At 70.5% G+C, this 115,343-nt stretch carries 93 protein-coding genes, 4 tRNA genes and 2 pseudogenes (2 of these 99 only partly in view); 24 read left to right on the plus strand and 75 right to left on the minus strand.

Annotated elements, in window-relative coordinates:
* Nucleotides 1-94 carry the 5' portion of a hypothetical protein gene (locus IG88_RS0111020; protein WP_031038291.1) on the minus strand. Its footprint begins 686 nt before the window's first position, so only the first 94 of its 780 coding nucleotides appear in the window; it begins with the start codon at nucleotides 92-94; its stop codon lies off the left edge, out of view.
* Between the two features lie 177 nt (nucleotides 95-271).
* Nucleotides 272-3,172: a leucine--tRNA ligase gene (leuS, locus tag IG88_RS0111025; RefSeq protein ID WP_031038293.1), complete on the minus strand. Its 2,901-nt coding sequence runs from the start codon at nucleotides 3,170-3,172 to the stop codon at nucleotides 272-274.
* A gap of 529 nt (nucleotides 3,173-3,701) precedes the next feature.
* Here leuS and IG88_RS0111030 point away from each other — a divergent pair.
* Together IG88_RS0111030 and IG88_RS0111035 are read left to right on the plus strand one after the other, a co-directional pair.
* Entirely contained in the window at nucleotides 3,702-4,943 is a 1,242-nt protein-coding gene (locus tag IG88_RS0111030; RefSeq protein WP_031038297.1) for a membrane protein, read from the plus strand.
* On the plus strand, nucleotides 4,940-6,550 hold the full coding sequence (locus tag IG88_RS0111035) for an NADH-quinone oxidoreductase subunit NuoF family protein (RefSeq protein ID WP_031038299.1): 1,611 nt from the start codon (nucleotides 4,940-4,942) through the stop codon (nucleotides 6,548-6,550). The genes IG88_RS0111030 and IG88_RS0111035 overlap by 4 nt, the downstream gene beginning before the upstream one ends.
* A gap of 65 nt (nucleotides 6,551-6,615) precedes the next feature.
* Here IG88_RS0111035 and IG88_RS0111040 read toward each other — a convergent pair.
* From IG88_RS0111040 to IG88_RS0111085, 10 genes are all read right to left on the minus strand, one after another.
* A tRNA-Ala gene (locus tag IG88_RS0111040) sits at nucleotides 6,616-6,688 on the minus strand.
* A gap of 96 nt (nucleotides 6,689-6,784) precedes the next feature.
* A complete protein-coding gene (locus tag IG88_RS0111045; RefSeq protein WP_019523121.1) occupies nucleotides 6,785-7,018 on the minus strand; it encodes a hypothetical protein in 234 nt (77 codons plus the stop codon).
* Nucleotides 7,019-7,021: 3 nt separating this feature from the next.
* Nucleotides 7,022-7,195, minus strand: a complete 174-nt coding sequence (locus tag IG88_RS42500; RefSeq protein ID WP_107049486.1) for a hypothetical protein — start codon at nucleotides 7,193-7,195, stop codon at nucleotides 7,022-7,024.
* 200 nt (nucleotides 7,196-7,395) lie between these two features.
* Nucleotides 7,396-7,468 (minus strand) — tRNA-Ala (locus tag IG88_RS0111055).
* A gap of 141 nt (nucleotides 7,469-7,609) precedes the next feature.
* Nucleotides 7,610-8,281, minus strand: coding sequence for a histidine phosphatase family protein (locus IG88_RS0111060; RefSeq protein ID WP_031038302.1), 672 nt, complete (start codon nucleotides 8,279-8,281; stop codon nucleotides 7,610-7,612).
* Nucleotides 8,278-8,724 carry a ribosome silencing factor gene (gene rsfS, locus IG88_RS0111065; RefSeq protein ID WP_031038306.1) on the minus strand — a complete coding sequence of 149 codons (447 nt, stop codon included), beginning with the start codon at nucleotides 8,722-8,724 and terminating at the stop codon, nucleotides 8,278-8,280. The genes IG88_RS0111060 and rsfS overlap by 4 nt, the downstream gene beginning before the upstream one ends.
* An 83-nt stretch (nucleotides 8,725-8,807) precedes the next feature.
* On the minus strand, nucleotides 8,808-10,592 hold the full coding sequence (locus IG88_RS0111070) for an LCP family protein (protein WP_031038309.1): 1,785 nt from the start codon (nucleotides 10,590-10,592) through the stop codon (nucleotides 8,808-8,810).
* Nucleotides 10,593-10,608: 16 nt separating this feature from the next.
* Complete coding sequence (gene nadD / locus IG88_RS0111075; protein WP_030399904.1) at nucleotides 10,609-11,313, minus strand: nicotinate-nucleotide adenylyltransferase; 705 nt, start codon at nucleotides 11,311-11,313, stop codon at nucleotides 10,609-10,611.
* A gap of 58 nt (nucleotides 11,314-11,371) precedes the next feature.
* Nucleotides 11,372-11,539: a hypothetical protein gene (locus IG88_RS42505; protein WP_030399905.1), complete on the minus strand. Its 168-nt coding sequence runs from the start codon at nucleotides 11,537-11,539 to the stop codon at nucleotides 11,372-11,374.
* 143 nt (nucleotides 11,540-11,682) lie between these two features.
* Nucleotides 11,683-11,844 (minus strand): hypothetical protein, encoded by a 162-nt coding sequence (locus tag IG88_RS0111085; RefSeq protein WP_031038313.1) that lies wholly within the window; start codon nucleotides 11,842-11,844, stop codon nucleotides 11,683-11,685.
* Nucleotides 11,845-11,985: 141 nt separating this feature from the next.
* On the opposite strand from IG88_RS0111085, the gene IG88_RS0111090 reads away from it, so the two are divergent.
* Nucleotides 11,986-13,143, plus strand: coding sequence for a M48 family metallopeptidase (locus IG88_RS0111090; RefSeq protein WP_037835769.1), 1,158 nt, complete (start codon nucleotides 11,986-11,988; stop codon nucleotides 13,141-13,143).
* 10 nt (nucleotides 13,144-13,153) lie between these two features.
* On the opposite strand, the gene IG88_RS0111095 is transcribed toward IG88_RS0111090, so the two are convergent.
* The 5 genes from IG88_RS0111095 to proB form a co-directional block, all read right to left on the minus strand.
* The gene (locus IG88_RS0111095) at nucleotides 13,154-14,224 is read right to left on the minus strand and encodes a hypothetical protein (protein ID WP_031038317.1); all 1,071 of its coding nucleotides are present in this window, start codon (nucleotides 14,222-14,224) and stop codon (nucleotides 13,154-13,156) included.
* Nucleotides 14,225-14,309: 85 nt separating this feature from the next.
* Nucleotides 14,310-14,879 (minus strand): hypothetical protein, encoded by a 570-nt coding sequence (locus IG88_RS0111100; RefSeq protein WP_031038319.1) that lies wholly within the window; start codon nucleotides 14,877-14,879, stop codon nucleotides 14,310-14,312.
* A gap of 97 nt (nucleotides 14,880-14,976) precedes the next feature.
* A complete protein-coding gene (locus IG88_RS0111105) occupies nucleotides 14,977-16,311 on the minus strand; it encodes a glutamate-5-semialdehyde dehydrogenase (RefSeq protein ID WP_031038320.1) in 1,335 nt (444 codons plus the stop codon).
* A gap of 85 nt (nucleotides 16,312-16,396) precedes the next feature.
* Nucleotides 16,397-16,927, minus strand: a complete 531-nt coding sequence (locus tag IG88_RS0111110) for a hypothetical protein (protein WP_107452123.1) — start codon at nucleotides 16,925-16,927, stop codon at nucleotides 16,397-16,399.
* Between the two features lie 136 nt (nucleotides 16,928-17,063).
* A complete protein-coding gene (gene proB, locus IG88_RS0111115) occupies nucleotides 17,064-18,188 on the minus strand; it encodes a glutamate 5-kinase (protein WP_107452124.1) in 1,125 nt (374 codons plus the stop codon).
* A 472-nt stretch (nucleotides 18,189-18,660) separates the two neighbouring features.
* Between proB and IG88_RS0111120 the strand changes: the two genes are divergently transcribed.
* The 3 genes from IG88_RS0111120 to IG88_RS0111130 all read left to right on the plus strand — a co-directional run bounded on the left by IG88_RS0111120 (nucleotide 18,661) and on the right by IG88_RS0111130 (nucleotide 27,239).
* On the plus strand, nucleotides 18,661-20,826 hold the full coding sequence (locus IG88_RS0111120; protein ID WP_107452116.1) for a hypothetical protein: 2,166 nt from the start codon (nucleotides 18,661-18,663) through the stop codon (nucleotides 20,824-20,826).
* 594 nt (nucleotides 20,827-21,420) lie between these two features.
* Nucleotides 21,421-23,652, plus strand: coding sequence for a bifunctional glycosyltransferase/CDP-glycerol:glycerophosphate glycerophosphotransferase (locus IG88_RS0111125; protein ID WP_031038324.1), 2,232 nt, complete (start codon nucleotides 21,421-21,423; stop codon nucleotides 23,650-23,652).
* A gap of 23 nt (nucleotides 23,653-23,675) precedes the next feature.
* Nucleotides 23,676-27,239, plus strand: coding sequence for a bifunctional glycosyltransferase/CDP-glycerol:glycerophosphate glycerophosphotransferase (locus IG88_RS0111130; protein WP_031038326.1), 3,564 nt, complete (start codon nucleotides 23,676-23,678; stop codon nucleotides 27,237-27,239).
* 79 nt (nucleotides 27,240-27,318) lie between these two features.
* Here the strand turns inward: IG88_RS0111130 and IG88_RS0111135 are convergent, their stop codons facing one another.
* From IG88_RS0111135 to IG88_RS0111165, 7 genes are all read right to left on the minus strand, one after another.
* Entirely contained in the window at nucleotides 27,319-29,358 is a 2,040-nt protein-coding gene (locus tag IG88_RS0111135; protein WP_031038327.1) for a glycosyltransferase family 4 protein, read from the minus strand.
* A 203-nt stretch (nucleotides 29,359-29,561) separates the two neighbouring features.
* Nucleotides 29,562-30,998, minus strand: coding sequence for a GTPase ObgE (obgE, locus tag IG88_RS0111140; protein WP_031038329.1), 1,437 nt, complete (start codon nucleotides 30,996-30,998; stop codon nucleotides 29,562-29,564).
* A 143-nt stretch (nucleotides 30,999-31,141) separates the two neighbouring features.
* Nucleotides 31,142-31,396 carry a 50S ribosomal protein L27 gene (gene rpmA, locus IG88_RS0111145; protein ID WP_003976205.1) on the minus strand — a complete coding sequence of 85 codons (255 nt, stop codon included), beginning with the start codon at nucleotides 31,394-31,396 and terminating at the stop codon, nucleotides 31,142-31,144.
* A 14-nt stretch (nucleotides 31,397-31,410) separates the two neighbouring features.
* The gene (gene rplU / locus IG88_RS0111150) at nucleotides 31,411-31,731 is read right to left on the minus strand and encodes a 50S ribosomal protein L21 (protein ID WP_004931419.1); all 321 of its coding nucleotides are present in this window, start codon (nucleotides 31,729-31,731) and stop codon (nucleotides 31,411-31,413) included.
* Between the two features lie 221 nt (nucleotides 31,732-31,952).
* Entirely contained in the window at nucleotides 31,953-33,014 is a 1,062-nt protein-coding gene (locus IG88_RS0111155) for an iron-containing alcohol dehydrogenase family protein (RefSeq protein WP_031038332.1), read from the minus strand.
* Between the two features lie 130 nt (nucleotides 33,015-33,144).
* Nucleotides 33,145-37,140 carry an Rne/Rng family ribonuclease gene (locus IG88_RS0111160; RefSeq protein WP_031038335.1) on the minus strand — a complete coding sequence of 1,332 codons (3,996 nt, stop codon included), beginning with the start codon at nucleotides 37,138-37,140 and terminating at the stop codon, nucleotides 33,145-33,147.
* A 274-nt stretch (nucleotides 37,141-37,414) separates the two neighbouring features.
* Nucleotides 37,415-38,191, minus strand: coding sequence for a TIGR03936 family radical SAM-associated protein (locus IG88_RS0111165; protein ID WP_031038338.1), 777 nt, complete (start codon nucleotides 38,189-38,191; stop codon nucleotides 37,415-37,417).
* 290 nt (nucleotides 38,192-38,481) lie between these two features.
* Between IG88_RS0111165 and IG88_RS0111175 the strand changes: the two genes are divergently transcribed.
* On the plus strand, nucleotides 38,482-40,044 hold the full coding sequence (locus IG88_RS0111175) for a recombinase family protein (protein ID WP_031038341.1): 1,563 nt from the start codon (nucleotides 38,482-38,484) through the stop codon (nucleotides 40,042-40,044).
* Between the two features lie 162 nt (nucleotides 40,045-40,206).
* Here the strand turns inward: IG88_RS0111175 and IG88_RS0111185 are convergent, their stop codons facing one another.
* The 4 genes from IG88_RS0111185 to IG88_RS0111205 form a co-directional block, all read right to left on the minus strand.
* Nucleotides 40,207-41,583, minus strand: a complete 1,377-nt coding sequence (locus IG88_RS0111185; protein WP_078861466.1) for a replication initiator — start codon at nucleotides 41,581-41,583, stop codon at nucleotides 40,207-40,209.
* Nucleotides 41,584-41,882: 299 nt separating this feature from the next.
* Nucleotides 41,883-42,080, minus strand: a complete 198-nt coding sequence (locus IG88_RS0111195) for a hypothetical protein (RefSeq protein WP_011029322.1) — start codon at nucleotides 42,078-42,080, stop codon at nucleotides 41,883-41,885.
* Nucleotides 42,077-43,378: an FtsK/SpoIIIE domain-containing protein gene (locus IG88_RS0111200; protein WP_031038349.1), complete on the minus strand. Its 1,302-nt coding sequence runs from the start codon at nucleotides 43,376-43,378 to the stop codon at nucleotides 42,077-42,079. Before IG88_RS0111200 ends, IG88_RS0111195 begins: the two co-directional genes overlap by 4 nt.
* Nucleotides 43,378-43,728, minus strand: coding sequence for a hypothetical protein (locus IG88_RS0111205; RefSeq protein WP_031038351.1), 351 nt, complete (start codon nucleotides 43,726-43,728; stop codon nucleotides 43,378-43,380). The genes IG88_RS0111200 and IG88_RS0111205 overlap by 1 nt, the downstream gene beginning before the upstream one ends.
* Nucleotides 43,729-43,893: 165 nt before the next feature.
* On the opposite strand from IG88_RS0111205, the gene IG88_RS0111210 reads away from it, so the two are divergent.
* Nucleotides 43,894-44,673: a GntR family transcriptional regulator gene (locus tag IG88_RS0111210; RefSeq protein WP_031038355.1), complete on the plus strand. Its 780-nt coding sequence runs from the start codon at nucleotides 43,894-43,896 to the stop codon at nucleotides 44,671-44,673.
* Between the two features lie 410 nt (nucleotides 44,674-45,083).
* Here the strand turns inward: IG88_RS0111210 and IG88_RS0111215 are convergent, their stop codons facing one another.
* Together IG88_RS0111215 and IG88_RS0111220 are read right to left on the minus strand one after the other, a co-directional pair.
* Nucleotides 45,084-45,383: a hypothetical protein gene (locus IG88_RS0111215; RefSeq protein ID WP_031038357.1), complete on the minus strand. Its 300-nt coding sequence runs from the start codon at nucleotides 45,381-45,383 to the stop codon at nucleotides 45,084-45,086.
* A 323-nt stretch (nucleotides 45,384-45,706) separates the two neighbouring features.
* Nucleotides 45,707-46,273 carry an ATP-binding protein gene (locus IG88_RS0111220; RefSeq protein WP_031038360.1) on the minus strand — a complete coding sequence of 189 codons (567 nt, stop codon included), beginning with the start codon at nucleotides 46,271-46,273 and terminating at the stop codon, nucleotides 45,707-45,709.
* A 209-nt stretch (nucleotides 46,274-46,482) separates the two neighbouring features.
* On the opposite strand from IG88_RS0111220, the gene IG88_RS0111225 reads away from it, so the two are divergent.
* Nucleotides 46,483-47,859 (plus strand): hypothetical protein, encoded by a 1,377-nt coding sequence (locus tag IG88_RS0111225; RefSeq protein WP_031038364.1) that lies wholly within the window; start codon nucleotides 46,483-46,485, stop codon nucleotides 47,857-47,859.
* A gap of 4 nt (nucleotides 47,860-47,863) precedes the next feature.
* On the opposite strand, the gene IG88_RS0111230 is transcribed toward IG88_RS0111225, so the two are convergent.
* The 4 genes from IG88_RS0111230 to IG88_RS43330 form a co-directional block, all read right to left on the minus strand.
* Nucleotides 47,864-48,778, minus strand: a complete 915-nt coding sequence (locus IG88_RS0111230; protein ID WP_031038367.1) for an aminoglycoside phosphotransferase family protein — start codon at nucleotides 48,776-48,778, stop codon at nucleotides 47,864-47,866.
* Between the two features lie 170 nt (nucleotides 48,779-48,948).
* Entirely contained in the window at nucleotides 48,949-50,835 is a 1,887-nt protein-coding gene (locus IG88_RS41120; protein ID WP_078861467.1) for a UvrD-helicase domain-containing protein, read from the minus strand.
* On the minus strand, nucleotides 50,832-53,219 hold the full coding sequence (locus tag IG88_RS41125; protein WP_078861468.1) for an ATP-dependent nuclease: 2,388 nt from the start codon (nucleotides 53,217-53,219) through the stop codon (nucleotides 50,832-50,834). Before IG88_RS41125 ends, IG88_RS41120 begins: the two co-directional genes overlap by 4 nt.
* Before the next feature lie 53 nt (nucleotides 53,220-53,272).
* Entirely contained in the window at nucleotides 53,273-53,722 is a 450-nt protein-coding gene (locus tag IG88_RS43330) for a hypothetical protein (RefSeq protein ID WP_158853896.1), read from the minus strand.
* A gap of 987 nt (nucleotides 53,723-54,709) precedes the next feature.
* On the opposite strand from IG88_RS43330, the pseudogene IG88_RS38605 reads away from it, so the two are divergent.
* Nucleotides 54,710-55,413, plus strand: a pseudogene (locus tag IG88_RS38605) (hypothetical protein).
* 217 nt (nucleotides 55,414-55,630) lie between these two features.
* On the opposite strand, the gene IG88_RS0111250 reads toward IG88_RS38605, so the two are convergent.
* Nucleotides 55,631-56,371 carry a S1 RNA-binding domain-containing protein gene (locus IG88_RS0111250; RefSeq protein ID WP_078861469.1) on the minus strand — a complete coding sequence of 247 codons (741 nt, stop codon included), beginning with the start codon at nucleotides 56,369-56,371 and terminating at the stop codon, nucleotides 55,631-55,633.
* Nucleotides 56,372-56,938: 567 nt separating this feature from the next.
* Here IG88_RS0111250 and IG88_RS38610 point away from each other — a divergent pair.
* Nucleotides 56,939-57,433, plus strand: coding sequence for a hypothetical protein (locus IG88_RS38610; RefSeq protein WP_037835740.1), 495 nt, complete (start codon nucleotides 56,939-56,941; stop codon nucleotides 57,431-57,433).
* A 203-nt stretch (nucleotides 57,434-57,636) separates the two neighbouring features.
* Here IG88_RS38610 and IG88_RS0111260 read toward each other — a convergent pair whose 3' ends face one another.
* From IG88_RS0111260 to IG88_RS0111310, 11 genes and pseudogenes are all read right to left on the minus strand, one after another.
* Nucleotides 57,637-57,822 carry a hypothetical protein gene (locus IG88_RS0111260; RefSeq protein ID WP_031038376.1) on the minus strand — a complete coding sequence of 62 codons (186 nt, stop codon included), beginning with the start codon at nucleotides 57,820-57,822 and terminating at the stop codon, nucleotides 57,637-57,639.
* 26 nt (nucleotides 57,823-57,848) lie between these two features.
* A pseudogene (locus IG88_RS0111265) lies at nucleotides 57,849-59,633 on the minus strand (TIGR03960 family B12-binding radical SAM protein); the annotation flags it as partial.
* Nucleotides 59,634-59,732: 99 nt separating this feature from the next.
* Entirely contained in the window at nucleotides 59,733-60,929 is a 1,197-nt protein-coding gene (rodA, locus tag IG88_RS0111270; protein ID WP_031038383.1) for a rod shape-determining protein RodA, read from the minus strand.
* Nucleotides 60,926-63,226, minus strand: coding sequence for a penicillin-binding protein 2 (gene mrdA / locus IG88_RS0111275; RefSeq protein WP_031038386.1), 2,301 nt, complete (start codon nucleotides 63,224-63,226; stop codon nucleotides 60,926-60,928). The genes rodA and mrdA overlap by 4 nt, the downstream gene beginning before the upstream one ends.
* Before the next feature lie 101 nt (nucleotides 63,227-63,327).
* The gene (gene mreD / locus IG88_RS0111280; RefSeq protein WP_031038390.1) at nucleotides 63,328-63,999 is read right to left on the minus strand and encodes a rod shape-determining protein MreD; all 672 of its coding nucleotides are present in this window, start codon (nucleotides 63,997-63,999) and stop codon (nucleotides 63,328-63,330) included.
* Between the two features lie 13 nt (nucleotides 64,000-64,012).
* Nucleotides 64,013-65,074 (minus strand): rod shape-determining protein MreC, encoded by a 1,062-nt coding sequence (gene mreC, locus IG88_RS0111285; RefSeq protein ID WP_031038393.1) that lies wholly within the window; start codon nucleotides 65,072-65,074, stop codon nucleotides 64,013-64,015.
* Nucleotides 65,075-65,272: 198 nt separating this feature from the next.
* On the minus strand, nucleotides 65,273-66,292 hold the full coding sequence (locus tag IG88_RS0111290; RefSeq protein WP_007449816.1) for a rod shape-determining protein: 1,020 nt from the start codon (nucleotides 66,290-66,292) through the stop codon (nucleotides 65,273-65,275).
* 319 nt (nucleotides 66,293-66,611) lie between these two features.
* The gene (gene ndk / locus IG88_RS0111295) at nucleotides 66,612-67,025 is read right to left on the minus strand and encodes a nucleoside-diphosphate kinase (protein WP_007449819.1); all 414 of its coding nucleotides are present in this window, start codon (nucleotides 67,023-67,025) and stop codon (nucleotides 66,612-66,614) included.
* A gap of 113 nt (nucleotides 67,026-67,138) precedes the next feature.
* The gene (locus IG88_RS0111300; protein WP_031038401.1) at nucleotides 67,139-67,504 is read right to left on the minus strand and encodes a DUF4233 domain-containing protein; all 366 of its coding nucleotides are present in this window, start codon (nucleotides 67,502-67,504) and stop codon (nucleotides 67,139-67,141) included.
* A 6-nt stretch (nucleotides 67,505-67,510) separates the two neighbouring features.
* The gene (gene folC / locus IG88_RS0111305) at nucleotides 67,511-69,025 is read right to left on the minus strand and encodes a bifunctional tetrahydrofolate synthase/dihydrofolate synthase (RefSeq protein ID WP_031038405.1); all 1,515 of its coding nucleotides are present in this window, start codon (nucleotides 69,023-69,025) and stop codon (nucleotides 67,511-67,513) included.
* A 244-nt stretch (nucleotides 69,026-69,269) separates the two neighbouring features.
* The gene (locus IG88_RS0111310; protein ID WP_031038406.1) at nucleotides 69,270-71,894 is read right to left on the minus strand and encodes a valine--tRNA ligase; all 2,625 of its coding nucleotides are present in this window, start codon (nucleotides 71,892-71,894) and stop codon (nucleotides 69,270-69,272) included.
* A gap of 137 nt (nucleotides 71,895-72,031) precedes the next feature.
* Between IG88_RS0111310 and IG88_RS0111315 the strand changes: the two genes are divergently transcribed.
* A complete protein-coding gene (locus tag IG88_RS0111315; RefSeq protein WP_031038408.1) occupies nucleotides 72,032-73,036 on the plus strand; it encodes a membrane protein in 1,005 nt (334 codons plus the stop codon).
* Between the two features lie 78 nt (nucleotides 73,037-73,114).
* Here IG88_RS0111315 and clpX read toward each other — a convergent pair whose 3' ends face one another.
* From clpX to IG88_RS0111340, 5 genes are all read right to left on the minus strand, one after another.
* On the minus strand, nucleotides 73,115-74,401 hold the full coding sequence (gene clpX, locus IG88_RS0111320; RefSeq protein WP_031038410.1) for an ATP-dependent Clp protease ATP-binding subunit ClpX: 1,287 nt from the start codon (nucleotides 74,399-74,401) through the stop codon (nucleotides 73,115-73,117).
* Nucleotides 74,402-74,592: 191 nt separating this feature from the next.
* A complete protein-coding gene (locus tag IG88_RS0111325; RefSeq protein WP_031038412.1) occupies nucleotides 74,593-75,273 on the minus strand; it encodes an ATP-dependent Clp protease proteolytic subunit in 681 nt (226 codons plus the stop codon).
* 50 nt (nucleotides 75,274-75,323) lie between these two features.
* Nucleotides 75,324-75,929, minus strand: a complete 606-nt coding sequence (locus tag IG88_RS0111330; protein ID WP_029393242.1) for an ATP-dependent Clp protease proteolytic subunit — start codon at nucleotides 75,927-75,929, stop codon at nucleotides 75,324-75,326.
* Between the two features lie 364 nt (nucleotides 75,930-76,293).
* A complete protein-coding gene (gene tig / locus IG88_RS0111335; RefSeq protein ID WP_031038415.1) occupies nucleotides 76,294-77,700 on the minus strand; it encodes a trigger factor in 1,407 nt (468 codons plus the stop codon).
* Nucleotides 77,701-77,902: 202 nt separating this feature from the next.
* Nucleotides 77,903-77,979: transfer RNA gene (locus IG88_RS0111340), tRNA-Pro, on the minus strand.
* 163 nt (nucleotides 77,980-78,142) lie between these two features.
* On the opposite strand from IG88_RS0111340, the gene IG88_RS0111345 reads away from it, so the two are divergent.
* A tRNA-Gly gene (locus tag IG88_RS0111345) sits at nucleotides 78,143-78,216 on the plus strand.
* A gap of 66 nt (nucleotides 78,217-78,282) precedes the next feature.
* On the opposite strand, the gene IG88_RS0111350 is transcribed toward IG88_RS0111345, so the two are convergent.
* The 11 genes from IG88_RS0111350 to IG88_RS0111400 form a co-directional block, all read right to left on the minus strand.
* Nucleotides 78,283-79,452, minus strand: coding sequence for a tyrosine-type recombinase/integrase (locus tag IG88_RS0111350; RefSeq protein ID WP_051851872.1), 1,170 nt, complete (start codon nucleotides 79,450-79,452; stop codon nucleotides 78,283-78,285).
* Nucleotides 79,452-79,667 (minus strand): excisionase family DNA-binding protein, encoded by a 216-nt coding sequence (locus tag IG88_RS0111355; RefSeq protein ID WP_031038418.1) that lies wholly within the window; start codon nucleotides 79,665-79,667, stop codon nucleotides 79,452-79,454. The genes IG88_RS0111350 and IG88_RS0111355 overlap by 1 nt, the downstream gene beginning before the upstream one ends.
* Entirely contained in the window at nucleotides 79,660-81,054 is a 1,395-nt protein-coding gene (gene repSA, locus IG88_RS0111360) for a replication initiator protein RepSA (RefSeq protein ID WP_031038420.1), read from the minus strand. The genes IG88_RS0111355 and repSA overlap by 8 nt, the downstream gene beginning before the upstream one ends.
* 4 nt (nucleotides 81,055-81,058) lie before the next feature.
* Nucleotides 81,059-81,241, minus strand: coding sequence for a hypothetical protein (locus IG88_RS0111365; protein ID WP_031038421.1), 183 nt, complete (start codon nucleotides 81,239-81,241; stop codon nucleotides 81,059-81,061).
* Between the two features lie 92 nt (nucleotides 81,242-81,333).
* Nucleotides 81,334-81,654 carry a hypothetical protein gene (locus IG88_RS0111370; RefSeq protein WP_031038422.1) on the minus strand — a complete coding sequence of 107 codons (321 nt, stop codon included), beginning with the start codon at nucleotides 81,652-81,654 and terminating at the stop codon, nucleotides 81,334-81,336.
* A gap of 20 nt (nucleotides 81,655-81,674) precedes the next feature.
* On the minus strand, nucleotides 81,675-81,830 hold the full coding sequence (locus IG88_RS42510) for a hypothetical protein (RefSeq protein ID WP_037835743.1): 156 nt from the start codon (nucleotides 81,828-81,830) through the stop codon (nucleotides 81,675-81,677).
* 9 nt (nucleotides 81,831-81,839) lie between these two features.
* Complete coding sequence (locus IG88_RS0111380; RefSeq protein WP_007387681.1) at nucleotides 81,840-82,031, minus strand: mobile element transfer protein; 192 nt, start codon at nucleotides 82,029-82,031, stop codon at nucleotides 81,840-81,842.
* Between the two features lie 21 nt (nucleotides 82,032-82,052).
* Nucleotides 82,053-82,736, minus strand: coding sequence for a DUF2637 domain-containing protein (locus IG88_RS0111385; RefSeq protein WP_031038425.1), 684 nt, complete (start codon nucleotides 82,734-82,736; stop codon nucleotides 82,053-82,055).
* A 17-nt stretch (nucleotides 82,737-82,753) separates the two neighbouring features.
* Complete coding sequence (locus tag IG88_RS0111390; protein ID WP_007387640.1) at nucleotides 82,754-82,951, minus strand: hypothetical protein; 198 nt, start codon at nucleotides 82,949-82,951, stop codon at nucleotides 82,754-82,756.
* A gap of 20 nt (nucleotides 82,952-82,971) precedes the next feature.
* A complete protein-coding gene (locus IG88_RS0111395; RefSeq protein ID WP_031038426.1) occupies nucleotides 82,972-84,327 on the minus strand; it encodes an FtsK/SpoIIIE domain-containing protein in 1,356 nt (451 codons plus the stop codon).
* Between the two features lie 3 nt (nucleotides 84,328-84,330).
* Nucleotides 84,331-84,687, minus strand: a complete 357-nt coding sequence (locus IG88_RS0111400) for a hypothetical protein (protein WP_007387638.1) — start codon at nucleotides 84,685-84,687, stop codon at nucleotides 84,331-84,333.
* A gap of 156 nt (nucleotides 84,688-84,843) precedes the next feature.
* Between IG88_RS0111400 and IG88_RS0111405 the strand changes: the two genes are divergently transcribed.
* Both IG88_RS0111405 and IG88_RS0111410 read left to right on the plus strand, forming a co-directional pair.
* Nucleotides 84,844-85,575, plus strand: coding sequence for an XRE family transcriptional regulator (locus IG88_RS0111405; RefSeq protein WP_031038429.1), 732 nt, complete (start codon nucleotides 84,844-84,846; stop codon nucleotides 85,573-85,575).
* Nucleotides 85,576-85,618: 43 nt separating this feature from the next.
* Nucleotides 85,619-86,089, plus strand: coding sequence for an NUDIX hydrolase (locus IG88_RS0111410; protein ID WP_007387631.1), 471 nt, complete (start codon nucleotides 85,619-85,621; stop codon nucleotides 86,087-86,089).
* Here the strand turns inward: IG88_RS0111410 and IG88_RS0111415 are convergent.
* Nucleotides 86,077-86,637, minus strand: coding sequence for an HDIG domain-containing metalloprotein (locus IG88_RS0111415; protein ID WP_031038432.1), 561 nt, complete (start codon nucleotides 86,635-86,637; stop codon nucleotides 86,077-86,079). The genes IG88_RS0111410 and IG88_RS0111415 overlap by 13 nt on opposite strands.
* A gap of 1,119 nt (nucleotides 86,638-87,756) precedes the next feature.
* Nucleotides 87,757-87,951, minus strand: a complete 195-nt coding sequence (locus IG88_RS0111420; protein ID WP_031038435.1) for a hypothetical protein — start codon at nucleotides 87,949-87,951, stop codon at nucleotides 87,757-87,759.
* Nucleotides 87,952-88,639: 688 nt separating this feature from the next.
* On the opposite strand from IG88_RS0111420, the gene IG88_RS0111425 reads away from it, so the two are divergent.
* A complete protein-coding gene (locus IG88_RS0111425) occupies nucleotides 88,640-89,806 on the plus strand; it encodes an acyltransferase family protein (protein WP_031038440.1) in 1,167 nt (388 codons plus the stop codon).
* A gap of 97 nt (nucleotides 89,807-89,903) precedes the next feature.
* On the opposite strand, the gene IG88_RS0111430 is transcribed toward IG88_RS0111425, so the two are convergent.
* Nucleotides 89,904-90,404, minus strand: a complete 501-nt coding sequence (locus IG88_RS0111430; RefSeq protein ID WP_031038443.1) for an HD domain-containing protein — start codon at nucleotides 90,402-90,404, stop codon at nucleotides 89,904-89,906.
* 32 nt (nucleotides 90,405-90,436) lie between these two features.
* Nucleotides 90,437-91,624, minus strand: coding sequence for a PP2C family protein-serine/threonine phosphatase (locus IG88_RS0111435; protein ID WP_031038446.1), 1,188 nt, complete (start codon nucleotides 91,622-91,624; stop codon nucleotides 90,437-90,439).
* Between the two features lie 163 nt (nucleotides 91,625-91,787).
* Here IG88_RS0111435 and IG88_RS0111440 point away from each other — a divergent pair, with 163 nt between their 5' ends.
* The gene (locus tag IG88_RS0111440; protein ID WP_051851873.1) at nucleotides 91,788-93,050 is read left to right on the plus strand and encodes a GNAT family N-acetyltransferase; all 1,263 of its coding nucleotides are present in this window, start codon (nucleotides 91,788-91,790) and stop codon (nucleotides 93,048-93,050) included.
* 10 nt (nucleotides 93,051-93,060) lie between these two features.
* On the opposite strand, the gene IG88_RS0111445 is transcribed toward IG88_RS0111440, so the two are convergent.
* From IG88_RS0111445 to IG88_RS0111455, 3 genes are all read right to left on the minus strand, one after another.
* Nucleotides 93,061-93,891: an Fpg/Nei family DNA glycosylase gene (locus IG88_RS0111445; protein ID WP_031038451.1), complete on the minus strand. Its 831-nt coding sequence runs from the start codon at nucleotides 93,889-93,891 to the stop codon at nucleotides 93,061-93,063.
* 669 nt (nucleotides 93,892-94,560) lie between these two features.
* Entirely contained in the window at nucleotides 94,561-95,046 is a 486-nt protein-coding gene (locus IG88_RS0111450) for a ribose-5-phosphate isomerase (RefSeq protein WP_031038456.1), read from the minus strand.
* Nucleotides 95,047-95,152: 106 nt separating this feature from the next.
* Complete coding sequence (locus IG88_RS0111455) at nucleotides 95,153-95,737, minus strand: biotin transporter BioY (protein WP_031038458.1); 585 nt, start codon at nucleotides 95,735-95,737, stop codon at nucleotides 95,153-95,155.
* Between the two features lie 331 nt (nucleotides 95,738-96,068).
* Between IG88_RS0111455 and IG88_RS0111460 the strand changes: the two genes are divergently transcribed.
* Both IG88_RS0111460 and IG88_RS0111465 read left to right on the plus strand, forming a co-directional pair.
* The gene (locus IG88_RS0111460; RefSeq protein WP_031038461.1) at nucleotides 96,069-97,454 is read left to right on the plus strand and encodes an amino acid permease; all 1,386 of its coding nucleotides are present in this window, start codon (nucleotides 96,069-96,071) and stop codon (nucleotides 97,452-97,454) included.
* A 154-nt stretch (nucleotides 97,455-97,608) separates the two neighbouring features.
* On the plus strand, nucleotides 97,609-98,250 hold the full coding sequence (locus IG88_RS0111465) for a superoxide dismutase (RefSeq protein ID WP_031038463.1): 642 nt from the start codon (nucleotides 97,609-97,611) through the stop codon (nucleotides 98,248-98,250).
* A gap of 144 nt (nucleotides 98,251-98,394) precedes the next feature.
* On the opposite strand, the gene IG88_RS0111470 is transcribed toward IG88_RS0111465, so the two are convergent.
* Nucleotides 98,395-99,033, minus strand: a complete 639-nt coding sequence (locus IG88_RS0111470; protein WP_031038544.1) for a DsbA family protein — start codon at nucleotides 99,031-99,033, stop codon at nucleotides 98,395-98,397.
* A gap of 160 nt (nucleotides 99,034-99,193) precedes the next feature.
* Here IG88_RS0111470 and pepN (IG88_RS0111480) point away from each other — a divergent pair, with 160 nt between their 5' ends.
* Nucleotides 99,194-101,827: an aminopeptidase N gene (gene pepN / locus IG88_RS0111480; protein WP_031038465.1), complete on the plus strand. Its 2,634-nt coding sequence runs from the start codon at nucleotides 99,194-99,196 to the stop codon at nucleotides 101,825-101,827.
* A 189-nt stretch (nucleotides 101,828-102,016) separates the two neighbouring features.
* Complete coding sequence (locus IG88_RS0111485; protein WP_031038467.1) at nucleotides 102,017-103,102, plus strand: hypothetical protein; 1,086 nt, start codon at nucleotides 102,017-102,019, stop codon at nucleotides 103,100-103,102.
* Between the two features lie 19 nt (nucleotides 103,103-103,121).
* Here the strand turns inward: IG88_RS0111485 and IG88_RS0111490 are convergent, their stop codons facing one another.
* Nucleotides 103,122-104,258 (minus strand): serine hydrolase domain-containing protein, encoded by a 1,137-nt coding sequence (locus IG88_RS0111490; protein WP_031038469.1) that lies wholly within the window; start codon nucleotides 104,256-104,258, stop codon nucleotides 103,122-103,124.
* A gap of 314 nt (nucleotides 104,259-104,572) precedes the next feature.
* On the opposite strand from IG88_RS0111490, the gene IG88_RS0111495 reads away from it, so the two are divergent.
* Nucleotides 104,573-107,869: a S8 family serine peptidase gene (locus tag IG88_RS0111495; RefSeq protein ID WP_031038472.1), complete on the plus strand. Its 3,297-nt coding sequence runs from the start codon at nucleotides 104,573-104,575 to the stop codon at nucleotides 107,867-107,869.
* A 401-nt stretch (nucleotides 107,870-108,270) separates the two neighbouring features.
* Nucleotides 108,271-109,287 (plus strand): aspartate-semialdehyde dehydrogenase, encoded by a 1,017-nt coding sequence (locus IG88_RS0111500; protein ID WP_031038475.1) that lies wholly within the window; start codon nucleotides 108,271-108,273, stop codon nucleotides 109,285-109,287.
* A 15-nt stretch (nucleotides 109,288-109,302) separates the two neighbouring features.
* Here IG88_RS0111500 and IG88_RS0111505 read toward each other — a convergent pair whose 3' ends face one another.
* Entirely contained in the window at nucleotides 109,303-109,815 is a 513-nt protein-coding gene (locus IG88_RS0111505; RefSeq protein ID WP_051851874.1) for a DUF1203 domain-containing protein, read from the minus strand.
* Between the two features lie 112 nt (nucleotides 109,816-109,927).
* Between IG88_RS0111505 and pepN (IG88_RS0111510) the strand changes: the two genes are divergently transcribed.
* Nucleotides 109,928-112,501, plus strand: coding sequence for an aminopeptidase N (pepN, locus tag IG88_RS0111510; protein ID WP_031038479.1), 2,574 nt, complete (start codon nucleotides 109,928-109,930; stop codon nucleotides 112,499-112,501).
* 418 nt (nucleotides 112,502-112,919) lie between these two features.
* On the opposite strand, the gene IG88_RS0111515 is transcribed toward pepN (IG88_RS0111510), so the two are convergent.
* The 3 genes in view from IG88_RS0111515 to IG88_RS0111525 are tightly spaced (at most 33 nt apart) and all read right to left on the minus strand, a layout consistent with a single transcriptional unit that may run on beyond the window.
* Nucleotides 112,920-113,825, minus strand: a complete 906-nt coding sequence (locus IG88_RS0111515) for a LysR family transcriptional regulator (protein ID WP_031038481.1) — start codon at nucleotides 113,823-113,825, stop codon at nucleotides 112,920-112,922.
* A gap of 9 nt (nucleotides 113,826-113,834) precedes the next feature.
* Nucleotides 113,835-114,770, minus strand: coding sequence for a DMT family transporter (locus IG88_RS0111520; protein WP_031038484.1), 936 nt, complete (start codon nucleotides 114,768-114,770; stop codon nucleotides 113,835-113,837).
* A gap of 33 nt (nucleotides 114,771-114,803) precedes the next feature.
* Nucleotides 114,804-115,343: the 3' portion of a DMT family transporter gene (locus IG88_RS0111525; RefSeq protein WP_051851875.1), read on the minus strand. The gene runs 438 nt beyond the window's last position; the window shows 540 of its 978 coding nt (coding positions 439-978); the start codon falls outside the window, past its right edge; its stop codon occupies nucleotides 114,804-114,806.

Raw genomic sequence — 115,343 nt, forward strand, 5'->3', positions numbered from 1 at the left:
GCTTGGCGGCGCCGACGGCCTTCACCGTGGCGTACACGCCGAGCACGACGGCGAGCAGGAAGAGCAGGGCGAACACGGTGAGCGCTGCTTCCACGGGCTCCTCCTCGGGGACGTCCGGCCCGCGCACCGGCGGTCCACGGCACGGTTCGCGCCGCTCTTCCACGGTAAACGCAGCGGGCAGGCCCAGGGTTCCGCAGGAACCCCGAACCTGCCCGTACCCGACCCGGAGCCGACCCGTAGGGGTCGGGTCCGGGCGCCGCTCGCCGGCGGATCACGCCGGCACGATGTTCACCAGCTTCGGCGCCCGCACGATCACCTTGCGGATTCCGGCCCCGCCCAGCGCGGCCACGACCTTCTCGTCGGCCAGCGCGGCCTTCTCCAGGTCGCCGTCGGAGATGGACGGGGAGACCTCCAGCCGCGCCTTGACCTTGCCCTTGACCTGGACGACGCAGGTCACGGTCTCGTCGACGACGTAGGCCGGGTCGGCGACCGGGAAGTCCTCGTGGACGACCGAGGTCGTGTGGCCCAGCCTGCGCCACAGCTCCTCGGCGACGTGCGGGGCCAGCGGCGCCACCAGCAGCACCAAGCGCTCGGCGACCGACCGCGGAACGGGACCGCCGGCCTTGGTCAGGTGGTTGTTCAGCTCGGTGACCTTGGCGATGGCGGTGTTGAACCGCATGCCCTCCAGGTCCTGCCGCACGCCGTCGACGGCCTTGTGCAGGGCGCGCAGGGTGTCGGTGTCGATGTCGCTCTCCGCGACGTCCGCGACCGACAGCTCGCCGGTGTTCTCGTCGACGACGTTGCGCCACAGCCGCTGCAGCAGCCGGAACTGGCCGACCACCGCGCGCGTGTCCCACGGCCGGGACACGTCCAGCGGGCCCATCGCCATCTCGTACAGCCGCAGCGTGTCGGCGCCGTACTCGGTGCAGATCTCGTCCGGGGTGACCGCGTTCTTCAGGGACTTGCCCATCTTGCCCAGCAGCCGGGAGACCTTCTCGCCCTGGTAGAAGTAGGCGCCGTCGCGCTCCTCGACCTCGGCGGCGGGCACCGCGATGCCGCGGCTGTCCCGGTAGACGTAGGCCTGGATCATGCCCTGGTTGAACAGCTTGTGGAAGGGCTCCGCGGAGGAGACGTGCCCCAGGTCGAACAGGACCTTGGACCAGAAGCGCGCGTACAGCAGGTGCAGCACCGCGTGCTCGGCACCGCCGACGTACAGGTCGACGCCGCCGTGCGGCAGGCCCTCGCGCGGGCCCATCCAGTACTGCTCGATCTCGGGGTCGACCAGCCGCTCGCCGTTGTGCGGGTCCAGGTAGCGCAGCTCGTACCAGCAGGAGCCGGCCCAGTTGGGCATGGTGTTGGTCTCGCGGCGGTACTTGCGCGGGCCGCGGCCGTCGCCCAGGTCCAGGGTGACGTGGACCCAGTCCTCGTTGCGGGACAGCGGGGTCTCGGGCTCGGTGTCGGCGTCGTCGGGGTCGAAGGTGCGCGGGGAGTAGTCCTCGACCTCGGGCAGCTCCAGCGGCAGCATCGAGGCGGGCAGGGGGTGGGCGATGCCGTCCTCGTCGTAGACGATGGGGAAGGGCTCGCCCCAGTAGCGCTGGCGGCTGAACAGCCAGTCGCGCAGGCGGAAGTTGACGGTGCCCTCACCGGCGCCGGTGCGCTCCAGCCACTCGGTGATGCGCTCCTTGGCCTCGACGACGGGCAGGCCGTCCAGGCTGACCTCGTCGTTGGAGGAGTTCATGATCTTCGCGTCGTACGACGAGAAGGCGTCCTCCCACGTCGCGGTGTCGGTGCCGCGGCCGTCGGTCGGCTCGACGATGCAGCGGATCGGCAGCTCGAAGGCGCGGGCGAACTCGAAGTCGCGCTGGTCTCCGGCGGGGACGGCCATGATGGCGCCGGTGCCGTAGCCCATCAGCACGTAGTCGGCGATGAAGACCGGGACCTGCTCGCCGTTGACCGGGTTGGTGGCGTACGCGCCGATGAAGACGCCGGTCTTGTCCTTGGCCTCGGCCTGCCGCTCGACGTCGGACTTCGAGGCGGCCTGCGCGCGGTACGCGGCGACGGCCTCGGCCGGGGAGGCGTGGCCGCCGGTCCACGCGTCGCGGGTGCCCTCGGGCCAGGCGTCCGGGGTGAACTTCTCGACCAGCGGGTGCTCGGGCGCCAGCACCATGTAGGTCGCGCCGAACAGGGTGTCGGGGCGGGTGGTGAAGACGGTGATGCGCTCGCCGTCGACGGGGAAGTCGACGCGGGCGCCCTCGGAGCGGCCGATCCAGTTGCGCTGCTGCAGCTTGATGGCCTCGGGCCAGTCCAGCTCGTCCAGGTCGTCCAGCAGCCGGTCGGCGTAGGCCGTGATGCGCATGTTCCACTGGCGCAGCTTGGACTTGAAGACGGGGAAGTTGCCGCGCTCGGAGCGGCCGTCGGCGGTGACTTCCTCGTTGGCCAGCACGGTGCCCAGTCCGGGGCACCAGTTGACCGGCGCGTCGGAGGCGTAGGCCAGGCGGAACTCGCCCAGCACGTCGGCGCGCTCGGCCTCGCTCAGGCTGCTCCACGCCCGGCCCGCGTGGCCCGGGACCTCCCGGTCACCGGACTCGAACTGCGCGACCAGGTCGGCGATCGGACGGGCCTTCTTCGCCTCGTCGTCGTACCAGGAGTCGAAGATCTGCAGGAAGATCCACTGGGTCCACTTGTAGTACTCGGGGTCGATCGTGGCGAACGACCTGCGCTTGTCGTGGCCCAGGCCCAGCCGCCGCAGCTGGGACTTCATGTTCTCCATGTTGGCCTCGGTCGACACGCGCGGGTGCGTGCCGGTCTGCACGGCGTACTGCTCGGCGGGCAGGCCGAAGGCGTCGAAGCCCAGGGTGTGCAGGACGTTGTGGCCGGTCATCCGCTGGAATCGGGCGAAGACGTCGGTGGCGATGTACCCCAGGGGGTGGCCGACGTGCAGGCCCGCACCGGACGGGTACGGGAACATGTCCATGATGAACTTCTTCGGCCTGGCGACCAGCTCGGGGTCGCCCGCCAGGTCGCCCGTGGGGTTGGGCGCGGCGTACGTGCCCTCGGCGTCCCAGAAGTCCTGCCAGCGTGCCTCGATCTCGGCGGCCATGGCGGCCGTGTAGCGGTGCGGCGCGGCGTCCGCCGACACGGGGGCGGTCGCCGCGGGGTTCGTCTCGCTCATGATCCTCAAAGCTCCATCGATCGTCTCTGCCAGCGGCTGCGACCTTCAAGACCAGCGGCTGCTAGGGCCGGGAAATGAAAAATCCCCTCGCACAGGAGGGGACGCCGCGCCGATTCCGGCCACCGGAGTCGACCGGTGCCGGGACTGATCAGCGCGGCTCGCTAAGCAGAAGGCGTACGGCACGCATGGCGTCAGGGTACCGCAGTCGCACAGCGGGCCGCGACGGGCCTTCCGGGGGCACCGGAATCCGGGGCCCGTGATCCGGAAAACGGAGGCCGACCGGAACCGACGTCAAGGGTTACTTCGCGTAACGACCACTAAGGGACAGCGTTACGAGCGCGCGGTCATTCGATAACAACGCAATAACTCAAACCCCCTACCGACGGGTACGGCGCCACTTAGAGTGCGGCAGCGGGACCGCTTTCCCGAACCGCTCCGGAGTTGCCCCCATGAACCCTCCCCCGATCCACCCTCGCGACACCCGTGCGCGGACTTCCCTCGCGTCCCTGACGTGGGGAGGCCCCTCCTCATGACGAACGACAGCACGGTGGACGACACCTTCGCCCAGTTCCTCGACTTCGGCGCCGGCGTCCTCTCGCTCGTCTTCCTGAGCTGCTCGGTCATCTGGGGCCTGCTCGCCCAGGACCGGATCGTCCTCGACACCCGGCAGCGGATCCTGGCCCAGGCGGTGCACCGGACCACCGCGGTCGCCTCGGTCGTCTTCCTCCTGGTGCACATCGGCGTCAAACTCGCCCTCGACCACACCACCTGGGTGGCCGCGGTCCTCCCGTTCGGCCTCCTGGCCACGGACGACGAGGCGTTCGGCGGCCGGGCCGTCCTCATCGGCTTCGGAACCCTGGCCAGCATGCTCATGATCTTCGTGGGGATCACCGGAGCCCTGCGCAACCGCTTCGCCTCCCCGGCCCCCGTGGCGGCCCGCTGGCGGGCGATGCACATGCTGGCCTACCCGGCCTGGTGCCTGGCCCTGCTGCACGGGCTCTACGCGGGCCGGGCGGCCAAGCCGGTCTTCATGGTCCTGTACGCCCTGTCCCTGGTCGGCGTCATGGCGGCCCTGGCGCTGCGCGCGGCGCCCCGCCCGGTCAAGCGCAGGGTCGCCGACCGGATCGCCGGCCTGCTCGGCACCGGGGAGCGGCCCGCCCGGCAGGGGCGCGCGCAGGCGGCGGAGGGCCGGTCCCGGGAGGACGCCGCGGTCCCGGGCCACGAGCGCGCCGGGGCTTCCCGGCCACCCGGCACGCCCCCCTCCGCCCCGCTGTACGCAACCGCGGAGCGCCTCGCTCCCCCGGAGCCCGCGGGCGGCTTCGCGGCGGCCTACCGCGCCGTGTCCGCCCCCTCCGGCCCTCACCGCCCGCCGCTGACGGCCGACCCGCGGCCCGCCGGGGCGATGCCCGTCGCGGACAACGGCGGCGGCACCCCGGGCAGTTGGCCCATACCCTCGCCGCCCCCGGTCGGCGAGGCTCCCCCGTCGCACTACGACCCGCTCAACGACACGGGACACACCATCCCCGTCCACGGCGAACCGGACACCGTCGGCTCCGCCGCCGGCCAGGTCCCGGCGCACCCGTCGCCGTACGGCCCGAGTGACCTGTACGACACCCGTGAGACGAACGCGGTCCACGGCACGTACTACCCGGACGACACGTACAACAGCGGTCCCGCCCCTGAATCAACCCCCGGTGCGCCGTCGTCCCGCGACTTCGGCGCACCGGGTTCCGGTGAACCTTGGAACACGCCTTCCGGAGGCTTCAAGTGAACGAGGCCCTGCCCGACGTCCCCGAAGTCCGCGTGGTCGGGCTTCCCCAGCTCACGTCGGGTTTCGACCTTGTCGAGCGGCTCGACCTGCCGATGCACCTCAAGGTGCACGGTCCGCTCGAACCGATGGGCGGGGAGCAGCTCGCGCAGCTCTCCGAACGCATCGCCCTGAAGGGCCGCGGCGGCGCGGGCTTCCCCTTCCACAAGAAGCTGCGCTCGGTCGCCGAGGCGGCGATCAAGCGCGGCGTGCGGCCGGTCGTGGTCGTCAACGGCAGCGAGGACGAACCGGCCTGCCGCAAGGACACGGTGCTGATCAACCGTGCCCCGCACCTGATCCTGGACGGCGCGCTGCTGTGCGCCGAGGCCATGGGCGCCCGCACGCTGGTCATCGGCGTCACCCGGGAGTCCACGCAGCGCTCCATGGAGGCCGCCCTCGCCGAGCGCGGTCTGAGCAACGGGCGCCGCTCCCCCCTCCGCGCGCGCGTGCAGCGCAATCCGGTGCGCATGGTCACCGGCGCGGCGGCCTCGCTGATCCGCTCCATCGACGGCGGCCCGGCGATCCCGCCCGGCCGCAAGGTGAGCGCCTCCAGGAGCGGCGTCGGCGGCGCCCCGACCCTGCTGTCCAACGCCGAGACCTTCGCCCAGTTGGCGATCGCCGCCCGCATCGGCCCGGAGCGCTACGGCCACACCGGCCTGTACGACGAGCCGGGCACCGTGATGCTCACGGTCTCCGGCGCGGTGGCCCGGCCGATGGTGATCGAGGTCCCCACGGGCGTGCCGCTGCGCTACGTCCTCCAACTGGCCGGCGCGCCGCCGGTGCCGCAGGGGGTGCTGACCGGCGGCTACCACGGCAAGTGGATCGACGCGGCGACCGTCGACGAGGCGATCGTCTCCCGCAACTCGCTCCAGCAGGTGGGCGGCTCGCTCGGCGCGGGCGCGATCCTGCCGATCGGTCAGGACACCTGCCCGCTGGGCGAGTCGCTGCGGGTGGCGCAGTGGCTGGCCGAGGAGAGCGCGGGCCAGTGCGGCCCCTGCTACCTGGGCCTGCCGGCCGCCGCGCGGGGCCTGGAGGACATCCTGAACGGCGGCGGTCCGGCCGCGCTGGAGGCGGTCAAGCAGGTCGCGCAGAACGTGAAGCGGCGCGGCGCCTGCTCGCACCCGGACGGCTCGGCGATGTTCCTGGAGTCGACCGTCAAGGCGTTCACGGACGACCTGGCCGCGCACGTCCTGGGCAACGGCTGCGGACGGCCCGTGGAGGGCGTGCTGCCGCTCTTCGAGGGAGGCAGGGCGCCGACCGGCATCCCGGGCGGCGGGGAGGAGAACGGGCCCAGCCGTCAGAAGATCTTCGTCGACTGGACGCTGTGCCGGGGCCACGGGCTGTGCGCGGACATCCTCCCCGAGGTCTTCCAGCTCGGCGCCGACGGCTTCCCGACCGTCGCGCAGGCCGAGGTGCCGCGGTTCGCGGAGGCCAAGGCGGTGCGGGCGGTGCGCCGCTGCCCGGCGCTGGCGCTGCGCATCGAGGAGGACACCCGCGCGCAGGCGCCGTCCTCGCGTACCAACCTGCCGGTGCTGTCCCAGGGACGGGGCCGCAGGGCGCTCGGACGCTGAGCCGGAGGCTGCGTCGAAAAGGAGGAAACCCCCGGATCGTCGATCCGGGGGTTTCCCTGTGAGTGTGGAGCTAAGGAGAATTGAACTCCTGACCTCCTGCATGCCATGCAGGCGCTCTACCAACTGAGCTATAGCCCCTTGCCCTTCATCCGCCCGGTCTCCCCGGCGGCGACGCCAACATTACACGGTCCACCGGGGCAAACACCAAATCGTTTCCGTTCTGCCCGGTTCGCCCTACGCCGTCACGAACGAGTAGAACCGCTTGAGCGTGCAGTGCTCCTCGAGGAGCCGGCCGTAGATCGGCTCGCCCTCGAGTTCGCGGTACGTCTCGATGGGGTCGCCCTTTATGATCAGCGCCCGCGCGCATTCCTCGCACCAGTACTGGTAGTCGGGGTTGAGGGGCTCCATGTCGCGCACGATGGGCGTGCCGCTGCCGCACCAGTCGCACTTCCGCCTGTGTGCACCCATCGTTCAGCTCCAGCTGTGGCCGCAGGCCGTGCACACGTAAGAGATTCCGCCGTTGTCGCCGAGGACCTGGGCCACGTGCCGGGAACCGCAGGAAGGGCAGCTCAGGCGAGTGAGCGTGTTCCTCGCCACCGCTCCGTCGAGGAGGTGACCGACCTCCTCGAGGATGCTCCCAGGCATCGCCACTCCCTCCCGTCGGGCCGCGGTCCCCTTCCGGCCGTTTGATTCTGCCACGACCGGACCGACCCGGTCAGCGACGTCTCAGTACCGTTCCGGACACGGAGTCCACCGACGTATACGCCTGTGGGACGCGTGATGCTCAAGCGGGCGGAGACGAAAAATCCCGCCCCCCGAAGGGGACGGGATTCATCCGTGGGCTGTGGAGCTAAGGAGAATTGAACTCCTGACCTCCTGCATGCCATGCAGGCGCTCTACCAACTGAGCTATAGCCCCTGGTGCCACGCGACCGGAGTCGCACGGTCCTTCACTTCGTCCGCTCCGCCCGGCGGGGCGAACAAGAAGAACTTTAGCCTGCGACCTGCCGGAAAGTGAAATCCGGGTCCGGGGCCCGGAGGCCGAGCCGCCGGCACCGGCTCAGACGTCGTCGCCGAGGACCGGTTCGGGCAGCGTGCCGGCGTTGTGCTCCAGCAGCCGCCAGCCGCGGGCGCCCTCGCCGAGCACGGACCAGCAGCAGTTGGTCAGCCCGCCCAGGCTCTCCCAGCTCCGCGGTTCCAGACCGAGCAGCCGGCCGATGGTGGTGCGGATCGTGCCGCCGTGGCTGACCACGACGAGGGTGCCGTCCTCGGGGAGCTTCTCGGCGTGCCGGAGCACCACGGGGGCGGCGCGGTCGGCGACCTCGGTCTCCAGTTCGCCGCCGCCCCGGCGCACGGGCTCGCCGCGCTTCCACGCCGCGTACTCGTCGCCGTACCTGGCGATGATCTCCTCGTGGGTCAGCCCCTGCCAGACGCCCGCGTAGGTCTCCCGCAGGCCCTCCTCCAGGGTCACCTGGAGGCCGGTGAGCGCGGACAGCTCGGCGGCCGTGGCGGCGGCGCGCGAGAGATCGGAGGCGACGATCGCGTCGGGCTTCAGGTGCACGAGGAGTCCGGCCGCGCGGCGGGCCTGGGCGACGCCGGTCTCGGTCAGCTCCACGTCGGTGCTGCCCTGGAAGCGGCGCTCCACGTTCCACGCGGTCTGGCCGTGCCGCCACAGGATGAGGCGCCGGCCCCGGCCGGGCTTGCCGGCCGTCACCTCGCCGGTGGCGCTCATCGCCAGTCCTCGTCGGCCGGCGTCGCCTCCTCGGCGGCCCGGAGCCTGGCGTGCTCCTCCGCCTTGCCGCGGGTCTGCTTGGCGTCGGCGGGCAGGTCCAGCTCGGGGCAGTCCTTCCACAGCCGCTCCAGGGCGTAGAAGACGCGCTCCTCGCTGTGCTGGACGTGGACGACGATGTCGACGTAGTCGAGCAGGACCCAGCGGGCCTCGCGGTCGCCCTCGCGGCGCACCGGCTTGGCGCCGAGTTCCTTGCTGAGCCGCTCCTCGATCTCGTCGACGATCGACTTGACCTGGCGGTCGTTGGGCGCGGAGGCCAGCAGGAAGGCGTCCGTGATCGACAGCACGTCGCTGACGTCGTAGGCGATGACGTCGTGGGCCTGCTTGTCGGCCGCCGCCTGCGCGGCGGTGCTGATGAGTTCGATGGAGCGGTCGGTCGCGGTCACTGCCTGGCTTTCGGGTCGGCGGTCGGTTGACCTCAAGGGTCTCACGACCGCCGACACGGGCCCACGCAAAAAACCTCCGCCCCCTACGAGGCCGGCTCGTAGTCCTGCCCGAGCACCACCGAGACCCGCGCGTTCGCGGAGACCTTGCCCTTGGCGACCGAGTCGGTGGGCAGGCCCAGGGTCTTGGCGACCTGGACGGCGTTCTCCTTGTCGGCGTCCTCCGCGTAGACGACCTTCGAGGCGGTCTCGGTGCCGGAGGCGGTGCCACCGGAGACGAAGGTGAAGCCGCCGTTGAGGAGGACGACGCGGGCCTTGCCGGTGCGCTCCTCGTCACCGGTGGCGTTGCGCACCGAGACGCTGACGGCCGCGTCCTGGTCGGGGCTCTTGGCGGTGCCGCCGAGGACGTCCTTGACGATGCTGTCACTGGCCTCGGCGCTGATACCGCCGCCGTCCTGGACGGGCAGCAGCGCGGTCTTGAAGTCGCCGCCCTTGGCGCGGTCGGAGAGGCCGGCGAGGAAGGTGCCGAGGTCCTTCTCGGTCAGCGGCGGGTCGAGGATCATGCCCAGGGTCTCGACGGTGGTCGTCGCGCCTTGGGGGTCGGAGGACATCTTGCGCAGCACGCCCTGCAGAACCTGCCCGAACCGCTGCAACTGGGCGTTCGCGTCCTCGCCCGAGCCCTTGTGGGTGGCGTAGGCGACGGCCATCTTGCCGCTGAGGGTCTGGCGCTCGCCCTTGCGCACGAGGGGTGCGGCGCCCTTGTCCTTGGCCTCCGGGTCGGGAACGTCGGCGTCGGTGTCGACCTCGATGTTGCCGACCAGGTCGACGAGGATCTGGAGGTAGGGCGTGTCCAGGCGCCAGGTGCCCTCGATGTCGGTGCCGAGCGCCGAGTCGAGGGAGGTCCGGGTCGCGTCGGGGCCCTCGTCGTCGACGGACTTCGCGAGGGTGGTGGTGCTGCCGTCGTCGCCGGTCAGGGCGAGCACGTTGGGTACGAGTACGGCGGTGCCCTGCTTGGTGGTGGTGTTGTTCACGAGCAGCGCGGTGGAGGTGCCGCCGCCCTTGGTGTCGTGCAGGTGGACGGCGATCACGTCGCGTTTCTGGGCGCCCGCCGCCGCCGTCCCGCCCGTCTTGTCGTCGGAGGAGGACAGCCCGGGCAGCCTGCCCGCGTACCAGAGGTAGCCGACGCCGCCGACGGCGAGCAGCGCCAGGACGACGACCAGGGCGACGACCCGCGTGCGCGCGCGCCGGCGGGCCTCCTCGCGGCGTTCGGTGCGGTTCTCCGTGAACTTCATCCAGTCGATGACGTCCTCGGAGTCGCCGGCCGGCTCCTCGACGAAGGCGAACTGCTCGGTGCGGTAGTCCCCGCCGGCGCCGGGCTCCGGCTCGGCGGTGTCCGTCCGCTCCCGCTCCTCCGGCGGGGCCGCCTGCTGCGGGATGTGGGCGGTCTGCTCGGCGACGCGCGGCTGCGGGCCGCTGGTCGCGGCCCGGCCGTAGGGGTCGTACGGCTGCTGCGGGGCCGGGGCGGAGCCGTGGTCGCCGTAGCCGGGGGCGGGCGGCTGCGGGGGCTGCCGCCCGGTGTCGTAGCCGCCCGGGGAGCCGTAGGGGTCGTACGGCTGCTGGACGGGCTGCTGCGTGCCCGTGGCGTACGGGTCGTAGCCGTAGCCCTGGTGGCCGTACGGCTGTTGCTGCTGCCCGTACTGGCCCTGGCCCTGCTGTGCGTACGGGTCGTACGGCTGCTGCGTGCCGGGCTGGGCCGGTACCTGGCCCTGGGCGCGGCCCTGGGCCTGGCGGTACACGGGGCGGCCGTACTCGTCGTAGCCGACGAGCTCGTACGGGTCGTCGCCGTATCCCGGGTCGTATCCGTCGTTCACGGGTGCCCCTCTCGGCTCACTCGCCGCGGTACAGCCGGCGTTTGTCGATGTAGCGCACGACTCCGTCGGGCACCAGATACCAGACGGGCTCGCCCTGGGCGACCCTCGCACGGCAGTCCGTGGAGGAGATGGCGAGGGCGGGGACCTCGACGAGCGAGACACCTCCCTTGGGGAGTCCGGCGTCCGTGAGGGTGTGGCCGGGCCGGGTGACGCCGATGAAGTGGGCGAGGGAGAAGAGTTCCTCGCTGTCGCGCCAGGTCAGGATCTGGGCGAGGGCGTCGGCACCGGTGATGAAGAAGAGGTCCGCGTCCGGGTTGAGGGCGCGCAGGTCGCGCAGGGTGTCGACGGTGTAGGTGGGGCCGCCGCGGTCGATGTCGATGCGGCTGACGGAGAACTGCGGGTTCTCGACGGTCGCCACGACCGTCATCAGGTAGCGGTCCTCGGCCGCGGAGACCGTGCGGTGGCTCTTCTGCCACGGCTGCCCGGTCGGCACGAACACCACCTCGTCGAGCTGGAACTGCGCGGCGACCTCGCTGGCGGCCACGAGGTGGCCGTGGTGGATCGGGTCGAAGGTGCCGCCCATGACGCCCAGGCGTCGCTTGCCCGACGGCGGGCCGTCGCCCGGTCCGTTGACCGGGCCGGTGGCGCGGGCGGGCACCGCGTTCTGCGTGCCGCGCGCCGGCGCGTGCGCCGGGCCGGTAGGCGTGTCGTGCTCTCCCATGCGAGCAGACCCTACCGGCCCGCCCGGAACGATCCGGTCGCGCCCACGGGGCCGCCGCTCAGCGGTCGCGGTTGAACCGGGTGGTGATCCACAGCAGGAGCAGCAGGATGATGAGCGCACCGAAGCCGGTGACGTAGGGGCTGAGGCTGTTGTGGTTGCCGCCGTGGCCCTCGCCGCCCTCGGCTGCGAGGGTGGCGAACTGGGCGGCGCTGAGGGGAAGGCTCATTGTCTGCAGGACCTATCCGGTGTGGGCGGGACAAGACGTCCGCTCATCGTATGCGGGCACCTCGCCGACGATCACGCCGACTCCGCCGACGGAGCCGGGTGGCGGCGGGCCCCGACGGGTCCCCGGGGAACCTTCGGATCTCCTCAGTCGTCCTTCTGCCTGTACCCCCGCAGCAGGAACCAGCCGGTCAGCACGCAGCCCACCACCATCACGATCAGGACGATCCGGAGCAGATTCCCCGGCCCCTGCTGCTCTGCGGCGGTCGCGGCCCCGGCGAGCCAGTCGGTGTGGGGGATGTGCTGCATGGCGTGGACTCCTTCGACGTACTGCCCGTCCACGGTATCCCCGCCCGGGCCGGTCCCGGCTCCGGGGGCGCAAAGGGCCGCACAAGGGTTCGCAAAGGCCATACGTACACGCAGGTCACACAGACACACATGGGGGACGAGATGTCCGACGGCCACGACAACGGGCACGAGAAGGTGCCGAGCAGGCAGCGCAGGCGCTTCCCCGGGATCTCCTCGCGTGCCTACGAGCATCCGGCCGACCGCAGTGCGCTGGTGGCGCTGCGCAGGCTGAGCGGCTTCGACACGGTCTTCAAGGCGCTGAGCGGCCTGCTGCCCGAGCGGAGTCTGAGGCTGCTGTTCCTGTCCGACTCGGTACGCGTCTCGGACCGGCAGTTCGCCCATCTGAACGTCATGCTGCGCGATGCCTGCTACATCCTGGACCTGGAGAAGGTGCCGGTGATGTACGTCAAGCAGGACCCGGTTCCGAACGCCATGTGCATCGGCATGGACGAGCCGATCATCGTGGTCACCACCGGCCTGGTCGAGCTGCTGGACGAGGAGGAAATGCGGGCGGTCGTCGGGCACGAGGTCGGTCACGCCCTGTCCGGGCACGCGGTCTACCGGACGATCCTGCTGTTCCTGACCTCGCTGGCCGTCCGGGTCGCCTGGATCCCGCTGGGCAACGTGGCGATCATGGCGATCGTGACCGCGCTGCGCGAGTGGTTCCGCAAGTCGGAGCTGTCCGCCGACCGCGCGGGTCTGCTGGTCGGCCAGGACCTGCAGGCGTCCATGCGGGGCCTGATGAAGATCGCGGGCGGCAACCACCTGCACGAGATGAACGTGGACGCCTTCCTGGAGCAGGCCGAGGAGTACGAGGCCAGTGGCGACCTGCGCGACTCGGTGCTGAAGATCCTCAACGTGCTGCCCCGTTCGCACCCGTTCACCACGGTGCGGGCCGCCGAGCTGAAGAAGTGGGCCGCCTCCCGCGAGTACCAGCGGACCATGGACGGGCACTACGCGCGGCGCGACGAGGACAAGGACACCTCGGTGCGGGACTCCTTCCGGGAGTCGGCGTCCCACTACGCCACGCACGTGCGCAACTCCAAGGACCCGCTGATGAAGCTGGTCAACGACATCGCGGGCGGTGCCGGTGACCTCGGCGACCGGGTGCGGCGCGGCTTCGGCGGCTTCGGGGGCTCCCGGCCGGGGCCGCCCGGGGACGGCGGCGGAGCGGCGGGCGGGTCCGGGGAGGCCGGGGGCCCGGAGGGTCCTGCCGGGTCCGACGGCGAGGGCCCGCGGTCTCCGCGCGACGGCGCCTGACGGCGCGCGGTCACACCTTCGGCTGGGCGCCCTCGGCGAGGGTGCCGCACAGGGCCGTGGCGTTGTCCGGGCGGAAGGGGTCGGTGCCGGCGGGAAGGCCGGCCCCGGCCTCCTGCCCGGCCAGCAGCGGGCGCAGGTGGTCCGCCGAGTCCCCGGCGCAGGACATCGGTCCGGCCTGGACGTAGGAGGCGACGAGCCGGGTCTGGTGCAGGCGCAGATCGTCGCGGTCGAAGCGGAAGTGCAGCTCGCGCCGGACGGTGAACAGCGACTCCCCCGCCCGGGCGCCGTGGGCCGGGCGCAGCGCGTACACCATGGTGTGGTCGGCGGTGACGTCCAGGGTGGAGGCGTCGCTCTCGGTGATCCGCAGGCTGCCGTCCACCCGGATCCCCGGGTCGGCCAGCTCGGCCCGGGCGGGGTCGAAGCGGATCAGCCATCCGGTGGGCGTGTGCCGGCCGTCCGCGGCGGGACGGTCGAAGCTCCGGTCGAACTGCTGGAGCTGGTCCGGGTCCAGCAGCACCCGCACCGAGCGGACCTGGCCGCCGCGCAGCACGTCGGGGTCGAGCGCCGAGCGGACGATGTAGGTCTTGGCGGTGGTGAGGGCGTTGAGCACCTGGTCCTCGGAGAAGTGCGCCGTGCGCCGCGCCCCCGGCAGCGGGACCCCGTCGGCCGCGGTCCTGAAGTGCGCCGCGGGACTGCGCGCGTACAGCCGGGCGGCGTCGTCGCCGCCGGGCACGCGCCCGCGGGGGGCGAGCGGGACGACGGTCATCCGGGCCGGTTCGGCGACCCGCTCCGCCGCGGGGCTCTGGTACGGGTGCCGGACGCCCATGTAGATGGCGGTGCCGAAGGCGACGGCGATCAGGACGACGAGGATCAGCGCCTGCCGGGACAGTCCGGCCCGGCGCAGCGGCGGGCGGGGGCGTACGGCGGGCGCGTGGTCGGTGATGCGCTCCTGGGCGGAGAACTCCTGGAGCCGGGCAGCGCGCACGAACGATTCGTCGAAGACGACGGACCGGTACTCGTCCTCTCCGCCTCCGGGGGCGCCCTCGGGCGTTCCTCCGGGCGGACCGCCACGCCCTGCCATACCTTGAGAGTGGGTCTGCGGAAGGCCGCGTAAACGCGCCGGTGCGGGCCAAGTCGGGCCGGTTCGGGCACCGTCCGGCGGCGGGTCAGGGGCTGTGCGGGAGCACCGGTACGGCCGGCCGGGAGTAGTCGGCGGAGGCCGAGGGCGTCACGGTGCCGCCCTGTTCGGGGCCGGTCGAGGCGGGCGGGGGCACCTGCTGCGGGCCGCCGCCCGAGGAGGCGCCCCGGTAGACGGCCACGAAGGCCAGCGCGACCATGCTGATGCCCATCGCGAGGGCGAGCAGCCAGGCGACGGGACGGTGCCAGCGGACCTGCTTGCCGTAGGCCGGGGGAGCGCCGTAGGGGCGGTCGAGGAGGTCGCGGTCGTCGTCCGGGTCGTCGAGGTCGGGGTCGGCGCCGAGATCGCCGTACCCGTCGTCGTAGTGCTCGGCCCTGCTGCGGCCGCGGCGGGCCGCTTCCGCCTCGGTGGCCTCGGCCCGGGCCTCCGCGGCGGCCAGGAGGCGTTCGACGGCGGTCGGCTCGTGCACCGCGGCCGCCTGGACGAAGGCCTCGTCGAAGACCACGGAGGCGAACTCTTCGTCCGACACCCCGCGGTCGTGGTCGTCGTCGGGCTCCCTGCCGTCCGGGAACGGCGTGCCCCCCACGTCCTCCGGCACGGGTCCAGAGTAGACGCGGAGGGTCGTTTTGGGCAGACGGCGGGGAAATTCGTCCCGTGGGTGGGATGCCCCGATCGGTGCCCCGCGCCCCGGCCGGCTAGCGGCGTACGTGTCCGTCGCCGGTGACGATGTACTTGGTGCTGGTCAGCTCCGGCAGGCCCATCGGGCCCCTGGCGTGCAGCTTCTGCGTGGAGATGCCGATCTCGGCGCCGAAGCCGAACTGGCCGCCGTCGGTGAAGCGGGTGGAGGTGTTCACGGCGACGGTGGTGGAGTCGACCAGTTGGGTGAAGCGCCGGGCGGCCTGCTGCGAGGTGGTCACGATGGCCTCGGTGTGGCCGGAGGTCCACAGCCGGATGTGCTCGACGGCCCGGTCCAGGGAGTCGACGACGGCCGCGGCGATGTCGTACGACAGGTACTCGGTCTCCCAGTCCTCGGGCGTCGCCTCGACCACGGTGGCCCGGGAGTCCTTGGCGTACGCCATCACGCGCTCGTCGGCGTGCACGGTGACCCCGGCCTCGGCCAGGGCGTCCAGCGCGCGGGGCAGGAAGTCGGCGGCGATGTCCTGGTGGACCAGGAGGGTCTCGGCGGCGTTGCAGACGCTGACCCGCTGGGCCTTGGAGTTGACCAGGATGTCGACGGCCATGTCGAGGTCGGCCTGCGCGTCGACGTAGACGTGGCAGTTGCCGGTGCCGGTCTCGATGACGGGCACGACGGACTCCTGGACGACGGTGTTGATCAGCGAGGCGCCGCCGCGCGGGATGAGCACGTCGACCAGGCCGCGGGCCCGCATCAGCTCGCGCACGCTGTCCCGGCTCTCGCCGGGCACGAGCTGCACGGCGTCGGCGGGCAGCCCGGCCCCGCCCGCCCGTCGCCCGCCACCCTTGCCCAAGTCGCTGCGCGACGCCCCGCTGATGGCGTCGCGGACCACCCGGACCAGGGCGGTGTTGGACTGGTAGGCGGAGGACGAGCCGCGCAGCAGCACCGCGTTGCCGGACTTCAGGCACAGGGCGGCGGCGTCGACGGTGACGTTGGGCCGGCCCTCGTAGACGATGCCGACCACGCCGAGCGGCACCCGGACCTGGCGCAGGTCGATGCCGTTGGGGAGGGTGCTGCCGCGGACGACCTCGCCGACCGGGTCGGGCAGGGCGACGACGTCGCGGACGTCGGAGGCGATGGCGCGGACCCGCTCCGGGGTGAGGGTGAGCCGGTCGACGACGGCCTCGCTGGTCCCGGCGGCGCGTGCCTTGGCCACGTCCTGGGCGTTGGCCTCCACGATCTCGCTCGTACGGGCCTCCAGCGCGTCCGCGACGGCGAGCAGCGCGTCGTCCTTCGCCGCCCGCGGCAGCGGCGCGAGGTCGGCCGCGGCGGACTTGGCCCGGTAGGCGGCCCGGGTGACGGGTGACATCGAGTCGTACGGCGAGAGCGTGGTCATGAGGGGAAGGGTAGTGCGCGCCGTCGGGGCGGCCACCCGCCGTCCCACCCCGCGAGATGCGCCGGGAGGGGGCCGGCGGAAGGGGTCAGAACGGGTGAACGCCGACGGGTGTCGCCGGTGCGGGGCCGTACCCGGCGGCGATGCGCTGGTGGTAGGTGGCCCGGTCGATGACCTCCAGGCCGACGATCTCCCACGGCGGCAGCCCCGCGGTCTGGCGGTGCTCGCCCCACAGGCGCAGGGCGACGGCGGCGGCGTCGTGCAGGTCGCGGGCCTCCTCCCAGTACCGGATCTCCGCGTGGTCGTCGGCGTAGCGGCTGGTCAGCAGGAAGGGGTGGTCGTGCGCGAGCTGTTCGAGCGCCCGGCGCACCTCGGTGAGCGGAGCGCGGGCGCCGGAGACGCTGAGGGTGACGTGCCACAGGCGCGGGGTGTGCTCGGGCTCCTCGCCGTGGAACCGGTCGCCGGCGGCGACGCTGGTGAGGGCGCGCTCCTCGCCCGGCGCGCGGTTCGTGCTCCGGGCGCCTCCGGGGCGCGCGCCGGAGGCGCCGCGTGCTCCCGTGCCGCCTCGGGAGGCGGCACCACCGCGGGGCGCCGGCGGCCCAGGGCGTACTCCGCTCACGGCGGCCTCCTTCACGCACACGGCTCGGCCCGGTGGTCGGCCGGGCTTTGTCCCTGAGGAAAGTTGAGCAGGCCGCGCGGGATCGCGGGGCGGTTTTGCGGAACGTCCACCACCGATTCGGGGACGTTTCGACCCATTACGGGTGCAGGATCACCAGATCGTCCCTGTGTACGACCTCGCGTTCGTACGCGGGTCCGAGTTCGCGCGCTAGTTCCCGGGTCGAGCGGCCGGCCAGCCGGGGCACTTCCTTGGCGTCGAAGTTGACGAGCCCCCGGGCCACGGCCCGGCCCGCGCCGTCCCGCAGCTCGACGGGGTCGCCCGCGGCGAAGTCGCCCTCCACCCCGGCGATCCCGGCGGGCAGCAGCGACTTGCGGCCGTCGACGACCGCCCGTACGGCACCGTCGTCGAGGACCAGCGCCCCCCGCGGGGCGGAGGCGTGCTGGAGCCACAGCAGCCGGTCGGCGGAGCGCCGGCCGGTGGCGTGGAAGTACGTGCCGGTGTCGCCGCCGGCCAGGGCGTCGGCGGCGTGGACCGCGCTGGTGAGCACCACGGGGATGCCGGCGGCGGCGGCGATCCGGGCCGCCTCGACCTTGGTGACCATGCCGCCGGTGCCGACGCCCGCCCTGCCGGCGCTGCCGATCTCGATGCCGGCGAGGTCGGCCGGCGCGCGCACCTCGGCGATCCGCGAGGTGCCGGGCCTGCTCGGGTCGCCGTCGTACACGCCGTCCACGTCGGACAGCAGCACCAGCAGGTCGGCGTGGACCAGGTGGGCGACGAGGGCGGCGAGGCGGTCGTTGTCGCCGAAGCGGATCTCGTCGGTGGCGACGGTGTCGTTCTCGTTGACGATCGGGAAGGCGCCCATCGCGAGCAGTTTGTCGAGGGTGCGGGAGGCGTTGCGGTGGTGGGCGCGGCGGCTCATGTCGTCGCTGGTCAGCAGCACCTGGCCGACGCGGACGCCGTAGCGGGCGAAGGAGGCGGTGTAGCGGGCGACCAGCAGCCCCTGGCCGACGCTGGCGGCGGCCTGCTGGCGGGCCAGGTCCCTCGGGCGGCGGCGCAGGCCGAGGGGGGCGAGGCCGGCGGCGATGGCGCCGGAGGAGACGAGGACGATCTCCTTGTCGGTGCCGCGCACCTTGGCGAGCACGTCGACGAGCGCGTCGACCCGGTCGGCGTCGAGGCCGCCCGCGGCGGTGGTCAGCGAGGAGGAGCCGACCTTGACGACGATCCTGCGGGCCTCGCCCACGGCCTGCCTTGCCCCTGCCACGGCCCCGTCCGCCTCTCCCGTCGACACACGCCGATCCCTGCGCTCGCCAGGCAATCTACGCGAAGCCGAACACCCACCGCACCGCAGTTCACGCTGCGGACGGGGGCCGGGGCCGTCATCCCCGGAGCACCGCGCCTCCCGTCCCGAGGACACCGCGAGCCCTTGAGCCGGGGGCACCGGGCCCCGGCCCGGGCCCACGCTCCGGCCGCCTCCGCACCCGGACCACTCCGCGCGGCCACATGACGGCCTTCGGCGCCGGAGGACGGGGTGCGGGCGAGGGGGGGGCGGGCCCATGCGGTGCGTGGGGGGCCAGGGCCAGGGGGTGTGCCCGGGCCGGGGGGTGTGCCCGGGCCGGGGGGCGAGGCGGGCACTTCGGGCGTGCCCGGGCTTCCGTGCGGGACGGCGCCGTCAAGGCCTCGCGTCAACACGCGCGTGTCGTCAGGTGGTCACTGGGCGTTAACCCGGTTGTCCGATGCGCGACGAGTCTGGAGCGACCGCAGTGCCCCTCATCCCGCCCCGCCTGCCCCGCCGCCGTCCTCCCCGTGGGTCCCGCCCCGGCCCGCCCGCACGGCGGACCGTCGTGAAGCTGCTGGTGCTGGGCGGGCTGGCGGCCGTCTTCGCCGCGCAGGCGCTGGGCGCACTGCTGCCGCACGTGCCGCTGCTCCTCGCGGCCAGTGCCGCCTCGCTGGCCGCCGAGGGCGTGCTGTACCGGTGGCAGCGGGGCATCGTGTCACTGTTCGCCAAGTCGCACGCCGACGTCACGGTCCGGCACGTGCTGCGGGACCTGCTGCTCGTCGTGGGCCTGCTGCGCCTGGGCGAGCAGCACCGCGAGGGGGCGTACGCCCCGCTGGTCGCCGGGCTGCTCGTCTTCTACGCGCTGCACTGGGCGATCCAGGCGGTGTCCGTCCTGGTCCGGCGTACCCGCACGCTGCCCGTGGTGACCCGCAACATCGACGCCTCGGCGCTGCGGCTGACCCCGGCGCCCCCGGTGCTGCTGCGCCGCCCCGGGCACCGGCTGGCGGTCTTCGGGCTGCCCGCGACGGGCGGGCTCGCGGCGACGGCGGCGGCCGACGCGCCGGTGTACGGCGCGGCCGGGCTCGCGGTGTCCCTGGCGGCGGCGCTGACCGGCCTGGGCGCGCTGCTGCTGCGGCTGCTGCCGGGCCGCCGGCCCGCCGGTGAGCAGGAGGTGCTCGCATGGTTCGACGCGTGGCTGGCCCGGTACCGGCCCACCGTCGGCCTCTACTTCTCGGGCGGGGCGTCCTCGGCGTACCAGGCGAACATGTGGCTGGAGCCGCTGGCCCGCCTGGACGAACGGCCGGTGATCGTGCTGCGGGAGCGGCACATGGTGCAGCGGATCGCGGCGACCGACATCCCGGTGGTGTGCCTGCCGAAGGTGTCCACGCTGATGCGTCTGGAGCACTCCACGCTCCGCGTCCTCCTGCATCCGTCCAACTCCGGGAAGACCTCGCAGGTCCTGCGCATCCCCACCATCAAGCACGCCTTCGTCAACCACGGGGAGAGCGACAAACTGTCCTCGTGCAACCCGTACGCGAAGGCGTACGACGAGGTGTGGGTGGCCGGCCCCGCGGCGCGCGAGCGGTACGCGCTGGCGGAGGTCGGCGTCGAGGACAAGGACGTCGTGGAGATCGGCCGCCCGCAGCTCGACGCCGTACGGCCCTGCGCCGGGCCGCCCGCGCCCGGGGCGCCGACGACCGTCCTGTACGCGCCGACCTGGGAGGGCTGGGACGGCAACCCGGGCAACACGTCGGTGGTCGAGGCCGGGGAGAACCTGGTGCGGGCGCTGCTCGCGGACCCGGGCGTCCGGCTGCTGTACAAGCCGCACCCGCTGACCGGCTCCGTGGACCCGCGGGCCCGCGCCGCCGATCTGCGCATCCGGGAGCTGGTGCGGGCGGCGAACCGGGCGCGGGGCGGGCCCCGTCCCGACGCCTCGGCGGCCGCCGGTCTCGCGCGGCGGGCGGCGGAGCTGGAGCGCCTCACCGCGGCCGGTTTCCGCCCGGCGGCGGACCAGGCGGAGCGGATGCTGCGGCAGCCCGCGCCGGAACCCGGGCGGGCGGAGGCGGTGCGCCGGGCCGCGGCCGCGTGGGAGGAGGCGTACTGGGCGTCGCTGCCCGCGTGGCAGCACCAGGTGGTCACGGACGCCCGGCCGCCGCTGTACTCCTGCTTCAACCGGGCCGACCTGCTGATCAGCGACGTGTCGAGCGTGATCAGCGACTTCCTGGCGAGCGGCAAGCCGTACGCGGTCGCCAACACGAGCACGCTGGCCGAGGACGTGTTCCGCAAGTCGTTCCCGACGGTGGCGGCGGCGACCGTGCTGACGCCGGACGCGTCCGGGGTGCCGGCGCTGCTGGAGTCGGTGCGGCATCCGGAACTGGACGAACTCGCCGGGGAGCGCGCCGCGTTGGCCCGGCGGCTGCTGGGTCCGGCCGAGCCGCCGTCCCGGGAGCGGTTCGCCGGTGCGGTGCGGGACCTGTGCGCGGAGGCGGTCCGGCACCGGGCCAGGATGGCGGAGCGGCTCGCCGAGGAACTCCCGTCCGCCGGACCGCTCCCCGGCCCGCGCCGTGAACCCGCCCGGCCGTCCGCCCCCTCCGCGGCCCCGGAACCGCACGGCCGCCCCTGAGCGTCCGAGCCCCTTCCCGGCTCCGGCGGGCACCGCGCCTGTCACAGCATGGTCACGAATCACACCCCCGCGGCCGGGAACGCTCGCCCGCCCCGCCGCCGGCGGCACCGCCCCGCGTTCACGGCGGGCGCCGCCGGCGGGCATCCGGCGGACAAGTCCGCGCACTCGTCCGCGCCTTCGCCGCCCGGGCCCCGAACGCGCGGCCCGCACCCGGCACCGCACCCGGCTCCGGCCGTGACCAGCCAGCTCCTTCCCCCCCCTCTCCCGCTCCTGCGGCACCCGGCCCGGACCCGTACACGGCCCGCCGCAACGAGTCGGGCACATGGGGCGGAAAACGGCACAAGTCGGTAAAGAGGACGGCGGGGCCGAATGTGAGGAAGTTCTCCGGCTTCTCCGGCGCGGCCCATTCGGGCGGCCGGTGCGGCCATTTCCCACCGTGGCGGGGCACAGGGTGTCCGACTACCGTGCCCACGGAAACTCCGCGTGAATCCTTTACGCTGATGCGGCGGCGCGCTCCAGGCCCGAGCAGTGCCCGGAGCGCGTTCCGGTCCCAGCCCGCGGTCCCGTGGTCAGTTCTCGGAACAGGTTGTAAGGATGCCCAAGCTCTCTCTCGTTGTCCCCGTGTACAAGGTGCAGGGCTATCTGCCCGAGTGCCTTGACTCCATACTCGGACAGGACTGCACGGACTTCGAGATCATCGCGGTCGACGACTGCTCGCCCGACGGTTCAGGGGCCATTCTCGACGAGTACGCCAAACGCGACGACCGGATTCATGTGATTCACCTCACGGAAAACGTGGGGCTGGGACGCGCGCGCAACGCCGGACTGGAAAAGGCCACCGGCGATTACGTGTTGTTCCTGGACAGTGACGACACGTTGTCGGACGGTGCGTTGTCGGCCATTCGGGACCGGATCGAGGCCACGGGCGATCCCGAGATCCTGATCTTCGACTACGCGCGCACCTACTGGGACGGCCGGGTCCGCCCGAACCTGCGGGCCGACGTGCTCAAGGAAGAGGGCCCGGACACCTTCTCCCTGGCCGAGCGCCCCCAACTGCTCGACCTGCTCCAGATCGTGTGGAACAAGGCCTACCGGCGCGACTTCGTCACCCGCACCGGGCTCACCTTCCCGCCCGGCTACTACGAGGACGCCCCCTGGACGTTCTGCTCGCTGATCAGCACCGAGCGGATCGCCGTGCTGGACCGGGTGTGCGTCTACTACCGGCAGCGGCGCGAGGGCGGCAACATCCTCAAGACGGTCAGCCGCAAGCACTTCGACGTCTTCGACCAGTACCAGCGGGTCTTCGACTACCTCGACGCGCACGAGGAACTCGCCGAGTGGCGCGCCCCGCTGTTCCGCAAGATGGTCGACCACTACCTGACCGTCCTGGAACGCCCGGGCCGCCTGCCGCAGGACGCGCGCGCCGAGTTCTTCCACCGGGCCTCCGCCGACTACCGCGCCCGCGTGCCGAAGGGCTTCACCCGCCCGGGCGGCGGCCGCGGCCACAAGTACGGGATGCTGGAGCGCGACGCCTACACGACCATGGTGAGCGCCCTGGCGGCGGTGAAGCTGCGCCAGCGGGTCAAGTCCCGCACCCGCACCGCGCTCAACCGCTCCAAGCGCGGCGCGATGGGCGCCTTCTACCAGTCCCAGCTCAGGCTGCCGCTGGACGACAACCTGGTGCTGTTCTCCGCCTACTGGAGCCGCAGCGTCTCCTGCAACCCCGCCGCCATCGACGCCGAACTGGCCCGCCTGGCCCCGCACATGCGCCGCGTCTGGGCGGTGCGCGCCGAGAACGCGAGCCGGGTGCCCAAGGGCGTGGACGTCGTCCGCGTGGGCTCGCGCGAGTACTGGGCGGCCGTGGCGCGCGCCAAGTACCTCGTGAACAACGTGAACTTCGCGGACTCCGTGGTCAAGCGCGAGGGCCAGATCCACGTGCAGACCCATCACGGCACGCCGCTGAAGACGATGGGCCTGGACCAGCAGAAGTACCCGGCCTCCACCGACATGGACTTCGAGAAGCTCCTGGAGCGCTGCGACCGCTGGGACTACAGCATCAGCGCCAACCAGTTCTCGACGGTGATCTGGGAGCGGGTCTACCCCTGCTCGTACACCACCCTGGAGACCGGCTACCCGCGCAACGACGTCCTCGTCAACGCCGGTCCGCAGGAGGTGCGCGCGGCCCGCGCCGCGCTCGGCCTGGCCGACGGCACCAAGGCATTCCTGTACATGCCGACGCACCGCGAGTACCAGCCCGGCTTCACGCCGCCCCTGAACCTGGCCGCGTTCGCCCGCGAACTGGGGCCCGACGTCACCCTGCTGGTGCGCGGCCACTACTTCTACGGCAACTCCCCGCACGTCGACGAGCTGCGCCGCACCGGCCGCGTCGTCGACGTCTCCGGGCACGCCCGGGTGGAGGAGCTGTACCTCGCGGCCGACGCCCTGATCACGGACTACTCCTCGGCGATGTTCGACTACGCCGTGCTGGACCGCCCGGTCATCAGCTACGTCCCCGACTGGGACGTCTACTCCGCGGTGCGCGGCACCTACTTCGACCTGCTCCAGGAACCGCCCGGCGCGGTGGCCACCACGCAGGCGGAGCTGCTGAAGCTGCTTTCCTCCGGCGCGTACGACAGCCCGGAGACGACGAAGCGCCGGGACGCCTTCCGCCGGCGTTTCTGCGAATTCGACGACGGACACGCAGCCGAACGGGTCGTGCGACGCGTCTTCCTCGGTGAAGAGAGCCTGCCGCCCATCGTCCCGTTCGACGAACGCCACCACGCCCCGACCCCCGCCCAGGCGCTCGAACTGGTCGAGCGGGCCTGACCCCGAAAGGAGACCACCAAGCCATGGCCCCTCGGCTCAGTGTCATCGTCCCCATCTACGACGTGGAGCGCTACCTCCCCGCCTGTCTGGACTCGCTCGCCGCACAGACCTTCCGTGACTTCGAGGTCCTGATGGTGGACGACGGTTCGCCCGACGGCTCCGCCGCCATCGCCGAGGAGTACGCCTCCCGCGACCCGCGCTTCAAGCTCATACGCAAGGAGAACGGCGGTCTGGGCGCCGCCCGCAACACGGGCATGACGCACCTGGCGCCCGAGTCCGAGTTCCTGACCTTCGTCGACAGCGACGACCTGATACCGCCGGACGCCTACCGGCTCATGGTCGGCAGCCTCGACGAGAGCGGCTCGGACTTCGCCACCGGCAACGTCTACCACCTCAAGGGCGAGAAGTCCTGGCAGGTCCCGCTGATGCGGATGCTGGCCGGCGAGGCCCGGCTGCGCACCCACATATCCCGCTACGGCAAGCTCGTCGCCGACCGCATCGCCTGCAACAAGGTCTTCCGCCGCACCTTCTGGGAGAAGAACGGCTTCGCCTTCCCCGAGGGCCGGCTGTACGAGGACACCCCCGTCACCATGCGGGCCCACTACCTGGCCGAGAGCGTCGACGTCATCTCGGAGCCCTGCTACTACTGGCGGCTGCGCGAGGGCGAGTCCGCCCCGTCGATCACCCAGCGCCGCACCGACCCGGCGGGCGTGCGCGACCGGACCACCTCCGTGATGGAGATCAGCGCCTTCCTGGCCGAGCAGCCCGGCGAGACCTTCGCCCGCCTCAAGCGCGAGTACGACACCCGTGTCCTCCGCGACGACCTGCGGCTCTTCCTCAACGTGGTTCCGGACGGCGACGAGGAGTACCGGGCCGAGTTCCTGCGGTCGGCCAACCGCTTCCTCGACAGCATCGACCCCAAGGTCGTCATGGACCTCCCGGCCGAACTGCGCGTGCAGTGGCTGCTGGTGCGCAAGCACCAGTTGGAGGAGCTGATCGCCCTGCTGGCCGGCCAGCGCCGCAAGGAGACCCCCGAGGTCAGCGGCCTGGTGCGCAAGTACGCCTCCTTCCCCTCCCTGGAGGGCGCGGACCTGCACCTGCCCAAGGGCGCCCTGCGCATCGACCAGCACCTGAACATGCGCGCCCCGCTGCAGGAGGTGAGCTGGTCCGGCGGCAAGCTCGTGCTGTCCGGCAACGCCTGGATCGACAAGATCGACCTGCCGACCCGCAAGGCCTCGGTGAAGGTCCTCCAGCTCCGCAAGGACCGCTCCCGCCGCCGCATCCTGCTGCCGGCCCGCAACCTGCGCCGCCCCGAGGTCACCACCGACTCCGGCCAGGACCGCTACAACTACGAGTGGGCCGGCTGGGAGGTCACCATCGACCCCGCCCGGCTGCGCAAGGGCGGCGAGTGGCAGGAGGCCGTGTGGCACGTGGGCCTGGGCATCTTCGCCTCCGGCCTGGTGCGCCGCCACGCGGTCCACTCCAGCGGCGGCGCGGCCTGCAACTTCCCGCCGTACCACTGGCTGAGCCCGGACTTCCGGATGCTGCCCTCCGTGGAGCGCGGCGCGCTGAAGCTGCGGATCGAGAAGGTCCGCGCCCTGATCACCGGCCGTGCCCTGGAGGGCGACCGGATCAAGGTCACCGGTGAGATCCGCGAGCCCCTCGCCGCGGACGAGCAGGTGGCTCTGCGGGTCAAGAACCAGAAGGGCGCCGAGACCCTCGACTACCCCGTCGCCGTGGAGCGCGCGGGCGGCAGGCAGACCTTCTCGGTCGAGGTGCCGGTCGCCGACGTGGCGCTGATCTTCCACGAGGGCGTCGACGAGAAGGCGCAGCCGGAGAAGCGGACCTGGTCCACGGTGCTGGTCGCGACCGACGCGCAGGGCAAGGAGCGCCGTTTCGGCACCGTGATGCAGGAGGGCCTGGCCGACGCGGCGTTCCCGCTGCCCGAGTCCCTCGGCACCCAGTCCCACCTGGTGGAGCTGGCCGTCGTGGCGGGCCACACCGGGTTCCTGAAGTTCTCCGGCCGCACCCGCCGTGCGGTGATCGACTCGGCCGCGGTGCGCGACGGGAAGATCGCTCTCACCGGCCACGCCGACCCGCGGCTGTCCGGCTCCCGCTTCCTGCTCAAGCCGCGCAACCGCTACGAGGAGCGCTTCGTCGAGACCCGCTGGCTGGACGGCGGCCGCTTCGAGGTGGCCTTCGACCCCTCCCGCCTCGGCGGCGCGGGCGACGTCCCGCTGCGCGCCGGGCGCTGGAACCTCTTCCTGCGGCCCGACGAGGAGGGCGTGCCCGACGTCGCCTTCGTCACCGACCGGCTGGCCGCGGACTCGTTCCCCGTCCAGGCCGAACTGAACGGCCGCCGCTACTGGCTGGAGAACCGCTGGGGCGACTTCCCGCAGCTCAACGCCCGTTCCGAGCTGAGCGACCTGGAGCGCGGACCGTACCGCCAGAAGGAGCTGCGCCGCACGGTGTACGAGCCGCTGTTCCAGCAGCCGCTCAAGGACCAGGTCTTCTACCTGAGCTACAACGGCAAGCAGTTCTCGGACAGCCCGCGCGCGATGTACGAGGAGCTGGTGCGGCGCGGTTCGGACCTGAAGCACCTGTGGGCGGTCCGTGACGGCCAGGTCAACCTGCCGGACGGCGTAGAGAAGGTCCGCATGTGGGGCACGGAGTGGTACGAGGCGCTGGCCTCCAGCCGCTACATCGTCACCAACGGCCACCTTCCCGACTGGATCGTGCGCCGCCCGGGCCAGTCGATCGTGCAGACCTGGCACGGCACGATGCTGAAGAAGATCGGGCACGACATCGACACCCTGCACTTCGACCGGCGCTACCAGGAGAAGCTGGCGCTGGAGGCCAAGCAGTGGAGCCTGCTGGTGTCCTCCAACCGCTTCAGCACGCCGATCCTGAAGCGGGCGTTCTCCTACGACGGTGAGATCCAGGAGGCGGGCTACCCCCGCAACGACTACCTGTACACCGCCGACCGGGACGCGATCACGGCGCGGGTGAAGAAGGCGCTCGGCCTTCCCGACGGCAAGAAGGTCGTGCTGTACGCACCGACCTGGCGCGACGACCAGTCGCACAGCGCCGGGCAGTACCTGTTCGACCTGCGCATCGACCTCGAGGACGCCCAGCGGCGCCTCGGCGACGACCACGTGCTGCTGATCCGCCGCCACTCCAACGTGGTGGACGCGGTGCCGGGCGCGGGCAACGGCTTCGTGTGGGACGCCTCGGAGTACCCGGACATCGTCGACCTGTACATCGCCGCGGACATCATGATCACGGACTACTCGTCGGTGATGTTCGACTACGCGCACCTGAAGCGGCCGATGCTGTTCTTCACGTACGACCTGGAGCACTACCGGGACACGCTGCGCGGGTTCTACTTCGACTTCGAGCAGGACTCCCCCGGCCCGCTGATCGACAACTCCAAGGAGCTGGTCGACGCGATCCGCGACATCGACCAGGTGCGGGCGGAGTACCAGGAGCGGTTCGACCGCTTCCACCACCTGTTCTGCGACCTGGACGACGGCAACGCCTCCGCGCGCGTCGTCGACCGGATGATCGAGCAGGCCCGCGAGGGCTGACCCGCCGTCACGCGGACGCGAAGGGGCGGGGCCCGGAGGATCACCATCCTCCGGGCCCCGCCCCTTTCCCGCGGCCGGTTCAGAGCCGCACGGTCTTCACCGAGAGCTGGCACGCGGCCGTGAAGTAGGGCCGCAGCTCGGTGCGCTGGCGGGTGGGCGGCAGCGGGGCGGGCGTCTGGCCCAGCGCCCGGCGGGACTTGCGCACCGCGCGGGTCAGCACGGTCGGCGGGGAGGCCACCGGCTCGCTGAGCACCGGGCGGGGGAAGGTGAACACGTCGATCGGCGCGAGGACGTCGGTCGCGAGCTTGGCCAGCGGCACCCGGGGCGCGTCGGCCGCCGTGCGCAGCGACAGGTCCCAGATGACCTCCTTCTCGTCCTCGTCGGTGTGCGCCCGCACCAGGGCGGCGCAGTCGACGTCCACGGCCACCCAGCCGTCGCCCTCGTCGCGCAGCGGGAAAGTCAGCACGCGCTCCTTGTCCCGCCGGTGCACGGCCTCCACGACGGCGCCCGCGGCGGGCCGCGCACCCCACAGCTCGGCGCGTACGGCGACGGTGCGCTCGTCCACGGTGACCGGACCGACCTCGGCGTGCACCTCGCGCAGCGCGCTGCGCAGCCGCAGCCCGCCGTCCTCGTGCCGGTGCGGCAGCATCAGCGCCAGGGACGGCCCCTGCTCGCGCGGCAGCCGTACGGCCAGCAGGTCGCGGGTGTCGCAGCCGTAGCCGTCGGTGGTGAGCGCCACCTCGCGCTCGCCCTCGCGGGCGGCCAGGGCCAGCTCCCAGGTGCCGTGCGCGAGGCCGGCGTCCCAGGGCACGAGGGCGTCGCCCTCGGCGGAGAAGGGGAAGCGGTGCTCCGCGGCACCCGCGCCGCCCTTGCGCAGGACGAGGTCGGCCTGCCCGACGCTCGCCGGCAGCGCGCCCACGGCGACGTGGACCGAGCCCTCCCGGTCCACCCGCGCGGTGGCGTGACGGGGCAGCTCCTTGCGGGCGAAGGCCTCCTCGATGATGGCCTCGAAGCGCTCGCGGCTGGCCCGCTCGTGGAACCGCTCGGCGTTGCGGATGCCCGCGGCGCCCATCTTCAGGCGCAGTTCGTCGTCCTGGACCAGGCGCCGGATCGCCCCGGCCATGGCCTCCACGTCACCGCGCGGGACGATCAGCCCGTCCTCGCCGTCGGTGAGAATGTTGCGCGGCCCGTGGTCGGCGTCGGTGGCGACGACGGGCAGTCCGGCGGCCATCGCCTCGACGACGACGTTGCCGAACGCCTCCCGCTTGGAGGGCAGCACGAAGATCGAGCCCTTGCCGAACTCCGGGGTGACGGGCGAGGTCTGGCCCATCAGCAGGATGCTGTTGGACAGCCCCAGTTCCTCGATGCGGGCCCGCAGCTTCTTCTTCTCGGCACCGTGGCCGTAGATGCGCAGGGTCCACTCCGGTGCCTCGGCGTGGACCTTGGCGAAGGCCTCGACCAGCAGGGCGTGGTTCTTGTTGTCCGTGAGGTGGCCGGCGGAGACGATCACCTTGTTGGTGCCGCTGGAGCGGATCGGGGACGCGGGCACGCAGTTGGGCATCACCGCGAGGCGGTTGCGCACCGCGGGCACCTGCCGGGCGAGGGACGCGACCTCCTCCGGGGTGAGCGCCGTGAGGGCGTCCAGGTGCCGGTAGGCCGGGAAGAGGCGCTGCTTGATGTCCGTGGCGTAGATGGCGGGCATCGAGTGCTCCTGGGTGACCTTCAGGTAGTCACCGGGCGCCTGCGCCAGCATGATCGTGTTGCGCGGGCTGGAGCTGACCACGACGTCGGCGTCGGTGGTGGCGAGGTACTCCAGGAGCCGCAGTTCCGCGAGCCGGCTCACCACCGGCGTCTTGGCGCCGGCGTTGAGCGGGTATATCAGCGGGAACTTGTCGGACAGCGGGTCGTCGACGTCGGACACCGGGGAGTGCGGCCGCATGTCGGTCAGCGCCCGGACCCTGACCCGGGGGTCCAGCGGGAAGTACGACTCGTCGCGCACCTTGCGCAGCGCGACGATCTCGACGTCGTGCCGCTCGGCCAGGGCCCCGGCGAGGTTCTGCGTGGCGCTGACCACGCCCCCCATGTGGCACAGGTCCCGAACGAGGAATGCGATCTTCACTTTGCGGCTTCTCTCTGCTCCCGGGAGCGGCTGGTCAGGCCGTCCCCCACCCCTGGCCACACACGTGAGGCCACATCATCCTCACAAAGTACACAGGGAATCCGAAGGTCGGATCACAGCGGTGACACACCTCTGTAACCCCGTCGACGGACAGGGGCGCGAGCGGGGACGGCCCCGGGTGCGGCAGAGAGCGCGGGCGGGCCCTAGAAGGGCTCGAAACCGTCGAACTCCTGCTGGACCTCGTCCCGTTCGGCGTCCCGGTCGCGGCGGCGCTGCGCGGCGGGGCGGGGTGCCTCGAAACGGTGGTCCTCGCCGCGGCGGCCGAGCATCTCGGCGCCGGCCGACATCGACGGCTCCCAGTCGAAGACGACCGCGTTGTCCTCGGGGCCGATGGCGACGCCGTCGCCGGCGCGGGCGCCCGCCTTCATCAGCTTCTCCTCGACACCGAGGCGGTTGAGCCGGTCGGCGAGGTAGCCGACGGCCTCGTCGTTGTTGAAGTCCGTCTGGCGCACCCAGCGTTCGGGCTTCTCGCCACGCACCCGGAACAGGCCGTCCTCCTCGCGGGTGACGGTGAAGCCGGCGTCGTCCACGGCCTTGGGCCGGATGACGATGCGCGTGGCCTCCTCCTTGGGCCGGGCGGCCCGCGCCCTGGCGACCAGCTCGGCCAGCGCGAAGGACAGCTCCTTGAGGCCGATGTGGGCCACGGCGGAGACCTCGAACACGCGGTAGCCGCGCGCCTCCAGGTCCGGGCGGACCATCTCGGCGAGGTCCTTGCCGTCGGGCACGTCGATCTTGTTGAGGACGACGATCCGCGGCCGGTTGTCCAGGCCGCCGTACTCGCGCAGCTCGGCCTCGATGACGTCCAGGTCGGAGAGCGGGTCGCGCTCGGACTCCAGCGTCGCCGTGTCCAGCACGTGCACCAGCACGCTGCACCGCTCCACGTGCCGCAGGAACTCCAGGCCCAGCCCCTTGCCCTGGCTGGCGCCGGGGATGAGACCGGGGACGTCGGCGACGGTGTACACGGTCGAACCGGCCGTCACCACGCCCAGGTTGGGGACGAGCGTGGTGAAGGGGTAGTCGGCGATCTTCGGCTTGGCCGCGCTCAGCACCGAGATCAGCGAGGACTTGCCGGCGCTCGGGTAGCCGACCAGCGCCACGTCGGCGACGGTCTTCAGCTCCAGGTGGATGTCCTGGAGGTCGCCGGGCTCGCCGAGCAGCGCGAAACCGGGCGCCTTGCGCCGCGCGGAGGCCAGCGCCGCGTTGCCGAGGCCGCCCCGGCCGCCCTGCGCGGCGACGTAGGAGGTGCCGTGGCCGACCAGGTCGGCGAGCACGTTGCCCGCCCTGTCGAGGACGACGGTGCCGTCCGGCACGGGCAGGACCAGGTCCTGGCCGTCCTTGCCGGAGCGGTTGCCGCCCTCGCCGGGCTTGCCGTTGGTGGCCTTGCGGTGCGGGGAGTGGTGGTAGTCCAGCAGCGTGGTCACCGACTGGTCCACGGTGAGGATCACGTCGCCGCCCCGGCCGCCGTTGCCGCCGTCCGGGCCGCCGAGCGGCTTGAACTTCTCACGGTGGACGGAGGCACAGCCGTGGCCTCCGTTACCCGCGGCGACGTGCAGTTCGACGCGGTCCACGAAGGTGGTCATGGGATGTGCCTCCAGTTACTACTCACTACTACGAGTACTACGAGTTGCTGCGGGTTACCGGCAAGGGCGTCTCTAGGGCAACACGCGAAAGGCGGACCCGCTTCCCGTGGGGGAAGTGAGGCCCGCCTCGCGAAAGTGTCCGGTCAGGCGACCGGGACGATGTTCACGACCTTGCGGCCGCGGTGGGTGCCGAACTGCACCGCACCGGCCTGCAGGGCGAACAGCGTGTCGTCGCCGCCGCGGCCGACACCGGCGCCCGGGTGGAAGTGGGTGCCGCGCTGGCGGACCAGGATCTCACCCGCGTTGACGGCCTGACCGCCGAAGCGCTTCACGCCGAGCCGCTGGGCATTCGAGTCGCGACCGTTCCGGGTGGACGATGCGCCCTTCTTGTGTGCCATGTCTCCTCAGTCCCTTACTTCGCAGCCGCGGGGATCTCAGTGACCTTGATCGCCGTGTACTGCTGGCGGTGGCCCTGACGACGGCGGTAGCCGGTCTTGTTCTTGTAGCGCAGAATGTCGATCTTCTGGCCCTTGTGGTGGTCCACGACCTCGGCCTGGACCTTGATGCCGGCCAGCACCCACGGGTCGCTGGTCACAGCGTCGCCGTCGACGACGAGCAGGGTCGAGAGCTCGACCGTGTCGCCGACCTTGGCGGTGGAAATCTTGTCAACCTCAACGATGTCGCCGACAGCAACCTTGTGCTGGCGACCACCGCTGCGCACGATGGCGTACACGCGGATCTCACTCTCTCGCTCGGGAACGGCACCCCCGCAGTCCAGCCGCCCGGTGACACACGGACGGCCTCTCCCGGCCGCAGCCCGCGAGGGCACACCCGGAAGGAAAGAGGTTTACGGGGATGTGACGCGCCAGTCGACACGCCGACGGTCAAGATTACGGGGCCGCACGACGGGGGTCAAACCGGGCCCCCGGAGCCCGCGACCGGAACCGCCGGCGGTCAGCCGGAGACCGCCGCGACGTACTCGGCGTACGCCTCCCCCGCCCGCGCGGGCGACAGGTCGAGGTGCTCCAGGATCGTGTACCGGCCGGGCCGGGTCCGCGGCGCGAACCCCACGGCCCGCACGAACTCCTCGTCACCGAACCCGATCTCCCCCGCCACCACGGGCAGCCCGTGCCGGCGCAGCGTGTCCGCCATCAGCAGGGAACCCTCCCGGTCGCCGCGCAGGTACGTCGCGAAGGCGGCGCCGATGCCGACCTGCTCGCCGTGGCTGGCCGCGCGCCCGGGGTACAGCAGGTCCAGGGCGTGGCTGATCTCGTGGCAGGCACCGGACGAGGGACGGGTGTGCCCGGCGATGGTCATGGCGATGCCGGACAGCACCAGACCCTCGGTCAGCACGGTCAGGAACCCGTCGTCGCCGCAGCCCCCGGGATGGCGCAGCACGGCCTGGCCGGCCTGCCGGGCGAGGGCGGCGGCGAGGCCGTCGACCTTCTCGCCGTTGACCCGGTGGGCCAGCTCCCAGTCGGCGACCGCGGAGATGTTGGACACGGCGTCGCCGATCCCCGAGCGCACGAAACGGATCGGCGCCTCGCGGATCACCGCCAGGTCCACGACGAGCGCGATGGGCGTGGGCACGCCGTACGAGCCGCGCCCCGCGTCGTTGTCGAGGATCGAGACCGGCGAGCAGATGCCGTCGTGGGACAGGTTGGTGGCCACCGCGACCATGGGCAGGCCCACCCGCGCCGCGGCGAACTTGGCGCAGTCGATGACCTTGCCGCCGCCGAGGCCGACGACCGCGTCGTAGCGCCCCGCCTTCATGCCGTCGGCCAGCCGCACCGCGTCGTCGATCGTGCCCCCGCCGACCTCGAACCAGTCGGCGCCGGGCAGGGACGGCTCCAGCCGCCTGCGCAGCCGCGCCCCCGAGCCGTCGCTGACCGCCACGGCCAGCATGCCGGACTGCGAGATCCGCTGGTCCGCCAGGACGCTCGCCAGGTCGTCCAGGGCGCCGTGCCGGACGTCCACGACGAGCGGCGAGGGGATGAGCCTCGTCAGTACCGGCACGTGATCTTCTCTCCTCGCGGGCGGGGCCTGTCGGTGATGATGCGCCGGAGAAGGCCGGGGGAAACGTGTGCGGCCCCGCCCGAACGGAAACCGAACGGACGGGGCCGCACATCGTGCCGCGGGTGCCGGATCAGCCCTCGTCGGTGGCGGCCGTGACCGAGGACGGTGCCTGCTGGGCGGCCGCCGCGGTCTTCTTCGACGCCGTCTTCTTGGCCGTGGCCTTCTTGGCGGTCGTCGTCTTGGCCGCCTTCTTGGCGGTGGCCTTCTTGGCGGTCGTCGTCTTCTTGGCCGCCGTCTTCTTGGTGGCGGCCTTCTTCGCCGTCGCCTTCTTGGCCGTCTTGCGCGCCGCCGCCTTCTTGGCCGGGGCCGCCTCCTCGCCCTCGGGCCCGGCCTGCGGCGCCTCCTCCGCCGCCGCGGCCGACGGGACGACCACGACGGCCGCCTCCTCGGACGCGGTGGAGGTGGTGGGCTTGCGCACCGCACGGCGCCGCGGACGGGCCGGGGCCGCGCTCTCGGCCGCCTCCGCCGGGGCCGGGGCCTCCGGCGCCCGCTCGGGCTGCGCGGGCTGCTCGGACACCGCGGACGCGGTCTCCGGGACCGTGAGTACGGCGGCCTCGGCACCCTCGGGGGAACCGGCCGGCGCGGACACCTTCCGGGTGGCCCGGCGGCGCGTACGGCCCTTGGGCGCGGCCTCGTCCGACGCGGGCTCCGGGGCCCGCTCCGGGGCGGGGGCGCCGGAGACGGCGTCCTCGACGGCGGCCGGCTCGGCCAGCACCTCGGCGGCGGGCTCACGCCGCACGGGACGCTCGACCTCCTCCCGCACGGTGACGTCCTGCGCCGTCGGCGCCCCCGCGGACACGGCCCCGGCCTCCTCGGACCCCGCCGTCTCCGCCCGGTCCTCCCCGGGCTTCGCCGTCCCGGCCTTCGCGGCCCCGGGCGCACCCGCCGGTGCGGACGCCCGACGGCTCGCGCGACGCCGGCCGCGACCGCGCGTGGCGGCCGCCTCGGCCTCCGCGGCACTGCTGTACAGCTCCTCGTCCGCGCTGAAGTCGGGCGCCGGGAGGGCGACCGGCTCGGCCACCTCGGCGGCCACCTCGGCCTCGGACTCGGTCTCCGCCTCCTGCTCCGCCGTGGGGCCGGTCTCGACCCCGGCGACCGCCTCGTGCTCGTGCGGCTGCTCGGCCCCGGCCCGCGCCCGCTTGCGGCGCTTGCCACCGCCACCACCGGCCGACGACGGCTGGTCGAGGTGGACGATGACGCCGCGGCCGTTGCAGTGGACGCAGGTCTCCGAGAACGACTCCAGCAGGCCCTGACCGACCCGCTTGCGGGTCATCTGCACCAGCCCCAGCGAGGTCACCTCGGCCACCTGGTGCTTGGTCCGGTCCCGGCCCAGGCACTCCAGCAGGCGCCGCAGCACCAGGTCCCGGTTGGACTCCAGCACCATGTCGATGAAGTCGATGACGATGATGCCGCCGAGGTCGCGCAGCCTGAGCTGGCGCACGATCTCCTCGGCCGCCTCCAGGTTGTTCCTGGTGACCGTCTCCTCGAGGTTGCCGCCCTGACCGGTGAACTTGCCGGTGTTGACGTCGACGACGACCATCGCCTCGGTCCGGTCGATCACCAGCGAACCGCCGCTGGGCAGCCAGACCTTGCGGTCCAGCGCCTTGGCGAGCTGCTCGTCGATCCGGTACGTCGCGAAGACGTCGACCTCGCTGGTCCACCTGGACAGCCGCTCGGCGAGGTCCGGCGCCACGTGGGAGACGTAGCCGTGGATGGTCTGCCAGGCGTCGTCGCCGCTGACGACGACCTTGGAGAAGTCCTCGTTGAAGATGTCGCGCACGACCCGGACGGTCATGTCCGGCTCGCCGTACAGCAGCGTGGGCGCGCTGGAGCTGCCGCCCTTGGCCTTCTTCTGGATGTCCTCCCACTGCGCCTGGAGCCGCTCGACGTCGCGGCGCAGCTCGTCCTCGCTGGCGCCCTCGGCGGCGGTGCGCACGATGACGCCCGCGTCCTCGGGGACGATCTTCTTCAGGATCGTCTTGAGGCGGGAGCGCTCGGTGTCGGGCAGCTTGCGGCTGATGCCGGTCATCGAGCCCTCGGGCACGTAGACCAGGTAGCGGCCGGGCAGCGAGACCTGGCTGGTCAGGCGGGCGCCCTTGTGGCCGATCGGGTCCTTGGTGACCTGCACGAGGACCGACTGGCCGGACTTGAGGGCGGACTCGATGCGGCGCGGTCCGCCCGCCATGCCCAGCGCCTCGAAGTTGACCTCACCGGCGTACAGGACGGCGTTGCGGCCCTTGCCGATGTCGATGAAGGCGGCCTCCATCGACGGCAGCACGTTCTGCACCTTGCCGAGGTAGACGTTGCCGACGTACGAGGTGGCCTGCTCCTTGTTGACGTAGTGCTCGACGAGCACCCCGTCCTCCAGGACGCCGATCTGGGTGCGCTCGCCGTGCTGGCGGACGACCATGACGCGCTCGACGGCCTCGCGGCGGGCCAGGAACTCGGCCTCGGTGATGATCGGCACGCGCCGGCGGCCCTGCTCGCGGCCCTCGCGGCGGCGCTGCTTCTTGGCCTCCAGACGGGTCGAGCCCTTGATGGACTGCACCTCGTCGGACGGCTCGCTCTTCTCCCGCGCGGGCCGCGGCTCGCGGACCTTGACGACGGTGCGCTCGGGGTCGTCGGCGGAGGTCTCGCCCTCGCCGGAGGCGTCCCCGGCGCGGCGCCGGCGGCGACGGCGGCGACGGCTGCTGCTGGAGCCGCCGCTCTCGCCGGCGGCCTCCTCGCCGCCCTCCTCGGCGGCGTCCTCCCGCGCCTGCTCGACGGTGTCCTCGGCGTCCTGAGCGGCCTGCTCGGCGGCGGTGTGCTCGCTCTCGCCGTCCGCCAGGTCGCCGTCGGCGGCGTCACCCCGGCGGCGGCGACGGCCGCCCCGGCGACGGCGACGGCGCGAACCGGACTCCTCGTAGCCCTCGTCGTCGTGGTCGTCGCCCGGCTCGTCGGACTCGGCGTCGGCGTCCACGTCGCCCTCGGCCTCGGGCTCCTCCTGGGCGACGGCGGCGACGGCGGCGGTGGCGCGCTCCTCGGTGGCCTCCTCGGCGGCGCCCCGGCGCTTGCGGCGACGGCGCGAACCGGCGGTCTGCTCCTCCGCGGGCTGGGCGCTCTCCTCGACCGGCTTCGCCGGTTCGGCACCGGCCGCCTCCGCGGCGGCCTCGGCCGCGGCCCGCTCGGGCGTCTGGAACTGGGGCTCGGCGAACACGGGCGCCTGGAACACGGCGACCGCGGGACGCGAGGGGCGCTTGGGCGCGTCGGCCTCGTCGGAGGCGGCGGCCTGAGCCGGGGCGGCGAAACCGGAGGCGGCCTTACGGGTCGACCGGCGGCGCGCACGGCGCGGGGCGGCGTCCTCACCGGACTCGGCGCTCTCGGCCCGCGCGGCGGGAGCGGCGGCCTCGGCGGCCTTCACGGGCTCGGGCTCGGGGGCGGGGGCGGGGGCCACCGCGGGCTCGGGCTCGCCCGCCTCGGCGGCGGTCGCGGCGGGTGCGTCGACCGGGGCGGAGACGCTGCGCGTGGCACGACGCCGGGTCCGGCCCTTGGGCGCGGCCTCCTCGGCCTCGGCCGGGGCCTCCTTCGCGGCGGGCGCGGACGCCTCGGCCGGCTCGACGGCGGCCGGCTCGGCGGCCGAGGTCACGCTGCGCGTGGCACGACGCCGGGTGCGCCCCTTGGGCGCGGCGCTCTCGGCGGTGACGGTCTCCGGGGCCTCGGCGGCCGGCGCGGCCTCCGCGGCAGGCGTCGGCGTCTCGTTGGCGGGCGCCGCGGCCACGACGGTCTCGGCCGCCTCCGCGGACGCCGGAGCCCCGGCGGGCGCGGAGGCACGGCGTACCGCACGGCGGCGCGGGCGGGCGGGGGCCGCGGGCTCCGGGGCCGGCTCGTCAGCCTCGGCGGGCTCGGCGGGCACCGCCTCCGCCGGGGTCACGGTCTCCGCCGGTACCTCGGAGGCACCGGCGGGCGGCCCCGCCGGACGGGACGCGGCCCTGCGCCGTCGGCGCGGCGGCAGGGTGTCGCTGGGGGTGTTCGACTCGGTGTCCGTCGAGCTGGTCGCGGACCCGGTGGGTTCGGTCGGTTCGAGCATGCGGGGGTTTCTCCCGTCAGGCTCCCGGGCGCCGCGCCTGGTCCGGCATCGGCTGTGCCGACCGCCGTTGACGTCCGCGGCTCGCGCGGTGCGCGGTCGCCGCCGTCCGGGGCGCGGGCGCCGCTCGGAAGCTCTCCGTGTCTTGTCTCGCCGGTTCCGTACCCCTTGTCGTGCACGGCCTGGCGAAAGTCTTGTGGTCGGTGCGCTGCCCGACCCAGGTGGCTCCCGAGTTCGAGGGCGGCGCTACGACGTCCGTCCCTACGCGGAACCTTCCTTACGCCGGCACCTTCGCGGCGGCGGAAGCGGCGGCCGGTTGCGGCTCGGGCGCTTTCGCCTCGCGGTCGGGCGCGAGCGGGTCGGTCACCGCACCGGTCTCTTCATCGAACAGCCCCTGCGCCAGCCTGGTCACCGCTGCGGGGACCGGCGGCGCCAGGTCGGCCACGGCGCGAAGACCGGACAGGACGTCGTCGGGTCGTACGGCAGGCGTCACGTGCCGAACAACCAGCCGCAGTATCGCACAGGGCCGGTCGGTCGGCCTATCAGCCGGTGAACCGTGCGTGGTGGCGCTCTCCAGGTGCGCGACGGCGGAACGGGTGTCGAAGGTGCGCACACCGCTCTTGGTCCGGCGCTGCACCTCCACCGCCGGAGCCGCGTTGAAGGCCGCGACGGCGGCCTCGACCTCGGCGGGCTCCACACCCTCCAGCCGCAGCTCCCACACGGAGGCCGTCAGCCGGTCGGCGAGCCCGGAGGTCCGGGCCTCGACCGCGTCGACGACGTCGAGCCCGGCGGGCAGCGACTCGTCGAGGAGCAGCCTGAGCCGCTCCGGGTCGCGCGCCTCGGTGAGCGCGATCTCCAGGTACTCCGCCTCACTGCCCGTGCCGGTGGGTGCGGCATTGGCGTACGACACCTTCGGGTGCGGCGTGAACCCCGCCGAGTACGCCATGGGCACCTCGGCGCGGCGCAGCGCACGCTCGAAGGCGCGCTGGAAGTCACGGTGGCTGGTGAACCGGAGGCGGCCGCGCTTGGTGTAGCGCAGTCGGATGCGCTGCACCGCGGGAACGGGCGGCGGGCCTACGGGCTGTCGCTTGCCCAGTGTCGTTCAGTCCTTCGTGAGAGCGGTCGTACTTCTACCAAGGGTACGTGCCTCGGCGGCGGATGGTTCCCGCCTACTTGACCACGGTCAGCGGCAACAGCTTCCTGCCGGTCGGACCGACCTGGATCTCGGTGTCCATCGCGGGGCATATGGAAAAACGCTTAAAACTGCCCGCGAACTGCGCCACGCTGTCTGACATGAGGAAACGAGGACAGCGCCGACTCGCGGCAGACCGAGCGGCCTACAGCGTGGAAACCGAGTGGACCGAGGCCGACCTTGCCCTGTTGGAGGAGCTCAAACGGGCTGAGGCCCTACTCCCCCAGGACGCACCCCGGGCACTCTTATCCATCCGCCTGTCCGTACTGACGGACGACACGACGTCGCCTGTACGGCAGGAGCTCGATCTCCGCATCCTGGCCAGGGAGCGAGGGAGCCGAGTCGTCGGCGTCGCTTCCGACCTGAACGTATCGGCGACGAAGGTCCCGCCGTGGAAGCGGAAAGAGCTCGGGGAGTGGCTGAACAACCGCTCCCCCGAGTTCGACGAGCTCCTGTTCTGGAAGCTCGACCGCTTCGTACGGCGTCTCTCCGACCTCTCGATGATGATCGAGTGGAGCCTGAAGCGCGGGAAGAACCTGGTCTCGAAGAACGACAGCCTTGACCTCACGACGACCGCCGGAAAGATCATGGTCACCATCATCGGTGGCATCGCCGAGATCGAGGCGGCCAACACCTCGACCCGCGTCGCGAGCCTGTGGGACTACGCGAAGTCGCAGGAAGACTGGATCATCGGCAAGCCGGCGTACGGCTACGTCACGGACGAGGACGACACGGGAAAGGTCGTTCTCGTCATCGATCCCGAGGCGGCCAAGGCCCTGCACTGGGCCCGACGCATGGCGCTCCGAGGACGCTCCGCCGGTTTCATGGTGCGCTGCCTGAAGCGGTCCGGTCTGATGACCCAAGGGCTCACCGTGGCAACGCTTCACCGCCGCCTGCGCAACCCTGCGCTCCTCGGCTACCGGGTAGAAGAGGACAAGAACGGCGGCCAGCGACGATCGAAGCCGCTCCTCGGCAAGGACGGCAGGCCGATCAAGGTCGCCCCTCCCCTCTTTACTGAGGAGGAGTTCGAGACCCTCGGCGCCGCCCTCGACAAGCGCAAGAAGAACCAGCCGCCGCGCCGTGTCGGCGGTGTGACCCAGTTCCTCGGCGTCCTGCTGTGCGCCGACTGCAAGACGAACATGACCGTGCAGATCACGAACAACACGCACGGGACGTACCAGTACCTGCGGTGCCGCAACTGCAAGAGCGGCGGGCTGGGAGCGCCCAACCCCGAGCGGGTCTACGAGCGCCTGGTGCAGGACGTACTCAAGGTCCTCGGAGACTTCCCCGTGCAGGTCCGCCAGTACGCAGAGGGCGCCGAGGCCCGCAAGGAGATCAAGCGCCTTCAAGAGACCATCGCGCTGTACATGAAGGATCTCGAACCCGGGGGCCGGTACACAAAGACGCGGTTCACGAAGGAGCAGGCGGAGGCGACGTTGGACAAGCTCATCAGTGAGCTCGAAGCGATCGACCCCGAGACCGCGAAGGATCGGTGGGTCAACGTCCACGGCGGCAAGACTTTCCGTGAGCACTGGCAGGAAGGCGGCATGGAGGCCATGTCCGCGGACCTGTACCGGGTAGGGATCCGCTGCGAAGTGACCCGCACGAAGGTGCCGAAGGTCCGAGCACCGAAGGTGCACCTCCGCCTACTGATCCCGAAGGACGTACGCGAGCGACTCGTGATCCGAGAGGACGACTTCGCGCAAGCCTTCTGATCCAGCCCGCGCACGAACGAAGCCGCCTTCCCGTCATCTGAGGGAGGCGGCTTCGTCGGTTACTCGAACCATGCAGCAGGGTCAAACGGTTCTTCCGCACCGTCCTCGCCCACGATCACGATCTCGCTGTCGATCAGAGGCATCGCTTCGCTGTTCGCAGGCTCAGGCTTGGGCAGAGGAGTTACCGACCCCACCCCCCTGCTGGCTGGCTTCTGCACTGAGCCGCCGACACTCCGCGAGGTCTTCAGCGACTCCTGCAGCGATGAGGGCGGCGCCCGGTGTGTGTCCGGAGCCGACATAGCGCCAGTGCGCATCCGTGATCGCGTCGGGGATGTCTGTGTGGCCGAGGTGGTGGGCGCGTTCGGCGCGTAGTGCGGCGTAGGTGGTGGAGTAGGCGCGGGACTTGGTGAGGATGTGGCCCCGGTAGCCGAGGGTGTGGGTCCAGGTACGTAGGCGCAGCGGTGCGTATTCGGGGACGCCGCCGAGTCGCCAACAGGTGTGCATGAGGGCGCGGACGTGTCGGCTGACGGGTGCCGTGTCGATGTCGTCCCTGGTGGTGACCTTATGGTCGGTGCCGGCGCCGGTCTCGTCGGTGCCCTTGGTGACGTACTTCGCGACGTAGGCGGCCACGGCGTCGTCGTCAGGGCCGTCACCATCGGCGTTCAGGGCACGGACGTCGGTCTGTATGCCCCAGCTCAGTTCCAGTTCGCCGACGGCTGGGCTGTAGGGGGTGTGGACGGTGACCCGCTGGGCGGATGCGTGCACGGCGCGGGTGAGCCGGTCCGGGGTGCCCCAGGGCGGGGGTTCGTCGGTGGGTCCGTCCGGGCCGTCGAGGCGGATGACGGCGTGCACGTGGACGGCCGCCCTCTTCTGGTACTCGGCGATACGAGCGAAAGACAACCGGGCGTGCAGGGCGAAGCGCGACTGCACGATGCCGACCGAGGAGGCGAGGCGGCGGCGGACGTCGATGACGAACCGGTCCCACAGCTTGGCAGCGTGCGCGTGCCAGAGGACGTGGCTGGTGTGGTCGTAGCAGTCCGGGCAGACGGGTTGGCCGACGAGCGGGTCGGCCGGGGCGTGGAGGGTGTGGCAGCCGAGGGGACGGCCGTGCTCGCAGGCACCGCCGTTACGGCGGGGGCGGCACGTTGTGCCCACGCGGTGTACCGGTCCGAAGGAGGGGGCGGTGAGGGTGACGAAAAGGCGCGGACGTGTGCGCACAGTGGCGGGGACGTTCTTGCCGCCGGTCAGTCCCGCGCGGACCAGGTGGAAGGTGTCTCCCGCGTGAAGGCGGGAGCAGGCGGGACAGACGGTGGCGCGGCGGTTGCGGCAGCGGACGAGGAGGCGTTCGCCGGGTTCGTTGCGGGTGTCGTAGTGGTGGAGGATTTCGCCGGTCGCGTTGTCCAGGGTGGTGGTGTGGCCGGAGAGGTGGACGGGGTGGGCGCAGCCGCCGGTTGCGGTGATCTGTTGAAGCCAGCGGGGGAAGTCGGGGTCTTGTGCGATGCGGAGGGCGTCTCGGTCTGCTTCGGGGAGGTGACGCAGGCGCGCCGCGTGGTCGAGGGCGGCGCGCCGGTCAGCCGGGGTGGTGGGGTGCGGGGTGATGGTGGTGACCTTCCGGGGTGGGCCGCAGCAGCGGCCGGGATGGTGGGTGGTGGCGCGTCGTCGTTCATGGGAATTACTCCTGGTCGGGTAGGTCGCGGGTGGTGGGTTAGCGGATGGTTCCGGTGCCCCGGCAGACGCGGCAGCGGCGGAGCCGTCCGGTCCAGGTCTTGCGGGCTCCGTCGCCCTTGCAGTGGGGGCACCTCACGCGGCGCATGGTCATGCGATGGGGTCCTTGTCTCTCAGGTGTGGGAGAAGCCGCTGATGACCCAGGTGACGAGGCCATGGATGGTGAACAGGACGGGGGTCTGTCCGAGGTAGAGGCCGAAGAGGCCGACGCAGACCGCTTCCCAGCCGCGTACGTCGCGGGAGCGGACGAGGAGGACGGTGATGATCCCGAAGACCACCGCGAAGCCGAATGCCGTACCTTCGCTGATCACTTGCCGTCTCCTTCCAGCGCCGCCAGGGCGCGCTCTATGGCCGGGAGTTCGGGAGTCATGCCGGAGTGCTTCCGGGCCGTGGCCACGGCCTCATCGGTCGGGGTGAGGTGGGAGCGGGCACGCGCCCAGCCGCCGTCAGGTCCAGTGCAGACAGCCACGCCGCGTTCCTGGGCCGTGATGGCTTGAGCGACGGTTACGGCGTCCTTATTGAGGTCGCCGAGGGTCATTTCTGCGGTGCCGGGGTCGTTGACGCGGTGGCAGATCCGGCCGCCGAGCTGGGCGCGCAGGGCGGTGACGCCGGGGCCGAGGTCGGAGCCGACGCGTTGGCCGGCCACGACCAGGTGCAGGCCGAGCGCGGCGCCGAGCTGCGCCAGCCGCAGCAGGAGCGTGGAGCACTGCTCTGCTTCCGCCTTGCTCTGGCGAGTGCCGTCGGACAGGTACAGTTCCGCGATCTCGTCGACCAGGACCACGACCGGCACCGGGCGCAGCTTGTCCGGCAACTCCCAGATCGAGCGCACCCCAGCCGTACGGCAAGCGCTCATCCGGTCCTGCATGTCGACCACGAGGGCCGTGAGCACGGCGACGGCTTCGCGCCTGCACGTGGCGAGGGCGCTGAGCCGGTCGGTGAAGAGGCCGAGTTCCATGCCGCCCTTGCAGTCGATGCCGACCAGGGCGACGGGTTGGGGCGCGAGTTGGGTGATGAGCCGGGCCAGCAGGGTGGACTTGCCCGAGCGGGTGGCCCCGGCGATGAGCCAGTGCGGGACCAGGCGCAGGTTCATCACCCACGCCCCGCCAGTCTCCAGCGCGCCGATGAGGGCGGAGAGCAGTTCGGCCGGTGCGCTGGCTAAGCCGGGCCGCTCCAGCGGGTCTGTGGCGGTGGCGGTCAGCAGCACGAGGCCGCGTTCCGGCGAGGCCACCCGCACCGCATGGACCTTCCACGCGTGGACCAGAGCGTCAGCCGCCTGCATGTACGTGGCCGGGGTCTGGCCCGCGTGCAGCCGCACCACCACGCTCAGCCCCATGCGGGTGGCGCGCGGGAAGGAGATCCGCGGAGCGACCGGCCGCACCGGGTCGCCCTTGACCAGCAGATGCCCGACCAGCGTCCGCGCGGGGAGTCGGGACACGGCGAGGTCGTTGAGCAGGGCGACCCGGCGCCAGGTGAACACCACTCGCCAGGCTGCCGTCGGGTATCCGGTGAGGTACCAGTGCCAGGCCGGACGGTGCCGCCGTACCAGGTCACCGACGACCAGCAGCCACGCCAGCACGGCGAGGGCGAAGGCGAGAAGGAGGGGTCCCATCAGGCGTCACCGCCCTTGCCGTGCGCCGTCGCCGTACCGGAGATGGGGGTGATGGCATCGGCGCGGAAGCTGATGCCGTGCCGGTCGCCCATCGCCCAGGCGAACGCGGTCAGGCCGGTGACCTTGACGATCTGGCCCTCTTGGATGCCCTTCGGTTCACCACTCACGGCGATCTCGATGACGGAGATCCGCCGCCGGTCCTGCCGCACGGTCACGGCGACGGTGTAGACCGGGTTGCCGTCCCGGTCCTTCTTCACCTCCTGCGTCTCGGGGTTGCTGAGCTTCGCTTCCGGCGCGATGGCACAGCGCAGTACGCCGAGCCGCGTCGTGTCCACGGGAATGGACTGCATGTTCTGTGGCCTCCCTGGCCGTCGAGGACGCCCAACACATTCGGACGTCACTTGTCCTTACGAGTTATGACTATGGAGTTCTGTACGACGAGAGTGCAAGTACTTATGCTGACGAGTGATGTCGCGCGTGCGACGTGCCTACGACACCAGACCGGAGATGTTGAGATGACGGAGATCCAGCGCCCGGGAGCCCTCTACCAACAGGTGGCCGCCGCGATCCGGGAAGCGATCCTGTCGGGCGAGTTCGCCCCCGAGTCCCTGCTGCCGTCCGAAGCCCAGCTCATGGCCCGCTACCAGGTCTCCCGCCCCACCGTCCGCAACGCCATCGCAGCACTGCGCGCGGAAGGCCTGATCGACGTCCGGCACGGCAAGGGCAGCTTCGTACGCTCCGACGGACACCCCACACTCGCCCTTGACCGCCGCATCCAGCACGCCCCCGGTGGAAGGTTCGTGGTGCCCGGAGGCGACGTCTGGGACGAGGCCGAGGAACCGAGCGTGCACCGCACCCGCACGACGAAGGCGACCGGGCAGCTCCTCGGTCTGGGCGAGGAAGAGGAGCTGTTCGGCTGTGACCGTCTCCTGTCCGACGCCGCCACGGGCACCCGGGCGATGCACCGGACGCTGATCCCCTTCGAGATCGCCGAGAGTGTGCCGGCACTCGCCGAGGAGCCTGGCCAGCAGCCGACAGCCGTCTACGCCGTCTTGGCCAAGGCCGGGCACAAGCTGTGGTGGTCGGAGACCGTGCGCGCCCGCATGCCGGTGCCGGACGAGCGCGCCACGCTCCAGCTCCCGGACGCGACCCCGATCCTGCACCTGTCCCGCATCACGCACGGCACCGACGACCGCCCGCTGATCCTCGAAGAACTCCGCATCGGAGCCGACCGCGCCGAAACCGCCTACCGAATCACCGCCGACAAACAGCCCACCCGACGCCGCCAGACCTGACCAGCAACGACGATCGGTCGAAACCACCTTCACTTCCTCAAGGGCGCGCCTGCGGCGCGCCGGGGCGCCCGGCCGCCCCGGCCGGGCGTGCGGCGTGACCGCCGGTCCCGTCCGGTCGCCCGACGCCCCACACCGCAGCCCGCCCGAGGAGTCGAGGCGACACCCGCCCGCCGAGGGCCGGGGCGTGGTGGGCTGGGGGTCGCCGGGCTCCGAGACTTTAGGCAGCCACCATGGGGCGAGCCTCGAAGAACAGGGGGCCCATCGGGCACAAACGCGGGCAGGACCAGTGCCTGCCCGATTCGCCGGGCGAGCGTAAGGCCCCCTGTTCACTCGCCCCATGGCAGCTCCCGCCCAAAGTCTCTCCACCCGACGACGTGCCCACCCACACCGCTCACCCGCCACGGCGCCCATCACCGCGCACCGCCGTCACGGTCAGCCAGCGCCTCCAGGAGCACGGCGAGCCGGTCCGCCGTCTCCGGCCAGCCCGCCAGGCGCACCACACCGCGCCCCGTCTCGTCCGCCGACGCCACGGCCCGCACCGCGGACAACTCGAAGCCCGCGCCCAAGAGCGCACTATTTAGCCGATCCGCAGACTCACGCGCCGACCGCCAGCCCCCGACGTAATCGACCCCACGCACCCACAGACCCGACCCCGCGTCCGCGATGTCATCGAGGCCGTCTCGAAGCCAATCCTCACCCGCGCCAGTCACTTGGCCACTCCCATCCGCTTAACCGACGGGTCGTCAACTCTTCGTGGCCCGGGGCGTGTAGACAGCACAGCGACCCCGGTACCATCGGGCACCGGGGAACGCTGTGTCCCCTCCCGGACCACCCCGGTTGCTGCCAGGCGCGGGGGTGGTCCGGTCTCGGTATGAGGTTGTGAAGCGCGGCCCCTTGGCCGGGTGGGGAACCCGGTAGACAGTTCGCAAGGGACCGCGCCCCGTGGGCCGGAGAGGTCAGACTCCGGCCGGTGTCCGGGCCGTCGCTCCGCTCCTGATCGCGAAGGAGTGTTCCGGAGGCGACGGCCCGGAGATCAACGAGGTGAGCCGGCCTCTGCTCCTTGGGCCATGTCCATGCGGCACCACACTGTCTTGCCGCCGCCTTCTCCCGGCGTCCACCAGACAGCGGACGCCAGCCGCTGAACGATCAGCAGCCCTCGACCGTTGTCGGGCAGCACTGCCTCTGACAGCTCACCCATCAGCCCAGGCGAGAAGACATCTCCCACAGGGAGAAGCGGCGGCGTCGAGTCCTCATCCGTGACCCCGATGAAGAGCCACTTCGGCCACAGCTTGAAGCTCACGTCCATACGACGGGACCCGCCAGGCTGAGCCAGAGCAGGTTCCGGCACCACGTGATTCACCACGTTGCCGACCAGCTCCGAGACGATCAACCGAGCGTCGTCCACCATGGCATCCGCACCTGCGCCCCGCAGGAACACGGCCGTCATGTCTCGCGCCACGCGAGCCGAGTCGGCTGCCTCCGCAAAGAGGGTCACCGTCAAGAAGTGCCCTGCGGAGAGATCAGGCTTCGCGAACCAATGGGCGAACGCCTCGATCTCCGCACCCACGTGCTCGCGCTGCCGCGTTTTCCTCGCGTCCATGACGTCCCCTTGTCAGCTTCGACGGCCCCTTCCCGGACCACCTGCTACGCGGAAGCCAGTACACGGCGAACGGCGTCTGACCGGGAGTGTCCACCGGGGGGTTCAGATGAACACCGGCAAAGCCCGCGGGGGTTCACCAATGAACCCCCAACCCCTCACGTTGTGACACGATGAACACTCGCCGTCATTTCTCGGGTTGGCAGGGGAGCATGAGCCGAGAGCCGAACGCGCAACTGATCGCCGTCATGAACGAAGCGCAGGTCTCGAACAAAGGGCTTGCGAAACGAATGAAGGACGCCGCAACACAACGCGGCGTGCCCCTGGGAACCACTCACGTCGCCGTCCAGCGTTGGCGCGACGGCGCAGGCATCCAGCCTCAGACGGCAGCGATCATGGCCGATGTCCTCAGTGCCAAGCTGAACCGTCGCGTCACGCCCGGCGATCTCGGATTCTTCGATCACGCGAAGCAACCCACCCCGGACTCTGTCGGTTACCCGAGCACTGTCCCCGACGCGCTGTCCGTGCTTGACGGCCTGGCCCAGGAACGCGCTGAAGACACACCGGACGATGGAGGTCTGATCGTCGCCGACGCGGACCTGAGTTCCACCGTTCTGTCGTGGATGATCAGTCGGCCCGACGGCATCGAGGCCGACAGGCCGGCACACCAGCGAATCGGCATGCGCGACGTCCGGGCAATCCGAGACGCAGCGGACATGTTCATGCAGCTCGACTTCAAGTACGGAGGCGGCCACGGCCACCGCGCCTTACGCCACTATTCCCGGCACGAAGTCCTTCCCCTGCTCAGCGCGAGCTACAGCCAGAAGGTTGGCACCGCGCTCTACGGCGCAGCCGCCGAGGTGTCCCAGCTCCTCGCCTGGACCGCGTACGACACCGGCAACCACCGGCTCGCCCACCGCTACCTGACTTCCACATTGCGCCTGTCCCAGGTCATCGACGACCGCATGTTCGGCGCCCGCATCCTCGGCAACCTCAGCCACCAGGCCAACTACCTCGGCCACCACACCCAGGCCATCCAACTGGCCCGAGCCGCCGTCGAGGGAGCCAAGGGCAGAGCCACCCCACGTGCCATGGCGAACTACGCCGCGATGGAAGCGCGGGCCCTGTCGAACGCAGGCGACCGATTCGCCGCCGGACGCGCCATGAACGAAGCGGAACGCCACTTCGAGCGCGCAGACACCGGAGAAGACCCGGCATGGCTGGGCTACTTCGACTCAGCGGAACTCATGGGCGAACTCTGCCACTGCTTCCGCGACCTCAAGATGGGACGCGAGGCCGTCGAGCAGGCACAGCGAGCCGTGGACAGCACCGACCCGAAGTACGCCCGCACGCTCGGGTTCTGCCGCATGGTGCTCGCCCAGAGCCAGCTACTCAACGGCGAACTCGAAGCCGCCGTCCAGACAGCCAGCCTGGCCGTGGACGACGGCGACAGCCTCCAGTCAAACCGCTTCCAGCGCTACGTCACCGACTTCCAGGCCGAGGTCAGCGGACACGGGGGCAACCCCGTGGTGGCCGCCTTCAACGACCAAGTAAGCGATGCACTGGCCCGCCTGGACGACGACGATTAGCCCCCTACCAGGGACGCCAGTCCCGCGGAGCAGCATCATCACGAAGTGCCGCAATGCGCCGGCGGTACTCCGCAGCCGTCCTCTCGTCCTCCCGGATGTTCTGCATGAGCCACGTCGTCATGCCGAACTCCTGAAGACCGCGCAGCGTCTCGTAACCAGGCCAGTCGTACAGGTCCCGCCCGTATGCGCTCACGAAGTCGGCGTACTGCTCGTCGCTCTGCCAACCAAGGCTGTGATGCTCAACGGCCGTGACCATCAGGTCCCACTCCGGGTGGTCGTAGCAGAATGCCTCAAAGTCGATCAGCACCACCTGCCCACGGGCGTCCACCATGAGGTTCTGCACGTGAGCGTCCCCGTGCACCGGCCCCTTCGCCGTCTCGAACCGAAGCTCCGCATACCGATCTTGCAGCTCATGCCACCGCCTCCGCAGGAACAACCGGTCATTCTCCGGAATCTGCGCACGGTCGATCCGCAGTTCCTGCTTGTCGAACGGTTGAAACCGAGGCAGCTCAAGACCAGCCGGGACCGTGAGCGTGTGGAGGTCACGCAACACCGCGCCCAGCTCTCCGTAAGCAGGTTTGCGATCCCCCTCGACGATCTGACGCCAGAAGGTCACCGGGTAACCGTCGATCAACAGAGGTTGTTCAAGATCCTCCACGACGCGCGCTGCGGAGAACCCCTCCCCTGCCAGCCACCGGGAGACAGCAACTTCCTTGCGCGCCGTGGAAAGCCACTCGCGCCCTCTTGCCACACGTGCAATCACCGGCACGGAGGCCAGCCGGAACAACGCGTTCTCTCCGAGCCGGATCAGCTCCGCCCCGCTGCCATCGAGCCCAGCAACCCGGCACGCGGCGAACATCGCTCGCGTAGCCGTCGCCGACGTAAACCCCGCATCCGATCGAGCAGCGTCAACCGCCATGCCCGTACCAGCTCCCCTAGTCGCGCGCGATCAACCAGCGCACGCCCGCAGGTGACCAACCCGACGCGCGCCAGACCAGATCTGACCGTACCCGCCCTGGTGCCAAAGAGGCGAGGGAGGTACTCAGCGACGACCCGACAAGTCCGGCTTCGAGCGAAACTTGACCCTTCCTATAGGGCAAGATCATCATCGATGAGAACACGACCGTTTGGCAACATTATTGCGTCCTCGATTGCCGTAACAGCAGCCGTAACGTCATCCGCAAAGACAACCACAGCGAGCGCATCCCTAGCGCGGGAAACGCACACATAAAGGAGACGACGCGTTCGCTCTAGGACAGACTCCTTACCAGAGGAAAGATTACGCTCGTCAGTATCAGATAGGGGCTTGATTCCAAATAGCTTTTCATAAGAATAGAGTCTATATTGCCCTTCCTCGTCATCTAGCACTACCACCACCTTAGAGAACTCGGATCCCTTGGTGCCATGCTGAGTAGAGTAAGGCGACTGCTTGAGAATGTACTTGAAGTACATTTCGACTTGACGCGCATCACATGCAGAAAAGGAATCCAGCACTGTTCTAGTATCTGATGTCAGCACTGTGTCTGAGTGCTCTCCGTTCGGTTCGAAGTAAACGGAAAGCCGCGGGTCAGGGTCGATGAGTCCCGATTCTGCAGACAACCGCAATGCAGTCCCCACCGAACCGGGTCCTCCCTGGGCCATAATCTCCCGAACCCGTTCTGCCACATCGCGGGCAAGGTTAAGACTCTTTCTCACATCAGCATCAGGGTCTTCTGGGCTAAAAACACGACTTTGCTCACGAAGAACAGCGATCACAGCAGGGGAGTCAACGCTCTCAGCGGCACAGATCGGGAGGATGACTTCTTCGAAGGGACGAAGAGGCCATGCAGCCCCCTCGTCAAAGGCCAACTTCAAGCTTTTCGAATCACCATCATGGAATGCTGTGTACAGCTCTTCGAACCCCATGCGCTTGGCCACCATCCTATGAACAATCATGAGAATCTTGGCGCCATCACCGTCATCAGTCGAGTCAGCCAGCCAACTACCTGCTTCGCTATGGCGTCCCAGCCAGGATCGGACTTGTTCTAGACGCTCGCTTCTACGATCATCCGCAGGAAGAACGAAGAAGAAGCATTCTCCTTCCACCTGTTCCTCAGTTCGCCGTCCAGACACCTGCCGGAGGCCATCAGCCTTAGACCGCACTTGGTTGATTACACTGAGCACGGCATTCGAGCTTCGGAAGTTCTCTCGCTTCTCAATCCTTACCCAGTCCTCCTCCATTGTGATCTCACCCACCCCGCGTTGGTAAATTTGTTGCATAGGATCACCAAAGAATCCCAGACACAGGGCACCTTTCTCTTGCCTGGCAACCAGCTTCAACGCATCAACGACACCAGGAAAGGTGTCCTGACTTTCATCAACGAAAATGTATGGGTACTTATTGGCTACAATTCGCCGAAGAAGTCGACTTTGCATAACCAGCTCCGGCGTCATAGTCACGATGTCTTCGTGACCTAGCACGCCTTTCGCGTAATCACTGCCGACGCCATATCGAAATCTCTCGATGCCAGCGACTTCCCGAAGTTGTCTACGCAGCCTATCGAGGTCGGCTGCATCCTTTTCAACGGTCTTCTTCTGAGTGCGCGAGGAATAGCTCGATTGCTTCTCCTTCAACCTTTCAATCGAAGCTTCTAGATGATGGCGAACCCACTGAGAGATGTCTCTCTGAAAGGGGAGGACCAAGGACCAGAGAAAACTGTGGATCGTGGATACTTCCACGAGAGCACTGTTCCCCACGTCTGCATGAATCTCCCGAGCAGCGACCTCCGTATATGTGATACAAGCGATCTGCTGAGTCCGGGCCCTAAGGCGGCTACCATGCCTCTTCGCTACGTGATCGAGCGCTTTGACTAGCGACGTTGTCTTGCCAGAGCCGGCGCCGGCGACCACCGCAAAGCATCTGAGCTGCTCCGCATCCAGAAGTTCCCGAAGACGAACGTCAGAACTCGTGTCTGGGGTTGCAAGTCGTGAGCTCATCGCACATTGTCCTTATCGGCCCTCGGAGCCACAGGAACCAGTGCAAGTTGCCTTGCTAGCCAATTCAACCCCTCAACGATGTATCGGGGTGGCTTCCATGCGGTGCTTTGGTCGGCAATTAGCCCAAGAGCGAACCTTGTCTTATCAAGATTCCTGACTCGCTTGTAGATCGCTGTGTGCAAGGCCGCGAGGCTCAATTCTTCCGACTTCGCAATATGCAGACCCACGGTCTTTCCGCTACTGGCCTGGCTCCAAAGCAGGTTCTCAAGGGCGAACGCCTCTTCGAGAGTCCGACCTGCTAGCTTGCCCAGTTCTGTTCCCCAATTAACTACCTGTCGTGTCTGATAAGCCACCCTGATGTTGCTTTTACTCCCATCAGGAAGCTGGACTGTTTTTTCATCTTCCGGAAGGTCCAAGAAATCACTTACGGAAGATACCTTTGGGAACCAACTTCTAAGAGTCTCATTTGACGTCACTGCTCCTGGTGCAGTCGTCATACAGGCCCGACTTCGCTCATTCTCCTTTAGCTGAAGGTCCGCGCCCTCAAGCGGCTCGACACTATCCAGGTCCGTAATGGCCAAAGTCGTGATGTCCAGGAATTCCAGCAACTCTTGGAATTTGTGCGCGAAGGCACCTCCCACTTCAAGGATGGTGAGATGGCAGGACTTCAGTTGAGGGAAGTGGCGTTCGATAATCAAAGGCAGCAACAAACGCTCGACATTCCCCTCTACGAGGACTGCGGCGTCGGCGAAAAAGAGATCACAGTGGGTGAGTTTCAGATACTGCTGCAAGAAGTCCCGGGTCGCCGCCTCCTCTCCGTTATAGAAGATAGAAAGGTTCTTGACCTCGCTGCGGTGCAGCGCGCCAGCACCTTTTTCTCGGCAGAAGTACCGAATCGGTTGGAAGCTACTTTCATACAGGATGTGTGACGAATGCGTGGTCACGACGATCTGCGTGTGGAATCCGGGCTTCGCTTCGGGTAGAAGTTCGAAAACTCGTCGGATAAAGACCTGCTGTAGCTGGGCGTGCAGATGCGCTTCCGGTTCCTCAATCATGATTAGATGTACTGGTGCACGTTGGCTCTCTGCATCTTCCCAGGCATGATGGAAGTCAAGGACCTCCACTGCCATATAGATGAGATTTTTGAAGCCTAGACCATTGTATTGATCCGGAAGGGATTGCGGTGCTTCGCCTGTCACATCGCCGTTTCCACTAGGAAGCATGTAGTGTACGCGTGCACTCGTACTCAGCATATTCTGAACGTTGAACGATGCTTTGATTACCAGTCCGGCGTTTACCCCTCCTGGATACCCTAGGTGCTCAACGCTTTTAATGATCGAATCGAACGCTTGCGCAAAGTGCTCATTTAGAGCGGATTCCGAATTTGCGATAGCACTAAGAGCGTCGAGATCTGTTTCGAATTTCTGCAGATTACGTTGGTAATACCGGCTGAGTCTTCTGGACAAGTCCTCAGCGCGACCATGCGACTCGGCATCAGTCAAATGCCGTTGGGCGTTAAGAAAGTCGACCTTGATGAGCGCACTGATTTTCGCACCAGCACCAGAACTGCTCGTGCCCAGGAAGAACGGATTATAGCCAATCTTCGGAATCAGATCAGCGTCGCACTGCCGCTCGTCGAGCACGTAGTACTTGATCTCATATTCGCTTGTCAGCCTCTTACTCAGATAGTCCATGAGGTCCGTCGGCCAAGGTTTGTATGCACCGTCCTCACCTCCCTGAGGGAGTTTTCTTTCGTTGCGGGCTCGCCTATAGCTCTCTACCAATGAAAAGGGGTCTCTGGGCTCGTACGCCATGCGGAGTCCCACAGGCTCTCCGTCCCAGTCGAGCCCTGGAAGCAAGTCGAGCACACGATGCACATTTGCGTCGTCTACTTCGAACCAGAGATCGAAGAAAATCTTAGGTAGATCTGATTCCGCGTTTCCAAAGTCAGGTTCGAAACGGCTGAACTGTTCCCAACAGTCCGCCGAAAAATCGTAGACTTGAAATCGGACCTTGGGGTCCAAGAAACGTTGGAATACGTGCGTCGCTGAGGTCTTTCCACTGTTGTTCGCACCCACGAAGATGGTGGTCTTGTCATCAAGGTCAACGCGAACGTTCTTAAGGCGACGAAAATTCTGGACCCGGAACGACCTAATGTGCATCGGAACCCCCCTAGCGAATAAACCGCTCACATGTTCGAGGCGAGCAGAGGGGGCGCGGCACGCCTCTGCTCTCCCGCCCCTCCCCAGGGCTGCACTACTCAGGCTAGCTGAGCAGGGGCTCATGTGGCTGATGATTCCGGAATACACCACTCCCTCGCGAACGCAGGTTAGCTCACGACGTGCGCAGGGCCGCCGGCCTGGCAGCGCGACCAGAGAAGGCATCGAGACCGAGCGCCACGGCTCTGGCAGCAGGCAGGGAAGCAACCAGCGCCCGCCTACAGGCCGGCGTGTAGGTCCCGCCGCAGGCTCAAATGACTCGTGTAGGAGTTGCTCTTCAGCAGCACCTCGTCCATGAGGCGAACGAGTGCTTTACTACCGATGCGATCAGCGAGCCTCACTTCGTGGACCACTAGAGTTGCGTTGGCGAGGTCGACAAGGTCAGCAGCTAGTGCTGCCGCCTCTGCATCTGAGGTAGGTCCTTCGGCGAATACAGTAATGTCGTCGTAGTTTGCTTTAACCCGGAGGCGATAAAGGTAATCGGCTACTGTCACGGCCCGTGTACCTCGCTCCACAGCATCGCGTTCACTGAGCGTTAGGTTCGCTGACTTGGGCTGCGAACGCGGCTTCTTGCCCAGTGAGGTCAGCTTTTCACAGTCCGTCTGCCAAGCCTTGCGCCGATCTGCAAACTTACGCTCCCTTGCCTTCTTAAGCCTGTCTTCTATCAAAGCGGCACGAGTGGTGCGTAGCGCTTTGGCGGCGATGTCCCACGCCTGGTCCCCTTGCCACGCGGTCCAAGGATGAAGTGTCGTGTCTACGACTCAATTTGGTCCGCTTAGGAACCCATCTTTACTCGCCCCCTTAACAGTTGGATGGGCGGCAGCGAGGCACCATGGCGCCAGTCTCGCGGCTCGATTGGTCCACAGATTCGCGAATTGGCGCTTAGTCTGCTCATGTTGCCTTGGGCGCTCATGTCCTTCGGTTACCAGCAGAGACTGAGCAGCGTTGTACAGGACGTAGTACGCCTGCACGGCGCTCCACCCATTGGCCAGTCGCACGATGTCGGAGTCTTCAGCCAAGGAGTGAGTGGCTTCGATCAAGGAGGCAGTGGTCCAAGCACGGCGGAGGCAACTCGTGACTTGACTCAGGTTGCCCTGTCGGCGTTTTCCCGATACTTCGTAGAAGTGATCCGCTGCCACAGAGTGGAGCTGTTTCGTCGCGGTCTCAATTCCCAACGTGCTTTCGCCTAGAGCCAGCTCGCGGAAGGCTCGCACGTACGACGCATGCGTGCGGAAGCTTCGGGTCTGCTCACTGTCCGGTTGTGGAACAACGATCCTAACCATGCTGCATTATCACGGAGCAGTACGTTTGCCGTCATCCCGATTCGCGGACTCATCTACTGATCAAGGACGATCCACCAAGTTGGCGCGGCGTCCTCGGAGATGAAGCATGCCCGCCAGAGACTGACGGAGGTGCTGTCGGGCATCCGAGACGCCTGCCGTGGCTTCACGGACCCGAGCGAACCAAGCACCGCGGCCACCTCATGCTCCAGTCTCCCCCGCTCACCGATGCATCTGGTCGCAACGTTTCTTCTGGCCGTGAGGAGCAGCGGCTTAGTGCCGTCAGGCCCGTTAGAACTGGGCACACACTCGCTCACACGCATCGCGTACGCCGTGACCGAGGCGTTGTCAGCGGCGTGCGCTTCGAGGTGCTGCATGACCGTTCACGACGTCGCCCGCTCTCTCTCCCTGGCATCCCGACTCTTCGCGATCTCTGCTGCTCCCTCGCGATGGCAGAGGCCATCGTGAACCCCGATGGCGAGGAGCGGTACTACACGTTCAACCGTTCCTGGTCACAGGCCGAAGAGTTGGCCTCGATGCGGAACGGGTCCGGGGACGAGTTCGACATCGTCTTCTCGGCCGCCGGCGCGTACGTGCGCGGCTTCGCTCATGAATCGCCGCTCAGCCCGTATCACCAGCAAGACGACTACGAACCCTGGCCGGGGGTGGTGGACGCCGTACCCTCTGCCTTCCAGCGCTACGTACACGAGCCCGTCTTCACCGACGACGACGGCACGCCCGTCGTGACAGTGTGCCTGTGGCGCCATGCGGTGGCCGACCGATGGGAGACCGGAGACATCGACTTCCCCGAAGGGCACACCGATCCGGACGGCTCGACCGGACTGTTCGGCCTCCTGACGGAACCAGGCCCCGAAGGCTTCAAGGCATTCGCCGAGGATTACTACGAAACTGTGGCCCACCTTGAGGCCCTGCGGCACATCTACAGCCTGCGCCCTCTCGACCATGCCGTGATCACCAAGCTCAACCCACTGGCGCCCGTTACAGATGTCGTGAACGACGCCCTGGCCATCGGCTACCCCGTCTCTCCCGCCCTGCGGACCAGGCCCCGTACCGACTGATACTGCCGTCAGGTCGCCTTGGGCCGCTATCCGGCCCTCACACCCACTCCACGTCCGACGAGACGTCCGAAGGGGCGCCACGGGGGCAGTGGCGTTCTCAGCGCCTTCTGCGCCGGCTGCCGGCGATCCTTCTGCAAGCCGAGCACGGTCAGCACCGCCACCGCATCCGACTCTGTGACGTCAGCCACAGCGTCAGCGATGCGGTGGAGCGGCTCGCTCATCCCGCAGCCCCCGTTTCCGCAGGTCTACCGGGATCCGCACTCAGTTCGGGCAAGTGCACCAAGCCCTCGACGTCCTCTGCGACCCGCACGAAGACGCCGAACGGGAGAACCTTGGTCACCTGTCCCGTCAGTCTCTGGCCCACCGCGATGTCGTCGACGAACCACAGGAACGGGTCCGGCTGAGTGGCCCGCAAGGACAGCCGAGCCTCACCGTTCCACGTGTCGAACTGCAAGAACTCGCAGTACACGGGCTGCCCGACCTCAACAACCTCCGAGACCGCCTCGAAGCGGCGCCAGGACAGCTCGGGATACGTGATGAAGCCGACGCCGGGATAGACCGGGTGATCGGGGCCCTCGTCCAGCGTTACGAAGACGCCGAACGACTCGATTGTCGCCACCGTTCCGGTGAGACGTTGGCCGTAGCGGAGCCGCTTGAGGAACGCCCAGAGTTCCGGGTTCTCGGTGGCCGCCATCGACAGCCATACCCGGCCCTCTTCCAAGTCCACGGAGAGCACCTCGGCGGTGATCCGTTGACCGACCACAGCAGCATCAGCCCTGCGCCATTGCCAGGAGACATCCAGCGGCCCCACCACCCCGAGTGGACGAGCGGCGAACCCGTCCAGGGTCACGGTCAGCTCAGACCGGGAGACAGCCGCCACCACACCACTACAGCGATCACCGACCTGGATCGATGTCAGAAAGCTCCTTATGGCCTGATCAGCCGACGCATCCCCCATGCCGCCCAGGATCCCACGCCGCCGCTAGACCCCTCCACCTCACTCTGGATGCTCACGTGGCCCCCAGAGGTCGGCAGAGGCGTCCGTGGAGCATCTCCGGTCGTCTGCCGCGCCTTCACAGACCCGATGGAACCGAGCACCGCGGCCACCTCATCCTCTGTGGCGTCCGCCACAGCCTCAGCGATGCGCCGCAGTGGCTCAGTCATCCCCCGCTCCCCCGTATCCGCAGGTCAGCCGGACTTCTTGACCGTCAGCGGCAGCAGCTTCTTGCCCGTCGGGCCCCTTTGTGGCCATGTGTCGAACTGGGGGCATACACGTTCACACAAGTCGTGTGTGCAGTGACCGCGAAACTTTCTGCGGCGTGCGCTTCGATGTGCCGCACTACCGTTCAAGGCGTGGTCCGCGTCCTGACTAGACGAGTAGATCCGATGCGACAGCGGTCGCCGCCGCCCCTATGGCCCGAACTTCATGAGGGCCTCATGGGAGAACTGGCCAGACCGCTCACTGTCCGGACGCCCCCGTCGTTATGGTGTGGTGGTTTGCCCAGGCCATGAACAGAAGGGGATCATGACCGTCGAGCATAGGTGGCTGTTGGACGAGACTCCCTGGCCCGAGCAGGCCGCGCTGGTCTATGGCGAGATGGTGGAACTGACGACGCCACACCCACCAATTCCGCAATTGGGCGGGCTTGGGCCGGAGATCATAGGCAGCCGCGGTGTGGTCGTCGCGTGTGTCATCGAGCAGGACGAGCGTGACGGACACGTCAGACCGCTCTACGCGGTGGAGACCGAGGACGGCAGTCCCTGGAGGCTGCGGCCGGAGTTCCTGGTCTCCCGGGGAGGACTTCACCCCGACATGCCGCCCCGCTATCGCAGCGACCTACCCGAAGGAACCCACGTCCGAATCCGCTTGGAATCGGACAAACCAGGCGCGACGATGGAAGCAGTCGGGGAGGTCACCGGGATCTGGCGCACGACGTGCTTGGAACCGCCGAAGGGCTACATGGTGCAGGTTGGCGAACACCTTCACTGCGTGACCCCGCAGCAGACCGAGGTTCTCTGACTCAGCGGGAGCCTGCCTGCAGTCGCCTCCGAACGTTGTCGGTGCTCAAACGCGATCAGCGAGCGGTGACGGGTTCGTCGATCTGGTTGTAGTGCCAGATCCCATCAGTCGTCGCCAGGACGCTGGGCCACCCGATCAAACCGCCCTCGAAGGTCCGCCCGTCTGTTGTTCCAGGCCAGGCTGACCTTTGAGGTGTCTATTCCTCACACCCACTCCACGTCCGACGAGACGCCCGACAGGGCGCCAGGCGGCGGCAGCGGCGTTCTCAGCGCCTTCTGCACCGGCTGACGCCGATCCTTCTGCAAGCCGAGCGAGGTCAGCACCGCCACCGCATCCGACTCTGTGACGTCAGCCACAGCGTCAGCGATGCGGTGGAGCGGCTCGCTCATCCCGCAGCCCCCGTTTCCGCAGGTCATTCCTTGTCGAGGCCGGAGTCCAGGTGGTCCCAGGGCAGGACCTCCTCGTAGCCGCGCTCGCGGGTGGTGTACCAGGCGACGTCGACGCCGGTGGGTTCCAGGGCCTTGTCGGCGCAGGCCATCCAGCGGTCGTAGGAGAAGTGCTCGCGCCAGCCGTCGAAGCGGCCGCCGTCCTCGTAGACGGCGCGGATGACGGCGCCGAGGCGGCGGTCGCCGCGGGAGAGGAGGCCCTCGACGATGCCGGGCTTGCCGTCGTGGTAGCGGAAGCCGATGGAGCGGCCGTACTTCTTGTCGCCGCGGATCTTGTCGCGGAGCTTCTGGAGGCGGGCGTCGGTCTCCTCGGCGGAGAGCTGCGGGGCCCACTGGAAGGGGGTGTGGGGCTTGGGGACGAAGCCGCCGATGGAGACGGTGCAGCGGATGTCGCCGGAGCCGGAGACCTCGCGGCCCTTGGCGATGACGCGGGTGGCCATGTCGGCGATCTGGAGGACGTCGTCGTCGGTCTCGGTGGGCAGGCCGCACATGAAGTACAGCTTCACCTGGCGCCAGCCGTTGCCGTAGGCCGTCGCGACGGTCCGGATGAGGTCCTCCTCCGAGACCATCTTGTTGATGACCTTGCGGATGCGCTCGGAGCCGCCCTCGGGGGCGAAGGTGAGGCCGGAGCGGCGGCCGTTGCGGGTCAGCTCGTTGGCCAGGTCGATGTTGAAGGCGTCGACGCGGGTGGAGGGCAGGGACAGGCCGACCTTGTCCTCCTCGTAGCGGTCGGCGAGGCCCTTGGCGATGTCGGCGATCTCCGTGTGGTCGGCGGAGGAGAGGGAGAGCAGGCCGACCTCCTCGAAGCCGGTCGCCTTGAGGCCCTTGTCGACCATCTCGCCGATGCCGGTGATGGAACGCTCGCGCACCGGGCGGGTGATCATGCCTGCCTGGCAGAAGCGGCAGCCTCGGGTGCAGCCGCGGAAGATCTCCACGGACATGCGCTCGTGGACGGTCTCGGCGAGCGGCACGAGGGGCTGCTTGGGGTAGGGCCACTCGTCCAGGTCCATGACGGTGTGCTTGCTGACCCGCCACGGGACGCCGGAGCGGTTGGGGACGACGCGGGCGATGCGGCCGTCGGGGAGGTACTCGACGTCGTAGAAGCCGGGGACGTAGACACCGCCGGTCTTCGCGAGGCGCAGGAGGAGTTCCTCGCGGCCTCCCGGGCGGCCCTCGGCCTTCCAGGCGCGGATGATCGCCGTGATCTCCAGGACGGCCTGCTCGCCGTCGCCGATGACCGCGCAGTCGATGAAGTCGGCGATCGGCTCCGGGTTGAAGGCCGCGTGGCCGCCGGCCAGGACGACCGGGTCGTCGACGCCGCGGTCCTTCGCCTCCAGCGGGATGCCCGCCAGGTCCAGGGCGGTGAGCATGTTGGTGTAGCCCAGCTCCGTGGAGAAGGAGAGGCCGAAGACGTCGAAGGCGCCGACCGGGCGGTGGCTGTCGACCGTGAACTGCGGGACGGAGTGCTCCCGCATCAGCTCCTCGAGGTCCGGCCAGACGCTGTAGGTGCGCTCGGCGAGGACGCCCTGCTGTTCGTTGAGGACCTCGTAAAGGATCATGACGCCCTGGTTGGGCAGGCCGACCTCGTAGGCGTCGGGGTACATCAGGGCCCAGCGGACGTCGCAGGATTCCCAGTCCTTGACCGTGGAGTTGAGCTCTCCGCCGACGTACTGGATCGGCTTCTGCACATGCGGCAGCAGGGCTTCGAGCTGCGGAAACACGGACTCGGCGGCCTGGGTGGCTTCGGCAGGCATCTCACGGGACCTTCGTGTGCTGACAAGGGGGACCATCCAGCCTAACCCGGCCGGACGCGTCCCCCTTACCGCTCACCACCGCTCACCCCCGCTGCCGTGCTACGCCGACATCGGTCTCTGCGCGGCGATCGACTGGAGCAGGCCGACCGCCATCCACACGGCGAACATGGAGGAGCCGCCGTAGGAGACGAAGGGCAGCGGGAGACCGGTGACCGGCATGATGCCCAGCGTCATGCCGACGTTCTCGAAGCTCTGGAAGGCGAACCAGGCGACGATCCCGGCGGCGACGACCGTGCCGTACAGGTCGGGGGTGCCGCGGGCGATGCGGCAGGCGCGCCACAGGATCACGCCGAGCAGGGCGATGATGAGGCCCGCGCCGAGGAAGCCCAGTTCCTCGCCGGCGACGGTGAAGACGAAGTCGGTCTGCTGCTCGGGGACGAACCGGCCGGTGGTCTGCGAGCCGTGGAAGAGGCCGGAGCCGGTGAGTCCGCCGGAGCCGATGGCGATGCGGGCCTGGTTGGTGTTGTAGCCGACGCCGGCGGGGTCGAGGGCCGGGTTGGCGAACGCGGCGAAGCGGGCGATCTGGTAGTCGTCCAGGATGCCGAGCTGCCACACGGCGAGCGCCCCCGCGGTACCGGCGCCGAGCAGCCCGAAGATCCATCGGTTGCTGGCGCCGGAGGCGAGCAGGATGCCGAGCACGATGATGACCATGACCATGACCGACCCGAGGTCGGGCATGAGCATCACGATGAGCATCGGCACGGTGGCCAGGCCCAGCGCCTGGAGCACGGTGCGGTGGTCGGGGTGGGGCCGGTCCCCCGCGTCGACGCGGGCGGCCAGCAGCATCGCCATGCCCAGGATGATCGTGATCTTCACGAACTCCGAGGGCTGCAGGGAGAAGCCGCCGGGGAGCTTGATCCAGGAGTGGGCGCCGTTGATGGTCGAGCCGAGCGGGGTGAGCACCAGCAGGATCAGGAAGACGGACGCGCCGTAGAGGACCGGCACGGCGGTGCGCAGTGCGCGGTGGCCGAGCCAGACGGTGGCGACCATCAGGGCGATCCCGATGCCGGTGTTCAGCAGGTGGCGGGTGAGGAAGTAGTACTGGTCGCCCTGGTTGAGTTCGGTGCGGTTGCGGGTGGCGGAGTAGACGAGCAGCGAGCCCAGCAGGGACAGGGCGACCGCGGCCAGCAGTATCGGCCAGTCGAGCCTCCTGGCCAGGGAGTCCCGGGCCAGCAGGCGGGTCCAGCCGGCCTTCGCGGGGCCGTACCCGGAGACCTGGAAGCTGTTGCCGGTCATGCGCGTGCCCTCCGGCTTCTTCCGACGCCGCCGCGCCGCGCGCCGCGCCGGGCACCGCCGCGCCGTCGGTGGCGGCGGGTGTCGCGGTTCTCCCCGGTCGGGTTGGGGCTGGTCGCCGGCTGGTTGCCCTCCTCGACGGGGGCGTACTCCTCGTCGGGGGAGGCCTTCTCGTCGGGCTGGAGTTCCTTGACGACGTCCTTGGGCATCTTCGGGGAGAGGATGGTCCCGTCCGTCTTGATCTTCGGCAGGCTCGCCTGCGGTTTGGGCAGCAGGGCCTTCTTGGGGTCGATGTCGCCGTCGTCGGAGACGCCGTACAGCGCGTCGTAGATGTTGCGGACGGCGGGGCCGGAGGCGCCGGAGCCGGTGCCGCCCTGGGAGATCGTCATGACGATCGAGTAGTCCTTGGTGTACGTCGCGAACCAGGACGTGGTCTGCTTGCCGTAGACCTCCGCGGTACCGGTCTTGGCGTGCATCGGGATCTTCTCCTGCGGCCAGCCGACCTGGGCGAACCGCCAGGCGGCGGTGCCCCGGCTGGCGACGCCGGCGAGGGCCTCGTCCATCTTGGCCCGGGTGGCCTTGCTTATGGGCAGCCTGCCGTGCGACGTGGGCTTGATCTCCTGGACCTGCTTGCCGTCGGGGCTGACGACGGCCTTGCCGATGGTCGGGTCGTAGAGGGTGCCGCCGTTGGAGATGGCCGCGTAGATGGTGGCCATCTGGATGGGGGTGACGAGGGTGTCGCCCTGGCCGATGGAGTAGTTGATGGAGTCACCGGCGCGCATCTTGTTGCCTTCGAGGCAGTTCTCGTACGCGATCTTCTCGACGTAGGAGCCGTCCTTCTTGCCGGACTTGCACCAGGCGTCCTTGTTGGCCTCCCAGTACTCCTGCTTCCACTGGCGGTCCGGGACGCGGCCGGTGACCTCGTTGGGGAGGTCGACGCCGGTCTTGGCGCCGAGGCCGAACTGGTGGGCGGCCTTGTAGAAGTAGTCGTGGGGCTTCTTGGGGTTCATCCCGCCGTCCTTCTTCCACTCCTGGTGGGACAGGCGGTAGAAGACGGTGTCGCAGGAGAGTTCCAGGGCACGGCCGATGGTGATCATGCCTTCGTTGGCCGACTCGAAGTTCTTGAAGACCTGGCCGCCGACGTCGTAGGCGCTGGAGCAGTCGTAGTTGCCGTCGAAGTCGTAGCCGGCCTCGACCGCGGCGGCCGAGGAGACCACCTTGAAGATGGAGCCGGGGGCCGCCTGGCCCTGGATGGCCCGGTTGAGGAGCGGGTAGTTGGAGTCCTTGCCGGTGAGCTTCTTGTAGTCCTTGGCGGAGATGCCGCCGACCCAGGCGTTGGGGTCGTAGTCGGGGTTGGAGGCCATGGCGACGACCCGGCCGGTCTTGGCCTCCATCACCACGACCGCGCCCGAGTCGGCCTCGTAGGTCCGGTTGGTGTTGCGGTCCATCTCCTTGCGGGCGGCCTTCATCGCCTCGTTCAGCTCGTACTCGGCGACGCGCTGGACGCGGGCGTCGATGCTGGTGACGAGGTTGGCGCCGGGGGTGCCGGGGTCGGACTCGGCCTTGCCGATGACGCGGCCGAGGTTGTCGACCTCGTAGCGGGTGACGCCGGCCTTGCCGCGCAGCGCCTTGTCGTACTGGCGCTCCAGGCCGGAGCGGCCGACCTGGTCGGAGCGCAGGTAGGGCGAGTCGGTGTCCTCGGCCTTCTTCAGCTCCTCGTCGGTGACCGGCGAGAGGTAGCCGAGGACCTGGGCGGTGTTGGAGCCGCCGGGCGCGGCGTAGCGGCGTACGGCCATGGGTTCGGCGGTGATGCCGGGGAAGTCCTCGGCGCGCTCGCGGATCTGCAGGGCCTGCTTTGCGGTGGCCTCGTCGGTGACGGGGATCGGCTGGTAGGGCGAGCCGTTCCAGCAGGGCTGGGGGGTCTTGGCGTCGCAGAGCCGGACCTTGTCGATGACGTCCTGGGGCTTCATGCCGAGGACGCCGGCGAGCTTGGTGAGGACGGCCTTGCCGTCGTCCTTCATCTTCAGCAGCTCGGTGCGGGAGGCGGAGACGACGAGCCGGGTCTCGTTGTCGGCGAGGGGGACGCCGCGGGCGTCCAGGATCGAGCCGCGGGTGGCGGGCTGGACGACCTGCTGGACGTGGTTGCCGGATGCCTCGGCGGCGTACTCGTCGCCCTGGCGGATCTGGAGGTACCAGAGGCGGCCGCCGAGGGTGGCGAGGAGGGAGAGGACGAGGATCTGGATGACGACGAGCCGGGTCTGGACGCGCGTACTGCGGCCGGTCTCCGGGATGTTAGTCATGGGCGCGGCCCATCCGGTCGAGGGTGGTGGTGGGCGACGAGTGGGAGCGGGTCACTGCTGACTCCCCCTGATGACGTGTGCGCTGGTGTACTGGCGTGCCCTCACAGCCGCTTGACCCCCTTGATGCGCCCGGCCCTGGCGACGCGGGCGCGGGCCGTCTTCATCCGGAGCGCGTTGCGCTGTCTGCCGATGCGCAGGCCGGTGCCCCCGGAGAGCCAGCCGGAGGAGATGTCGGGGCTCTGGGCCGCGGAGCTGGTGTCGGCCAGCGGGTCGTTGTCGGCGCGGCGGGCGAGCGCCATGATGCCGGGGACGACGAAGGGCGCGAGCAGCAGGTCGTACAGGGCGGCCGTGAACAGCAGGCTGGGCAGGCCGACGTGACGGGCGGCGGTGTCGCCGACGAGGGCGCCGACGCCCGCGTAGAGCAGGGTGGTGCCGACGGCGGCGGCGACCACGACGACCATGGGGCCGGTGGCCGAGCGGAGCCGCCCGTTGTCCGGCTTGGCGAGGCCGGCGAGGTAGCCGACGACGCAGAGCACGAGGGCGTAGCGCCCGGCGGCGTGGTCGGCGGGCGGGGCGAGGTCGGCGAGGAGTCCGGCGCCGAAGCCGACGAGGGCGCCGCCGACGTGGCCGTAGACCAGGGCGAGGCCGAGGACGGTGAGCAGCACCAGGTCGGGGACGGCGCCGGGCAGGTGGAGGCGGGCGAGGACGCTCACCTGGACCACCAGGGCGACGACGACCAGGGCGACGGACAGCAGGATCCGGTTGACGCGCATGGGGTGAGGGCTCCTACGGCTGGGTCTGCTCGTTCTGCTGGTCGGTCTGGTCTGTCTGGTTGGTCTGGTCGTTCTGGTTGTTCGGGTCGGTCTGCCCCGCGGTGTCGTTCTGCCCCGCGGTGTCGTTCTGGCCGGTTCCGCCGTCCTGGGCCCGGCCCTCGGGGTCGGCGCCCGGGGTCACGGTCACCGTCACGGTCGGCGTGGGCTTCGGCTGCTTCTTCTCCGGCAGCACCGTGTCGCGCGGGTCCTTCGACGGTGCCTGGACGACGACACCGACGATGTCGAGCTTGGTGAAGCTGACGAACGGAGTGACGTCGAGGATGCGGGTCAGGTCGCCGCCGTTGGGGTCGACGCGGGTGATGGTGCCGACGGGCACGCCCGGCACGAACGGCTTGTCGGACTGGGAGCCGAAGGTGACCAGGCGGTCGCCCTTCTTGACGTCGGCCTTGCCGTTGAGGAGTTCGACGCGCAGCGGCCGGCTGCCCTGGCCGGAGGCGAAGCCGAGCTCGTCGCCGGACTCCATCCGGGTGCCGACGGTGAAGTCCGGGTCGTTGGCGAGCAGCACGGTGGAGGTGTTCGGGCCGACGGTCGTCACGCGTCCGACGAGGCCGTCGCCGTTGAGGACGGTCATGTCGCGCGCGATGCCGTCGTTCGCGCCGACGTCGAGGGTGACGGTCCAGGAGAAGCCCTGGGCCGCTCCTATGGCGATGACCTGGGCGCCCTTGATGCCGTACTGTCCGGCTCCGGCGAGTCCGAGCATCTTGTCGAACTGCCGCAGCCGGCTGCGGCCGCGTTCGTCGCTGCCGAGCTTGGCCTTCAGCGCCGCGTTCTCCGTCGCCAACTGCGCGAGCCGGTCGTGCCGGTCGCCGGAGTCGCGGATCGCGGAGACGGCGTTGCCGACCGGGTCGACCGCGGACGACACGCCGTTCTCGATCGGGCCGAAGACGGTGGCCGCGGCCTGCCGGGCACCGTCGACCGGCGAGTCCTCCCCACCGCGGATGTCCACCGTGATCAGTGCGAACGCGACGGCGATCAGCAGTACCAGGAGCAGCCGGCTCTCTTTCGTGTCCCTCACGTGCGGCGGCCGTGCCTTCCTCGTCGAAATCCGGGAATCTCGGAATGTACGTGGCGGTGTTCAGGAATTCAGGTGATCCGGTGCTTCGGGCGTGTGCGGCGCGTCGGGCACTTCACGCGTCGGGTACCGGAACCCTCTATATCAACGATCCGCCGCACGAGAGGAGATCGTCTCGTACGGCGGAACCGAAGTGTGACGTCATCTGCGGGGCGAGGCGTCCAGCACCTGCTGGAGTGCCTCGAACTCCTCGACGCACTTGCCGCTGCCGAGCGCGACGCTGTCGAGCGGGTCCTCGGCGATGTGGATCGGCATTCCGGTCTCCCGGCGCAGCCGTTCGTCGAGCCCGCGCAGCAGCGCGCCGCCGCCGGTCAGGACGATGCCGCGGTCCATGATGTCGCCGGACAGCTCCGGCGGACACTTGTCGAGGGTCGTCTTGACGGCGTCGACGATGGCGTTGACCGGTTCCTCGATCGCCTTGCGCACTTCCGCGGCGGAGATGACGACGGTCTTGGGCAGCCCGGAGACGAGGTCCCGGCCGCGGATTTCGGTGTGCTCGTCGGAGTCGAGGTCGTACGCCGAACCGATCGTGATCTTGATCTGTTCGGCCGTGCGCTCACCCAGAAGAAGGCTGTACTCCTTCTTCACGTGCTGGATGATCGCGTTGTCCAGCTCGTCGCCCGCGACGCGGATGGACTGGGCGGTGACGATGCCGCCGAGCGAGATGACCGCGACCTCCGTGGTGCCGCCGCCGATGTCCACCACCATGTTGCCCGTGGCCTCGTGGACCGGCAGGCCGGAGCCGATGGCCGCGGCCATGGGCTCCTCGATGATGTGCACCTGTCGGGCGCCGGCCTGGGACGACGCCTCGATGACGGCGCGGCGCTCGACGCCGGTGATGCCCGAGGGCACACAGACGACGACCCGCGGGCGAGCCAGATAACGCCGCTTGTGGATCTTCAGGATGAAGTAGCGGAGCATCCGCTCGGTGATCTCGAAGTCGGCGATGACGCCGTCCTTCAGCGGGCGCACGGCAACGATGTTGCCGGGCGTGCGCCCGATCATCTTCTTCGCTTCGGCGCCGACCGCGAGGATGCCACCGGTGTTGGTGTTGATCGCGACGACGGACGGCTCGTTGAGTACGATCCCGCGACCCCTGACGTACACCAGCGTGTTGGCGGTCCCGAGGTCGACAGCCATGTCACGGCCGATGAACGACATTGAGTTCCCCATCAGGATTCGACTGGCCTTCCCAGGAGCTTTTGAGGGCTTTTCAGGTCGGCGAAGTGGGTGCAGTGACGCGTGGAGGCTTCCATCGTAGACGCGCTTTCGCGAACACTGCGCGAGGGTCTTCGCCATTGTCAGCAGATGGCGCGCCGCCTCGCTCGTGGAGACGGGCCAACGGTGGGATCCGTTCCCCCGAACAGGCGCGCATATGCCACAGGGCGGTCGCTTTCGCGCGACCGCCCCGGCTCTCTCCGGTCCATTCGGCTGACGTGGTGTCAGAAAAAAGGCCCCTTCGGCGTGTCCCGAAGACGGATCAGACCCGGCCCGGGAAGAAGATCTTCAGCTCGCGCTCGGCGGACTCCTCGGAGTCGGAGGCGTGGATCAGGTTCTCGCGGACGATCACGCCGAAGTCGCCCCGGATGGAGCCGGGCGCGGCGGCGATCGGGTCGGTCGGACCGGCCAGCGCGCGCACCCCCTCGATGACCCGCTCGCCCTCGACGACCATCGCGACGACCGGGCCGGACGCCATGAACTCGACCAGGGGCTCGTAGAAGGGCTTGCCCTTGTGCTCGCCGTAGTGCTGCTCCAGCGTCTCGGCGTCCAGGGTGCGCAGTTCCAGCGCGGTGATCTGCCAGCCGGCCTTGCGCTCGATACGGCTGATGATCTCGCCGGTCAGGCCGCGACGGACGGCGTCGGGCTTGAGGAGGACGAGGCTGCGCTGGGTCACGAGGGGCTCCCTTGGATGTGTGCGGTCGTGCGGGTGAAGACTGAGGTTACCGGGCGTGTCGCGACGCCCGTCACGCAGCGTCAGGCCTACGGGCCCGGTCTCGTCCGGCGCTGTCAGGCGGGGTCGGCCGCGGAGGCAGCCGAGGCCTCCGCCTGCGCGGCGAACCGTGCCTTCGCCTCGTCGATCTTGCGCCCGTAGTGCACGGACGCCCACCACAGGGCGGCGAAGACCGCGCCCAGGAAGTACATGGTCGGCACGACCAGGCCGGAGGCGATGAGCGCGACCTGCAGCGCCCAGCCGAGGGCGACGCCGCCGGGGCGGGTGATGACCCCGCACAGCGCGACGCACAGGAACATCGCGACACCGCTGACCGTCCACACCGTCCCCATGGACAGGTCGGGGTCCTTCATGGCGACCAGGCCGGCGAAGCCGATCACGAAGAACTCGCCGATCAGCGTGGAAGCACAGAGCGTACGCACGGTTTCTCAGCCCCTCCTCAGGAGCAGTCGGGCCTCGCCGACGGTGATGACGGAACCGGTGACGAGCACACCGCCGCCCGCGAACTCGCCCTCCTCCTCGGCCAGCGTGATCGCCGCCTCCAGGGCGTCCGGCAGCCGCGGCTCGACCTGCACGCGGTCCTCGCCGAAGACCTCGACGGCGACCGCGGCCAGTTCGTCGGCGTCCATCGCGCGGTGGCTGGAGTTCTGGGTGACGACGACCTCGGCGAAGACCGGCTCGAAGGCCTCCAGCAGGCCGCGCACGTTCTTGTCGCCGCTGGCGCCGACCACACCGATGAGCCGGCTGAACTGGAAGGCCTCCCCCACCGCCTCGGCGGTGACCCGGGCGCCGGCCGGGTTGTGCGCGGCGTCGAGGACGACGGTCGGCGAACGCCGCACGACCTCCATCCGCCCCGGCGAGGCGACGGCGGCGAAGGCCCGGCGCACGGTGTCCACGTCCAGCGGCTCGGGGCGCTGGGCGCCGACGCCGAAGAACGCCTCGACGGCGGCCAGCGCGACCGCCGCGTTGTGGGCCTGGTGGGCGCCGTGCAGCGGCAGGTAGACCTCGGTGTACTCGCCGCCGAGCCCGCGCAGCGTCACCAGTTGCCCGCCGACGGCGACCTCGCGGGCGACGACGCCGAACTCCAGCCCTTCGCGGGCCACGGTGGCGTTGACGTCCACGGCCTTCTTCAGCATCACCTGAGCCGCGTCCACCGGCTGCTGGGCCAGGATCACGGTGGCGTCCTGCTTGATGATCCCGGACTTCTCGACGGCGATCTCGCCGGGCGTCCCGCCGAGCCGGTCGGTGTGGTCCAGGTCGATGGGGGTGACGACCGCGACGTCCCCGTCGATGACGTTGGTGGCGTCCCAGGAGCCGCCCATCCCGACCTCGACCACGGCCACGTCCACGGGAGCGTCGGCGAAGGCGGCGTACGCCATGCCGGTGAGCACCTCGAAGAACGACAGCCGGTACTCCTGCTGCGCGTCGACCATCTCGACGTACGGCTTGATGTCCTGGTACGTCTCGATGAACCGCTCGGCGGAGACCGGCGCGCCGTCGAGGCTGATCCGCTCGGTGATCGACTGCACGTGCGGCGAGGTGTAGCGGCCGGTGCGCAGCTCGAAGGCGCCGAGCAGGGCCTCGATCATGCGGGCGGTGGAGGTCTTGCCGTTGGTGCCGGTGATGTGGATGGAGGGGTACGAGCGCTGCGGCTCGCCCAGCACGTCCATCAGCGCGGCGATCCGGGTGACCGACGGCTCCAGCTTGGTCTCGCCCCAGCGGGTCGCCAGCTCCGTCTCGACGGCTCGCAGGGCCGCGTCCACCTCGGGGTCCTCGGGGCGCCCGGGGACGTCGGCCTGCGGGGGACCGCCCTGGGTGCGCAGGGTGCGGCTGCCGGCCTCGATGACGGCGAGGTCGGGGTCGCGGGTGGTCTCCGCGTCGATGATCTCGTCGAAGGAGCCGAGGGGGTCGGAGGGGTCGTTCTGGCCGGGGTTGTCGCTCACGGGGACCAGTCTACGTACCCGCCGCCGCGGTCAGTCGTGCCGCTGGGCGGCACGGGGGGCGCGGCGGCACCCCGTCGGCGCCGGGCCGGGCGGTTCCCTGCGGGGCGCCGGCCGAGGGGGTGGCTCGGGTCTCCGGGCGAGTGCGGCGTGGCTGGGGCTGGTCGCGCAGTTCCCCGCGCCCCTGGGGGCGGAAAGGCACCCGGCGCCCGAAAGGGCCCCGGGTGCCTTCCCGAGGTATCGGCGACTACGCCTGCGGCAGCTTCTCCAGTTGGGCGGTGATGCGGGCGATGTCCTCGTCCGCCTTGGTCAGGCGGCCCCGGATCTTGTCCACGACGTGGTCCGGCGCCTTCGCCAGGAACGCCTCGTTGCCGAGCTTGGCGTTCGCCTGGGCCTTCTCCTTCTCCGCCGCCGCGAGGTCCTTCGCCAGCCGCTTGCGCTCGGCGGCGAAGTCGATGACGCCGGAGAGGTCGAGGGCCACCTCGACGCCCTCGACCGGCAGCGTCGCCGTCGCCGTGAAGGCGTCGCCCTCGGGCTGGAGCCGCAGGAGCTGCCGGACGGCCGCCTCGTGGGCCGCGAGGGGGCTGCCCGCGAGGGTCAGCCTGGCCGGGACCCGCTGGCCGGGCTGGAGGCCCTGGTCGGCACGGAAGCGCCGGACCTCGGTGATGACGGACTGGACGGTCCCGATCTCCCGCTCGGCGTCCGCGTCCCGGAAGCCGGAGTCGGTGGGCCACTGGGCGATGACGACCGACTCGCCGCCCGTGAGCGTCGTCCACAGCGTCTCGGTGACGAAGGGGACGACCGGGTGGAGGAGACGCAGCGTGACGTCCAGGACCTCGCCCAGGACGCGCCGGGAGACCTCGGCGGCCTCGCCGCCCGCCTGGAAGGTGGTCTTGGACAGCTCGACGTACCAGTCGAAGACCTCGTCCCAGGCGAAGTGGAACAGGGCGTCGGAGAGCTTCGCGAACTGGTAGTCCTCGTAGTACGCGTCGACCTCGGCGACCACCGAGTTCAGACGGGAGAGGATCCAGCGGTCCGTGGACGACATCCGCGAGGCGTCCGGCAGCGGGCCCTCGACCGTCGCGCCGTTCATCAGGGCGAAGCGGGTGGCGTTCCAGATCTTGTTGGCGAAGTTGCGGGAGCCCTGGACCCAGTCCTCGCCGATCGGGACGTCGACGCCGGGGTTGGCGCCGCGCGCGAGGGTGAAGCGGAGGGCGTCGGAGCCGTACTCGTCCATCCAGTCCAGCGGGTTGACCACGTTCCCGAAGGACTTGGACATCTTCTTGCCGTTCTGGTCACGGACCATGCCGTGCAGGACGATGGTGTGGAACGGCGGGGTGCCGTCCATCGCGTAGAGGCCGAACATCATCATCCGGGCGACCCAGAAGAAGAGGATGTCGTAGCCGGTGACCAGGACGGAGTTCGGGTAGAACTTCGCGAGCGACTCGGTCTGCTCGGGCCAGCCCAGCGTGGAGAAGGGCCACAGGCCGGAGGAGAACCAGGTGTCCAGGACGTCGGGGTCCTGGTGCCAGCCCTCGCCGCTCGGCGGCTCCTCGTCGGGGCCGACGCAGACGACCTCGCCCGCGGGGCCGTACCAGACGGGGATGCGGTGGCCCCACCAGAGCTGGCGCGAGATGCACCAGTCGTGGAGGTTGTCGACCCAGTCGAAGTACCGCTTCTCCATCTCCTGCGGGTGGATCTTGACCTTGCCGTCCCGGACGGCGTCGCCGGCGGCCTTGGCGAGCGGGCCGACCTTGACCCACCACTGCATGGACAGGCGCGGCTCGATGGTGGTCTTGCAGCGCGAGCAGTGGCCGACGGAGTGGACGTAGGGCCGCTTCTCGGCGACGATCCGGCCCTCGGCGCGCAGCGCGGCGACGATGGCGGAGCGGGCCTCCAGGCGGTCCAGGCCCTGGAAGGGGCCGTGGGCGGTGATGACGGCGTGCTCGTCCATCACGGCGATGGCGGGCAGGTCGTGCCGCTGGCCGATCTCGAAGTCGTTCGGGTCGTGGGCGGGCGTCACCTTGACGGCGCCGGTGCCGAACTCGGGGTCGACGTGCTCGTCGGCGACGACGGGGATGGAGCGGTCGGTCAGCGGCAGCTTGATCTGCTTGCCGACCAGGTGCTTGTAGCGCTCGTCCTCGGGGTGGACGGCGACGGCGGTGTCGCCGAGCATCGTCTCCGCGCGGGTGGTGGCGACGACGATGGTCTCGTCGCCCTCCCCGTACTTCATGGAGACCAGTTCGCCGTCGTCGTCCTGGTACTCGACCTCGATGTCGGAGATGGCCGTCAGGCAGCGCGGGCACCAGTTGATGATGCGCTCGGCGCGGTAGATCAGCTCGTCGTCGTAGAGCCGCTTGAAGATGGTCTGGACGGCCTGGGACAGGCCCTCGTCCATGGTGAACCGCTCGCGCGACCACGCGACGCCGTCGCCGAGGCGGCGCATCTGGCCGCTGATCTGGCCGCCGGACTCGGCCTTCCACTGCCAGACCCGGTCGACGAACGCCTCCCGGCCCAGGTCGTGCCGGGACTTGCCCTCCTTGCCCAGTTCGCGCTCGACGACGTTCTGCGTGGCGATGCCGGCGTGGTCCATGCCGGGCTGCCACAGCGTCTCGTGGCCCTGCATGCGCTTGCGGCGGGTCAGGGCGTCGATGAGCGTGTGCTCGAAGGCGTGCCCGAGGTGCAGGCTGCCCGTGACGTTCGGCGGCGGGATGACGACGGTGTACGGCGGCTTGTCGCTCTTCGCGTCGGCCTCGAAGTAACCCCGTTCTACCCAGCGCTCGTACAGCTGCCCCTCTACCTCGGCCGGCGCGTACTGGGTCGGCAGATCGGTGGTGGGTGCGGGCTGCGGCTGCTGAGAGTTCTCGGTCACGGGGGTCAGTTTACGGGCGTCACGGCGCTGTCCCGAAACCCGTTTCGTTTGTAACGGTGCGGCCCCCGATGACCTGCGCACGCCGGCTCTGGGTCAGGATGTCAGAACCACGTAAGCATCTGGAGGGGAACCCAGTAATGAGTCACAACCAGCCGGGCCCGTACGGCGGGCAGCCCCAGCAGCCCGGGCCGTACGGCCAGCCGGGACCGTACGGCCAGCAGCCGCCGCAGGCCCCCCAGCCCGGCTACGGCTATCCCCAGCAGACACCTCCCCCGCAGCCCGGCTACGGCTACCCGCAGCAGCCCCAGCAGGGCGGCGTCCCGCCGCAGGCTCCCCCGTACGGCCAGCAGCAGCCCTACGGCCAGCAGCCCCCGTACGGCCAGCAGCCGCCCTACGGCCAGCAGCCGTACGGCATGCCGCAGCCCCCGGCTCCGGGCGGCGGCAAGAAGAAGACGGGCCTGATCATCGCCGGGGTGGCCGTCGTGGCGGCGCTCGGCGTGGGCGCGTACTTCGTGTTCGGCGGGGGCGGCGGCGCGGGCGGCGGCCTGAAGGACGACGGCGCGCACAAGCTGACGACGCCCGCGAAGGCACTCGGCGAGTACACGAAGTTCCAGGGCCAGGAGAGCAACGACTCGGACACCGCCAAGGACATGACGAAGAGCGGCGTCAAGAACGGCACCGCGGTCGTCGGTCAGTGGTCGACCGCCGACCTGAGCGGTTTCGACCCCGAGGATCCGTCGACCGCGCCCGACCAGTCGGAGCTGCTGACCGCCAAGGGCTTCACGATGCTCGGCGGTTACGGCACGATCGACGACCCCCAGGCGGTCCTGGACAAGTTCTTCGCCAACATCCAGAAGCAGGTCAAGGAGAGCTCCACCGGCAACACCGGTGGCATGCAGAACGCCGAGCTGGTCGGCGAGCCCGAGGAGGTCGAGATCGACGGCACGGTCGCCAAGTGCCAGGCGACCAAGGCCACCAACGGGCTCACCAAGAAGGAGTCGACCGACTGGTTCTGCGCCTGGGCCGACTACAGCACGGTCGCCATGGTCTCCCCGGGCGACAACTCCGGTACCGGGGTCGGCAAGGAGACCGCGATCGACATCACGAAGCGGCTGCGGGACGAGGTCCGCGTCAAGTCCTGACGCGCGCGGTACGGCAGCAACGCGGAAGGGGCCCGGTCACTCGACCGGGCCCCTTCCGCACGGCTGTCGGGCTGCCGCCTACGCCGTCTTCTGCTCGCCCGAGCCGCGTCCCCGCGAATCCCGCGGGATGAGCGTCGGGTTGACGTTGGAGAGGACCACGTCGGCCGTGATGACGACGCGGGCCACGTCCTTGCGGGACGGGACCTCGTACATCACGCCCTGGAGTACTTCCTCCATGATGGCGCGCAGGCCGCGGGCGCCGGTCTGGCGGAGGATCGCCTGGTCGGCGATGGCCTCCAGGGCGCCGCGCTCGAAGTCCAGCTCCACGCCGTCGAGTTCGAAGAGGCGCTCGTACTGCTTGACCAGCGCGTTGCGCGGCTCGACGAGGATCTGGAGGAGCGCCTCGCGGTCCAGGTTGTGCACCGAGGTGATGACGGGCAGCCGGCCGATGAACTCGGGGATCATGCCGAACTTGACCAGGTCCTCCGGCATGACCTGCTCGAACTGGTCCTTGGACTCGATCTCCCGCTTGGAGCGGATCTGCGCGCCGAAGCCGATGCCCTTGGCGCCGGCCCGGCCCTCGATGATCTTCTCCAGGCCCGCGAAGGCACCGCCCACGATGAACAGGACGTTCGTCGTGTCGATCTGGATGAACTCCTGGTGCGGGTGCTTGCGTCCGCCCTGGGGCGGGACCGAGGCCGTGGTGCCCTCCAGGATCTTCAGCAGGGCCTGCTGGACGCCCTCGCCGGACACGTCGCGCGTGATGGAGGGGTTTTCACTCTTGCGCGCGACCTTGTCGATCTCGTCGATGTAGATGATCCCGGTCTCGGCCTTCTTGACGTCGTAGTCGGCCGCCTGGATCAGCTTCAGCAGGATGTTCTCGACGTCCTCACCGACGTACCCCGCCTCCGTGAGCGCCGTGGCGTCGGCGATCGCGAACGGGACGTTCAGCATGCGGGCGAGGGTCTGGGCGAGGAGGGTCTTGCCGGAGCCGGTCGGGCCCAGCAGGAGGATGTTGGACTTCGCCAGCTCGATGGCGTCCTCGCGGCCCTGGGCGCCGCCGTTCTCGCCGGCCTGGACGCGCTTGTAGTGGTTGTACACCGCGACGGAGAGGGCCTTCTTGGCCGCTTCCTGGCCGACCACGTAGCTTTCGAGGAACTCGTAGATCTCGCGGGGCTTCGGGAGCTCCTCCCAGCGCACCTCGCTGCTCTCCGCGAGCTCTTCCTCGATGATCTCGTTGCAGAGGTCGATGCACTCGTCGCAGATGTACACACCGGGCCCTGCGATGAGCTTCTTGACCTGCTTCTGGCTCTTCCCGCAGAACGAGCACTTGAGCAGATCGCCGCCGTCACCGATGCGTGCCACGGTGTGCTTCCCCTTCGCCTGGGAGACTCCCGGACGTCGACGTCACGTCAACGGCGGGCGGACTCCTGGTGCTGCCTTATGTCCGACGGTACCTTGCCGGGCCCCTCGTCCGGGCCCCCCTTGGCACGGTTCGCCTTGACGTGAATCGCGTCAAACCGTGCCAAGGAGCGGCAGACGATACAGCCTCCCGCCTAGCGGAGAGAGGAGTTGTCCATCTTCCGGGTGGTGATGATCTGGTCGATCAGGCCGTAGGCCAGCGAGTCCTCGGCCGTGAGGATCTTGTCGCGCTCGATGTCCTCGCGGATCTTCTCGACCGGCGTGGTGGAGTGCTTGGCCAGCATCTCCTCGAGCTGCGAGCGCATCCGCAGGATCTCGTTGGCGGCGATCTCCAGGTCGGAGACCTGGCCGCGGCCGGTCTCGCTGTAGGGCTGGTGGATCAGGACCCGGGCGTTCGGCAGCGCCATGCGCTTGCCCGGCGTACCGGCGGCCAGCAGGACGGCGGCGGCCGAGGCGGCCTGGCCCATGCAGACCGTCTGGATGTCCGGCTTCACGTACTGCATCGTGTCGTAGATGGCCGTGAGCGCGGTGAAGGAGCCGCCGGGGCTGTTGATGTAGATCGAGATGTCCCGGTCGGGGTCCATCGACTCCAGGCACAGCAACTGTGCCATGACGTCGTTGGCGGAGGCGTCGTCGATCTGGACGCCGAGGAAGATCACGCGCTCCTCGAAGAGCTTCGCGTACGGGTCGTACTCGCGCACGCCCTGCGAGGTGCGCTCGACGAAGCGCGGGATCACGTAGCGGGACTCGGCGGTCGGGCCGGTGTACTCGGCGCGCGAGCGGTCGTACAGGCCGCTGCCGGGGAAGTCGTTCACAGTGTCTCCTGTAAAGGGGCTGAGGCGGTCGGCTCGGGGCGGGGGATGGCTCAGGCGCCCGTGCCGCCGCCGCCCGGCATGCCGGCGGCCGTGGCGATGACGTCGTCGATGAGGCCGTACTCCTTGGCCTCGAAGGCGTCGAACCAGCGGTCGCGGTCCGAGTCGCGGGTGATCTGCTCGACCGTCTGGCCGGTGTGCTGAGCGGTCAGCTCGGCCATGCGCTTCTTGGTGTGCAGCAGCCGCTCGGCGTGGATCTTGATGTCCGAGGCCGAACCGGCGAGGCCGGCGGAGGGCTGGTGGATCAGGATCTCGGCGTTCGGCAGCGCGAAGCGCTTGCCGGGGGTGCCCGCGCTGAGCAGGAACTGTCCCATGGAGGCCGCGAGACCCATCGCGATCGTCACCACGTCGTTCTTGATGTACTGCATGGTGTCGTAGATCGCCATGCCGGCCGTGATCGAACCGCCCGGGCTGTTGATGTACAGGAAGATGTCCTTGTCCGGGTCGGACGCGAGGAGCAGCAGCTGTGCGGTGATCTTGTTGGCGATGTCGTCGTCGACCGGCTGGCCGAGGAAGATGATCCGCTCGCCGAGCAGTCGGTTGTAGACCTGGTCGCCGAGGCCGCCACCGATGGAGGGCTCGCCGGCGGCTGAGGGCATCAGATTCGTCACGTATCCACCTGCTCGTCTTACGACGGCGCCGGGCCGTCTCACGTTTCCCTGCGGGGCTGGAGCCGCTTTCGGGGACTCCCCTGCCCTCGTATTCATGGACCCTAACGCGGTGACCCTGCGGTGCCATCCCGGTTCTGCGGGTGTTCGCCTCGGGCGTAGCGGTACGCAGGGTGCGGGTGCGGCCTCTCGCCGCCGGGGTGCACGCTCGTCGCCGGGTGCGGGTCCCGTCGTGGTTGCTCGCGCGGTTTCCCGCGCCCCTGGATCGGCTGCCCGGCCGGCCGTATGCCGAAAGGGCCCCGGCGTCGGAACGTCCGGGGCCCGTTTCACATCCGTCGGAGACGGCGCGAGGGGATCAGCCCTCGGTCTTCTCCTCGGCCTTGTCGGCGGCCTTCTCGGCGTCGGCGGGCTCGGTGGCGGCGGCCTCGGCGGCCTCCGTCTCCTCGTCCTCCTCGTCGTCCAGGTCGACGACCTCGCCGTTGGTGTCCTTGACCGTGGCCTTCTCGACCACGGAGGCCAGGGCCTTGCCGCGGGCGACCTCGCCGACGAGGAGCGGGACCTGGCCCTGCTCGACGACGGCCTGGGCGAACTGGTCGGGGGACATGCCGGAGGAGGCAGCGCGGCGCATGAGGTGCTCGGTCAGCTCTTCCTGGCTGACGTTGAGCTTCTCCTGCTTGACCAGCTCGTCGAGGACGAACTGGGTCTTGATGCCCTTGACCGCGGCCTCGCGGGTCTCGGTCTCGAACTCCTCGGCGGTCTTGCCCTGCAGCTCGAGGTACTTCTCGAGGTCCAGGCCCATCTGGCCGAGCTGGTGGTGCTCGAGGTTGTGCTTACGGGTGTTGATCTCGTCCTCGAGGAGCTTCTCGGGGACCGGGACCTCGACCAGGTCGAGCAGCTTGTCCAGCACGCGCTCCTGGGCCTGCGTGGCCTGGTCGTACTGCTTCATGTTGGCCAGGCGCTTGCGGCTGTCGGCCTTCAGCTCGTCGAGGGTGTCGAACTCCGAGGCGAGCTGCGCGAAGTCGTCGTCCAGCTCGGGCAGCTCGCGCGCGGCCACCTGGGTGACCTTGACGGTGACCTCGGCCTCCTTGCCGGCCGCCGAGCCGCCCTTGAGCTCGGAGGTGAAGGTGGCCTCGCCACCGGCCTCCAGGCCCTTCACGGCGTCGTCGATCCCGTCCAGCAGCTCGCCGGAGCCGATGGTGTAGGAGACGCCGTCGGCGACGCCGTCCTCGAGGACCTCGCCGTCGACCTTGGCCTCGAGGTCGATGGTGACCACGTCGCCCTCGGCGGCGGCGCGCTCGACCGGGGAGGTCGAGGCGAAGCGCTCGCGGAGCTGCTCCACGGACTTCTCGACGTCCTCGTCGGTGACCTCGACGGCGTCGACCTCGACCTCGATGCCGGAGTAGTCCGGGATCTCGATGGAGGGGCGGACGTCGACCTCGGCGGTGAAGTTCAGCGTCTCGCCGTCCTTCAGCTCCGTGATGTCGACCTCGGGCTGGCCGAGCGGGTTCAGCTCGGCCTCGTTGACCGCGTCGGTGTAGAACTTGGGAAGCGCGTCGTTGACCGCCTCCTCCAGAACCGCACCGCGGCCGAACCGCTGGTCGATGACCCGGGCCGGGATCTTGCCCTTGCGGAAGCCCTTCACCGTGACCTGCTGGTTGATCTTCTTGTACGCCGCGTCGAGGCTGTCCTTGAGCTCCTCGAAGGGCACCTCGACAGTGAGCCGAACCCGGGTCGGGTTCAGGGTCTCCACGGCGCTCTTCACGGTTCGGTCTCCTTGGTGGCTGACTTCTTGGGTTCTGCCGGAACCAGAGTGTCCGGCAAATTTCGCCGCCCGGAGACTTCAGACGCTGAGACACACGGGCGTGCAGCTTGCATAGTAACGGCAGCGACTACACGGCCCAAAAGGCGATCGCTCACGCTCACCGGGGAGGCCGGGGAGGGTCGGCGGTCCGGGCGGCGGACGGTGGTCGGGGTGGCGGGATTTGAACCCACGGCCTTCCGCTCCCAAAGCGGACGCGCTACCAAGCTGCGCCACACCCCGTCTGGTGCGACACGTAGGGTACATGCCCCCGGGCGCCGGGGGCCGCAGAGTTTCCCGGGCGTCCGCGAGGTCGCGGCGCGGACCGGAAGGGGTGTGCGGCGAGGGGCCGCGACCCGCTACGATGCGTGCAGTGCCGCGGTCGCCGACTCGCGGCGCGCGCTGTGCGGGCGTAGCTCAATGGTAGAGCCCCAGTCTTCCAAACTGGCTACGCGGGTTCGATTCCCGTCGCCCGCTCCAAATGACTCAGGGCCAGGTCAGAGGATCATTCCTCCGCCTGGCCCTGATCGTTTTCCGGGGTTCCGATCAGTCGGTTGTGTCCCCGGCGTGCCCCTTGGGCTTTCGATCTTTCTTCTTCTTGCCCTTCCGGGGCTTCTTCCGACCCTTGTCGACGAGCCCGGACACGGCGTCGGCGATCAGCCGGTCACGCTCAGCACTGGCGTGCTGATAGATCAGCGCGGCCCGGGCGGTGCTGTGGCCCATGCGCGCCATCAGCTCACGCGTGCTCGCCCCGGTCGAGGCGGCGAGGGTGTTGCCGGTGTGCCGAAGATCATGGAAGTGCAGGCCCTTGATGCCGGCATCGCTGCACGCGGTGCGCCACAGCCGGTTGAAGTGGTTCCGGCGAGGAGTCGCGCCCTTTGCACCGATGAACACTCGGCCGTCGGCGCCCAGCTCGGCGTACCGCTTCAGGTGCTCGCGGATGTCCGGGACGATCGCGGTGGGGATGGACACCGTGCGCTTGCCCGCCGCACTCTTGGGCGCCTTGATCTCACGCTGGCCGTTGTTGAGTTCGGCGACCGAGCGTCGGACGCGCACGGCTCCGTGGTCCAGGTCGACATCCCGGCGGTGCAGGCCGATCAGTTCGCCCCAGCGAAGGCCGAGGAAGCCCGCCATGAGGACGAGCGCCCGGTAACGCGGCTGGATGGCGTCGGCGAGGTCGTACACCTCCTGCACGGTCGCAGTCGGCCGCTCAGGGGTGTGCACCACGCTCGCGCCCTTGATCGTGCACGGGTTGCGCCGGATCATCTGATCGGCAACGGCCGTATGCAGGACCGCACGGAGCAGGGCGTACGCCTTCGCGACGGTCGTCGGGCCGGTCCCGGACGCAAGCTTGTCAGCCCGCCAGCGACGCACGAGCGGGGGCGAGATGTCCGCGACGTTGACCACGCCGAACGTGGGTTCAAGGTGGTGCCGCAGCAGGGAGGCGTAGAGCTGTCGCGTCCGCGTGGTCAGTTCCCGCTCTTCGATCCACGCAGCCGCGTACGGGCCGAACGCCACCTTCCCGGCATCGGGGTCGTGCCAGTCGCCGCGCCGCATCTCGGTCTGCTTGTCGGCGAGCCAGGCATCCGCGTCCTTCTTCGTCCGGAAGGTCTCCGGGGCCGGGCGGAGCATGCCGTCAGGGCCGACGTACCGGGCCTGATAGCGACCGGACGGGAGCTTGCGGACCCGCCCGAACTGTCGACGCTTGCCAGCCATCAGGCAGCCACCCCCCGAAGAGCAGCGGCACCACGTCGCCGAGGCTGCACGGTATTGGCAGCGATGTACTCACGGACGGCGCTCTCGGGGATGCGTACGTGGCGACCGACCTTCACGTAAGTGATGCGGCGCTCCTCGATCAGGCGGCGCGGGAAGCGCACGGTCGTGCCGAGCAGTTCGGCGACCTGATCCACGTTGAGGTATCGCTCATTCATGGGCTTGCTGTCCTTCCTGGCGCAGGGCTGCGAGTTCTTCTCGGGCGGTTTCGCGGTTGAGCTGGAGGTCCCGGGCGATGGTGGCGGCGAGGACGGATTCCCCGGGGCTGTGACCATGTCCGGCGTACTGCCAGTCGGTGAGGACGAGCACGGTGTCCGGCTCGCGGTCGTCGATGCCGAGGGCGGCGGCCTCTTGGGCGGCGCGGTAGTCGGCGCGCGCCTGGCGGAGGGCGCCGAGGGTGGTGGAGTAGCGGCGGCTCTTGCTGGAGAAGTGGCCGCGGAAGCCGAGTATGTGAGCCCAGGCCCACAGGCGCCGGTCGGGGTAGAGCGGATCGAGCTGCTTGCAGGCGGCGATGAGGCGGCGGGCGTGGTCGGGGACGCCGTGGCGGTCGAGTTCGGACAGCTCCCCCACCCGGCGGTCGAGGGTGCCGGTGTTCTCGGCTGCTTTGGTGGCGTACTTGGCGACGTAGGAGGCAACGGCCTGTTCGGTGATGTCGGAGCCGTCTCCGAACGCCTTCACGGGCCGTACGTCGAGCTGGGTGCCCCACCGGAAGGTACGGGGCGGTTGGCCGTCGGCGGCCGGGACCGAGACCGAGGTGTAGGAGTGCGCGGCGGCGGCGCGGATCGCGTCGGCGAGGAGATCGACCGTGGCCCAGGAAGGCGGCGGGGCGTCCGGGCCGTCGGGTCCGTCGATGCGGATCACGGCGTGGAAGTGCACGGCGCCGCGCTTTTGGAACTCGGCGACCTTGCCGTATGACAGCCGGGCGCACTCTTTCAGCTCGCGTTGGGTGATGCCGGCACGGGCGGCGATCTCCCGGCGCAGGCGGTTGGTGAAGCGCTGCCACAGCTGCCCGGCGTAGTTGTTGAACAGCACCGAGGCCGCGTAGTCGTACGTGCTCGGGTCGAGGGCGGTGCCCAGCTCTGGCGAGTCCGGGGTGTGGCGGGTGCCGCAGCGGCAGGCGCCGCGGTCGGGCCGGTTGTGGACCGGGCCGAACGAGGGGGCGGTGAGGGTGGCGAAGACTCGCGGGTGGTCCCGGACGGTGGCGGGGATGTCGCGGCGATCGTCACCGGCGAGCCCGGCACGGATCAGGTGGTACGTGTCGCCCGCGTAGGTCCAAGCACAGGCGGGGCAGCGGGAGGCGCGGCGGTTGCCGCAGGCCACGCGGAGCCGTCCGCCCGGCTCATCGGCGGTCGAGTAGTGGTGCAGGGTCTCGCCGGTGGTCTTGTCCTTGTGGAGGGTCCAGCCGGTCAGGTGGATCGGGTCGGAGCAGCCGCCGGTGCGCTTGATCTGGTCTTGCCAGCGGTCGAAGCCGGGGGACCCGGCCACCCGCAGCAGATCGCCGAGGGTGATCGGGTCCAGGCCCGCCGCGGTGGCGGTGTCGCTCACGCTGTTACCTCCCAGCGCGGACGAAGGAGGCGGCGGGGGTGGTGGTGCCGGTGCCCTTGCAGGTCGGGCAGGTGATCCAGAGGGTGGCGCGGGTGCCGTCGGTGTGGCGGGTGCCGGTGGTGATCGCGACGGTCGGGAAGCCGTCGCAGTCGCGGCAGATGCGCGCGGTCGGGGCGTGCTGAGGCATCATGGGCGTGCCTTTCGGGTCCGTTGGGTCTGGAAGGTGGGAAGGCGCCCGGGGCGGCGGATGTTTGGCGACGGATGCCGCCCCGGGGGCCGTTAGCGGCGCCGGGTGCCGGAGGCGAGCAGGGAGCGCAGGACGACGGCGCAGACGGCGACCGAGGCGCCGGTGATGGCGACTGCCAGGAGCATGGAGACCAGGACGGCGCCGACGACCAGGACGACGGCGGTGCCGCCCCCGACGAGGGCGAGCGCCGTGCCGGGGGTGAGCTGGATCGTGGGCCGGGTCGAGGCCGGGACCGGAGCCGGAGCGGCCGGGGCCGTCGGGGTGCCGGGGGTGATCGTGGTCGGTTCGATGACGGCGGGCGGGGTGACGATGCCGGTGGGCTGGGGCATGGTGGGGAGCTTGGGCCGGAACATGAACGTTCCTCCTTCTTTGGTTACTTGAGGGCGGTGTCGATGACCGGAGCGAGGACGCTGTCAGCGAGGAGGAACCCGCCGAGCAAGAGCACGCCGATGAGCCACCAGGGCGGGCGGATGAGCTTGACGCCGAGGACTCCGACGACCAGCAGGGCGAACCAGAGCGGGACGTCCATCACGGCCTCCTAGCGGACCTTGCAGCGGTGGGTGCGGGCGGCGAGCTGGGCGGCGGACTGGCTGGTGTAGTCGGCGGACCAGCCGCAGCCGTCGGAGCTGCACACGGCGGCGTGCTTGGTCTGGCCGTGGCGGTCGCGGTGGGTGCCGATCTGCACCGGTCCGATCCGCATCACGGAGTGGAAGAAGTCGCGGGCAGGCATGACGGGTGATCTCCTCTCGGGTCAGGTGAGTTGGGCGGCGATGGCGTCGGCCATGTGCGGCGGGACGCCGAGGCGTGCGCGAAGGGTGTCGGTGTCGATCCGGGCGCCGGTGCGGTGTTCGTGGTCGGCGGCGACCTTTCGGGCGTGGTCGACCAGCGCGGCCGGAACCGCAACCGCGGGAGGCGATACCGGGGCGGGGTCGGCGGGCGGGAGCGCCGGGGCGTCGTCGGCCCTGTCGACCGGGGCCGGGTCCGGCTCGACGGCGGGGACCGGTTCGGGCTGCACCTCGGGCGCGGGGGCCGGGTCCGGAGCCGCGGGCGTCTCCGGGGTCGAGGTGCGGGCGGTGGGTGAGTGGGCGAGGAGGGTGCCGCCGAGGAAGGCGAGGGCGGGCCATCCGGCGACGCCGAGGCGGAGCAGGGCGGGCGGGTGTTCCAGGTCGAGGAACCCGGCGGTGGCCACGTTCGCGCCGAGCGAGGCCACCAGGGCGATCAGGAACCAGCACCACGCCAGCCGGGACGGACCTTCCGAGCGCAGTCGGCGCCACGCGGCGACCAAGAGCAGGTCGACGGAGACGGGGTAGGCCCAGGCTTTCCAGCCGTCCTGTCCGGCAGCCGCGGCAAGGTCGTGGAGGTGGGCGAAGGACAGGGCACCGGCGATGACGGCTTGGACCAGGACGGCATCGACGCGAAGGGCAGTGCGGGCCATGGTGTCCCCCTTCCTGGTCAGTCGGTGGCGTGGCCGGTGCCCCAGCAGGTGAGGCAGAGGACGGTCTGACGGTCGTCGGTGGCGCGTCCCTTGCGGGCGCCGACGCGGACGGTTTCGGTGTGCTCGCCGGTGCCGTCGCAGTCGGGGCACGGCGCCGGTTCAGGCGTGGCGGGCCGGGTCTTGCGACGGGTGGTGGGCTTCTTCGCGGTAGCCATGACGGGGCCTCCAGTGCGGGTCAGGCGGCGGCCGGGGCCGACTCGATAGCCGGGGCCGGGACCGGGGCGAGGGTGCCGAGGGCGGGCCGGAACGGCGCGAGGGCGGGCAGGTCCGGAGTCAGGTCGGCGTGCCGGTTGCAGACGTTCACCGCGTGCCGCAGCGACGTGTGCGGGGCACGGATGCGAGCCCAGCCGCCGGACGAGTCACCGGTGACGGCTACGCCGGGCGTGTCCGTGGGGATCTGGATCGCGGCCAGCACGGCATCCGGGGCGATGTCGCCGAAGGCCATGTTCGCCGACGATTCGTCGTTGACGCGGTGTGCGGTCCGGCCGGTGAGCTGGGCACGGAGCATCGTGATGCCCTTGCCGAGTTCCGAGCCGAAGCGCTGCCCGCAGATCTCCAGATAGATGCCGGCAGCGCGGCCGAGCTGCGCCAGCCGGGCCAGCGCGGTGATGATCCGGTCCCGGCGCTTCTCGTCCTCCTTCGTTGCGAAGAGGGCGAGTTCGGCGACCTCGTCGACCATGACCACGATCGGCACCGGGCGCAGGTCTTCGGGCAGGTCCCAGATGTCGGCGGCAATGTCGGCATCCGGCACGTCCGCCGTGATCCGCTGCTCAGCCCTGATGAGCTGATACACGTCCTGCATGTGGGACACGAGGGCGTCGAGGAGTTCGGCGGCGGTGTCGGGGTTGTCAGCGAGCGCGGAGAACCGGCGGGCCAGCGGGAACAGCTCCACCCCTTGCTTGCAGTCGATGCCGACCAGGGCGACCCGTTGCGGCGCAAGCGCGGCAACGAGGTTGCGCTGATAGACCGACTTGCCGGACTCCGTGGCGCCGAGGGTCAGCCCGTGCGGGACCGTACGGTAGTCGCGGTAGTGCACGGCTCCGTCCTCGCGCAGAGCGGCCGGGACCCGCATCGGCCGAGCATCGACCCGGGCGGGCATCTGCACCCGCTTGAGCACGTCGTAACCGGTCATCCGCAGCTCCACCACACCCGAGCGCACCTCACGCGAGGTGACCCCGTACAGGGCGAAGGAGTGCCGCAGCCGGTCACACGAGGCCGCCACGTCGAAGGCGTCCTGACCGGGCCGGAGCTTGAGCCGCAGGACCAGGCCGGTCCGGGTCACCCGCAGCCGCAGGATGCGCGGGGCACGAGGACCGGGAACGGGCCGGTTGGTCATCCGGGCCAGGGTCAGGCGCCAACGTGGGGCCGGGACAGTGAGCCCGCATGCGTCCATGACCGAGCCGTAGCGGACCAGGACCCGCAGCGCGGCAAGGGTGACCCCGAAGGTCAGCCAGTACCAGGCGGGGCGCCGCCACCGCAGGAGACCCGCAGCAGCAGCGACCAGCACCAGGGCGACGGTCAGCCAGCTCATGGCTCAGGCCGCCTTCGAGGACGAGGCACCCGCGGCGAGGGAGGTCACGGCGACCGCGCGGAAGGCGATGCCGTGGCGCTTCTGGCCGTTGAACTCGTTCTCCCACGGCCGGGCGATCAGACCGGTCAGCGCGACCGGGGTGCCCATCATCAGGTCACCGGAGATGCCGGTCTCCGGGACGGTCACGGACAGGATCTCCACCTCACCGTTGGCCGCGAACATCACGTCTACGGTCGACAGCGCGGCACCGGTCTCGGCGTCCATCGCCCGCTCACCGGTACGGCGGTCCTTCACCTTCGGCTGCGGGGACTGAGCCACCATCACGGTGGCAGTGGACGTGTCGACGGGAATCTGACGCATCGTCTGTTCTCCTGATCTAGCGGGAGTTGAACCGCCATCCGGCGGTGAGATCAGGAGACCGCGAAAGGTAGTGGACGCATCACGGTCCGTATGGACGTTTGGGGACGTCTGAGCTATCGTCAAAACGTCCCTACGGCGTCCATGGAAGGACACGTCATGGCGAACGAGCGTCTGCGCGCGGCGATTTCAGCGAAGGGCGAGACGATCCAGTCCGTGGCACAGCACGTCGGGGTGGACCCCAAGAGCGTGGAACGGTGGATCACGACGGACCGCACGCCGCACCGGGGACACCGCTGGAAGGCCGCGAGCTTCCTGGGCGTCGATGAGGTCTACATCTGGCCCGCCGTGCAGAAGCAAGCCGAGTCGGCGAGTACATCCGAGCTGATCACGTACTACCCACACCGCGGGGCAGTGCCGGCAACGCTGTGGTCATCCCTGATCGAGAAGGCGAGCGACCACGTAGACATCCTCGTGTACGCGGGTCTTTTCCTCTTCGACAGCCACCCGGATCTTCCGGACCAGTTGGCAGAGAAGGCCAAGGCCGGAGGACAAGTTCGCGTCCTGCTCGGAGACCCCGACTCAGAGATGGTCCGGCTGCGCGGCGAAGAGGAAGGCATCGGTGGCGATCTGGCCGCACGTGCCCGGATCACCCGTCGATACCTGGAACCGGCCATGACGACGCCGGGCGTCGAAGTCCGGTTGCACGACACGATCCTCTACAACTCGATCTACCGGTTCGACGACGACGTGTTGGTGAACCCACACGTGCTCGGTGCGCCCGCGGGGCAGAACCCTGTGCTGCACTTCCGCTACATCCCGGGGGCACGGACGTTCCGGCACTACATGCGGAGCTTCGACTACGCATGGGAGCACGGTCGGCCCGAGTAGGCAGCCGGAGCACATCACCGGCAGAGCGTGCAAGGCTTGAGGCATGGCCCGAGTCGACTACTTCAACGATCCGAACGCCCCGAAGGCGAACAGCATCGTTCCATCCGTCACCGCCGTGGCGCTGAACGATGCCGGGGAAGTCTTGCTGATCCACAAGACGGACAACAACCTGTGGGCCTTGCCCGGCGGTGGGGTTGACGTCGGCGAGTCAGCCCCCGACGCCGCCGTGCGCGAGACCAAGGAAGAGACCGGGTTCGACGTCGAGGTGACGAGTCTGGTCGGCATCTACACCAACCCAGCGCACGTCATGGCGTACGACGACGGCGAGGTGCGCCAACAGTTCTCGATCTGCTTTCGGGCCCGCATCGTGGGCGGCGAGCTGCGTACGAGCAGCGAGAGCAAGGAGGTGGCGTTCGTCCACCCCAGCCGACTGGACGACCTGAACATCCACCCGTCAATGCGGATGCGGATCGACCGCGGGCTGAGTGATCGCCCCGATCCCTACGTCGGCTGATCAGCGAGGCGAGAGCGCGTCCGTTCGACGGCGGCCCCGAGGTACGGACGCGCCTTGCTGATCGCGTTGTGCACCTCGCTGCCCGGCTCGTATCGCACCAGAATCTCGTCAATGCGGTGATCGAAGTCGAAGGACTGTCCGGCCGGGCCAGTCGTCATGTCCGCGTAGATCAGCGCGTCGAGGACGGGAGAGTCCTCCCGCTCGTACACGTCAAGCTCAGCAGAGAGACCACGCTGTTCAGCCTCGTACACGGCCCCGGAGTGGTGAGCGACTAGGCAGACGAGCCGGGAGGGCGCCCCGAGGCTTTCCAGATGACGCGCGCCGTCGAGCGGGTGGAACCCCGTGTCCCGCAGTTCCGGGGCGTAGCCGATGTCATGAAGCCAAGCAGCGGCGACGAGCAGGTCACGGTCTCCTTCGGACACTGCCGCGGATGCTTCTCCCGCGCGAGCCGCCACCGCCTGAGTGTGCAGCCAACGATTCCCGAGCGGAGGCAAGAGTGACTCGGCCAGTTCAGCCGCGCCGTGAGGCGTGTCCAATCCAGAGGGCATAGCCGCACGGTAGCCGAGACGGGCGCCTAGCCGACACCCTGGGACCAGCAGCCCAAGGCATGGCGCGGTAAGAGTTTCCCTACTTCATCAAGGCTCGCTTCGCTCGCGTCGCTCCCGGCCTCCTGGAACTGCAAGCAGTCCGATCGAGAGATCGGAGGTGCCGCGCACAGCGCGGCGGCGCCGGTCGGTCGCCGCCGCGCTGCCCCTCCTTGCCTTCGTCACCGGGGCCGCGCGTCGTCGCCCGCCCGCGCCCACAAGGGGGCGAAGACCAGGCCGGGGCAGGGGTTAGAGGGCGATCCCGAGGTCAGAACCCCGTCGTGGCTGGGGCGGTCGGCTCCACGGCTTTAGGCAGCCACTTTGGGGCGAGCCTCTAAGATCTTGGCCCCAACGTCGTGCTTTAACGGGCAGGTCCACAGTCATTGCTGGAAGTGAGCGGCAGTGGAGTCGGCGAGATACAGCCCCTGCCCGACCGCTGCTACGGTCGGCCACAGTTCAGCGATCCAGCCGTCAGAAGCTCCCGGGGAGCCGGGCGAGTTGGGGTGCTAAAGTTCTGCAACTGCACACACCGATGGCCCGTATGGCACGTCCGGCAAGACATCACGCCATACGGGTCACTCGATAGGAGGAGGTACAACTTGCCGAAGCAAGAAGACCACCGTCCATCCCAGCGCATCTATAGATGCCCTAGGGTGGAGGTTCACCGTACAGCGCCACAGACGCAAGAAGCAACCGCCCGAACGGATCGAGCACTGGTCATGATCTCGGCTCTCGCCGACCTGATCATTGCCCTCACCGGCGTCGCAGCGTTGATCATTGCAGCACGAGGGTAGGTAGCTAGCGTGCCCCTGGCGTGTCCGTTCAACAGGCACGGCAGGGGGACCTAGGGGGAACACCGGCTACTGCTCAGCAAAAGCACAGGTCAGCGTTTCGCCAGGTCAGGCCGGATCCGCGTACGCGATCTTCCAAACTGGCTACGCGGGTTCGATTCCCGTCGCCCGCTCCGAGAGGCCTCCGGCCCGGTCCCCCAGGGGGCCGGGCCGGAGGCTTTTGTGGGGTCCCCGCGTCCCTCCGGGACGCCGGGACCGCTCGGCGGCCCGGAGGCCGCACGGGTCGCGCGGGCTAGAACTGGATCGAGTTGATCGTGCTCGCTATGGAGTCCAGGAAGCGTTGGATGTCGTCGGCGATGCCGGTCGAGGCCAGGAAGAAGCCGAAGAGGACCGCGACGACCGCCGGCCCCGCCTTGATGGAGCCTCCCCGCAGCAGCACCACGAGGATGATCCCCAAGAGCAGCACCACTGACAGTGAAATGGCCACAACTGATCACACCCTCGGTCGGTCCGCTCTCCCGGCCCGGAGGTGCGACACCGCGCACCTCCGCCAGAACCATCGTGCCACCAACCGGCCCTCCTCATGCGGGAGCTGACACATCGTCCGGCCGGCCGCGCCCGTCCCGCACTCCCCCGCGCACGCGGGCGCACCCGACCCCGGTGCCCCGCACGGAATTTCGACCGGACGCTCGTACGAGAAATTCCGGCCGCTTCGTTTCAATGTCCACACACCGCGTTCGCAGGTATTTCGAATTGTCGTGGCAGACACATCGGCACGCTTCCCACAGGAGGTTCACAGGAACACCCCCACGGACCCGTAAGCGCATTGAAGCGGACATTCCAGGGGAGTCGCCCGCCGGTCTTATGCGAGGTTTAGTCGGGATGTGTCGTGACAAGGCGGGTGCTCCGGACCGGGTTTCAGCGGGCGGTCCAGCGGCGGCGCAGCCCGGGGGTGTGGGGGCCGTCACCCGTCCGGAGAGGCCGAGTTCCCGGAATGCGGGGTAAGCGCACGGTACTCAGACCGTGCTCAAGACGCGAAATGCAGGAATGACGTCGAGGGTTTTACTGACTCACATCGGGAACGCTAGGGTGCCTCAAATGTTCTACGCTGCCTCGTCCCCCACCAGAGCAGCGAGGTCCTGTGACCACTCGCCGGTTTCCGGCGGGGAGGTGGCATGACTAGCTCGCTGCGACCTCACGGCGGCCGGAAGCCGCCGTCCACGTCGGACCAGCAGGCCCGGCAGCGCGACGCGTTCTTCGACAACGCCAAGTACCTGGCCATCGTGCTGGTCGGGGTGGGCCACGCCTGGGGCCAGATCCTGGACGGGAACCGGACCGTGGAGACCCTCTACCGGGTCCTGTACACGTTCCACATGCCGGCGTTCATCATCATCTCCGGCTACTTCTCGCGCAGTTTCGACCTGAGCCCCAAGCGGGTCAAGCGGCTGATCACCGGCGTCGCCGTCCCGTACCTCGTCTTCGAGATCGCCTACACGCTGCACCGCCGCGTCAGCGAGGACCCGCAGGCCGACTTCAGCCTGCTGGACCCGACCTACCTGCTGTGGTTCCTGTGCGCGCTGTTCGTCTGGCGCCTGACCACGCCCATCTGGCAGACGGTCCGCTGGCCGCTGCCGATCGCCCTGGTCATCGCGGCGCTGGCCTCCGTGACGCCCACCATCGACAACGACCTGAACATGCAGCGCGTGCTGCAGTTCCTGCCGTGCTTCGTGCTGGGCCTGCTGCTGCGCCCCGAGCACTTCCGCCTGGTGCGGCGCCGCGCGGTGCGGATCTGGTCCGTGCCGGTGGTCGCGGCGGCGCTGGTGATCGGCTGGTGGTCGGTGCCGCGGATGGAGACCGGCTGGTTCTACCGCAACGCCGCCGTGCAGGACACCGGCGGGCCCTGGTGGTCCGGGCCGGTCCTGACCCTCGCGCTCTTCGGCTGCTCCGTGGTGCTGTCCGTCTGCTTCTTCGCCTGGGTGCCCGGCCGGCGCATGTGGTTCACGGCCCTGGGCGCCGGCACGATCTACGGCTACCTGCTGCACGGCTTCCTGGTGAAGGAGGGCACCTACGCCGGCTGGTTCCAGCACTCCTTCCTCGACGAGCCGTTGGGCGAGATCGGGCTCACCGTCCTCGGCGCCACCGTCATCACCCTGTTGTGCACCAAGCCCGTCCAGCGGGTCCTGCGGTACGTGGTCGAGCCGCGGATGGACTGGGCCTTCAAGCGGACGCCCGGCGACGCCGCCCGGGGCCGCGACCGGCGGGACGAGGACGCGGGCGGCACCCGCGCGACGTCCGCCGGGGCCTCCGCGCCGAGCGGCAGCGGGGAGAAGGTCTCCGTCTAGGGGGTGTCGTCCGGGTCAGGTCGCGGGAAACCGGCGGTTCCTCGTCCGCGGCCTGATCCGAACGGCGCCCCCTGGCCCCGTCCGCCGGTGCCCTCGCTCATCGCCGTTCCGGCCGGCCGAGGAGTTCGCGCATCCGCGTGTACTTCTCGGTCAGCCGGGCGCGGGTGGCCCCGTCGAGGACGGCGAGCCGGGCGGGATCGGCGTTGTGCGCCAGGTCCGCCTCCTTGACCAGCCGCGCCCCCGGGGTGGCGAGGATCCGCGCGGCGTACGCCTCGGGCGGTTCTCCCGGCCGTTTGGTGAGGGCCAGGACGATGTCCTTGGTGCGGCGGCTCAGCGGGGCCCCGTCCAGCCACTGTTCGGTGAGCGCGTCGTCCTCGACGGCGTCGTGCAGCCAGGCGGCGGCGATCTGCTCGTCGTCGCCGCCGCGTCGGCGTACGCCCTCGGCGACGGCCCGCAGGTGTTCGGCGTAGGGCCGGCCCGCCTTGTCGGTCTGTCCGGCGTGGGCGGCGCGGGCGGTGGCCTCGACCTCGGCGAGGGAGAGCGTCGCGGCGGGCGAGCCGTCACGGGGGTGCTGCGGGTCCTGCGGGTTCGGGGGCATCCGGCCAGTATGGCGGGGCGGGGCGAGGGTGCTCAGGCCCCGGGCGGTGCGGACTGGGCCGTCGGTCCCTCGCGGGAGATGAGCAGCAGCGCGCGGTCGTCGTTGACGTCCTTGGCCACCGCCTCGATCAGGTGCCAGGCCGCGCCGTGGAAGCCGCCCGCGACGTAGCGGTCGGCCTCGCCGGTGAGGCGGTCGATGCCCTCGGCGATGTCCCGGTCGGAGGTCTCCACCAGGCCGTCCGTGAACAGCATCAGGACGTCTCCGGGCCGAAGGGTGCCCTTCACCTGGTCGAACTGCGCGCCGTCGTACACGCCGAGCAGCGGTCCCTCGGCGGACTTCTCCTCCCAGCGGCCGGTGCCCGCGCTGAGCTGGAGGCCCGGCGGGTGCCCGGCGGAGTACAGCTCGTAGTCGCCGGAGTCCAGGTCGAGCACGAGGTGGATGGAGGTGGCGAAGCCCTCGTCCCAGTCCTGGCGCAGCAGGTAGCCGTTGGCGGCCGGCAGGAAGGCGTGCGGCGGCAGGCTGCCCAGCAGTCCGCCGAAGGCGCCCGACAGCAGCAGGGCGCGGGAGGCCGCGTCCATGCCCTTGCCGGAGACGTCGGTGAGGACGACCTCCAGGGTCCGGCCGCCGTTCGTGCGGGCCGCGACGACGAAGTCGCCGGAGAAGGACTGGCCCCCGGCCGGACGCAGCGCCATCTCGCGGTGCCAGCCCTTGGGCAGTTGGGGCAGTTTGCTCTGGACGCGGATGCGTTCGCGCAGGTCGAAGAGCATGGTGCCGCCGCGCCGCCAGGGCACGCCGACCCGGCTGCGGAACTGGGCGACGACGAGCCCGAAGAAACCGCAGGCCGCGACCACCAGGACCACGCCCGGGGTGACGCGGGACGGCCCCTCGGTGTACGGGCCGAGCTGCACGGACTCCACGATCAGCGCGGTGGCCGCGGCGGCGTACAGGCCGAGGAGGCTCGCCGGGCGCAGCAGCAGGCCGCCCGCGACGATCGGGACGACCAGCGCGGAGGGCGAGCACCACACGGAGTTGGCCATCGTGCCGGCCGCGATGACGGGTATCGCCAGCAGCAGTCCGGCCAGCGCGATCCAGTCCGAGCCGTCGCCGCGGAAGTAGTCGACGGCGGCTCGGCGCACGCCGACGCGGGCCCGGTGCCACTGCTTCTTCCACCGGGCCGTGAACGTCTCGGCCTCCGCGCGCCGCTGTCGTCCTGCTGCCATCAGTTCGCGACCCTATCCATCGGACCGGCCGCTTGGCACGGGAGGTCCTACTTGTCCCCCGTCCGGGGCCGGACTTCACAGTGAACTTCACGAACGGCCTTCGCGCCCCGTCCCTGCGGAAATTGTCTCGCCCCTCTTCGTCCGGCCCTGGTACGCATGAGGCATGGAACGGTTCACGGAAAAGGGCGGCGACGTGACGACGACGGAGCCCCGGGTACTGCGGCGCGACGAGTGGGACACCTGGTACGGGACGCTGGTCCGCGCCTTCGGCGGGGTGCCGGAACCGGACGAGGAGCTGGAGCTGTTCCGGGAGCTGACGCGGGTCGACCGGTCGATCGGCGTGTGGGACGACGGCGCGTGCGTCGGGACGGCCGGCGCGTTCGCCTTCCGGATGACCGTGCCGGGCGGCGCGCAGGTGCCCGCGGCGGGCGTGACGATGGTGAGCGTGGCCGCCACGCACCGGCGCCGGGGTGTCCTGACGTCGATGATGCGGCGGCAGTTGGACGACGTACGGTCCTGGGGCGAGCCGCTGGCCGTGCTGACGGCCTCCGAGCCGGCGATCTACGGCCGCTTCGGCTACGGCGCCGCGACCTTCGAACTCGGCGCGGAGATCGACACGAGCCGGGTCCGGCTGTCGGTGCCGCCCGGCACGGAGGACGTACGGCTGCGGTACGCGGCGCCCGGTGACGTGCTCGACGCGTGCGAGGCCGTGTACGCGCGGCTGGTGCCGACGCGGCCCGGGATGATCGCCCGGCAGCCCGGCTGGGAGCGGCTGGGACTGCTGGACCCGGAGAGCGGGCGGGAGGGTGCCTCGCCCCTGCAGTGCGTGGTCGCCCGGCGGGGCGGCGAGGTCACCGGGTACGCGCGGTTCCGGGTGCGTCCGGCGTGGGAGCAGGACGGGCCCAGGGGCACGGTGGTCCTGGCCGCCCTGGCCGGGCTCGACGCGGCGACCGAGGCGGCGTTGTGGCGCTTCCTGTACGACATCGACCTGACCGGCACGCTGTCGGTGCGGGGGCGGCCGGTCGACGAGGCGTGGCAGCACCAGGTGTCGGACATCCGACGGTGCCGGCCGGCGCTGCGGGACGCGCTGTACGTGCGTCTGGTGGACGTGGGCGCGGCGCTCGCGGCGCGGACCTACCAGGCGCCGGTGGACGTGGTGTTCGAGGTCGAGGACGCCTTCTGCCCGTGGAACGCGGGGCGTTGGCGGCTGAGCGGCGACGCGAAGGGGGCGTCCTGCGAGCGTACGACCGATGCCGCCGATCTCGCCCTGTCCGTGCGGGAGTTGGCGGCGGCGTACCTGGGCGGTGTGAGCCTCGGTTCGCTCGCGGCGGCCGGGCGGGTGCGCGAGGTGCGGGGCGGGGCGCTGGCGGAGGCGTCGGTGGCGTTCGGGTCGGACGTGGCGCCGTGGCTGCCGCACGGGTTCTGAGGGCGGGCCCCTACCGTTTCTGACAGCCCGGGCACCAGAAGAGGTTGCGGGCGGCGAGGGCGGCGGTGGCGACCGGGCCGCCGCACAGGTGGCAGGGCTGGTTCGCCCGGCGGTAGACGTAGACCTCGCCGCCGTGGTCGTCGACGCGGGGCGGGCGGCCCATGGCCTCGGGGGTGTGCTCCGGGCGGACGGTGTCGATGCGGTTGTCGCGCACGCCCTCGCGCATGAGGCCGGTGAGGTCCTGCCAGACGGCGTCCCACTCGGCGGGGGTGAGGTCCTTTCCGGGGCGGTACGGGTCGATGCCGTGGCGGAAGAGGACCTCGGCGCGGTAGACGTTGCCGACGCCGGCGACGACCTTCTGGTCCATGAGCAGGGCGGCGACGGTGGTACGGCTGCGGGAGATTCTGCGGTACGCGGCCTCCGGGTCGGCGTCCGGGCGCAGGGGGTCGGGGCCGAGACGGTCGTGTATCGCCTGCTTCTCCGGGTCGGTGATCAGGGCGCAGGCGGCGGGGCCGCGGAGGTCGGCGTACGCCGTGTCGTTGGCGAGGCGGAGGCGGACGGTGTCCGTGGGCGGGGGCGCGGGGGCGGGGCCGAAGGCGACCTTGCCGAAGAGGCCGAGGTGGATGTGGACCCAGGAGGAGGTCTCGGGGGCGGTTCCGGCGGCGCCGAAGCCGAGGAAGAGGTGCTTGCCGTGGGCGTCGGCGGTGGTGAGGACGGTGCCGTCGAGGAGGGCGGCGGAGTCGGTGAACTTGCCCTGGGGGCTGGTGGCGTGGACTGCCGTCCGGGCGAGGGCGGCGGTGTAGTCCTGGGCCAGCCGGTGGATCGTGTGGCCCTCTGGCACGGGTGGTGTCCTTTCGTCGCGGGTGCGGTGCGGTGCGGTGCGCTGCGCTGCGCTGCGGTGCGGTCGTCGTGGCCCCCTTGCCGAGGGTGCGCTGCGCTGCACTCGCCGTGGCCTTTGCCCACGGTGCGCTGCGCTGCACTCGCCGTGGCCTTTGCCCACCCGCCCACCCGACTCGGTGGGGCAAGGGGCTCGATCCGTTCGGGGCTCCGCCCCGGGCCCCGGCGGGGACTCCGTCCCCTGCACCCCTGGGTCTGCTTTCCCACCCTGGGGATCGGGTTCCGACCAGCCGGTGGGGCTGCTCCCCCGTCCTGCGGGGATCGGGTCCGACCGGCCCGGTGGGGCTGCCGCTTCCCCTGCACCACGCGGATCGGGTTCCGGCCCCTCCGGGGCCGCTTCCCCCAACCCCCAAGGATCAGGTTCCGACCACCCGGCGACGCCACTTCCCCGCCCCGCAGTGATCGAGTGCGACCACCCGACGGCGCCACCGCCTCCCCACACCACGCGGATCGGATTCCGGCCCCTCCGGAGCCGCTTCCCCCGCCCCGCAGGAGCGCCCGGCGGTGCCGCTTCCGCGTCCCTCTGGGATCAGGTTCCGGCGGCCCGGCGGTGCCGTCCCCCAGCCCGCGGGTCCGGCGGGGCGGGGGGCGGCCGTGTCCGTGCCGGGTACGGCTACTGCTGCGGGTGGTGGGGCGGGACGGGCGGGAGGGCGCCCGTCGTTTCGTAGGACGTGAGCATGTCGATGCGGCGGACGTGGCGTTCGTCGCCGGAGAACGGGGTGGCGAGGAAGGTCTCCACGAACTTCGTCGCCTCGTCCTGCGTGTGCATGCGGGCGCCGACCGCGACGACGTTGGCGTTGTTGTGCTGGCGGCCCAGCGACGCCGTCTCCTCGCTCCAGGCCAGCGCCGCGCGCACGCCCTTCACCTTGTTCGCGGCGATCTGCTCGCCGTTGCCGGAGCCGCCGATCACGATGCCGAGGGCGTCGGGGTCCGCGGCCGTGCGCTCGGCGGCGCGCAGGCAGAAGGGCGGGTAGTCGTCCTGGGCGTCGTAGATGTGCGGGCCGCAGTCGACGGGCTCGTGCCCCGCCGCCTTGAGCCACTCGACGAGATGGTTCTTGAGTTCGAAGCCCGCATGGTCCGAGCCGAGATACACGCGCATGCGTCGAGTGTGACACGGCGCGATGCCCCTGGTCGTGCGGGGTCGGGGTGCCCGCCGGGACGCCGCCGGCGGCCCCGGCGGGGTCCTCGCACGGGCCCGCGGCCTGCTACCGCTTGTCGGCCAGCTTCCACGCGGTGGGCAGGACGCCCATCGCCAGCACGGCCTTCAGCGCGTCGCCGACCAGGAACGGGGTGAGGCCGGCCGCGACCGCGGCGGTGAGGGACATGTCGGCGGCCAGGGCCAGGTACGGCACGCCGACGGCGTAGATGATCGCCTCGCCGAGCAGCATCGTGCCGGCCGTGCGCAGCATCGAGCGGTCGGCGCCCCGGCGGGCCAGCGCGCCCACGACGGTGGCGGCGAGCAGCATGCCGAAGACGTAGCCGAGCGACGGGGCGGCGGTGCCGGAGCCGCCCTCCGCGAACCACGGCACGCCCGCCATGCCGACCAGGGCGTACAGCGCGAGCGAGAGGAGGCCGCGGCGGGCGCCGAGCGCGGTGCCGACGAGGAGTGCCGCGAAGGTCTGGCCGGTAACCGGCACCGGGGAGCCGGGCACGGGCACGGCGATCTGGGCCGCGACGCCGGTGAGCGCGGCGCCGCCCGCCACGAGCGCGACGTCCCGGACTCGGGAGGAAGGGATGAGGTCGGCGAGGACCTGCCCGGAGCGACGGGCGGAAACGGCAGCGGTGCTCATGGGGACTCCGCGGTGGTGTGGACATGTCGGGACACCGCGACGCTATCCCAGCCGCCCCGAGCCGATCACCGGCAGCGCTCGACAAAGGCCCGCTCGTCGGCTTGGTGGGCTCCCGACAAAGGGCGCGGGATACACATGGACGCGGGTGACACCGGTCACCGAGGGGGTGAGGCGGGCGTCACCGCTGAGCGGAACGCCGCATTCGGACTGTCACGCTCCGCATCCGGTCCGTCCGTATCGTGGGCGTCCGCTGTCGCCGGCCGGCGCGAGACCGGAGACTGTGGGCGTTTTTGCCCTGCCCGAGCCCCCCACGCATTGGACGAGCCGCTCCATGTCCAACAGCACCACCTCCACGGCGCCCCAGCAGCCGGTGGACGCCTCCCTCTCCCACGGCCTCAAGCAGCGCCACCTGTCGATGATCGCCCTCGGCGGCGTGATCGGCGCGGGGCTGTTCGTCGGTTCCGGTGCCGGTATCGCCGCCGCCGGGCCCTCGATCGTCGTCGCCTACACCCTCTCCGGTCTCCTCGTGATGCTGGTGATGCGGATGCTGGGCGAGATGTCCGCCGCGTATCCGTCGTCCGGTTCCTTCTCCGCGCACGCCGAGCGGGCGATCGGGCCGTGGGCCGGGTTCACCGCGGGCCGGGCCTTCTGGGTGCTGCTGTGCACGGCCGTCGGCCTGGAGGGCATCGGCGCCGCGCAGATCGTGCACGGCTGGCTGCCGGGGACGCCCGAGTGGGCGTGGGTGGCGCTGTTCATGGTGGTGTTCTGCGGGACGAACCTGGCCGCCGTGAAGAACTTCGGCGAGTTCGAGTTCTGGTTCGCCGCCCTCAAGGTCGGCGCGATCTCGCTGTTCCTGGTGCTGGGCGTGCTGGCGATCTGCGGCGTCCTGCCGGGCACCGACTCCCCCGGCACCTCCCACCTGGGCGACTTCCTGCCGAACGGCGGCAACGGCCTGATCATCGGCCTGCTCGCCTCGGTGTTCGCCTACGGCGGCCTGGAGACGGTGACCATCGCGGCGGCCGAGTCGGAGAACCCGGTCAAGGGCGTGGCGAGCGCCGTACGGACGGCGATGTGGCGGATCGCGCTGTTCTACATCGGCTCGATGGCGGTCATCGTGACGCTCGTCCCGTGGGACTCCCCCGAGGTCGTCGAGAAGGGCCCGTACGTCGCCGCCCTCGACGAGCTGGGCATCCCGGGTGCCGGTCAGCTCATGAACGTCGTGGTGCTGGTCGCCCTGCTCAGCGCGATGAACGCCAACATCTACGGCGCCTCCCGCATCGGCTACTCGCTGGTCGAGCGGGGGCAGGGGCCGAAGGCGCTGGGCCGGGTGTCGGGCGGGGTGCCGCGGATCGCGGTGCTGGTCTCCTCCTTGTTCGGCTTCGGCTGCGTGCTGCTCAGCTACTGGCGGCCGGACGACGTCTTCTCCTGGCTGCTGAACATGATCGGCGCGGTGATCCTGGTCGTCTGGATCTTCATCGCCGCCTCGCAACTGCGGCTGCGCCGCCGACTGGAGCGGGAGGCGCCCGAGCGGCTGGTGGTGCGCATGTGGGGCTTCCCGTGGCTGACCTGGGTGGCGCTGGCGGGCATGGCCGCGGTGTTCGTGCTGATGGCCCGCGAGCCGGACACGCGGGTGCAGCTCTACTCGACGGGCGGGATGACCCTGTTCCTGGCGGCCGTCGGGTACGCCCGGCAGCGGCGGCGGGCCCGCCTCGGCTAGCCGCCCCCGCCCGGAACGCCCGAAGGGCTCCCGCACGGTCGCGTGCGGGAGCCCTTTCGTGTACCGCGTGTCCGGCCCTGCGCGCCTCTTCGACCTCTTGCTGCTAGCGTGCACTTGCAAGCCTTTTGCAATAAGAGGTCGGAGGGGATCCACCATGCCCGTCTACACGCTTCCTGAACTGCCGTACGACTACTCCGCGCTGGCCCCGGTGATCAGTCCCGAGATCATCGAGCTGCACCACGACAAGCACCACGCCGCGTACGTCAAGGGCGCCAACGACACCCTCGAGCAGCTCGCCGAGGCGCGGGACAAGGAGACGTGGGGCTCGGTCAACGGCCTGGAGAAGAACCTGGCCTTCCACCTCTCCGGCCACATCCTGCACTCGATCTACTGGCACAACATGACCGGCGACGGCGGCGGCGAACCCCTGGCCGCCGACGGTGTCGGTGACCTCGCCGACGCGATCGCCGAGTCGTTCGGCTCCTTCGCCGGTTTCAAGGCGCAGCTCACCAAGGCCGCCGCGACCACCCAGGGCTCCGGCTGGGGCGTCCTCGCCTACGAGCCGCTGAGCGGCCGGCTGATCGTCGAGCAGGTCTACGACCACCAGGGCAACGTCGGCCAGGGCTCCACCCCGATCCTGGTCTTCGACGCCTGGGAGCACGCCTTCTACCTGCAGTACAAGAACCAGAAGGTGGACTTCATCGACGCCATGTGGGCCGTCGTCAACTGGCAGGACGTGGCCCGGCGCTACGAGGCCGCCAAGTCCCGCACGAACACCCTGCTGCTGGCGCCCTGAGCGCCTCCGGTCGTCCTGCCTCGTGATCGTCTTCTCACCCTTCACCGGGCAGGCGGAATGAGGGAAGCCCCCGCGAGGACGTGACTCGCGGGGGCTTCCTGTGCGCGGAGGCTTCCTGTGCGCGGGAAGGGCGGGGTGTGCCGCCTACAGGTTGCTGAAGTCCGGGCCCTTGGTGCGGGTCCGCTTGATCTCGTAGAAGCCGGGCACGGAGGCGACCGCGAGGGTGCCGTCCCAGAGCCTGGCGGCGTCCTCGCCCTTGGGGGCGGGGGTGACGACCGGGCCGAAGAAGGCGAGCTGCTCGCCGTCGGCGCCGGGCACGGCGATGACCGGAGTGCCGACCTCCTGACCGACCTTGTCGATGCCCTCCTTGTGGGAGGCGCGGAGCTGGGGCTCGTACGGCGTGCCGTCCCAGTGGTCCATGAGGGACTCGGGCAGGCCGACGTCCTTCAGGGCGGCGGCGACCGTCTCCCGGCCGGGCCCCTCGTCCCGGTTGTGGATGCGGGTGCCGAGCGCCGTGTAGAGGTCGCCGAGCACCTCGGCGCCGTGCTCCTCGCGGGCCGCGATGACGACGCGGACCGGGCCCCACGCCTTGACCTCGAGCATCTCGCGGTACTCGGCGGGCAGCTCGTCGAGCTTGTCCTCGTTGAGGACGGCGAGGCTCATCACGTGCCAGCGGACCTCGATGTCCCTGACCTTCTCCACCTCCAGCACCCAGCGCGAGGTCATCCAGGCCCAGGGGCACAGCGGGTCGAACCAGAAGTCGACAGGCGTCTTCTCGGACATGTCTCTCCTCATGTGGCGCGTGACGGGCCGTTTCCCGGAGCAACCGGCCGGCGGTCCCGCCCATTCCCGGCTGCCGGGTGTCAGGGGCGCATGGCAGGATCGGTGCTGTCCGCATACTGAACACCACACGTGTCCGACCACGATCCGAGGAGTGCCGCCCGTGCCCGGTGAGAATCTGTCCCGCGACGAGGCCCGGGAGCGGGCCGCACTGCTGTCCGTCGACGGGTACGAGGTGTCCCTCGACGTGCGTTCGGCCGTCGGCGAGGCCGAGGGCGAAGGTCCGCGCACCTTCCGGTCGGTCACCACGATCCGCTTCCGCTGCAACGAGCCCGGCGCGAGCAGCTTCGCCGACCTGATCGCCCCGAGCGTCACCGCCGTCTCCCTCAACGGCCGCGACCTCGACCCGAGCGAGGTCTTCGACGGCGCCCGGATCGCCCTGGAGGACCTGGCCGCCGACAACGAGCTGGTGGTCGACGCCCAGTGCGCCTACTCCCGCACCGGCGAGGGCCTGCACCGCTTCGTCGACCCCGAGGACGGCGAGGTGTACCTGTACACCCAGTACGAGCCGGCCGACTCCCGCCGGGTCTTCGCCAACTTCGAGCAGCCGGACCTCAAGGCGCCCTTCCGCTTCGAGGTGCGCGCGCCCGAGGAGTGGACGGTGTGGTCCAACGGCGCGGGCGAGCGCATGGAGGAAGGGCGCGCAGCGCTCCCGCAGAAGGGTGGCGGCGGGCGGCGGGCGGGCGGCGTGTGGCGGTTCGCGGAGACCAAGCCGATCTCGACGTACATCACGTGTGTCGTGGCCGGTCCCTACCACTACGTGACGGATTCCTACGAGCGCGTCCTCGAGGACGGCACGCGGCTGGAGATCCCGCTCGGCGCCCTGTGCCGCAAGGGGCTCGCCCCGCACTTCGACGCCGACGACGTCTTCCTGATCACCAAGCAGGGCCTTGACTTCTTCCACGACCACTTCGACTACCCGTACCCCTTCGGGAAGTACGACCAGGCGTTCGTGCCGGAGTACAACCTCGGCGCGATGGAGAACCCGGGGATGGTGACCTTCCGGGAGGAGTACATCTTCCGCGGGAAGGTGACGCGGGCGTCGTACGAGGGCCGCGCCAACACGATCCTGCACGAGATGGCGCACATGTGGTTCGGCGACCTGGTCACCATGGAGTGGTGGGACGACCTGTGGCTCAAGGAGTCCTTCGCCGACTTCATGGGCGCCTTCGCCAACGTCGGCGCGACCCGGTTCAAGGACGCCTGGATCACCTTCGCCAACCGCCGCAAGGCGTGGGCGTACCGCGCCGACCAGCTCCCCTCCACGCACCCCATCACGGCCGACATCCGTGACCTGGAGGACGCCAAGCTCAACTTCGACGGCATCACCTACGCCAAGGGCGCCAGCGTGCTCAAGCAGTTGGTGGCGTACGTCGGGCAGGACGCCTTCATGGAGGGCGCGCGGCGCTACTTCAAGCGGCACGCGTACGGCAACACGCGCCTGGGCGACCTGCTGTCGGTCCTGGAGGAGACCAGCGGGCGGGACATGGCCGCCTGGGCACGCTCCTGGCTCCAGACGGCCGGCGTCAACTCGCTCACGCCGCAGGTGCTGTTGGGCGCGGACGGCACGGTCGACGAGCTGGCCGTGGTGCAGGAGGCGGCGGAGTCCCACCCCGAACTGCGCCCGCACCGGGTGGCGGTGGGCCTGTACCGGCGCACGGCCGAGGGCGCCCTGGAGCGGTACGCGCGCGCCGAGGCGGACGTCGAGGGTCCGCGCACGCTGGTCGCGGAGCTGGCGGGTGCCGAGGCGCCCGAGCTGGTCCTGGTCAACGACGACGACCTCACGTACTGCAAGACGCGCTTCGACGAGACCTCGCTGGCGACGCTGCGCGAGCACCTGGGCGCGGTGACCGACCCGCTGGCCCGTGCCCTGTGCTGGTCGGCGCTGTGGAACATGACGCGGGACGCGCTGCTGCCGGCCCGGGACTTCGCGGCGCTGGTGCTGCGGTTCGCGGGGCGCGAGTCCGACATCGGCGTCCTGCAGATGCTGCACGCCTGGGCCGGCTCGGCCCTGGTGCACTACGCCGCTCCGGACTGGCGGGAGACGGGCGGCAGGCTGCTCGCCGAGGGTGCGCTGCGCGAGCTGCGGGACGCGGCGCCCGGCAGTGAGCAGCAGCTCGCCTGGGCGCGGTTCTTCGCGTCGGTGGCGGCGGAGGAGGCCGACCTGGCGGTGCTGCGGGGTCTGCTGGAGGGCACGGAGAAGATCGACGGGCTGGAGGTGGACCAGGAGCTGCGGTGGACCTTCCTCACCCCGCTGTCCGCGCACGGGGCGGTGGACGAGCCGGTCCTGGCGGCCGAGCTGGCCCGCGACGACACGGCCTCCGGCAAGCGGCACCAGGTGCGCTGCCTGGCCGCGCGGCCCTCCGACGTGGTCAAGGCGCAGGCCTGGGCGCAGGTCGTGGAGTCGGACAAGCTCTCCAACGCCCTGGTGGAGGCGACCATCGCCGGTTTCGTGCAGCCCTCGCAGCGGGAACTGCTCGCGCCGTACACCGAGAAGTACTTCGCGGCCATCGAGCGGGTGTGGGCCGAGCGGTCCATCCAGATCGGGATGGACGTGGTCCGGGGCCTGTTCCCGTCGCTGCGGGACTCGCGGGAGACGCTGGAGGCGACCGACGCGTGGCTGTCCGCGCACGAGGACGCGGCACCGGCCCTGCGGCGGCTGGTGCTGGAAGGGCGGGACGATCTCGCGCGGGCCCTGCGGGCGCAGGCCCGCGACGGGGCCTCCGGCGGCCGGTAGGCCCGCTCCCGGGCGTTCCGGCGTCGTTACGGAACGCGGTCAATAGCAGCCGTAACCCCTGGTCCCACCCGTACGGACCAGGGGTTTCGGCGTCCGAACACCCGTACCGCGGTCCGGGCTCGTCCCGGTTCGGCGATGGGTGTGTAACAGGGGTTAAGGCGCGGATCGGACACGGGGACAGTGCCGGTCATGACGCACAACACCCCGCTCTCCCCCCGCCCCCGCCCGCTCCACGCACTGGCCGACGGCCGGCGCCGGCTGATGACGGCCGCCCAGTTGCGGGCGCACGGCGTCTCCGCCGCCGAGACCGACGAGCAGTGCCGGCCGGGCGGGCCCTGGCAGCGGTTGCTGCCGAACGTCGTCCTGCTGCACCCGGGACCGCCCACCAGCGAGGAGCGTCTGCACGCGGTGCTCCTGTACGCGGGGCGCGACCGCGCTCCGGGCACGCCCGCGGGTGCGGGGGCCGGGAGGGCCGCCTCGGTGCCGGTGCAGCCGGGTGCGGCGCAGGCGCCCGTGCCCGCCTACGGGGAGGCGGTGATCACGGGCCTGGCCGCGCTGGCGCTGCACGGGTTCGCCGCGGCTCCCCCGCTGCCGTCCCTCGACGTCATCGACGTCCTGGTCCCGCGGCTGCGCCGGCTGCGTACGACGGGCTGCGCGCGGATCGTGCGGACGGCCGCGCTGCCGACCGCCGTGGAGGTCACCGGCGTACCGGTGGCGCCGGTGGCGCGGGCGCTGGCGGACGCGGTGGCGGAGCCGGCCGATCCGGGCACCGTGCGCGAGCTGCTGCGGGAGGCGGTGCGCGACGGTCACTGCGAACCGGCCGCCGTGGTGCGGGAGCTGAACCGGGCCCGGCTGCTCAGCCGCCCGCACGTGGTGGACGCGGTGGACTCGCTGGTCGCCGAGGGGCGGGCGCTGGCCGAGCAGCGGCTGTACCGGATGGTGCGCGAGCACGCGCTGCCGGAGCCGGTCTGGAACGTCGACCTGCGCCTGCCCGGCGGCCCCCACCTGGGCGGGGTGGACGCCTTCTGGCCCGAGCAGGCGGTGGCGGTGGAGCTGGACACCCGGGCCCACCGCGAGCAGGAGGACGACGACGCCGCCCGGGCGGAGCACGCCCGCAGGCGCGAGCACCTGGAACGGCTCGGGATCACGGTCGTGCGCCTGGCCCCGCGCGGGCTGCGTGCCTGCCCGGAGCAGCAGGCGGCCGTCGTGCGTACGGCGTTGACGGCGGCCGGGGACCGGGAGCCCGCGGCCTACGTCGTGGTGCTGCCCCGGTAGCCCCGGCGCGGCGCCCGGGTCAGTCGCCGCAGAACTCCGCCTCGATCACGGCCTGGCTGTCGCCCGACCAGTCGCCGTTGAAGTTGAGGGCGAGCGCGTGCCGGCCGTCCCGGGTCGTCACCGCCTCCGAGGAGGAGCCGTGGATGCCGCCGGCGTGGCCCCAGACGGTCACTCCGCAGTCGAGGTCCCGCTTGATCAGACCGAGGCCGTAGGAGGCACCCGGCAGCGCGGGCACCGTGGTGGTCATCTCGGCCAGTTGCTCCGCGGGCAGCAGCCTGCCCCGGAACAGGGCGGTGTAGAAGCGGTTCAGGTCGGCGGAGTCGGAGATCATCTCCCCCGCCGAGCCGGCCATGGACGGGTTGAGCCGCGTGACGTCGTGGGTGGGGTCCGTCGCCGTCCCGTCCAGCTTGGAGTAGGCGCGGCTGCTGGGCTGCGGCAGGCCGGTCCGCGTGCCGGGGACCGAGGTGGCGCGCAGCTTCAGCGGGCCGATGATGCGGCGGCGCACCTCTTCGGCGTAGGGGCGCCCGGTGGCCTCCTCGATCACCATGCCGGCCAGGATGTAGTTGGTGTTGGAGTACGACCAGCCCTGGCCGGGTGCGAAGTCCGGCGCGTGGGAGGTGGCGATCGCGACCAACTGCCGTGGTGTCAGCGTGTCGTAGCGGTGCTCGGCGAAGCCGTCCCGGGTGAAGCGGTCGCGGCGGAACGCCTCGTCGGACGTGTAGTCGTAGACGCCGCTGGTGTGGTTCAGGAGCTGGCGCAGGGTGATGCGGTCCCCGTCGTGGCCGTGGCCCTCGACCACGCCCGGGAGCCGTTCGCCCACCGTGTCGTCCAGCGAGAGCCTGCCCTCGGCCTCCAGTTGGAGCAGGACGGTGGCGACGAAGGTCTTGGTGATGCTGCCCACCCGGTAGCGGTCCCGCTCGGAACGCGGCTCACCGGTCCTGAGGTCGCCCACTCCGGCGGTCCCCGACCAGGTGCGCCGGTCGGTGCGGGCGGTCGCGGTGACACCGGGCACGCCGTCGGCGACCGCTGCCTTCAGGGCGCGGTCGGTGGCGTCGTGGCCGTGGGCGGCGGGCGCCGCCACGGCCGGGGCGGCCAGCGCCGCCGACAGTGCCACGGCGCAGGCCGCCGCCAGGGTGGTGCGTACGCGTGCGGTCATGTCTTCCCCGTTCCTGTGTTCCGTGCTGCTCGGTCCGGGGAGAGACCGGAGGGGCGGCCGGAGGGTTGCTCGGTCCGGGAGGGTTGAGCACCTTTCGGCCCTCCTCCGCCTCGGTTGTCACGGGCCACCCCTTGTGTCCCCGGTGGCGTATGGCGGAAGTACGCCATCGCTCCGTCCCGTCCCGGACAACTCTCCCCAAAGGTCGGCCCCTTGCGTAAGGCTGAGCGGTCGTCCGGGATCGGATTCCGGACCACTTCGGCCGGGACCGATCGGTTCCGGTCGTTCCGTACGTTCCTTCACTCCAAGGGATGCCGATGACCCACACCCCCGAGCGGGAACCGATACCGGGCGTCAGACGCGCGGCGCGGATCGTCCTGGCCACGGGCCTCGTCGCCGCGCTCGCCGCCGTCGGGCCCGTGCCCGCGGCCCTGGCCGCCGACGGACCCGCGCCGGCCGCGCCGCCCGCGGACGCCTCCGTCAAGTCCGCCCACGACAAGCTCGGTTCCCACGACGCGGACCTGCTCGCCGCCGCGAAGGCCGGCGGCGAGAAGAACGTCACGATGATGATCGCCACCGCGCCGGGCGCGACCGCGCAGGTGGCGAAGGAACTGAACGCGGTCCCCGGCGGCTCCGTCGGCCGCACCTACGACGAGCTGGGCTACGTCCGCGCCACCGTCCCGACCGCCAGGGCGGACGCGGCCATCGCCGCCGCCGCGAAGCTCTCCTCCGTGCACGGCATCGACCTGCGCGACGAGATCGAGCTGGACGACCCGACGCCGAGCGCGGACATGGCCGAGGGCGCCTCGCACCAGGGCCGTTCCTACCCGGCGCCCGGCCGCGGGACGCCCGCCGAGAACCCGTACAACCCGTCCTTCGAGACGGGCGCCGTCGACTTCGTGAAGAAGAACCCCAAGGCGGACGGCCGCGGCGTCACCATCGGCATCCTCGACTCCGGCGTCGACCTCGCCCATCCGGCGCTGCAGAAGACCACCACCGGCGAGCGCAAGATCGTCGACTGGGTCACCGCCACCGACCCCGTCGTCGACGGCGACCGCACCTGGCGCCCGATGACCACCTCGGTCTCCGGCCCCACCTTCACCTACGGCGGGCAGACCTGGACGGCGCCCGCGGGCGAGTACCGGGTCAGCACCTTCCTGGAGTCGTACACCACCGGCGGCGACGCGGCGGGCGACGCCAACCGGGACGGCGACACCACCGACTCCTGGGGTGTCCTGTACGACGCGAAGGCCGGCACGGTCCGCGTCGACCTGAACAACAACCACGACTTCTCCGACGACACCCCGATGAAGCCGTACAAGGACGGCTTCCAGGTCGGGTACTTCGGCACCGACGACCCGAAGACGGACGTGGCCGAGCGCCAGCCGTTCGTGGTCGAGATCCGCAAGGACGTCGTCTACAACTCCGCGGGCGCCAAGACCGACTTCGTCAACATCGGCGTCATCGAGTCCGAGCACGGCACGCACGTGGCCGGACTCGCCGCCGCCCACGGACTGTTCGGCGGCCGCATGGACGGTGCCGCGCCCGGCGCGAAGATCGTGTCGTCCCGCGCCTGCACCTGGAGCGGCGGCTGCACCAACGTCGCGCTCACCGAGGGCATGGCGGACCTCGTCATCAACCGGGGCGTCGACATCGTCAACATGTCGATCGGCGGCCTGCCCGCCCTCAACGACGGCAACAACGCCCGTGCCGAGCTGTACACGCGGCTCATCGACACCTACGGCGTCCAGCTCGTCATCTCCGCGGGCAACTCCGGACCCGGCGCCAACACCATCGGCGACCCGGGCCTGGCCGACAAGGTGATCTCGGTCGGCGCGTCCATCTCCCGCGAGACCTGGGCCGCCAACTACGGCTCCGAGGTGAAGACCAAGTACCAGATGATGCCGTTCTCCTCGCGCGGACCGCGTGAGGACGGCGGCTTCACGCCGACGCTCACCGCGCCCGGCGCGGCGGTCAACTCCATCCAGACCTGGATGCCCGGCGCCCCGGTCCCCGAGGCGGGCTACGACCTGCCCGCCGGCTACGGCATGCTCCAGGGCACCTCGATGGCCTCCCCGCAGGCCGCCGGCGCCTCCGCGCTGCTGCTGTCGGCGGCCAAGCAGGCCCGCGTCGACCTGACCCCGGCGAAGCTGCGCACGGCGCTGACCTCCACCGCCGACCACATCAAGGGCGCGCAGGCGTACGAGGAGGGCGCGGGCCTGATCAACGTGCCCGACGCCTGGAAGTCGATCCGGCGCGGCGCCACCGCCCACGAGTACACGGTGAAGGCACCGGTCGACACCGCGATCGACCAGTTCCTGGAGACCCCGGGGCACGGCACCGGCCTCTACGACCGCGAGGGCGGCCTGCGGGCCGGGCAGAAGAAGACGTACGAGATCACGCTCACCCGCACCTCCGGCCCGGACCGGGCGCTCCGCCACGAGCTGCACTTCGAGAACAACGCGGGGAACACCTTCCGCGTCGTCGGCCGTGACGAGGTGAAGCTGCCGCTGAACGAGCCGGTGACCGTCAAGGTCGAGGCGCGGCCGGGCTCCGCCGGTCTCAAGAGCGCGATCCTGGAGGTCGACGACCCGCGCACCGAGGGCGTCGACCAGCAGGTCCTGACCACGGTCGTGGTCTCCGCCCCGCTGACGTACGACTTCTCGGCGAAGGGCTCGGTGCAGCGCAACAGCACCGCGTCCTACTTCGTGACCGTCCCCGAGGGCGCCAAGTCGCTGGAGGTGGCGATCGGCGGGCTCAAGGGCAAGAGCCAGACCCGGTTCATCTCCATCCACCCGTACGGCGTCCCGTCCGACAACACCTCCACGCCGTACTGCTACAACAACTACCTCGACGGCAACGGCTGCCGCCCCGACGTGCGCGCGTACGCCGACCCGCAGCCCGGCGTCTGGGAGGTCGAGGTCGAGGCCCGGCGCACCTCGCCGCTGCTCGACAACCCCTACGAGCTGGACGTCTCCGTGCTCGGCGCGGCCTTCGACCCGCAGGTCGTGACCGTGCCCGAGGCCAAGGCGGGCACCCCGGCGGACGCCTCCTGGACGGTGACCAACAAGTACGCCGCGCTGGAGGGCAAGCTGGTCGGCGGCCCGCTCGGCTCCTCCGAGACGTCCCGCCCGACGATCAAGCAGGGGGAGACGGCCACCTCCACGGTCGAGGTGCCCGAGGGCGCCGAGTCGCTGGACGTGGCGATCGGGGGCGTCTCCGACGCCGCCGCCGACCTGGACCTGACGGTCTACGGCGCGAACGGGGCCGTCGTCGCCCAGTCCGCCGACGGGGACTCGGAGGAGTCGGTGTCGATCGCGAAGCCGGCCGCCGGTACCTACACCGTCGTGGTCGCGGGCTACTCGGTGCCGTCGGGCAGCACGGAGTACGACTACCGGGACGTGTACTTCTCCGCCGGTCTCGGCTCGGTCTCCGTGGACGGCTCGGCGGCGGTGAAGCTCGGCACGGGCGCCTCGGCGACGGTCACGGGCAGCGTCACGGCCCTGGCCGCCGCCCCCGAGGGCCGCGAGTTCTTCGGCCGGGTCCAGCTCGTCAACGCCCACGGCACGGTCGCGGGCCTCGGCAGCGTGCGGATCGGGAAGGTCGTGCCGTAGTCCGCTGCGGTACCGGGAGGGGCGGGCGCGCGGTTCGGGCGTCCGCCCCTCTCCCTTCGCGCACGGTGTCCCTCCTCTCCCCTGCGCGTGACGCCCTGCCTCGCCCCCTGCGGGGTACGGGGCGCACGAGGCATACGTCACATCGTCGTGTGGGGTGGGGAGCGGTGGGCAGGGGCGGAACAGCACAGCTTGCGGCGCGGGGGCGGGGTGACGGAATTTCTGCAGCTCAGCCGGGATTCCCGCGCAAGGAACGCACCTCGTGTCCGAGCCGCCGCGTCCCAGTGTGCGGGCACACCGCGCAATGGATTGGACAGGCGGGCCGGGCTTCGCCCCATGATGGAAAAGTCTCGGCCGAGCAAAGCACGCGTGAAGACACGCGCACAAACGGAGAAGGAGTCACCGTGAGGGTCGGAATCGTCGGAGCCACCGGTCAGGTCGGCACGGTCATGCGCAGGATCCTCACGGAACGGAACTTCCCCGTCACCGAGCTGCGCCTGTTCGCCTCGGCGCGCAGCGCGGGCAAGGAGCTGGACGGCGTCACGGTGGAGGACGCGGCCACCGCGGACTACTCCGGGCTCGACATCGTGCTGTTCTCGGCGGGCGGTGCCACCTCCAAGGCGCTGGCCGAAAAGGTCGCCTCGCAGGGTCCCGTCGTGATCGACAACTCCTCCGCCTGGCGCCGCGACCCCGAGGTGCCCCTCGTGGTCTCCGAGGTGAACCCGCACGCGGTCGCCGACCGCCCCAAGGGCATCATCGCCAACCCGAACTGCACCACCATGGCCGCGATGCCGGTGCTGCGTCCGCTGCACGCGGAGGCGGGCCTGGAAGCCGTGGTCGTCGCCACCTACCAGGCCGTGTCCGGTTCCGGCCTGGCCGGGGTGGACGAGCTGTTCGAGCAGGTCCAGAAGGTCGGCGCGGACGCCCCCAGGCTGACCCACGACGGCTCGGCGGTCGAGTTCCCGAAGCCGGAGAAGTACGTGGCGCCGATCGCGTACAACGTGCTGCCGCTGGCCGGCTCGATCGTCGACGACGGTCTGCACGAGACGGACGAGGAGCAGAAGCTCCGCCACGAGTCCCGCAAGATCCTGGAGATCCCGGAGCTGAAGGTCTCCGGCACCTGTGTGCGCGTGCCGGTCTTCAGCGGCCACTCCCTGCAGATCAACGCCCGTTTCGCCCGTCCGCTCGGCGTGGAGCGCGCCAAGGAGCTGCTGGCCGGCGCCCCCGGCGTCGCGCTCACCGAGGTGCCGACCCCGCTGCAGGCGGCCGGCCAGGACCCGTCGTACGTCGGCCGCATCCGCCGGGACGAGACCGTGGACAACGGCCTCGCCCTGTTCGTCTCCAACGACAACCTGCGCAAGGGCGCGGCGCTGAACGCGGTGCAGATCGCGGAGCTGGTGGCGGCGGAGCTGAAGGGCTAGGGGGTGTCGTTCGGATCACCCCGCGTCTGCGGCCTGATCCGAACGACACCCCTGGTCCCTGGTGACCTCGTAGAGGAAGCAGCCGTACTCGACGGCCCGGACGTGGACGAACGCCACGGCCGGGTCGTCGAACGCTTCCCGGAGGCCGTACGCGAAGGCGCCGGGGTCCCCGATCAGCCGCCCGCCCAGGATGTGCCCGTCGGCGGAGTAGCGGCGCAGGATGCGGTGCGAGTTGGTGAAGGGGAGGCCGTCCGTCTCCGGTCCCGTGCACGCGCCGGCGTGGATGAAGACGGGGCCCTGCTCGTCGTAGGCGCCCGGGTCGGCGCCCGTGGCCGACGCCCAGCGGCGCAGCGGGGCGTAGGAGACGAGCGCGATGCGCTCACCGGCGCGGCTGTGGCGCAGACAGCAGCGCAGCGGGGCGCCGCCCTCGTCGTCGGTCACGGGGGCGGGGACGCGGCCCGCGTCGTCGGTGGCGCGCAGTTCGTCGAGGGTGGCCGGGGGGACGGCGTGTGCGGTGCACTCGTTCATGGGCCCAGGCTCGCGCGCGGACGCGCCGCGCACCGGCGGAAATCGGACATCGCGTTGGACACAGAACACGTGGAAGGATGGCAGAACCCACACATAACGAGGAGATGACCGCGTGCCTGGCACAAACCTGACTCGCGAAGAGGCGCGGCAGCGGGCGACGCTGCTGACCGTTGACTCGTACGAGATCGATCTCGACCTCACCGGCGCGCAGGAGGGCGGTACCTACCGGTCCGTGACCACGGTGCGCTTCGACGTCGTCGAGGGCGGCGGCGAGTCCTTCATCGACCTGGTCGCGCCGACGGTCCACGAGGTGACGCTGAACGGCGACGCCCTCGACGCCGCCGAGGTGTTCCAGGACTCCCGCATCGCCCTGCCGGGGCTGCTGCCGGGGCGCAACATCCTGCGCGTGGTCGCCGACTGCGCGTACACCAACACCGGCGAGGGCCTGCACCGGTTCGTCGACCCGGTGGACGACCAGGCGTACCTGTACACGCAGTTCGAGGTGCCGGACGCGCGCCGGGTCTTCGCCAGCTTCGAGCAGCCGGACCTGAAGGCGACCTTCCAGTTCACCGTGAAGGCGCCCGAGGGCTGGACGGTCGTCTCCAACTCGCCGACGCCCGAACCGAAGGACAACGTCTGGGAGTTCGAGCCGACCCCGCGCATCTCGTCGTACATCACGGCGCTGGTCGTCGGCCCGTACCACTCGGTGCACAGCGTGTACGAGAAGGACGGCCAGTCCGTCCCGCTCGGCATCTACTGCCGCCCCTCGCTGGCCGAGCACCTGGACGCGGACGCGATCTTCGAGGTCACCCGGCAGGGCTTCGACTGGTTCCAGGAGAAGTTCGACTACCCGTACCCGTTCAAGAAGTACGACCAGCTCTTCGTGCCGGAGTTCAACGCGGGCGCGATGGAGAACGCGGGCGCGGTGACCATCCGCGACCAGTACGTGTTCCGCTCCAAGGTGACGGACGCCGCGTACGAGGTGCGGGCCGCCACGATCCTGCACGAGTTGGCGCACATGTGGTTCGGCGACCTGGTCACCATGGAGTGGTGGAACGACCTGTGGCTGAACGAGTCCTTCGCCACCTACGCCGAGGCCGCCTGCCAGGCCGCCGCGCCGGGGTCGAAGTGGCCGCACTCGTGGACGACGTTCGCCAACCAGATGAAGACCTGGGCGTACCGGCAGGACCAGCTCCCGTCCACGCACCCGATCATGGCGGACATCAACGACCTGGACGACGTGCTCGTCAACTTCGACGGCATCACGTACGCCAAGGGCGCCAGCGTCCTCAAGCAGCTCGTGGCGTACGTCGGTGAGGACGCGTTCTTCCGGGGCGTGCAGGCGTACTTCAAGCGGCACGCGTTCGGCAACACCCGTCTGTCGGACCTGCTGGGCGCGCTGGAGGAGACCTCCGGGCGCGACCTGAAGACCTGGTCGAAGGCGTGGCTGGAGACGGCCGGCATCAACGTGCTGCGCCCGGAGATCGAGACGGACGCGAACGGCGTCATCACCTCCTTCGCCATCCGCCAGGAGGCCCCGGCGCTCCCGGCCGGCGCCAAGGGCGAGCCGACGCTGCGCCCCCACCGCATCGCGATCGGCGCCTACGACCTCGACGGCGACGGCAAGCTGGTGCGCGGGGACCGGGTCGAGCTGGACGTGGACGGCGAGCTGACGTCCGTGCCGGAGCTGGTGGGCAGGCCCCGCCCGGCGGTGCTGCTGCTGAACGACGACGACCTGTCCTACGCGAAGGTCCGCCTGGACGAGCAGTCCCTGGCCGTGGTCACCGAGCACCTCGGCGACTTCACGGAGTCCCTGCCGCGCGCCCTGTGCTGGGCGTCGGCGTGGGACATGACCCGGGACGCGGAACTGGCCACCCGGGACTACCTGTCCCTCGTCCTGTCGGGCATCGGCAAGGAGTCCGACATCGGTGTCGTGCAGTCGCTGCACCGCCAGGTGAAGCTGGCCATCGACCAGTACGCCGCCCCGAGCGCCCGCGAGGCGCTGCTCACCCGCTGGACCGAGGCCACGCTGGCCCACCTGCGGGCCGCCGAGGCGGGCAGCGACCACCAGCTCGCCTGGGCGCGGGCCTTCGCGGCGACGGCCAGGACGCCGGAACAGCTCGACCTGCTGGACGCGCTGCTGGACGGCACGAAGACGATCGAGGGCCTGGCCGTCGACACCGAGCTGCGCTGGGCGTTCGTGCAGCGGCTCGCGGCCGTGGGCCGGTTCGGCGGGTCGGAGATCGCGGCGGAGTACGAGCGGGACAGGACCGCCGCCGGTGAGCGCCACGCGGCCACCGCGCGGGCGGCCCGCCCGACCGAGGCGGCCAAGGCGGAGGCCTGGGAGTCGGTCGTGGAGTCCGACAAGCTGCCGAACGCCGTGCAGGAGGCGGTCATCGCGGGCTTCGTCCAGACCGACCAGCGCGAGCTGCTGGCGCCGTACACGGAGCGGTACTTCGAGGCGCTGAAGGACGTCTGGGAGTCCCGTTCGCACGAGATGGCCCAGCAGATCGCGGTCGGCCTGTACCCGGCGGTGCAGGTCTCCCGGGAGACCCTGGACCGCACGGACGCCTGGCTGGCCTCCGCCGCCCCGAACGCGGCCCTGCGCCGCCTGGTCTCGGAGTCCCGCTCGGGCATCGAGCGCGCGCTGAAGGCCCAGGCCGCGGACGCGGCGGCGGCCGAGTAGGCCGCGGTACGCGGGGAGGGGCGCCCGGCACGTGCACGACGCGGGCGCCCCTCGCACGTGTACACCCCGGCCCGGGGGCGGGCCCGCCGGCTTCGGCAGGCCCGCCCCTCCACCCGCCCGCCCCGGGCAACCGCCCCGCCACCCGAAGCCCCCGGCACCGCCCGCGGCCTCGGCGGAAAACCGCGCCACGGCACCACGCCCGCCCGCATGCCGCACGGCGGGCGGGCGTCCCGGTCCTGCCCCGCCCCGCGGGGGCCCCGGACTCCTGCCCGGCGTCCCCGTGGAACCCGCGGCGGCGCGGCCCGTGCGCCGGGTGGCCCAGGGCACGGCCGCGGTGAACCCGCCGGACCCGGCAGGGCGCGTCCGGCTCCGCCTCCGGCACCGTGTCGGGCGTTCCCAGGGCGTTCCCGGGGCGTCCTCAGGCGTTCCGTTCGTCCGCCGCCGTGCGCAGGGCCTCCAGGACCGTGGCGACGGCCGCGGCCTGCTCCGCTCCCCTGCGCACGGCCGCGACGACGTGCCGGACGGGGCGGTCCTCGCGCAGCTCGCGCATCACCACCCCGTCCCGGGGGACGGCCGCCATGCGCGGTACCAGGGCGACGCCCATGCCCGCCCCGACCATGGCGAGGATGGCCGGCCAGCCGGCCGCCGCGTGGCCCTGGTGCGGCCGGAACCCGGCGGCCTCGCAGGCCCCGCGCGTGATGTCGGACCAGGGCCCGCTGCCGCCGAAGATCCACGGCTCGGCGGCGAGGTCCGCCAGCCGCAGCCCCTCCGCGCGGGCCAGCGGGTGGTCGCCGGGAAGGGCGACGTCGAGCGGGTCGGCGAGCAGCGGGACGCGGGTGAAGCGCGGGTCGACGGCGCTCGGCGCCTGCGCGGCCAGCGACAGCGCGAGGTCGACCTCCCCGGCGGCCAGCAGCTCGTACGCCTCCTGCGCCTCGGCCTCCCGCACCCGCACCGCGATCCCGGGACGCGAGGCACGCAGCGCGGTGACGGCCGGTACGACGAGGGCGGGTACGGCGGTGGAGAAGGCACCGACCCCGACCTCGCCCGCCTCCCCGCGGACGTGGGCCGCCAGTTCGGCGTCGGCGCGCTCCAGTTGCTCGAACACCGCCTCGGCGTGCCGCAGCACCAGTCGCGCCGCGTCCGTCAGCCGGACCCTCCTGCCGTGGGCCCGCAGCAGCTCCACCCCGAGCTGCCGGGAGAGGTTCGTCAACTGCTGGGACACGGCGGACGGCGTCATGTGCAGCGCCTCGGCCGTCGCGGTCACCGTGCCCCGTTCCCGCAGCGTGCGCAGGATCTGCAGCTTGCGGAGGTCCCAGTCGGCCATGGCGGCAACCTACCGCCGGGCCCCCGCGCCCAGGACGACGCCACCGAGGATCAGCGCCATGCAGCCCGCCTGCGCCCAGCCGGTCGGCTCGGCGAGCAGCGCCCAGGACAGCAGGGCGACGCACACCGGCTGGAGGTAGTAGACGACCCCGGCGCGGGACGGGCCGATCAGGGAGATCGCCTTGTTCCAGGCGAAGAAGGCCACGGCGGAGGAGGCGACCCCGACGTAGAGGATCGGCCAGACGGTGCCCGGCGTCGGCTGGAAGCCGCCCTGGACGGCGAGGCTGACGCCCTGGGCGGGCAGCAGCAGGACGGTGCCGACCAGGAACGTGGTGAACAGGAACCCGGCCCCGTCCAGTCCCTCGGGCCTGCGGCGCAGCAGCGCGCTGTAGGACCCGAAGCAGCACGCGGCGGCGATCATCCACAGGTCCCCGGCCGAGAACGACGTCCCGTCCCCGCCCACGAGCAGCAGGACGCCCGCGCAGGCGATGGCCAGCCCGGCGATCCGGCGGGAGCCGAGCCGGACGCCGCCCGCGCGTTCGTAGACGGCCATGAGCACGGGGGACGCCGCCATGATCATGCCCATGTTGGCGGCGGGGGTGGTGACGCCGGCCTGGTTGACGAGGGTGTTGTAGACGGTCACGCCGAGCAGCGAGGCGAGGACCACGAAGCCGAGGTGGCGCCGGATCAGCGCGCGCTGCCGCCAGGCCCGCCGGGCGCCGAAGGGGGCGACGACGGCGAGGGCCACCACCCAGCGCCAGAACGCGTGCTGGACCGGCGGCACACTGTCGCCGAGGGCCCGCGAGGTGACGAAGCTGCCGGACCAGACGAGGGTGGCGAGGACGGCGAGCGCGAGCCCGAGGGCGACGGGCGCCGGCGGCCGAGTCGCGGTGGTCTCCCGGGAGGGGACGCTCTCGGTCGGGTTCCGGTGGGCGGCTGTGGCCACGAAGGTCCTTTCCTGGTCGGAGGCATGGCGGGCCTACCGTCGCAGGGCCGGACCCATCAGGTCCATCGAATCTTTTCGATCGTTCTTTGAAGCAGAACCGAACGGTGCGGCTCCCGCGACCGTCCGCCCGCGCGGCACCCGCTGCCCCGCCAGGGTCGCCCCGAACGCCAGCGCCATGCCCGCCAGTTGCACCGGACCGAGCGCCTCGCCCAGCACGGCCCAGCCGATCACGGCGGCGGTCAGCGGCGAGAGCGGACCGAGGAAGGTGACCTGCGTCGCCGAGAGCCGGCCGATGCCGCGGAACCAGAGCCAGTACGCCAGCGCCGTGTTGCCCAGCGCCAGGTACAGGTACCCGCCGGCCGCCGGGCCGTCCAGCGCGGGCGGGGCACCCTCGACCACCAGGGCGAGCGGGGCCAGGAGCAGGCCGCCCGCGGTCAACTGCCAGGCGGTGAGGGCGAGCGGGCCGACCCCGTCGGGACGGCCCCAGCGCTGGGTGAGCACGACGCCCGCGGACATGGACACGGTGGAGGCGACGGCCGCGAGCAGGCCCAGGGCGTCCAGTCCCCCGGCAGC

Source organism: Streptomyces sp. NRRL F-5650, from assembly GCF_000721365.1.
Lineage (GTDB): Bacteria > Actinomycetota > Actinomycetes > Streptomycetales > Streptomycetaceae > Streptomyces > Streptomyces ardesiacus.

Bases quoted from the DNA above. Each gene is read 5' to 3' on its own strand.
- leuS (WP_031038293.1), bottom strand. From the start codon at position 3,172: ATGAGCGAGACGAACCCCGCGGCGACCGCCCCCGTGTCGGCGGACGCC.
- IG88_RS0111030 (WP_031038297.1), top strand. From the start codon at position 3,702: ATGACGAACGACAGCACGGTGGACGACACCTTCGCCCAGTTCCTCGAC.
- IG88_RS0111045 (WP_019523121.1), bottom strand. From the start codon at position 7,018: ATGGGTGCACACAGGCGGAAGTGCGACTGGTGCGGCAGCGGCACGCCC.
- IG88_RS42500 (WP_107049486.1), bottom strand. From the start codon at position 7,195: ATGCCTGGGAGCATCCTCGAGGAGGTCGGTCACCTCCTCGACGGAGCG.
- IG88_RS0111060 (WP_031038302.1), bottom strand. From the start codon at position 8,281: ATGAGCGCCACCGGCGAGGTGACGGCCGGCAAGCCCGGCCGGGGCCGG.
- nadD (WP_030399904.1), bottom strand. From the start codon at position 11,313: ATGGGAGAGCACGACACGCCTACCGGCCCGGCGCACGCGCCGGCGCGC.
- IG88_RS42505 (WP_030399905.1), bottom strand. From the start codon at position 11,539: ATGAGCCTTCCCCTCAGCGCCGCCCAGTTCGCCACCCTCGCAGCCGAG.
- IG88_RS0111085 (WP_031038313.1), bottom strand. From the start codon at position 11,844: ATGCAGCACATCCCCCACACCGACTGGCTCGCCGGGGCCGCGACCGCC.
- IG88_RS0111090 (WP_037835769.1), top strand. From the start codon at position 11,986: ATGTCCGACGGCCACGACAACGGGCACGAGAAGGTGCCGAGCAGGCAG.
- IG88_RS0111095 (WP_031038317.1), bottom strand. From the start codon at position 14,224: ATGGCAGGGCGTGGCGGTCCGCCCGGAGGAACGCCCGAGGGCGCCCCC.
- IG88_RS0111105 (WP_031038320.1), bottom strand. From the start codon at position 16,311: ATGACCACGCTCTCGCCGTACGACTCGATGTCACCCGTCACCCGGGCC.
- IG88_RS0111120 (WP_107452116.1), top strand. From the start codon at position 18,661: ATGCGCGACGAGTCTGGAGCGACCGCAGTGCCCCTCATCCCGCCCCGC.
- IG88_RS0111125 (WP_031038324.1), top strand. From the start codon at position 21,421: ATGCCCAAGCTCTCTCTCGTTGTCCCCGTGTACAAGGTGCAGGGCTAT.
- IG88_RS0111130 (WP_031038326.1), top strand. From the start codon at position 23,676: ATGGCCCCTCGGCTCAGTGTCATCGTCCCCATCTACGACGTGGAGCGC.
- obgE (WP_031038329.1), bottom strand. From the start codon at position 30,998: ATGACCACCTTCGTGGACCGCGTCGAACTGCACGTCGCCGCGGGTAAC.
- rpmA (WP_003976205.1), bottom strand. From the start codon at position 31,396: ATGGCACACAAGAAGGGCGCATCGTCCACCCGGAACGGTCGCGACTCG.
- IG88_RS0111160 (WP_031038335.1), bottom strand. From the start codon at position 37,140: ATGCTCGAACCGACCGAACCCACCGGGTCCGCGACCAGCTCGACGGAC.
- IG88_RS0111200 (WP_031038349.1), bottom strand. From the start codon at position 43,378: ATGGGACCCCTCCTTCTCGCCTTCGCCCTCGCCGTGCTGGCGTGGCTG.
- IG88_RS0111205 (WP_031038351.1), bottom strand. From the start codon at position 43,728: ATGCAGTCCATTCCCGTGGACACGACGCGGCTCGGCGTACTGCGCTGT.
- IG88_RS0111210 (WP_031038355.1), top strand. From the start codon at position 43,894: ATGACGGAGATCCAGCGCCCGGGAGCCCTCTACCAACAGGTGGCCGCC.
- IG88_RS0111220 (WP_031038360.1), bottom strand. From the start codon at position 46,273: ATGGACGCGAGGAAAACGCGGCAGCGCGAGCACGTGGGTGCGGAGATC.
- IG88_RS0111225 (WP_031038364.1), top strand. From the start codon at position 46,483: ATGAGCCGAGAGCCGAACGCGCAACTGATCGCCGTCATGAACGAAGCG.
- IG88_RS0111230 (WP_031038367.1), bottom strand. From the start codon at position 48,778: ATGGCGGTTGACGCTGCTCGATCGGATGCGGGGTTTACGTCGGCGACG.
- IG88_RS41120 (WP_078861467.1), bottom strand. From the start codon at position 50,835: ATGAGCTCACGACTTGCAACCCCAGACACGAGTTCTGACGTTCGTCTT.
- IG88_RS41125 (WP_078861468.1), bottom strand. From the start codon at position 53,219: ATGCCTTCTCTGGTCGCGCTGCCAGGCCGGCGGCCCTGCGCACGTCGT.
- IG88_RS0111250 (WP_078861469.1), bottom strand. From the start codon at position 56,371: ATGGGGGATGCGTCGGCTGATCAGGCCATAAGGAGCTTTCTGACATCG.
- IG88_RS38610 (WP_037835740.1), top strand. From the start codon at position 56,939: ATGACCGTCGAGCATAGGTGGCTGTTGGACGAGACTCCCTGGCCCGAG.
- IG88_RS0111260 (WP_031038376.1), bottom strand. From the start codon at position 57,822: ATGAGCGAGCCGCTCCACCGCATCGCTGACGCTGTGGCTGACGTCACA.
- rodA (WP_031038383.1), bottom strand. From the start codon at position 60,929: ATGACCGGCAACAGCTTCCAGGTCTCCGGGTACGGCCCCGCGAAGGCC.
- mrdA (WP_031038386.1), bottom strand. From the start codon at position 63,226: ATGACTAACATCCCGGAGACCGGCCGCAGTACGCGCGTCCAGACCCGG.
- mreD (WP_031038390.1), bottom strand. From the start codon at position 63,999: ATGCGCGTCAACCGGATCCTGCTGTCCGTCGCCCTGGTCGTCGTCGCC.
- IG88_RS0111290 (WP_007449816.1), bottom strand. From the start codon at position 66,292: ATGTCGTTCATCGGCCGTGACATGGCTGTCGACCTCGGGACCGCCAAC.
- IG88_RS0111315 (WP_031038408.1), top strand. From the start codon at position 72,032: ATGAGTCACAACCAGCCGGGCCCGTACGGCGGGCAGCCCCAGCAGCCC.
- IG88_RS0111330 (WP_029393242.1), bottom strand. From the start codon at position 75,929: ATGCCCTCAGCCGCCGGCGAGCCCTCCATCGGTGGCGGCCTCGGCGAC.
- IG88_RS0111350 (WP_051851872.1), bottom strand. From the start codon at position 79,452: ATGGCTGGCAAGCGTCGACAGTTCGGGCGGGTCCGCAAGCTCCCGTCC.
- IG88_RS0111355 (WP_031038418.1), bottom strand. From the start codon at position 79,667: ATGAATGAGCGATACCTCAACGTGGATCAGGTCGCCGAACTGCTCGGC.
- IG88_RS0111365 (WP_031038421.1), bottom strand. From the start codon at position 81,241: ATGCCTCAGCACGCCCCGACCGCGCGCATCTGCCGCGACTGCGACGGC.
- IG88_RS0111370 (WP_031038422.1), bottom strand. From the start codon at position 81,654: ATGTTCCGGCCCAAGCTCCCCACCATGCCCCAGCCCACCGGCATCGTC.
- IG88_RS42510 (WP_037835743.1), bottom strand. From the start codon at position 81,830: ATGGACGTCCCGCTCTGGTTCGCCCTGCTGGTCGTCGGAGTCCTCGGC.
- IG88_RS0111380 (WP_007387681.1), bottom strand. From the start codon at position 82,031: ATGCCTGCCCGCGACTTCTTCCACTCCGTGATGCGGATCGGACCGGTG.
- IG88_RS0111385 (WP_031038425.1), bottom strand. From the start codon at position 82,736: ATGGCCCGCACTGCCCTTCGCGTCGATGCCGTCCTGGTCCAAGCCGTC.
- IG88_RS0111390 (WP_007387640.1), bottom strand. From the start codon at position 82,951: ATGGCTACCGCGAAGAAGCCCACCACCCGTCGCAAGACCCGGCCCGCC.
- IG88_RS0111395 (WP_031038426.1), bottom strand. From the start codon at position 84,327: ATGAGCTGGCTGACCGTCGCCCTGGTGCTGGTCGCTGCTGCTGCGGGT.
- IG88_RS0111400 (WP_007387638.1), bottom strand. From the start codon at position 84,687: ATGCGTCAGATTCCCGTCGACACGTCCACTGCCACCGTGATGGTGGCT.
- IG88_RS0111405 (WP_031038429.1), top strand. From the start codon at position 84,844: ATGGCGAACGAGCGTCTGCGCGCGGCGATTTCAGCGAAGGGCGAGACG.
- IG88_RS0111410 (WP_007387631.1), top strand. From the start codon at position 85,619: ATGGCCCGAGTCGACTACTTCAACGATCCGAACGCCCCGAAGGCGAAC.
- IG88_RS0111415 (WP_031038432.1), bottom strand. From the start codon at position 86,637: ATGCCCTCTGGATTGGACACGCCTCACGGCGCGGCTGAACTGGCCGAG.
- IG88_RS0111425 (WP_031038440.1), top strand. From the start codon at position 88,640: ATGACTAGCTCGCTGCGACCTCACGGCGGCCGGAAGCCGCCGTCCACG.
- IG88_RS0111430 (WP_031038443.1), bottom strand. From the start codon at position 90,404: ATGCCCCCGAACCCGCAGGACCCGCAGCACCCCCGTGACGGCTCGCCC.
- IG88_RS0111435 (WP_031038446.1), bottom strand. From the start codon at position 91,624: ATGGCAGCAGGACGACAGCGGCGCGCGGAGGCCGAGACGTTCACGGCC.
- IG88_RS0111440 (WP_051851873.1), top strand. From the start codon at position 91,788: ATGGAACGGTTCACGGAAAAGGGCGGCGACGTGACGACGACGGAGCCC.
- IG88_RS0111450 (WP_031038456.1), bottom strand. From the start codon at position 95,046: ATGCGCGTGTATCTCGGCTCGGACCATGCGGGCTTCGAACTCAAGAAC.
- IG88_RS0111455 (WP_031038458.1), bottom strand. From the start codon at position 95,737: ATGAGCACCGCTGCCGTTTCCGCCCGTCGCTCCGGGCAGGTCCTCGCC.
- IG88_RS0111460 (WP_031038461.1), top strand. From the start codon at position 96,069: ATGTCCAACAGCACCACCTCCACGGCGCCCCAGCAGCCGGTGGACGCC.
- IG88_RS0111465 (WP_031038463.1), top strand. From the start codon at position 97,609: ATGCCCGTCTACACGCTTCCTGAACTGCCGTACGACTACTCCGCGCTG.
- IG88_RS0111470 (WP_031038544.1), bottom strand. From the start codon at position 99,033: ATGTCCGAGAAGACGCCTGTCGACTTCTGGTTCGACCCGCTGTGCCCC.
- IG88_RS0111485 (WP_031038467.1), top strand. From the start codon at position 102,017: ATGACGCACAACACCCCGCTCTCCCCCCGCCCCCGCCCGCTCCACGCA.
- IG88_RS0111490 (WP_031038469.1), bottom strand. From the start codon at position 104,258: ATGACCGCACGCGTACGCACCACCCTGGCGGCGGCCTGCGCCGTGGCA.
- IG88_RS0111495 (WP_031038472.1), top strand. From the start codon at position 104,573: ATGACCCACACCCCCGAGCGGGAACCGATACCGGGCGTCAGACGCGCG.
- IG88_RS0111505 (WP_051851874.1), bottom strand. From the start codon at position 109,815: ATGAACGAGTGCACCGCACACGCCGTCCCCCCGGCCACCCTCGACGAA.
- IG88_RS0111515 (WP_031038481.1), bottom strand. From the start codon at position 113,825: ATGGCCGACTGGGACCTCCGCAAGCTGCAGATCCTGCGCACGCTGCGG.